Origin of the sequence: Burkholderia sp. Ac-20349, assembly GCF_017104865.1 — a bacterium.
Taxonomy (GTDB): domain Bacteria; phylum Pseudomonadota; class Gammaproteobacteria; order Burkholderiales; family Burkholderiaceae; genus Burkholderia; species Burkholderia aenigmatica.
In genome coordinates this window covers 1-115,343 of the sequence record NZ_JAAGPM010000009.1, presented here as the reverse complement: position 1 = coordinate 115,343, position 115,343 = coordinate 1, and the positions used below count along the sequence as shown (strand labels likewise).

89 protein-coding genes and 5 pseudogenes (1 of these 94 running past the window's edge) are annotated in these 115,343 nt (G+C 64.3%); 42 read left to right on the top strand and 52 right to left on the bottom strand.

The features are described 5' to 3' along the window. The 5 genes from G3N61_RS05300 to G3N61_RS05280 form a co-directional block, all read right to left on the bottom strand. Positions 1-684, bottom strand: the beginning of a protein-coding gene (locus G3N61_RS05300; protein ID WP_089452509.1) for a putative porin. It extends 1,128 nt beyond the left edge of the window; 684 of the gene's 1,812 nt are visible here — the first part of the coding sequence; its start codon is at positions 682-684; the stop codon falls past the left edge of the window. A 92-nt stretch (positions 685-776) separates the two neighbouring features. Continuing rightward, the gene (locus tag G3N61_RS05295; protein ID WP_051889648.1) at positions 777-1,475 is read right to left on the bottom strand and encodes a TonB family protein; all 699 of its coding nucleotides are present in this window, start codon (positions 1,473-1,475) and stop codon (positions 777-779) included. Between the two features lie 4 nt (positions 1,476-1,479). Beyond that, positions 1,480-1,890 carry a biopolymer transporter ExbD gene (locus tag G3N61_RS05290; RefSeq protein ID WP_043177386.1) on the bottom strand — a complete coding sequence of 137 codons (411 nt, stop codon included), beginning with the start codon at positions 1,888-1,890 and terminating at the stop codon, positions 1,480-1,482. 18 nt (positions 1,891-1,908) lie between these two features. Continuing rightward, the gene (locus tag G3N61_RS05285; protein ID WP_205821781.1) at positions 1,909-3,714 is read right to left on the bottom strand and encodes a MotA/TolQ/ExbB proton channel family protein; all 1,806 of its coding nucleotides are present in this window, start codon (positions 3,712-3,714) and stop codon (positions 1,909-1,911) included. A 67-nt stretch (positions 3,715-3,781) separates the two neighbouring features. Beyond that, positions 3,782-5,434 carry a ShlB/FhaC/HecB family hemolysin secretion/activation protein gene (locus G3N61_RS05280; protein ID WP_241017589.1) on the bottom strand — a complete coding sequence of 551 codons (1,653 nt, stop codon included), beginning with the start codon at positions 5,432-5,434 and terminating at the stop codon, positions 3,782-3,784. An 822-nt stretch (positions 5,435-6,256) separates the two neighbouring features. Here G3N61_RS05280 and G3N61_RS05275 point away from each other — a divergent pair. After that, entirely contained in the window at positions 6,257-6,823 is a 567-nt protein-coding gene (locus G3N61_RS05275; RefSeq protein ID WP_205821780.1) for a hypothetical protein, read from the top strand. A gap of 33 nt (positions 6,824-6,856) precedes the next feature. Further along, positions 6,857-7,852 carry a type II secretion system minor pseudopilin GspK gene (gene gspK / locus G3N61_RS05270; RefSeq protein ID WP_205821779.1) on the top strand — a complete coding sequence of 332 codons (996 nt, stop codon included), beginning with the start codon at positions 6,857-6,859 and terminating at the stop codon, positions 7,850-7,852. Between the two features lie 34 nt (positions 7,853-7,886). Here the strand turns inward: gspK and G3N61_RS05265 are convergent, their stop codons facing one another. Continuing rightward, entirely contained in the window at positions 7,887-9,560 is a 1,674-nt protein-coding gene (locus G3N61_RS05265) for a type II toxin-antitoxin system Phd/YefM family antitoxin (protein ID WP_205821778.1), read from the bottom strand. Positions 9,561-9,724: 164 nt separating this feature from the next. Between G3N61_RS05265 and G3N61_RS05260 the strand changes: the two genes are divergently transcribed. After that, positions 9,725-10,549 (top strand): hypothetical protein, encoded by an 825-nt coding sequence (locus tag G3N61_RS05260; protein ID WP_043177394.1) that lies wholly within the window; start codon positions 9,725-9,727, stop codon positions 10,547-10,549. Between the two features lie 267 nt (positions 10,550-10,816). Here the strand turns inward: G3N61_RS05260 and G3N61_RS05255 are convergent, their stop codons facing one another. From G3N61_RS05255 to gspG, 8 genes are all read right to left on the bottom strand, one after another. Continuing rightward, positions 10,817-11,068: a DUF4880 domain-containing protein gene (locus G3N61_RS05255; protein WP_089452504.1), complete on the bottom strand. Its 252-nt coding sequence runs from the start codon at positions 11,066-11,068 to the stop codon at positions 10,817-10,819. A gap of 257 nt (positions 11,069-11,325) precedes the next feature. Beyond that, complete coding sequence (locus G3N61_RS05250; protein WP_043177399.1) at positions 11,326-12,321, bottom strand: FecR domain-containing protein; 996 nt, start codon at positions 12,319-12,321, stop codon at positions 11,326-11,328. An 11-nt stretch (positions 12,322-12,332) separates the two neighbouring features. Next, entirely contained in the window at positions 12,333-12,881 is a 549-nt protein-coding gene (locus G3N61_RS05245) for an RNA polymerase sigma factor (RefSeq protein WP_043177401.1), read from the bottom strand. Between the two features lie 6 nt (positions 12,882-12,887). After that, on the bottom strand, positions 12,888-13,634 hold the full coding sequence (locus tag G3N61_RS05240) for a secretin and TonB N-terminal domain-containing protein (RefSeq protein WP_089452503.1): 747 nt from the start codon (positions 13,632-13,634) through the stop codon (positions 12,888-12,890). 165 nt (positions 13,635-13,799) lie between these two features. Beyond that, positions 13,800-14,312 carry a type II secretion system protein M gene (locus tag G3N61_RS05235; RefSeq protein ID WP_179258787.1) on the bottom strand — a complete coding sequence of 171 codons (513 nt, stop codon included), beginning with the start codon at positions 14,310-14,312 and terminating at the stop codon, positions 13,800-13,802. After that, positions 14,276-15,763 (bottom strand): type II secretion system protein GspL, encoded by a 1,488-nt coding sequence (gene gspL, locus G3N61_RS05230; protein ID WP_205821777.1) that lies wholly within the window; start codon positions 15,761-15,763, stop codon positions 14,276-14,278. The genes G3N61_RS05235 and gspL overlap by 37 nt, the downstream gene beginning before the upstream one ends. Before the next feature lie 28 nt (positions 15,764-15,791). Beyond that, the gene (locus G3N61_RS05225; protein ID WP_241017588.1) at positions 15,792-16,295 is read right to left on the bottom strand and encodes a GspH/FimT family pseudopilin; all 504 of its coding nucleotides are present in this window, start codon (positions 16,293-16,295) and stop codon (positions 15,792-15,794) included. 4 nt (positions 16,296-16,299) lie between these two features. After that, positions 16,300-16,713: a type II secretion system major pseudopilin GspG gene (gene gspG, locus G3N61_RS05220; RefSeq protein ID WP_089452661.1), complete on the bottom strand. Its 414-nt coding sequence runs from the start codon at positions 16,711-16,713 to the stop codon at positions 16,300-16,302. 139 nt (positions 16,714-16,852) lie between these two features. On the opposite strand from gspG, the gene G3N61_RS05215 reads away from it, so the two are divergent. After that, entirely contained in the window at positions 16,853-17,305 is a 453-nt protein-coding gene (locus G3N61_RS05215; RefSeq protein WP_205821776.1) for a general secretion pathway protein GspC, read from the top strand. 11 nt (positions 17,306-17,316) lie between these two features. On the opposite strand, the gene gspF is transcribed toward G3N61_RS05215, so the two are convergent. Further along, the gene (gene gspF, locus G3N61_RS05210; RefSeq protein WP_089452499.1) at positions 17,317-18,534 is read right to left on the bottom strand and encodes a type II secretion system inner membrane protein GspF; all 1,218 of its coding nucleotides are present in this window, start codon (positions 18,532-18,534) and stop codon (positions 17,317-17,319) included. A 640-nt stretch (positions 18,535-19,174) separates the two neighbouring features. Between gspF and G3N61_RS05205 the strand changes: the two genes are divergently transcribed. Further along, entirely contained in the window at positions 19,175-20,509 is a 1,335-nt protein-coding gene (locus G3N61_RS05205; RefSeq protein ID WP_205821775.1) for a substrate-binding domain-containing protein, read from the top strand. A gap of 164 nt (positions 20,510-20,673) precedes the next feature. After that, complete coding sequence (locus tag G3N61_RS05200) at positions 20,674-22,002, top strand: substrate-binding domain-containing protein (RefSeq protein ID WP_205821774.1); 1,329 nt, start codon at positions 20,674-20,676, stop codon at positions 22,000-22,002. Positions 22,003-22,104: 102 nt separating this feature from the next. Here the strand turns inward: G3N61_RS05200 and G3N61_RS05195 are convergent, their stop codons facing one another. From G3N61_RS05195 to G3N61_RS05160, 8 genes are all read right to left on the bottom strand, one after another. Further along, positions 22,105-34,869 (bottom strand): filamentous haemagglutinin family protein, encoded by a 12,765-nt coding sequence (locus G3N61_RS05195; protein WP_241017595.1) that lies wholly within the window; start codon positions 34,867-34,869, stop codon positions 22,105-22,107. A gap of 311 nt (positions 34,870-35,180) precedes the next feature. After that, the gene (locus tag G3N61_RS05190; protein ID WP_241017587.1) at positions 35,181-37,421 is read right to left on the bottom strand and encodes a tetratricopeptide repeat protein; all 2,241 of its coding nucleotides are present in this window, start codon (positions 37,419-37,421) and stop codon (positions 35,181-35,183) included. Further along, the gene (locus G3N61_RS05185; RefSeq protein WP_205821772.1) at positions 37,418-39,661 is read right to left on the bottom strand and encodes a tetratricopeptide repeat protein; all 2,244 of its coding nucleotides are present in this window, start codon (positions 39,659-39,661) and stop codon (positions 37,418-37,420) included. The genes G3N61_RS05190 and G3N61_RS05185 overlap by 4 nt, the downstream gene beginning before the upstream one ends. A gap of 41 nt (positions 39,662-39,702) precedes the next feature. Further along, positions 39,703-41,931 carry a tetratricopeptide repeat protein gene (locus G3N61_RS05180; RefSeq protein ID WP_346778550.1) on the bottom strand — a complete coding sequence of 743 codons (2,229 nt, stop codon included), beginning with the start codon at positions 41,929-41,931 and terminating at the stop codon, positions 39,703-39,705. Between the two features lie 182 nt (positions 41,932-42,113). After that, complete coding sequence (locus G3N61_RS05175; RefSeq protein WP_089452494.1) at positions 42,114-42,776, bottom strand: prepilin-type N-terminal cleavage/methylation domain-containing protein; 663 nt, start codon at positions 42,774-42,776, stop codon at positions 42,114-42,116. Then, positions 42,760-43,191 (bottom strand): type II secretion system minor pseudopilin GspI, encoded by a 432-nt coding sequence (gene gspI / locus G3N61_RS05170; protein WP_043179123.1) that lies wholly within the window; start codon positions 43,189-43,191, stop codon positions 42,760-42,762. Before gspI ends, G3N61_RS05175 begins: the two co-directional genes overlap by 17 nt. Before the next feature lie 307 nt (positions 43,192-43,498). Further along, positions 43,499-43,705: a hypothetical protein gene (locus tag G3N61_RS05165; RefSeq protein WP_043177420.1), complete on the bottom strand. Its 207-nt coding sequence runs from the start codon at positions 43,703-43,705 to the stop codon at positions 43,499-43,501. Positions 43,706-44,046: 341 nt separating this feature from the next. Further along, positions 44,047-44,652, bottom strand: a complete 606-nt coding sequence (locus tag G3N61_RS05160; protein WP_205821771.1) for an alpha-ketoglutarate-dependent dioxygenase AlkB — start codon at positions 44,650-44,652, stop codon at positions 44,047-44,049. A 237-nt stretch (positions 44,653-44,889) separates the two neighbouring features. On the opposite strand from G3N61_RS05160, the gene G3N61_RS05155 reads away from it, so the two are divergent. Then, on the top strand, positions 44,890-45,477 hold the full coding sequence (locus G3N61_RS05155) for a malonic semialdehyde reductase (RefSeq protein ID WP_205821770.1): 588 nt from the start codon (positions 44,890-44,892) through the stop codon (positions 45,475-45,477). Positions 45,478-45,561: 84 nt separating this feature from the next. Here the strand turns inward: G3N61_RS05155 and G3N61_RS05150 are convergent, their stop codons facing one another. After that, entirely contained in the window at positions 45,562-46,710 is a 1,149-nt protein-coding gene (locus G3N61_RS05150) for a metallophosphoesterase (protein WP_043177426.1), read from the bottom strand. An 839-nt stretch (positions 46,711-47,549) separates the two neighbouring features. Here G3N61_RS05150 and G3N61_RS05145 point away from each other — a divergent pair. The 5 genes from G3N61_RS05145 (at position 47,550) to G3N61_RS05125 (ending at position 53,567) form a co-directional block, all read left to right on the top strand. Continuing rightward, positions 47,550-47,843 carry a hypothetical protein gene (locus G3N61_RS05145; RefSeq protein WP_205821769.1) on the top strand — a complete coding sequence of 98 codons (294 nt, stop codon included), beginning with the start codon at positions 47,550-47,552 and terminating at the stop codon, positions 47,841-47,843. After that, a complete protein-coding gene (gene mdtN / locus G3N61_RS05140; protein ID WP_043177437.1) occupies positions 47,840-48,889 on the top strand; it encodes a multidrug transporter subunit MdtN in 1,050 nt (349 codons plus the stop codon). The genes G3N61_RS05145 and mdtN overlap by 4 nt, the downstream gene beginning before the upstream one ends. After that, positions 48,870-51,023, top strand: coding sequence for an FUSC family protein (locus tag G3N61_RS05135; RefSeq protein ID WP_205821768.1), 2,154 nt, complete (start codon positions 48,870-48,872; stop codon positions 51,021-51,023). Before mdtN ends, G3N61_RS05135 begins: the two co-directional genes overlap by 20 nt. Next, on the top strand, positions 51,010-52,554 hold the full coding sequence (locus G3N61_RS05130) for a TolC family protein (RefSeq protein ID WP_205821767.1): 1,545 nt from the start codon (positions 51,010-51,012) through the stop codon (positions 52,552-52,554). Before G3N61_RS05135 ends, G3N61_RS05130 begins: the two co-directional genes overlap by 14 nt. Before the next feature lie 305 nt (positions 52,555-52,859). Beyond that, positions 52,860-53,567, top strand: a complete 708-nt coding sequence (locus G3N61_RS05125; RefSeq protein ID WP_011354660.1) for an MgtC/SapB family protein — start codon at positions 52,860-52,862, stop codon at positions 53,565-53,567. 50 nt (positions 53,568-53,617) lie between these two features. Here the strand turns inward: G3N61_RS05125 and G3N61_RS05120 are convergent, their stop codons facing one another. Beyond that, positions 53,618-54,337 (bottom strand): autoinducer binding domain-containing protein, encoded by a 720-nt coding sequence (locus G3N61_RS05120; protein WP_089452485.1) that lies wholly within the window; start codon positions 54,335-54,337, stop codon positions 53,618-53,620. Positions 54,338-54,410: 73 nt separating this feature from the next. Between G3N61_RS05120 and G3N61_RS05115 the strand changes: the two genes are divergently transcribed. From G3N61_RS05115 to G3N61_RS05105, 3 genes are all read left to right on the top strand, one after another. Continuing rightward, on the top strand, positions 54,411-54,854 hold the full coding sequence (locus G3N61_RS05115) for a DUF4902 domain-containing protein (RefSeq protein WP_205821766.1): 444 nt from the start codon (positions 54,411-54,413) through the stop codon (positions 54,852-54,854). A 210-nt stretch (positions 54,855-55,064) separates the two neighbouring features. Further along, positions 55,065-55,673, top strand: a complete 609-nt coding sequence (locus G3N61_RS05110; RefSeq protein WP_043177453.1) for an acyl-homoserine-lactone synthase — start codon at positions 55,065-55,067, stop codon at positions 55,671-55,673. A 51-nt stretch (positions 55,674-55,724) separates the two neighbouring features. Continuing rightward, on the top strand, positions 55,725-56,489 hold the full coding sequence (locus G3N61_RS05105; RefSeq protein ID WP_205821765.1) for a hypothetical protein: 765 nt from the start codon (positions 55,725-55,727) through the stop codon (positions 56,487-56,489). A 172-nt stretch (positions 56,490-56,661) separates the two neighbouring features. On the opposite strand, the gene G3N61_RS05100 is transcribed toward G3N61_RS05105, so the two are convergent. Further along, positions 56,662-56,952 carry a hypothetical protein gene (locus tag G3N61_RS05100; RefSeq protein WP_089452482.1) on the bottom strand — a complete coding sequence of 97 codons (291 nt, stop codon included), beginning with the start codon at positions 56,950-56,952 and terminating at the stop codon, positions 56,662-56,664. Positions 56,953-57,254: 302 nt separating this feature from the next. Between G3N61_RS05100 and G3N61_RS40225 the strand changes: the two genes are divergently transcribed. After that, a complete protein-coding gene (locus G3N61_RS40225; RefSeq protein ID WP_043177460.1) occupies positions 57,255-57,641 on the top strand; it encodes a VOC family protein in 387 nt (128 codons plus the stop codon). Between the two features lie 21 nt (positions 57,642-57,662). On the opposite strand, the gene G3N61_RS05090 is transcribed toward G3N61_RS40225, so the two are convergent. The 7 genes from G3N61_RS05090 to G3N61_RS05060 form a co-directional block, all read right to left on the bottom strand. Continuing rightward, positions 57,663-58,229, bottom strand: a complete 567-nt coding sequence (locus G3N61_RS05090; protein ID WP_205821764.1) for a GNAT family N-acetyltransferase — start codon at positions 58,227-58,229, stop codon at positions 57,663-57,665. Between the two features lie 290 nt (positions 58,230-58,519). Next, positions 58,520-59,718 (bottom strand): IS3 family transposase gene (locus G3N61_RS05085; RefSeq protein WP_205821790.1). Its coding sequence is split into 2 segments (ribosomal slippage): positions 58,520-59,403 and positions 59,403-59,718, totalling 1,200 coding nucleotides; the frame shifts between segments, so codons are not numbered across the junction. 477 nt (positions 59,719-60,195) lie between these two features. After that, positions 60,196-60,933 carry an SDR family NAD(P)-dependent oxidoreductase gene (locus tag G3N61_RS05080; RefSeq protein ID WP_205821763.1) on the bottom strand — a complete coding sequence of 246 codons (738 nt, stop codon included), beginning with the start codon at positions 60,931-60,933 and terminating at the stop codon, positions 60,196-60,198. A gap of 2 nt (positions 60,934-60,935) precedes the next feature. Beyond that, a complete protein-coding gene (locus G3N61_RS05075; RefSeq protein WP_205821762.1) occupies positions 60,936-61,682 on the bottom strand; it encodes an SDR family oxidoreductase in 747 nt (248 codons plus the stop codon). Continuing rightward, positions 61,675-62,574, bottom strand: coding sequence for a polysaccharide deacetylase (locus G3N61_RS05070; protein WP_241017585.1), 900 nt, complete (start codon positions 62,572-62,574; stop codon positions 61,675-61,677). The genes G3N61_RS05075 and G3N61_RS05070 overlap by 8 nt, the downstream gene beginning before the upstream one ends. 146 nt (positions 62,575-62,720) lie before the next feature. After that, the gene (locus G3N61_RS05065) at positions 62,721-63,878 is read right to left on the bottom strand and encodes a porin (RefSeq protein ID WP_205821760.1); all 1,158 of its coding nucleotides are present in this window, start codon (positions 63,876-63,878) and stop codon (positions 62,721-62,723) included. Between the two features lie 262 nt (positions 63,879-64,140). Continuing rightward, positions 64,141-65,460 carry an MFS transporter gene (locus tag G3N61_RS05060; protein ID WP_205821759.1) on the bottom strand — a complete coding sequence of 440 codons (1,320 nt, stop codon included), beginning with the start codon at positions 65,458-65,460 and terminating at the stop codon, positions 64,141-64,143. Positions 65,461-65,820: 360 nt separating this feature from the next. Here G3N61_RS05060 and G3N61_RS05055 point away from each other — a divergent pair. Then, positions 65,821-66,174: pseudogene (locus G3N61_RS05055) on the top strand (transposase); the annotation flags it as partial. 209 nt (positions 66,175-66,383) lie between these two features. Here G3N61_RS05055 and G3N61_RS05050 read toward each other — a convergent pair. Continuing rightward, complete coding sequence (locus G3N61_RS05050; protein ID WP_241017584.1) at positions 66,384-67,433, bottom strand: IS110 family transposase; 1,050 nt, start codon at positions 67,431-67,433, stop codon at positions 66,384-66,386. A 73-nt stretch (positions 67,434-67,506) separates the two neighbouring features. On the opposite strand from G3N61_RS05050, the pseudogene G3N61_RS05045 reads away from it, so the two are divergent. Continuing rightward, positions 67,507-68,394 (top strand): annotated as a pseudogene (locus G3N61_RS05045) (IS3 family transposase); the annotation flags it as partial. Between the two features lie 167 nt (positions 68,395-68,561). Here the strand turns inward: G3N61_RS05045 and G3N61_RS05040 are convergent. Then, positions 68,562-69,455 (bottom strand): LysR family transcriptional regulator, encoded by an 894-nt coding sequence (locus G3N61_RS05040; RefSeq protein WP_205821758.1) that lies wholly within the window; start codon positions 69,453-69,455, stop codon positions 68,562-68,564. Positions 69,456-70,009: 554 nt separating this feature from the next. Here G3N61_RS05040 and G3N61_RS05035 point away from each other — a divergent pair. After that, positions 70,010-71,506 (top strand): M81 family metallopeptidase, encoded by a 1,497-nt coding sequence (locus G3N61_RS05035; RefSeq protein WP_205821757.1) that lies wholly within the window; start codon positions 70,010-70,012, stop codon positions 71,504-71,506. 36 nt (positions 71,507-71,542) lie between these two features. Here the strand turns inward: G3N61_RS05035 and G3N61_RS05030 are convergent, their stop codons facing one another. Further along, the gene (locus tag G3N61_RS05030; RefSeq protein WP_205821756.1) at positions 71,543-72,211 is read right to left on the bottom strand and encodes an XRE family transcriptional regulator; all 669 of its coding nucleotides are present in this window, start codon (positions 72,209-72,211) and stop codon (positions 71,543-71,545) included. Between the two features lie 475 nt (positions 72,212-72,686). Here G3N61_RS05030 and G3N61_RS05025 point away from each other — a divergent pair, with 475 nt between their 5' ends. The 3 genes from G3N61_RS05025 to G3N61_RS05015 all read left to right on the top strand — a co-directional run bounded on the left by G3N61_RS05025 (position 72,687) and on the right by G3N61_RS05015 (position 75,895). Beyond that, positions 72,687-73,037: a RidA family protein gene (locus G3N61_RS05025; protein ID WP_205821755.1), complete on the top strand. Its 351-nt coding sequence runs from the start codon at positions 72,687-72,689 to the stop codon at positions 73,035-73,037. Positions 73,038-73,164: 127 nt separating this feature from the next. Then, complete coding sequence (locus G3N61_RS05020; RefSeq protein WP_205821788.1) at positions 73,165-74,403, top strand: FAD-binding oxidoreductase; 1,239 nt, start codon at positions 73,165-73,167, stop codon at positions 74,401-74,403. A gap of 232 nt (positions 74,404-74,635) precedes the next feature. Next, positions 74,636-75,895, top strand: coding sequence for an MFS transporter (locus tag G3N61_RS05015; RefSeq protein WP_241017582.1), 1,260 nt, complete (start codon positions 74,636-74,638; stop codon positions 75,893-75,895). Positions 75,896-76,930: 1,035 nt separating this feature from the next. Here the strand turns inward: G3N61_RS05015 and G3N61_RS05010 are convergent. Beyond that, positions 76,931-77,305 (bottom strand): HTH domain-containing protein, encoded by a 375-nt coding sequence (locus tag G3N61_RS05010; RefSeq protein WP_205821754.1) that lies wholly within the window; start codon positions 77,303-77,305, stop codon positions 76,931-76,933. Positions 77,306-77,381: 76 nt separating this feature from the next. On the opposite strand from G3N61_RS05010, the pseudogene G3N61_RS05005 reads away from it, so the two are divergent. The 3 genes and pseudogenes from G3N61_RS05005 to G3N61_RS04995 form a co-directional block, all read left to right on the top strand. After that, positions 77,382-77,633: pseudogene (locus G3N61_RS05005) on the top strand (transposase); the annotation flags it as partial. Between the two features lie 633 nt (positions 77,634-78,266). Then, entirely contained in the window at positions 78,267-78,659 is a 393-nt protein-coding gene (locus G3N61_RS05000) for a hypothetical protein (RefSeq protein ID WP_205821752.1), read from the top strand. Then, positions 78,656-79,555: an integrase core domain-containing protein gene (locus tag G3N61_RS04995; RefSeq protein ID WP_205821751.1), complete on the top strand. Its 900-nt coding sequence runs from the start codon at positions 78,656-78,658 to the stop codon at positions 79,553-79,555. Before G3N61_RS05000 ends, G3N61_RS04995 begins: the two co-directional genes overlap by 4 nt. Positions 79,556-79,891: 336 nt before the next feature. Here G3N61_RS04995 and G3N61_RS04990 read toward each other — a convergent pair whose 3' ends face one another. Together G3N61_RS04990 and G3N61_RS04985 are read right to left on the bottom strand one after the other, a co-directional pair. Further along, the gene (locus G3N61_RS04990; protein ID WP_346778549.1) at positions 79,892-80,353 is read right to left on the bottom strand and encodes a PaaI family thioesterase; all 462 of its coding nucleotides are present in this window, start codon (positions 80,351-80,353) and stop codon (positions 79,892-79,894) included. Next, entirely contained in the window at positions 80,350-81,162 is an 813-nt protein-coding gene (locus tag G3N61_RS04985) for an IclR family transcriptional regulator (protein WP_205821750.1), read from the bottom strand. Before G3N61_RS04985 ends, G3N61_RS04990 begins: the two co-directional genes overlap by 4 nt. A 116-nt stretch (positions 81,163-81,278) precedes the next feature. Between G3N61_RS04985 and G3N61_RS04980 the strand changes: the two genes are divergently transcribed. The 6 genes and pseudogenes from G3N61_RS04980 (at position 81,279) to G3N61_RS04955 (ending at position 89,988) form a co-directional block, all read left to right on the top strand. After that, positions 81,279-82,838 carry an acyl-CoA synthetase gene (locus G3N61_RS04980; RefSeq protein ID WP_205821749.1) on the top strand — a complete coding sequence of 520 codons (1,560 nt, stop codon included), beginning with the start codon at positions 81,279-81,281 and terminating at the stop codon, positions 82,836-82,838. Between the two features lie 54 nt (positions 82,839-82,892). Then, positions 82,893-84,029: a MaoC family dehydratase N-terminal domain-containing protein gene (locus G3N61_RS04975; protein WP_205821748.1), complete on the top strand. Its 1,137-nt coding sequence runs from the start codon at positions 82,893-82,895 to the stop codon at positions 84,027-84,029. A gap of 77 nt (positions 84,030-84,106) precedes the next feature. Further along, positions 84,107-85,345: a CaiB/BaiF CoA-transferase family protein gene (locus G3N61_RS04970; protein ID WP_205821747.1), complete on the top strand. Its 1,239-nt coding sequence runs from the start codon at positions 84,107-84,109 to the stop codon at positions 85,343-85,345. 85 nt (positions 85,346-85,430) lie between these two features. Further along, positions 85,431-87,074: pseudogene (locus tag G3N61_RS04965) on the top strand (MFS transporter); the annotation flags it as partial. Between the two features lie 174 nt (positions 87,075-87,248). Beyond that, positions 87,249-88,490, top strand: a complete 1,242-nt coding sequence (locus tag G3N61_RS04960; protein ID WP_241017581.1) for a porin — start codon at positions 87,249-87,251, stop codon at positions 88,488-88,490. 1,213 nt (positions 88,491-89,703) lie between these two features. Next, positions 89,704-89,988 carry an AlpA family phage regulatory protein gene (locus G3N61_RS04955; RefSeq protein ID WP_205821783.1) on the top strand — a complete coding sequence of 95 codons (285 nt, stop codon included), beginning with the start codon at positions 89,704-89,706 and terminating at the stop codon, positions 89,986-89,988. Here the strand turns inward: G3N61_RS04955 and G3N61_RS04950 are convergent. Both G3N61_RS04950 and ribA read right to left on the bottom strand, forming a co-directional pair. Further along, positions 89,930-91,207 (bottom strand): tyrosine-type recombinase/integrase, encoded by a 1,278-nt coding sequence (locus G3N61_RS04950; protein WP_205821746.1) that lies wholly within the window; start codon positions 91,205-91,207, stop codon positions 89,930-89,932. The genes G3N61_RS04955 and G3N61_RS04950 overlap by 59 nt on opposite strands. Positions 91,208-91,428: 221 nt before the next feature. Further along, positions 91,429-92,079 (bottom strand): GTP cyclohydrolase II, encoded by a 651-nt coding sequence (gene ribA / locus G3N61_RS04945; protein ID WP_122947508.1) that lies wholly within the window; start codon positions 92,077-92,079, stop codon positions 91,429-91,431. Between the two features lie 177 nt (positions 92,080-92,256). Here ribA and G3N61_RS04940 point away from each other — a divergent pair, with 177 nt between their 5' ends. Then, positions 92,257-92,718, top strand: a complete 462-nt coding sequence (locus G3N61_RS04940; RefSeq protein WP_021162297.1) for a CBS domain-containing protein — start codon at positions 92,257-92,259, stop codon at positions 92,716-92,718. 154 nt (positions 92,719-92,872) lie between these two features. Here the strand turns inward: G3N61_RS04940 and G3N61_RS04935 are convergent, their stop codons facing one another. Continuing rightward, the gene (locus tag G3N61_RS04935) at positions 92,873-93,202 is read right to left on the bottom strand and encodes a DUF4148 domain-containing protein (RefSeq protein ID WP_043179606.1); all 330 of its coding nucleotides are present in this window, start codon (positions 93,200-93,202) and stop codon (positions 92,873-92,875) included. A gap of 512 nt (positions 93,203-93,714) precedes the next feature. Between G3N61_RS04935 and G3N61_RS04930 the strand changes: the two genes are divergently transcribed. Continuing rightward, entirely contained in the window at positions 93,715-94,113 is a 399-nt protein-coding gene (locus G3N61_RS04930; RefSeq protein WP_043179609.1) for a GreA/GreB family elongation factor, read from the top strand. A gap of 177 nt (positions 94,114-94,290) precedes the next feature. On the opposite strand, the gene G3N61_RS04925 is transcribed toward G3N61_RS04930, so the two are convergent. After that, entirely contained in the window at positions 94,291-95,418 is a 1,128-nt protein-coding gene (locus G3N61_RS04925; protein WP_043179611.1) for a porin, read from the bottom strand. Between the two features lie 600 nt (positions 95,419-96,018). Here G3N61_RS04925 and G3N61_RS04920 point away from each other — a divergent pair. Further along, a complete protein-coding gene (locus G3N61_RS04920; protein ID WP_080741464.1) occupies positions 96,019-96,390 on the top strand; it encodes a YXWGXW repeat-containing protein in 372 nt (123 codons plus the stop codon). Positions 96,391-96,883: 493 nt separating this feature from the next. Here G3N61_RS04920 and G3N61_RS04915 read toward each other — a convergent pair whose 3' ends face one another. Beyond that, entirely contained in the window at positions 96,884-97,270 is a 387-nt protein-coding gene (locus tag G3N61_RS04915; RefSeq protein ID WP_043179613.1) for a helix-turn-helix domain-containing protein, read from the bottom strand. A gap of 329 nt (positions 97,271-97,599) precedes the next feature. On the opposite strand from G3N61_RS04915, the gene G3N61_RS04910 reads away from it, so the two are divergent. The 3 genes from G3N61_RS04910 to G3N61_RS04900 all read left to right on the top strand — a co-directional run bounded on the left by G3N61_RS04910 (position 97,600) and on the right by G3N61_RS04900 (position 101,156). Beyond that, on the top strand, positions 97,600-98,076 hold the full coding sequence (locus G3N61_RS04910) for a nuclear transport factor 2 family protein (protein ID WP_043179615.1): 477 nt from the start codon (positions 97,600-97,602) through the stop codon (positions 98,074-98,076). Between the two features lie 222 nt (positions 98,077-98,298). Beyond that, positions 98,299-99,114, top strand: a complete 816-nt coding sequence (locus G3N61_RS04905; protein WP_205821745.1) for a helix-turn-helix transcriptional regulator — start codon at positions 98,299-98,301, stop codon at positions 99,112-99,114. A gap of 416 nt (positions 99,115-99,530) precedes the next feature. Then, the gene (locus G3N61_RS04900; RefSeq protein WP_205821744.1) at positions 99,531-101,156 is read left to right on the top strand and encodes an amidohydrolase; all 1,626 of its coding nucleotides are present in this window, start codon (positions 99,531-99,533) and stop codon (positions 101,154-101,156) included. A gap of 19 nt (positions 101,157-101,175) precedes the next feature. On the opposite strand, the gene G3N61_RS04895 is transcribed toward G3N61_RS04900, so the two are convergent. The 3 genes from G3N61_RS04895 to G3N61_RS04885 form a co-directional block, all read right to left on the bottom strand. Beyond that, a complete protein-coding gene (locus G3N61_RS04895) occupies positions 101,176-101,787 on the bottom strand; it encodes a cysteine hydrolase family protein (RefSeq protein ID WP_205821743.1) in 612 nt (203 codons plus the stop codon). Positions 101,788-101,960: 173 nt separating this feature from the next. Continuing rightward, the gene (locus G3N61_RS04890; RefSeq protein ID WP_205821742.1) at positions 101,961-103,211 is read right to left on the bottom strand and encodes an MFS transporter; all 1,251 of its coding nucleotides are present in this window, start codon (positions 103,209-103,211) and stop codon (positions 101,961-101,963) included. A 156-nt stretch (positions 103,212-103,367) separates the two neighbouring features. Further along, positions 103,368-104,684 (bottom strand): MFS transporter, encoded by a 1,317-nt coding sequence (locus G3N61_RS04885; RefSeq protein WP_179258775.1) that lies wholly within the window; start codon positions 104,682-104,684, stop codon positions 103,368-103,370. Positions 104,685-105,007: 323 nt separating this feature from the next. On the opposite strand from G3N61_RS04885, the gene G3N61_RS04880 reads away from it, so the two are divergent. Beyond that, positions 105,008-105,925 (top strand): LysR family transcriptional regulator, encoded by a 918-nt coding sequence (locus G3N61_RS04880; RefSeq protein WP_089452376.1) that lies wholly within the window; start codon positions 105,008-105,010, stop codon positions 105,923-105,925. Between the two features lie 19 nt (positions 105,926-105,944). Here the strand turns inward: G3N61_RS04880 and G3N61_RS04875 are convergent, their stop codons facing one another. The 3 genes from G3N61_RS04875 to G3N61_RS04865 are packed head-to-tail and all read right to left on the bottom strand — an operon-like array spanning position 105,945 to position 109,586. Further along, positions 105,945-107,090, bottom strand: coding sequence for a porin (locus tag G3N61_RS04875; RefSeq protein WP_089452375.1), 1,146 nt, complete (start codon positions 107,088-107,090; stop codon positions 105,945-105,947). Positions 107,091-107,149: 59 nt separating this feature from the next. Further along, positions 107,150-108,247, bottom strand: a complete 1,098-nt coding sequence (locus G3N61_RS04870; protein WP_205821741.1) for a M14 family metallopeptidase — start codon at positions 108,245-108,247, stop codon at positions 107,150-107,152. Positions 108,248-108,254: 7 nt separating this feature from the next. Continuing rightward, positions 108,255-109,586 (bottom strand): MFS transporter, encoded by a 1,332-nt coding sequence (locus tag G3N61_RS04865; protein WP_205821740.1) that lies wholly within the window; start codon positions 109,584-109,586, stop codon positions 108,255-108,257. Positions 109,587-109,717: 131 nt separating this feature from the next. On the opposite strand from G3N61_RS04865, the gene G3N61_RS04860 reads away from it, so the two are divergent. The 3 genes from G3N61_RS04860 (at position 109,718) to G3N61_RS04850 (ending at position 112,119) form a co-directional block, all read left to right on the top strand. After that, positions 109,718-110,611, top strand: a complete 894-nt coding sequence (locus G3N61_RS04860) for a LysR substrate-binding domain-containing protein (protein WP_043179636.1) — start codon at positions 109,718-109,720, stop codon at positions 110,609-110,611. Between the two features lie 180 nt (positions 110,612-110,791). Beyond that, positions 110,792-111,328 (top strand): VOC family protein, encoded by a 537-nt coding sequence (locus tag G3N61_RS04855; RefSeq protein ID WP_205821739.1) that lies wholly within the window; start codon positions 110,792-110,794, stop codon positions 111,326-111,328. 35 nt (positions 111,329-111,363) lie between these two features. Next, positions 111,364-112,119: a glucose 1-dehydrogenase gene (locus G3N61_RS04850; RefSeq protein WP_089452370.1), complete on the top strand. Its 756-nt coding sequence runs from the start codon at positions 111,364-111,366 to the stop codon at positions 112,117-112,119. 188 nt (positions 112,120-112,307) lie between these two features. Here G3N61_RS04850 and G3N61_RS04845 read toward each other — a convergent pair whose 3' ends face one another. Next, positions 112,308-113,825 carry a cytosine permease gene (locus G3N61_RS04845; protein WP_241017580.1) on the bottom strand — a complete coding sequence of 506 codons (1,518 nt, stop codon included), beginning with the start codon at positions 113,823-113,825 and terminating at the stop codon, positions 112,308-112,310. Between the two features lie 202 nt (positions 113,826-114,027). After that, a complete protein-coding gene (locus G3N61_RS04840; RefSeq protein ID WP_089452369.1) occupies positions 114,028-114,675 on the bottom strand; it encodes a glutathione binding-like protein in 648 nt (215 codons plus the stop codon). Between the two features lie 104 nt (positions 114,676-114,779). Between G3N61_RS04840 and G3N61_RS04835 the strand changes: the two are divergent. After that, positions 114,780-115,343: pseudogene (locus tag G3N61_RS04835) on the top strand (pyruvate dehydrogenase); the annotation flags it as partial.

Genomic DNA, 115,343 nt, shown 5'->3' with positions numbered 1-115,343 from the left:
CGTCACGCCGAGCCGTGCGCGGTAGCGCAGCAGGTTGTTGCGGTTCTCCCGCGTGTTCTGCGTGGGAATCTGCGTGTTGTTGGTGTTCGAGTTGACGTCGAACCCGCCGCCCTGGTTGATCGCCGCGAAATTCGTCACGCCGTTGGTGTTGCGGCCGCCATAGAAGTGATACTCGTCACGCACGCGCAGGTCGCCGTCGAGCTTGATGCGCGACACCCAGTCGGGGAACGTGTTCGGTTGCGCCCAGTTCTCGGCCTTCGCCTGCGCGATCACTTCCTGCTTCACCTGGTCGCGGATCTGGTCGCGCACGAGCTGCGGCACGTACGGCACCGCGACATCGCCCGGCTGTGTCGGCGGATTGACGACCCCACCCGCCACGACCGGCGCGCCCGATGCGCGGGCCGACCTCGCCTGCACGGCCTCGGTGCGCGCCTCGCTGATCAGCTGGTTCGCGTTTTGCTGCGTGAGCACGCCACGCTTCACGAGCAGGTTGATCAGGTTGATCACCACGCTCTCGGTCGGCGCGGCTTTCCCCGACGCCGCCTGCGCCTCGAGCGATTGCCCGTGCGCGGCGGACGCGCAGGCCAGCCCGAGCGTCAGCACCGCCGCGCCGACGCGCGACAGGCGCGCGGGCAGCGCGCCGTTGCGGGGCACCCCACCCCGTCCGTTCATCTTCCGAATCATCGAAGCACTCCGAACAATTTTCGTTTCTTTTCCGGCGGCATCCGTGCGACGGCGCCACCCCATGATTCTTTCGTCGTTTCGCGCACGCATCGTCATGCCGGCTTGCGCCCCTGAAGCTTGACGAGCACCGGATACGCGGTTGCGGGCGGCGGCACCTCGTCGACCCTGCCAAGCGCTTCGACCGCCGCGACGACGGCCGCATCGATCTTCGCGTCGCCGGTGGACTGCGCGACCGTCACCTTCGTGATCCGCCCCGACGCATCCATCCACAGGTTCAGGCTGCCCGCGAACCGCGCGCCGCCGGCCTCCTGCACGCCCTTGTCCTGCTCGATCGCGCGCTGCAGCACGTACACCATGTATTGCGCGTAGCTCGCGTTGCCGAACTTGCCGCCCCCGCCGCTGCCGAGCATGCCGGACCCGTCGCCCGCACCGATGCCGAAGTTGTCGGTGCCCGCCTGCGCATCGGCATTCATCGTCATCTGCTTCGGCTGGTTGTCCGACGGCTTCGGCGCCTCGGACGGCTTCGGCGCGATCGTCGGCCGGTCGACCGGCGTCTTGACCTCTTCCTTCACCTTCTCGGGCGGCGGCTTCTGTTTCGGCGGCGGCGGGGGTGGCGGCAACGGAATCACCGTCGTCACCTGCGGCGCGCTCACGCGCTTCACGCCGGCCGTGTCGCCCGCGAAATGCCAGATCAGCGCGGCCACGCCGGCGAGCACCAGCGCGATCGCGACGGGCTTCACGTAGCGGCCGGGGCCCTTGTCCGGCGGGCCGCCGTTGTAGGTCATTTCCATCGCGTCAGCCGCCCTGCTTCGCCTTGCCGGTCACGAGACCGACCTGCGACAGATCGAGGCGGCGCAACAGGTCGAGCACGTCCATCACCTTCTGGTACTGCACGCCCGCGTCGCCCTTCAACACGATCGGAAACTCCGGATTGGTCGCCTTCTCGGTGCGCAGCCGGCTTTCGAGCTCGTCCATCGTCACCGGGTACGCGTCGAGGAACACCTGCCCCGAATCGGCCACCGTGATCGCCTTCGTCTTCGGCTTCGCGAGACTCGCGGACGAGCTCGCCTTCGGCAGATCGACCTTGATGCCCTGCACCGAAGCAGTCGTCATGATGATGAAGATGATCAGCAGCACGTACGCGAGGTCGAGCATCGGCGTGATGTTGATGTCGTCGTACGGCTTGTCGTCGTCCTGAACCTGCATGGTGGTCTCCTGCGTGCGTCAGTCGGCCAGCACCGCGTGATCCGGCGCGCGGTGCGCTTCGGCGAGGCGCGTGACGAATTCGTCGACGAACACCTGCATGTTCGCGGTCACGTTCTTGTTGCGGATCAGCAAGTAGTTGTAGCCAAACAGCGCGGGGATCGCGACGAACAGGCCCGTGACCGTCGCGAGCAGCGCGGCGGCGATACCCGGCGCGATCGCGTTCACGTTCACGTCGCCGGCCGCCGCGATCGCCGCGAACGTGATCATCACGCCGACCACCGTGCCGAGCAGCCCGAGGAACGGGCCGCCCGAGATCGCGATCGTCAGCAGCACCATCGACTTCGACAGCTTCTGGTTCTCGCGCACGAGCGTTGCATCCATCGACGCGCGGATCGCCTCGATCGATTCGGACGTAATCACCGTGCGGCCGTTGCCGTCCACGCGGCTGTGGATTTCATGCACGCCGGCCTTGTACAGCCGGTACAGCGACGACTGGTACAGCCGGCGGCCGTCGGCGCTCGCTTCGTCGACATGTGCGAGGCCGACCAGATGACGCCCGGCCACTTCGCGGAAACGCTGCACGAAATACTGGTTGGCCTTGTCGACGGTGCCGACGTAGCGCGCCTTCGTCCACATCACGACCCACGACACGAGCGCCATGCCGAGCAGGATCGTGATCACGACCCACGCGTCGACGGTCACCGACTGCACGATCACGCCGAAGTAGCCGAAGCCGAAGCCCGACTGCTTCTCGTCGGCGCCATAGGCGACGAGCTTCGATTCCGAGCCCTGCGCGAGCGCGTCGACCGCGATCGCGGCCGGCGAGCGCGCGATCTTCGACAGACGCAGTTCGTCGAGCGCGCCCGAATACGCGGCGAACCCTGCGGGTGCGCCCGGTGCGTCCGCCGCGACCGTCGCCGCACCGTTCAGTGCCGGCAGCGTCGCCGCGACCTGCGCGGCCTGCTTGCCGTTCACGTAGACGGTGAGGTTCTTGCCGTCGGCCGTGACCGCGAGATACGTCCACTGGTTCGCGGCGACCGGCGCTGCGGCCGGCGTGCGCACCGGCGCCGGATTGCCTGCCGCACCCTGGACTTCCGCGAACGGCACGCCGTTGTCGAGGCCGATCAGCAGCGCGTTCGCGCCGTCGCGACGGCTGTAGAGCAACGTGTTCGGGGCAAGCGCCGACGGCTTCACCCATGCACTGAACGTGAAGCTGCCGCCCGCCGGTACGTTCAGCGACGCACTCGCCGGCAGCGTCAGCGACCCGTTGCCGTCGAACCGCGCGCCCTTGCCGACGATGCCATCCTCGACCGTCTGGAACGACGCGTTCTGCGCGTGGTTGCCATAGGCGGTCAGGTCCTTCGGCGGCGCACCCGCCGCGCCGTTGAAGTGGTAGACGAGCGTGTAGTCGGCATCGAACGTCTCGGCCGGCTTGCTGCCGTCCGGCGCCTTCTTGTTGCCGTAGTACATCCAGATCGACTCCGCGGCGCCGGCCGGCATCTTCGGGATGTCGACCCAGATCAGCGCGACGCCGAGCACCGGATCGTATTGCTCGATGTGGTAGTTCAGCGGCGTCTTGTCGTCGGCGGCGACGAAGCGGATGTCCGCGCCGTTGTCGGCCAGCCCGTCGAACTGGAAGTTGCCCGAGTGCAGGCGGATCAGCAGCGGCACGCGGCCGGCCGATTCCGCGAGGTTCGCGCCTTTCGCGCTCGCGTCGATCGTGATCGCCTTCCGGTACGACCAGTCGTTCTGCCACCATGCATTCGCGATGCCGGGCAGCACGCCGAGCATCACCGCCAACAGGAAAAACAAGACTCGCTTCACGATCCACTCCCCGAATGTGCGGGCGCCGCGCTCGTCGCATCGCCCCGGCACGATCAAAAAAAATCCGTCAGAAACCCAGCCTTACGTAGAAATCGAATCGCGGGCTGTACTGCCGCGTATAGACGCCCGCCTTCAACGGCCAGCCGGCCTCGAAATCCGCGCTCGCATACTTCATGATCTGCACGCGTGTGCCGACGCCGACACTCATCAGGTTGAAACGCGACGTCTGCTCCGGCAGCGGGCTCAGCAGCCACAGGTGCGCCGCGTCGAAGAACGCGTGGAAGCGCCATTCGTTCACGCGGCTGCCGACCGCCCCGCCGAGCCACTTCGCGAGCGACGGGCTACGCAGCTCGACCGATGCGATCACGCCGCTGTCGGCCGTGTCCTCGGCCTGCATGTAGCCGCGCACGCTGTTCATCCCGCCTGCGGCGAACTGCTCGCTCGACACGAGCGGCGAGTTCGAGATCTGCGCGTTCACGTGCGCGTTCGCCTGCATGTCGTTCGCGAAGCGTTGCGTGTGGTTGACGTCGAACTTGCCGTACACGAAATCGGGCGTCGCGTTGTAGCGCTTGTTGTCCCATGCGCCCCAGTCGCTGCCGACGCCGCGGAGGTTGGTCGTCACCGATGCGGCGAACGACGTCTGCGAATTCTTCAGGCTCAGTTGCCCGTTGTACGACAGCGTCACCGGCACGTACGTCAGCGGCGCCGTCGAGCTCGGCTGGCCCGGCATCGACACGTTTTCGTCGAAGTGCTTGCGGTCGATCTCGATGCTGACCGAGTGCGCGTAGGTTTCCGACGCCGGCAGCGAATAGATCGCGGTGAAGCCGTACGTGGTGCCCTTGCCGAGCACGTTGGTGCTCGCGACCGACGCGACGTTGCTGTCCGAATGCACGACCGTCGCGAGGAAGCTCCAGTGCGAATCCTTGATCGGCGCGAGATACGAGAACGCGTAGACGCGCGCATCGTTCGGATGCTGCGGCGCGAGCACGTAGGTGCCGGAAATCACGTGGCCGAGCTGCCAGAGATTCGAGTAGCTGAGGTTCGCGGTCGTGCGCAGCGTCGACGTGCCGGGGCTGTTGTCGTTGTTCAGTTCGAGCGAGCCATGCAGCGGGCTGTGATCGTCGACCTTCAGGTCGACGTCGACCGTCTGCGGCAGCGCGCCCGGCTTGAGGATCGGAATCACCTGCCGGTCCGCCGAGCGGTTCAGGTCGGTGAGCTGTTGCTGCGCCTGGTTGAAATCGGGCACCTGGCCTTCGGACAGCGCGGGCACTGCATCGCGGATGTTCTGCGGCGAGTTGTATTTCGCGCCGTCGACCCGCAAGCGGCCGACCTTCGCCTCGGTCACCTGCAGCAGGATCACGCCGTTCTTCACCTGCTGCTGCGGCAGCTCGACGACGACCGACTGGTAGCCGCGATCCTGGTACACCTTCTGCAACGCATCACGTGCCGCGTTCACGTCGGCGAGCGTGCGGCCCGGCCCTTCGAACGGATACACGGCCTTCTCGATCTCGAGCGTCGGCAACGTCGTGTTGCCGCGCACCACGAAGGCATTCACGTCGAACGACTGCGGCGCGGCCGGCGCCGCCTTCGCAGCCGGCGCGGCTTCCTGCGCATGAACGCCCGGCGCGAGGCCCAGCCCTCCGGCCAGCACGACACCGGCCAGGCATCGGCAGTTCAGCCGCCATCGTTCACGTGACTTGCGGTCTACTCTCGGCGGCATGCGCCATTCCCCTTTGTTGTTCCGGATCGCAACGAAGCACACCGCACCAGCCGTTCGCTCCGCTATCAAATGCCTGTTTCACTTTGATGACGGTTTGTTCGTCATCCTTATCATGATCTGCGCAATGCTTTTCCCGATTTCCGTATCCAGTGCGTTCGACGGCATCTACCGGAAAGGACGAAGCGAATCCGGAAAACCCGCAATCTCCAGCACGCATCGTCGCGACCGACTGCCCGCCGACGCATCGGCACTGATGCGTCGATCGACAACGACCATCGTGGGCGGCGCACGAGTCGCCGCTCTCACCTACCTAGACGGAACTGGGCGCGCATTGCCGCAAACTTTTTTAGCGGGCCGTCCAACCGGCCGTCCGACTGACCGTCCGACTCGACGCCGGAAGCAGGACACGGCCGCCAGCGTGCGGCCTGCAATGCGCGCGCAACGAGCGCCGCGTGAATCGCGCGGCGCGTTGCGCAGGAATGTGCGTGGCCCCCGTTTCGGGTACGTATCGTCTGCCGAGGCCGTCAAGGCTTCTGGGCACCGCGCGCGTGCGCGATCGCCGGCAAACGTGTTGCCGCCCCGAACGCGTCGCGCAGCGCGCGTCGCCCCTTGCGGACGGCACGACAATCCTCGGGTTTCAACCGGGAAGTTTTTGTGACATTCCGCTGAAGATATGCACGAGATGCGCGCGAGACCGTTTCCGCGCGCCGCACGCGCGATGCGGCACGACGGCAAACGTCCCGGCGACGAGAAATCCTGCGGGTTGCGGCCGTCCGCTTCGTCCTAGCTATTGGGTAAAGACATCAACGACCGGGTCGATCCATGTCATTCGCGACGATGCTCGTACGGTGGCTCGCCGAACGCCTGTCCGGCCATGCCGCGATCGCGCGCCGGCCGCCGCCCGCCGCCTTTGCCGCGGCGCGGCGCCCGTTGCGCTGGCGCGCCCCCTGGCTGGTCTGGCACCTGCTGTCGTGGGTCGCGCTCACGTTGCTCGCGCCGCCGATCTGGACGATCGGCACGCTGCTGCTGATCGACGCGTCGAGCGATCAGCCGCTGTTCTGGATGCTCGCGATGGCGATCGTGCCGGTCGCGAACGGAGCCGCGATCGTCGCCGCGAACCAGCGCCATCATCGCAGGCCGTTCACCCGACGCTCGACGGTCGCGCTCTACCTGTTCTTCGTCGCGATGGCCGTCGGGTGCGCGCTGTTCGTGCTGCTGCTGTGGTGCTCGCATGCGATCGCATCGCTGGTCGGCCCGCTGGCGCTGACGACCGGCGGCACGCATCCCGCGACGCTCGCGTTCTGGGTGACCGGACTCACCGCGATGTTCGGCGTCACGTCATCTGCGCATGCGAGCATCGCCCATGCGTGGCTGGTGTTCGAGGACTGACCACAGTCACATCGTCCTTGCAGGAGCAAGCGAATGCATCGATACGGCAAGTCGGGCAGAACGCGGCCGCCGCGCGAACGTGGCATCGCGATCGTCACGGTGCTGCTCGTCGTCGCACTGGCGGCGACACTCGCGGCAAGCGTGCTGTGGCGCCAGCAGGTTGCGACGCGCGACGTGGAGAACCAGCGGCTCGCGACGCAGACGATGTGGGTCGAGCGCGCGGCGGTCGAATGGGCGCGTGCGACGCTGCGCGCGCAGAGCGCAACGTCGAACGTCACGTTCGTCGGCCAGCCGTGGTCGTCGCCGGCCGCCGACGTGCAGCTTGCGGACCTGCTGCCGCCCGAAACCGCGGCGGTCAATGCGGAGCTGTCGCGCGCCTGGATCTCCGGCCATGTCGAGGATGCGCAGGCGCGCTTCAACCTGACGAACCTCGTGACGCGCATGGCGCCCGGCAAGCCGTGGCAGGCCAACGGCGAAGGCGTGCTCGCGTATCGGCGGCTGCTGAGCCAGCTGTCGCTCGATCCCGCGCTCGCGCAGCAGACGGCCGACTACATGCTGCGCTCGCTGCGCGACACCAACGGCCCCGACGGCTGGCCGCTGCAGCTCGTGTCGATCGACGATCTCGCACGCATTCCCGGCTACGACGCGCGTGCGATCGAGACGCTGGCGCCGTTCACGACGATCCTGCCGGACCTGACCACCGTCAATGCCAATACCGCGGCCGAACCCGTGCTCGTCGCCGCGATTCCGACGCTGTCGGCGAGCCAGGCCAAGCGGCTCGTCGACCGGCGCGGCACCGCGTATTTCGTCAGCACCGGCGACATCGCCGAGTACCTGCTGCCCGCGCGCGGCGGCAATCCGACGCTGCCGGACGGCTCGACCGTCGGCGTCAACAGCCTCTACTTCATCGTGCATTGCCGCGTGCATTCGGCGCGCATCAACGCACGTGTCGACACGCTGATCGCGCGCTACGGCAGCGGCAATTTCACGTGGACGTCGGTGATCTGGGTCCACCGGCTGACGAGTTGATCGCGGCGCCTGCGCGCCACTTCGTCATCGCCAGCTAGTTCAGCGACGATTCGCTCAACGCGACCGAGTGCATGCCCTGCGTCGCCGCGCAATCGAACGACAGCCGCGTGAGGCTCGTCTCGCGCACTTCGCCGAGCAGCCGGTTCCAGTCGTCGATCGACACGAGCAACGCGATCGGCCGGTTGTATTTGGTGACCATCACGAGCGCCTCGCCTGCGTGCCGCAGCGCCTTCGACGGATTGCTGCTGAAGTCGCGCGTCGCCATCGCGATCGTGCGCAGGCTGAACACGTTCGCGGCCGGATCGCCGCCGTCGTCATGCAGCAGGTGTTCGACCGTCGCCGCGCGCAGCAGTGCCTGCGACTTCGCCGACAACCGGTTGTCGCGGCGCCTGCGCCGCTCACTGCGCGGATCGACGTGCACGGCGAGCATCCGTACGATCTGGCCGAGCGTCGCCGCGGGCAACTGGTCGTAGCGTCGCCACCAGTCGGGCGGCAGCGCGATCATCATCCCCACATAGGTTGTGGCGACGCCTTCGGCGATATGCGACGGCACCCGTTCCGCGTCGCGTTCGTCCAGACCGAGCGCGCCGCTGACGACGCGCGTCATCACGCTGAACGCGTTGTAGGCGAGTGCCGCGATGCCGCTCGCAAGCTGCGACGCACGGGCGGGCACGCTGCCGAACAACGCGCCACCGAGTACCGGCTCGAGCGGAAACGGCAGCGCATCGCGCCAGCGCCGGCGCGCCAGCTGCATCACCTGGCCCGCGTCGAACTGTTCGGCGGGCAGGTTCGTCAGTACCGCGACCGCCGCGCCCCCGTTGCCGTCGGCACCGCGATCGCGCCATTCGATTCGCCTGAGCGTACCGGCCGCGTCGCCTTCGCCCGGGATACCGACAGCCTGCTCCCGAACGTAACCGCCATCGAGCGGACCGGCAGCGCGCCAGTCGCCGAGCGGGCGGCATGCCGTCGCACCACCGTCGTCGCGCAGCACGAATGCGCCGCCGCGGCGCGGCCAGCCCGACACGATCGCGTCGATATCGAAACGGCCATCGACGATCCACAACTCGCCGGGCCGCACCGTTTCCAGCAGCGCGCCGACGAACGCGCGTTCATGTACGCGGCCGCGCTCGACCGGCAGCAGGTCGACGATCATCGCAAGCTCCGGATCGTAGACCGGCAGCACGCGCGCACCGGTCAAACCCAGTGCCGCATCGCGCGCCGGATCGTCGCACGCGCGGCCGCAGTCGCAACCGGCACCGCCCGGCGCGCAACTGTCGCCTGTGCCGTCCAGCACGCGCAGCCGCATCCCGCCGAGCGTGCGCCCGCGTTCGTCGGCTCGCGTCGCCGCGACGGGCAACAGCAGATCGACACTGTCCCTGACGAGCGCACGGCCCCAGCCGGCCCGCCATCGACTCATGCCGTCGTGAAGCGCGGCCACCGCGGCACCGGATGCGGACAGCGCGTTCCCGGGCACGCCGTGCGGCATCTGCGATGACTGCATCCGCGTCTGCGTCTGCGCGGCAATCGCCGCGACCGCATCGACCGCCAGCGCGAACAGCGTCTCGCGGATCGACTCGTCGTCGGGTTCTTCGTCCGCGTCGACAGCCGTGTCGATCCAGTCGTCGTGCAGCGCGCACTGCAACACGAGCCGCGTCATGATCGTCATTGGGCTCTGTTCGACGAAGCGTTCCACAATCGTGCGCATCATCCGGTCACTCCACACTGTTCGGCCGGGCGCGCTCGCCCGACTGCATCGCGGCGCGCTCGCACTTGACGGGCCGCCCGCGACGCCGCAGCATCGTGGGCGTCCGGACCCGCGCGACGGCGCGCCGCCGCGGCGGTCCGCCCGCAATCGATGCACGAGGCACCGGCATGTACGTAGATCCCCGCGTGGCCCATGGCCGCGCCCGGTTCGACCTGAGCGGCTCGCCGCGGCTCGTCGCCGACGAGCGCCGCTGGGAAATCAGCGACGTGGTCACGCGCGGCCTCGACGATTTCACGGGCGTGCGCAACCGCCGCAACCTGATGCGGCTGCTCGAACGCCAGATCGCGCCGAAGCTCGCGCGCCTCGGGCTCGAGCCGTTCGTCGGCGCGCTCGGTCATGCAGAAGGGTTGTTCGTCAACTTCTCGACGATGAGCGCCGAGCATGGCCTGCGCGAATTCCAGCTTCAACTGACCGTGCCCGACCTCGTGCTGCGCAGCTTCGCGTCGAACGTGATCCGGCCGCATGCGGTCGCGCGCTGCATGCAGCGCAACGGCGTGATGTCGCTGGCGGAAATCGAGCATGAATCGCGCATCGCGTTCGTCGCGGCACGCGTGATGCGCTCGCTCGCCCTCGCGGAAGGCTGGCAGCAGATCGGCGTGCCGACCCCGCACGGGCTGTTCGTCGGCACGCTGACCGATGCGCGCGATGTCGCGATGAACACCTATTTCCGGCCCGGCGACAACGACCGTCCGTCGCGCTGGAGCGGCTTCTCGGCCCTCTTCTCGACGATGCCGGACTGGCGCCCGGAACAGGTCCGGCACGGCGGCGAACTGCTGCAATGGATGGTCAACCATATCGTGGCCCTGCAAGAATCCGCACCGTTCGTCGAACGCTTTCCCTTTCTGCGCGAGCCGCTGCGCGATGCCGGCGATCCGCTCGACGCCGCCTGGAACGGCGCTCGCGCCGGCCTGCAGCCCGGGGCGCCCTCCTGAATCCCGAGTCGTGAATCCGGGCTTCCGTGACGCGGCCGGCACGTACTCGGCCATGCCCGCCACCATGCGTGAGCGGTGATCCGGAAGCCCATACAGACCTCCGTTCCCCGGTCTCCGCTTTACCGCCCCTCTGTACAGCCCCCTCGCTCTCTCATATACAAGGTCGAAGCGGGCCCGCCTAACCCGCATACTTTCTTTCAGCGCACGTGTGCCACGGCGCAAATGCGCTTGCGCACCACACCGGTGCGCGCCCGAAGAACCGCCCCATCAATGCGTACGCGTCGGCCCGCCAGGCGCCTGACGGCCGACCGCCTCCAGCACGGCCCACATCCAGATCAGTTCGCGAACCGTGCGCGCATGCGCGTCGCTCTGCGCGCGCCAGCGCGCGAAGGCGTCGAGTTCCTGTTCCGTCGTGTCGCCGGCGCGCAACCACAGCAGCCAGCGCACGGCGCCCTCGCGGATCGCATCGGCGCGCGTAGTCGCGTCGCCGGGATCCGACTCCCGTTGCGATTCGTTCATGATCACGCCACCGCCCGAAGCTCCCTCGACACACCTCCCCCGCACCGCGCATCGCTGCACGGCCGGGGCGCTTGCCACCCACGCCTCGGGTCCGACGACGTCACACCGGGCCGCCATGACAGGCAGCCCGGCGTTTGCCGGCCCTCATTGATCAAGTCGTATCGGACGGCCGTAACCCGCAGCGCGCGGACAGCCGGAAGCGACGCGAACGCATCGCCAGCGGAAGGAAGAAGGAAAAGTAAAACGCGGGAAGCCGGTCAGCTCAGCAGCACGATGTTGCCGGGCAGGCGCGTGATGTGCGCACCATACAGGCGGCCGACCATGTCGATCACGTCGTCGACCCGCGTGATCGGGAACTGCGCCTGCATGCGGTTCTCGCCGAGCGACGCGCTGCGCAAGATGACCTTGCCGCGCCGGTAGCGGTTGATCTCGTCGACGACATCGGCGAGCGGCACGCCGTTGAACACCAGCATGCCGCGCCGCCATGCAGTGACCGCGCCTGGATCGATCCGCGACACGGGCTGCACGCCACGATCGTCGTAGACGACCTGATCGTCGGCCGTCAGCGTGCGCGCACCGCGCGGATGCTCGAGCGCGACCGTGCCGGACAGGCAGGTCACGCAGACCTGCGAACCCGTGCGCCGCACGTTGAAGCGCGCGACGGTGGCTTGCATACGGCCGCCGCCTGCCACCACGGTGACGGGCTGGATCGGTGTCGCGCGGTCGGCCGGTGGCGCAGCCGCGTCGATCTCCGCCTCGCCGGCGACGACTTCGACGCCGTGCGCGACGTCGCTCGCGGCCAGTACGTCCAGACGCGTCTGCGTATTCAGCTCCACCGTCACGCGCGACGACAGCGCGACGCTGCGTTGCTCGCCGGTACCCGTGTGGTAGTCGGCCGCGAGATCGCCGAGCGACGGCCACAACTGCATCGGCGGGCGCAACGCGAGCCACGACGCGCCGGCCGCCACCGCGAAGCCGATGAACGCGCGCCGCCCGGTGCGCATCGTGCGCTCGCGCTTGGCAACGTTTGCCCAGGCAGCGGCCGCGCGTTCCTCGTGGGCGAGTTCGGTCGCCGCCGTGCGCAGCGAGCTCCAGGTATCGCGCAGCAGGTCGGCGGCTTGCGGACGATCAGCGCACCAGCGCTCGAACGCATCGGCTTCGGCCTGGCTCGCGTCTCCCGAGCGCAGACGCAGCAGCCACGCACTCGCTTCGTCGAGTTCGTCGTGGGCAGGTTCGGCCTGGGCTTTCGTCATCGTCCTGATGCTCAAAATTTACGCGGGCCGCCTCGCGTGCCCGTGTACGGATCACCATCTTCCTGCATGCGCTGCAGGCAGTACTTCATTGCCGCACTCAGCTCGCTTTCCACGAGCCGCAGCGAAATGCCGAAATGCTCGGCGATCTCGCGGTTCAGCAGGCCGTCCACACGGGCGGCCAGCAGGATCGCGCGGCGCCGCGGCGGCAGGCCGCGCAGCACGTCCTTCAGTGTCTCGACCTTGCGGCGCGCCGCGACGATACGCTCGGGGTCGGCCAGTTCGTCGGGCATCTCGAGCAGCGTCTCGACATCGTCGTCGTGCAGATGGCGGCGTTCGCGGCGATGCTGGTCGATCGCGACATTGTTCGCCATCCCGAGTATATAGGCGTCCGCGTTCGTCACCTGCGTGGAAACGTTCGCGTTCTCGAGGCGCAGCCAGGTTTCGTGCAGTGCGTCGGCGGCGCCGTCCTTCGACCCGGTCACGCGCTCGAGGCGCCTGACGAGGTACGCGTAGCGCGTCGCCAGCAGCTTCCTGAGCCCGGTGCGGTTGCTGTCGGTCATCGCGGCCTAGCCCCGGACCGCCGGCTGCGGCGCCGGACAGCGGAAATGCACGCCGTTGCCGGCCGGCCGCAGCAGGATCGTGACCGGCTGCGGCAGGTCCGCAGGCGGCGCGTCGTCCAGCTTCAATGCGCGCAACGCACGCATCACCGCCGCGTCGCGGGCGGCTGAACCGCTCGATGCCACCATGTTGACCGCCACCACCGCCCCCCTGTTGTCGATGCGCACCTGCGCGACGAGTCGATAGCTGCCCGGCACCGCCCCCGGCTGCCCGCACAGCGCATCGATCAGATGCGCCTGCAGCATGCCCGCGAACGCACGCCGATCGCCGGAATCGCCGATCCCGTCGATCGGCAAGGCCGCATCCGCCGGCGGGTCGGCCGTCGCGGGCACCTGCTCGGCAGCCGGCTGCGCGACGATGATCGCTTCGTCCGGGCGCGAGAATTCCGCACGCAATCCCGTTCCGGCCAGCATTCGCTCGAGCGCGTCGCGCGGCGCGAATTCGCCCTGGACCGGCGCACTCGTGCGCCCGTCGAGCAGCGGCGCCGGCGCCAGCACGATCAGCTCGGTCAGCCGCGCGAAGTCCTGCAAGGTCTTTGCGAGCGGCTGCGCGGGCAGATCGAAATGCACCATGCTGCCCGGCTGGCGGCCGCTGGAACCGGTCTCCTGCGCTTGTACGCCGCGCATGCACAGCACGACGAACGCAAGCCACGCGACGAACGCCAGGACACCGGTCGGCGCCCGTGAACGAGTCATGAATCCCTGGACGGAAGTGGAGTTGCACGTTGCCGTGCGAAACGCGCACCCCCGTGAGCGGTTCCGCAGCAAACGAACGTCAGATTGTGAGCGGGCACTATGACAGTCAGGTGAACCGTGCAGCGATACGATTCAATACTTTCGCTGCGTTCATGCGGTTCGCAATCAACGGGCCGTTGGCGGCTGCAGCAACGCCGAAACCGTCGTCACACCAGGCTTGCCGTCCGCGCTCGCGTGCGCGCTCACGACCCGCACGTGGTGCGTGTCGCGCATCCGGTCGAGCCAGTCCATCCAGGCGGCGAACGAGATGCCCTTCGCGTCCACCTGGATGCCTTCGCCCAGCACCGCGACTTGCGCCTTCGCGATGCCCGACTGTGCGAGCGATGCGGCAAGCGCATCCCGCAGTGCGGCACCGGCCGGCGGCCGGATCGCGGCGGCTGCGCGCAGGCGTCGTGCTTCTGCGAGTTGCCCGCCAGCTTCGGCTACTTGTCGCTGCAATGCGGGCAGATTGGCCGCAATGCGTGCGCGCCCCGTGTACGCAGGTTCCCACATCACGTGGTAAACCAGCGCCGCGAACAACACGGCACCGCCCGCCGCCAGCAGCGTGCGCTCGCGCGGCGAACGGCCATCGAGCCACTGCGTCAGCGCGGCATGGGCCGCGCGGAGCCGAGCATCCACTTCGCATCCTCCTCGTTGGCCGTCACGCCCTGCGCCTGCAGGCGCTGGCGGAATCCGTCGCCGTCGACGGTCGTACCGGGACGGAAGGCGACCGCCAGCGAGCCGTCGCGATAGTCGAGCGTCGCGATCGCATCGGACGGGATCGGGCCCAGCGCACGCGACAACGACGCCGACAGCACCAGGTAATCGTCTGCATGCAACTCGCCGGCCGCCGCGCGCAGGCGTTCGAGCCCGGTTCGCATTTGCAGCGGCGGGTCGAGCAACACCTTCGTTTCGGGGAAGGCGGCTTTCACGCGGGCCGTCAGTTCCGTGTTCAACGCATCCTGGCGGTGGCGTAGCTGGAACCACTGCACGTTGATCGTCGCGATTGCGATGATCGCTGACGCGATCGCCAGGCCGGCAGGCACGCGCCAGCGCCGCCACCCGCCCGTGGCGGCGCGTGAAGCGCTCCGGGCGAATTCGAACTGGCACAGGTCGAACTTGCAGTCGAGCGCGTTGCTTGCGAGTGCGTCCCACCGTAGTGTTCGTGCGGCCAGCGGGAATGCGGACGGTCCGGCCATGCGTGCGCGGAGGTCCGATGCGGCTGTGGCGCCGCCTTCGACATCGTCGTGACCCTCGACAACCAGCGCGTGTACCCGCACGGAATCGTGTTTCGACAACTCGGCAATCGTCGTATCCAGCGCCGACGCATGCGTTTCAAATCCGAACCCCGATGATCCGCGCTTGATGGCCAATTCAAGTCGGAGCGGGTTGCCACGCGCATCGGTATCGGTATTGGCTTCGCTCGATGCGGGTCGACAAATGACCAGTACATCGGTTTCACAACGTTCGGCATCCACTTCGCTCAATGCGGGTGGATCGACGCTCAGCACATCGGCTTCGCTGTGCATGAGCACTGCCGCTTCGCCATCCTCGTCGCCGTTCGGTATTGGAAGTGTTCGCGATGTGGATGACCTTGCGAACTCGGGCAACACATCGTCCTGCTCGCCGCCATCCGCTGGCCCACCGTACACCATCGTCGTCATGCAGTGGATCAACGGTACCGCACGCACGCGCCGATGGCCGGCCTCGGTGAACCAGCGAATCACTTCGCCGAACCGCTCGCGATCGACGACCGCCACAGGTCGCGCCGCGTTGTCGGTTGCAGCCGGACCAACGGCGACATGGCTCTGCTGCGCATCGCCGATCAGATACTCCTCCACCGCATGCGGCAGCACGCGTCGCAGTTTCTCTCCCTTCACGGGCGGCAGGTTCACGTCGACGAGCAACGTATCGCGTGCGGCGAGCACGAGCACGGTCGACGCGGCCTTCGGCCACGCTTCACGATGCGCGCGCCCCGCCCGCACGCATTGCCCACGGCGGTCGAACAGCGCGTACGGCATCTCCGTGGCTTCCCTCCCCGCAGCATCGAACGCGCCGATCGACGGCAGCAACACGATCAGGCTCGACATCGCGCCTCCCGGACACTTCGCGCGCCACTCATGGCCGACGCACGACGAAGTTGCCGATGCCCGTACCGACAACCGCCATCCGCACATCGCCGGACCACAGCGTGATCGTCACCGGCACGTCGATGCTTTCGCTGCCGAGCACGATACGTGACGGCGTTTCACCACCGCCGGTGTAACGCACCGATACGCCCGTCACCTCCGTGCCCCAGCGACGCGCACGATACAGGTCGTCCGCCATCGGCGCCCACGCGCCGCTTTCCGTGCGCTGCATGAAGCGATAGCCGCCGCCCACCGCCTGCCACGCGATCGGCATCGAGCGCACCTGCGCTTCGTCGCCGGCCGATTCGAGCAGGTTCGCGAGCCGCTGCGCTTCCTCGGCCAGATCCGTGCGGCGATTGCGCGACGGCGCGAGCGTCACGACCGCGACCAGCAGCCCGACGATCACGAGCACGACGAGCATCTCCAGCAGCGTGAAGCCGGCCGCATCGCGTGCCGCGAGCGGACGCCGCTTCCTGATGCGCGCAAGCTTCATGCCGTCACTGCCACGAGCCGATGTCCGCATCATTGCCCTCGCCGCCCGGCTTGCCGTCCGCGCCATAACTGAACACGTCGATCGCGCCGTGCGCGCCCGGGTTCAGGTATTGATACGGGTTGCCCCACGGATCCTTCGGCAAGCGCTCCAGATAGCCGCCGTCCTTCCAGTTGTTCGGCACCGGATCGGTGGTCGGCTTCTGGATCAGCGCAGTGAGCCCCTGCTCTTGCGAAGGGTAGCGGCCGTTGTCGAGCCGATACAGGTTCAGCGACTGCATCATCGTGCCGATGTCCTGCTTCGCGGCGATGCGGCGCGCCTCGTCGGGACGGCTCATGATCTTCGGCACGATCAGCGCCGCAAGAATCCCGAGGATCGCGACCACCACCATGATTTCGATCAGCGTGAAGCCGCGTTGCATGCGGCGGCGCGCACCGTCATGCGGCCGGCCGGCATGCAACGTTCGGACTTCTTCGTGGCGCGTCATCATGCATTCACCCTTGTGTCAAAGAATGGAAACCGTTGCCTGTTCATCGAACCCATCGAACCACCTCGTCGCCATGAAACCGCTCGCCCTGCTGCGCACCGTTCCGTCCCGCATCGATCCGTTGCCGCTCGTCGCGACGCTTGCAGCCGGCGCGGCGCTCATCGCCGTTTCGATGTGGGCCGCGCGCGCACTGAACGCGTCCGATGCGCCGGCGCCTGCCCAGCCCGCGCCGCCCGCACCGTTCGACGTCACGGCCAGCGCCCAACTGTTCGGCGCAAAACCTGACGACAACCGCAACACGATCCAGTTGCTCGGCGTGCTCGCGTTCGACGCGCGCCGTGCGGCCGCGATCGTCAGCGTCAGCGTCGGCGGCGAAGCGGCGCGCGTCGTGCGGATCGGCTCGGTGATTGGCGAAGCCGCAAAACTTGCTGAAGTGCGCACCCGCTCGATCGTCGTCGACCGCAACGGCCTGCAACGCGAGATCGCGCTGCCCGCTGTGCAGAACGCCAACGCGTTCGTGCGCTGAGCCACAACGCATCACTGCACCATGTTGTTCAGCTCGATGATCGGCATCATCACCGCGAGCACGATCACGAGCACGACGCCACCCATCGCCAGGATCAGCAGCGGTTCGAGCAGGCTCGTCAGGAACATCGTGCGGCGCTCCAGTTCGCGCGATTCGCCTTCGGATGCGCGGTCGAGCATCGTCGTCACGTCGCCAGTCGCTTCGCCCGAGCGGATCAGGTGCACGAGCACCGGCGGGAATGTCTTCGTATGGGCCAGCGCGCGCGACAACGCCGAGCCTTCGCGCACGCGCACGATCGCATCGTCGACGTTCGCGCTCATCGCGCGGTTCGACAGCGTCTCGCCGGCCGCCTGCAACGCGCGCAGGATCGGCACGCCCGCTGCGGTCAGGATGCCGAGCGTGCTTGCAAAACGCACCGTGTTGTAGCCACGCACGAGCTTGCCGGCGAGCGGCGCGGTCAGCACCCAGTGGTCGAATTTCAGCCGTGGCCCGTCCTGTGACAGCACCTTGCGGATCGCAAAGACGATCGCGATCGTTGCAAGCAGCGACGCCCACCACCAGTGCCGCACGAAACCGGACAACGCCATCATCACGACCGTCAGCGTCGGCAACTGCTGCTTCGTGCTGGTGAACACGTTCGCCACCTGCGGCACCACGTAGCTCAGCAGGAACGTGACGATGCCGAACGCGATCAGCGTGACGATGCCCGGATACGTGAACGCGAGCAGGATCTTCTGCTTCAGCGCATTGCTCTGCTCGATGTAGTCAGCCAGACGCGACAGCACGATGCCGAGCTTGCCGGTGTGCTCGCCCGCTGCGACGAGCGCGCGGTAGATCTCCGGAAAGTCGCGCGGATGCTGGCCGAGCGCATTCGCGAACGAATGGCCGCCGACGACTTCCGCGCGGATCGACGCCATCAGCTCGCGCACGTATTCGCGCTCGGCCTGCTCGCTCAGCACCGACAGCGATTCGTCGAGCGGCAGACCCGCGACCAGCAGGCTCGCGAGCTGGCGCGTGATGATCGCCTGCTCGCGCTGCGACAGCTTGCGGCCGAACGACAGGCGTTGACGACGCTCGCCGTGCAGGCGTTGCGCGGCGAGTTCGACCACGAGCGGCGTGAGACCCTGCGTGCGCAGATGGCTGCGGCCTGCGCGCGCACTGTCGGCTTCGAGCACGCCTTTCAGCGTGCGGCCGGTGGGATCGATCGCTTCGTAACGGAATGCCGACATGTCAGTACCCTCGTGTCACGTGTGCGACTTGCTCGGCGACGTCGTGCAACGAGTCGGACGGAGTCGTCGGGGAAGACTACGGAGCGAACCGGCGCAGATTTGTGACGGATGTTGGGCTACCTTTTTTGGCTTTGGCGGGCGTTATTACTTTCGGCCGGCACTCTTATATTGGAGAGATGATTTAATTCATATCGATGGCATCAATTATTCAATCATTGACCACCCAGCAATTACGAATCAATATCCAAAAATTAACGAAATTGAATCAATTTCAGGAATATATAAATCGGATAGCCGATGCGCCTCTGGAAGAAATCTTCCGTAGCATCCGCCACGAAACTGACCTGATGTTGCGATAGCGCTGCCTTGCCCGCCAACACGCCCGCCGCACGACATGCCGTCACCGAACGTCATCGTCTTCCCAACATCCGGGACTCACGCGTCCCGCGAATCAGTCCCGATTGGCCGCCCGCCAATCCGAATACTCCATTGGCAATATCGCCAAAAATGTTCCGTACCATTCGTTATTAAAAATTCACACGCCGCATACGGATTTCCTCCTACATTTATCCGGCGGTCGACACGGTATTCAAACCGCAGCAGCAGGCTTCCCGTTTATCTTCGTCCAAGGAAATTTCTCATGAAATCCAGCAAGCGCAAGATCTGTCAAGTCCTCGCTCTCGTCGTTTCGGGCATGGGTGCATCGGTCGCGATGGCCGCAGGCCCGCTGATTCAAGGTGGTGGCTCGTCGCTCGTCGCGCCGACGATCGGCTCGGCCAGCAACCCCGCCAGCGAAATCGGCCTGTACACCACCAACAACGCCACGTTCACGTACTTCTCGGTCGGCTCGGGCGCCGGCCAGAACGCGTTCCTGAACAACCAGCCGACGTACTTCGGCGCGGGCGCCAACACCACCAGCGCGGTCTACTTCGCGAACAGCGATGCCGCGCTGACGGGCACGCAGGTCACGGCATACAACGCCAGCACGGTCGGTGCGAACAGCGGCCCGCTGATCCAGATCCCGTACATCGTGACGGCGATCACGGTGCCGGTCGTCAACGGTCCGGCCGTGACGAGCGCGAACACGCCGCAAACGACGCCGGGTCAAGCGCACAGCATCGCGCTGAACGACGACGACTTGTGCGGCATCTTCTCGGGCAAGCTGACGAACTGGAACCAGGTCACCAACCCGGAAGGCGGCCTTTACTCGGCGAACGCCCCGATCACGGTTGTCTATCGCTCGGACGGTAGCGGCACGACCGAACTGCTGACCCGTCACCTGGCTGCAGTCTGCACGACCAACAACACCGCGTCGGGCGTCACGTTCATCGATTCGCTGACGTTCGCGAACACGTCGGCATTCCCGTCGGGCGTGCCGGCGAACTTCAAGGCAGCGTCGGGCAGCGGCGGCGTTCGCGGTTTGCTCACGACGCTGTCGTCGGCCAGTACGGCTGCCGTCGCGTACCTGAGCCCGGACTACACGAACACGTACATCGCATCGCAAAGCGCGGTCGTGACGTCGTCGGGCGCGCTGCAGCTTCCGCTCGCCAGCCTCTACAACACGGTGGCCCGCGCGTACTACGCGCCGACGTATGCGAATGCGACGACGGCAGTCAGCACGGCCTCCGCGCCGTCGACCCGGGCCGCCGCAGCGGATCCGACGCAGTGGGTGCCGGTTTCCGGTGCGGCTTACGCTTCCCTGGCCAATCCGTCGTCCGGCTATCCGGTTTCGGGTACGAGCCAGATCATCCTGAGCCAGTGCTACGCCGATCCGACGGTTGCCTCGAACGTTCAGAGCTTCCTGAACAACCACTACACGAACGCCAGCTACGCATCGGTCGTGCATGGCAACGGCTTCGACACCGTCCCGTCAGGCTTCAAGACCGCGATCCTCGCCGACTTCCTGAGCAACAGCAGCACGTACGGGCTGGATATCAACGATGCGTCGACCTGTGCCTTCGTCGCGGGCCGGTAATCCGGATCATCCCTGATTCAACGCGTCCTGTTGAAACCGCCTCGAGTATTCGAGGCGGTTTTTTTTTGCACTGCCGACGTCACGTGCAGCGATGTACCGATAGATCCGTTGAGCGTCGGTCGATACATACACGTTGCGTCCGGCCACGTCTCCGAGAAATTCACATGAAATTCAGCAAACGCAAGATCTGCCACATCCTGGCACTTGTCATTTCTGGCGCAAGCACATCGCTCGCCATCGCGGCCGGCCCCGTCATTCAGGGTGGAGGATCGTCACTCGTCGCCCCCATGCTCGGCGCCAACTCGCCGGCTTCGGGTGAAATCGGCCTGTTCGGCACGTCCAGCGCGACGTTCACGTATTTCGCGGTCGGTTCGGGTGCCGGTCAGAACGCGTTCCTGAACAACCAGCCGACGTTCTTCGGTGCGGGTGTCTCGGGTACGGTCGCATTCGCGAACAGCGAGGCGGCACTCACGACGGCGCAAGTCACGGCGTACAACGCCGGCACGGTCGGTACGAATAGCGGCCCGCTGATCCAGATCCCGTACCTCGTTACTGCGATCACGGTGCCGGTCGTCAACGGTCCAGCCGTGACGAGCTCGGTCACGCCGCAAACGACGCCGGGTCAAGCGCACAGCATCGCGCTGAATGATGACGACCTATGCGGCATCTTCTCGGGCAAGCTGACGAACTGGAACCAGGTCACCGACCCGGAAGGCGGCCTTTACAGGGCGAACGCCCCGATCACGGTCGTCTATCGCTCGGACGGTAGCGGCACGACCGAACTGCTGACGCGCCATCTGGCTGCCGTTTGCACGAGGGCAAACACGAAAGCCGGTGTCACGTTCATCGATTCGCTGACGTTCACGAATATGTGGACATTCCCAACAGGCGTGCCATCAAACTTCGTCGCGGCTGCGGGCGACGGTGGCGTTCGCAATTTGCTCACGACGCTGTGGTCGGTCGGTACGGCCGCCGTCGCGTACCTGAGCCCGGCCTATACGAACACGTTCCTCGCATCGCAAAGCACGATCGTGACGCCATCGGGCGCGCTGCAGCTTCCGCTCGCCAGCCTCTATAACAGGATGAACAATCAGTACTACGCGCCGACGTATACAAATGCGACAACGGCAATCAGCGCGATCTCCGCGCCGTCGACCCTGCCCACCGCAGTGGACCCGACGAAGTGGGTGCCGGTCTCGGGTGCGGCTTACGCCACCCTGGCCAACCCGACGTCCGGCTATCCGGTTTCCGGCACGAGCCAGATCATCCTGAGCCAGTGTTACGCCGATCCGATGGTGGCATCGAACGTTCAAAGCTTCCTGAACAATCACTACACGAACGCCAGCTTCGCGTCGGTCGTGCGCGGCAACGGCTTCGACACCGTACCGTCAAGCTTCCAGGCCGCGATCTCCGCAAACTTCCTCAGCAATTCAAGCGGGAACAACCTGGACATCAACAACGCATCGAGCTGCGTTTTTTACAACGGCCGTTAGTCCGAAGCATCGCAGATTCGACGCTTCCGTTAAACCCGCCTCGAGCATTCGAGGCGGGGCATTCTCTACTCTTCCAGTCCCAACAATACTGGCACTGCCGTATCAGAAGCGGTTCAGCTTCCCAAGCTCGTCCTTGCTAAGCAGCGTCCGCTGAGTCGGCCCGGCCGCGCCGAACCCCAACAGCGACACCGAATTCGACGAGTCGTAACCAACCTGCTCCGACTTGCGCCGCTTCGACCCGCCATCCGGGCCGTTATCCCCGAAGCCCTCGACCTGCACGCTGATCGCCCAGCGTCGCGGGGCAACGCCCGAAGCATTGTTCTTCGCGATGTCCTGCGCGACCTGGCTCGCCGCCGACGCCGCCGAACTCGCGGCCGTCAGCGCGCCCGTATTCACCGCCTGAACGAGCGGGATACCGGTCGCCTTGCCGGTCACCTGGATGTTGTCCGCGTTCACGACACGCAACGCGGCGACGTTGAGGTTGCCCGCACGAATACCCGCATCGCCGGCATCGACGGTACCGCGCGGCGCGATCAGGTTGACCGTGCCTTTCGGTGCACCGGGAATGCTCTGCAGCGTCGCGATCCCCGCCCCTGTCACCTGCCCGCGCGAATCGACCGTGCAGTAGTGGTTAGCATCGCAGACATACTGCGGCGCCGGCGTGTCGGCCGACGTCTTCGCGCCCTTGCCCGCGTTGATGTCACCGTTCGAACTCCAGATGGTCATGTCGCCGCCCTGCTCGGTGAATATCCGGCTCTGTGCGAGCAGCACGCTCTGATCCGTGAAGATGTCGACATTACCCTTCTCGAGCGTCAGGATCCCCATCGTGCCGGGGCCCGCAACGACCTTCCCGTCACTGCCGACGATCTGCGGCGGCGCCGTCGTACTGCCGACGAGCGCCTGCCCGCCCGGCCCGAGGATCGTCACGTCGCCGCCTTGCTGCGTCTGAATCGTCGTGCTGCGGATATCGAGGTTGCCCGTGCTCGCGGGCTTGTTCGCCCCGTTTGAGCCACCACTCAGATTGTTCGCCGTATAGCCGAACGAAGCGGGGAACAGCGTGTTGATCGCCTGGTAGCCTCGCGAATACTGGCCGTTGTACCGGCTCGCCGGGTCGTTGAAGTCCGCACCGACCTGCGCCAGCACGTTGAACAACACCTTCTCCGCGAAGAACTGCTGGACGTACGACGGCAACGCCTGGAACTGCTTCCACGCGTCATCGGCCGTCAACCGGCCGACCTTCGCCAGCGCAGCGTCCTTGTCCACCTGCAATCCCGTATCGACGCCAAGCCCCGCGTCGTACTGCTCCATGAACGCGATCAATGCAGGCGTCGCACTCGGCACGCCGGCGACGGAGCTGCCCGGAGCGATATAGGTAGAAACGAATCCCGGCAGATCGACACCCGGCCCGACGCCGAACAGCACGTTGACGTTCGCGCTTTCGTGCGGCAAGTTCGGATTGTTCACGTTGCCGACTGCATCGATACCCGTGAACAGGTGCGCGATCCCGCCCGTGTTCGCCTTCCTGTTGTACAACTCGACCTGACTCGTCAGCGGGCCGATGTTGCGTCCCGCCTGCACATCGAACGAGCCCGGCCCTCCGAGCTCCAGTACCGGTACCGCGCCTGCGGCCGTCGAAATCGGCGTGTCGTAGATGTCCCGGCCGGCAACGATCCGCGTCACATCAGAACTGCGCAAATTCTGCCCCCAGAACGCCAGATTCATGATGTCCTGTCCAGCCTGCACGAGCGCCGGTTTGTCGATCGATAGCGTGACGAGATTCTGGTATAAACCGTCGCTCGCGCCGAGCGCGTCGACGGTGCCATTGACGATGCTTCCGTTCAGACTGTAAAGACGCGCGGGCTGCATGTCGTCGCCATGAAGCGCATTCAGCGCATGTGCCGCGAGCGTCGTATTCATCAGCGACGGGACATTTGGCATCGGTTGCGGATTTGTCGGAGAAGGCATCTGCGATGGATCTGCGTCCGACAAACCAAACGTGCTGGGCATATCTGCGTTGGTTCGCAGGACTGATACATTGGAAAGGTACACGGATTGGTCTGCAACCAGATTCAACTGGCCGACGGCCGACGGATAAAGCACGCCCCCTGAATCGATATGGATCCCGCCGCCGAATGCTGTCAGATTGACACTCGCGGGCAGAACGCCATTTGCGCCTGTCAGTAGCCCGCCTAGCGCGCCGAGCCGGACATCTCCGGTTGTGGACAGGACATTCACCGTGGAAGTCGGCGAGTAACCCTGACTGTCGGGATACTGTCCATAGTATTCCAGGAGGACGGCTTTAGTAGGTTGACCACCGGGCGGCGAAATCCGGCTTGCATAAGACGGATTCAATACTTCGCCGATTTCCACGCCTTGACGCGCCGTGACATCGAATATGCCATCCTGCGTTGCAAGCACGGTAGAAACGGCAATCGGACCCACCGCGGTTCGTGGAGAAAGCACGGCAATATCCGACCCGATGCGTCCGCCAGCCGATATCGTCCCCGTCCCCTTCGCGACGAAGTAGTCGCCGCTCAGAATATCGGCCCCCGCTCGTACCGTCAGGTTTCCGCCGCCGGCCGTAACCGGTTTGCCGTTTCCGTTCAGATACCACGTGGTTGGCAATGACACGGCGAAGTCCGAGATATTGCCGCCTGCGCTGATCGATACGTTGCCGCCGACGCTCATTACGCCTTGGTCGAATGCGCCGAAATCGATCGACGATCTCGTCAACGGGGCGACAATTCCGCCGCTCCTCGCGGTTGCCTCCGGGGTGATCTGCATCCACTGCCACCAATACTGGCTGATGTCGTTTCCGGCACCGCCGGTTACAGCTCCTGTCGCATCGGTCACGTTCTGGATGCCGTTGATATCGCCCTGCACACGAATCGATATGTCGCCGGCAGAATCGGGATTCACGGTCGGGGTAACCAGAATATCTTGCAGACCCGCGCTACCACTCATGACCTTGGAGCTAAGGCCCAACGCGGGCGAGCCCTGTGCCGGCGCACCCGCCGTATAGACGACACCCGGCGCAGTCGTATCCGCCAACGCAAAATCGTTGCCCGCTGCAATGTCGATCGATCCCGTGCCAGTACGAATCGTCGTCGGCTGAAGCAACGTCAACCCCTTCGAGTCGACGTAGGCCGTGTGCTGGTTCAGCGTCACGCTACCGGATGCAGCGCTGCCGGCATCGAATGCCGCGCCGGGTTGCACGGCAAGCGGATTGGCACTCGTCAGGTCGGCGCCGCCCACTACGCGGTACGACGAGCTTTGTCCTCCGAGGAGTGCGGCGAAACTGATGGGCAACGGGTTGTTGGCGGTTGCAACATTTGCCGGCACGTTACCCGGCAAGTTTCCAATATTGGAAATCCCCGTATCGGCAATAGACAATGGTGCGGTCGGAGCAAATACAAAACTGAATGCGTTATTTGGATGCACCAACACACTACCCGACGACTTCGTGGTCGATACCTTGCCAAAGTACGATGTTCCGTACAATGAAATGTAGGTACTGTAATCCGTCGGATTAGATGACATGACAGGAGGCGTGGGCGTGCCAAACTGCTTAAACACCACCACCCCGTTTCTGACCAACCCCGTCACGGTAGCCATCACGTATCCGGCCATCCACTGCGAATACGCTTCCGAATAACCCTGATACGACGCGCTTCCGGAAAGTATTGGCGCAGCGGTCGAGAGCGGAACACGGGGCATCACATGAAGCGCATAGTTCCCAAAAAATCCAGCGCCATTTACCCACAGATCGTAATACCCCCCCCACGCATTCGCATACCCCAGGTAATCCGAATAATAATCAGCCGTCTGCTTTACGAGCGGCGCACTCAGCGCCATATTTGGATCGTATAGCGAACTAGCCGGGTTGTTGCCGAATGAGGACAAGGAATGGGTCGAACCATCCGTCAATTGCACGGTAATCGACGCCGGATCGTAAAGCGATATCAGATTGTTGTACAACGCCAGCGCAGCGGCATACGTTCCCGTCGCGCCGGCATTCCCCGCCGCCCCCAGGATCGTCGCCACCTGGTTCTGGAAGAACCCGTCGGTAATGCTCGCTTCCGCATCGAAATTGTTGGTCGCCCGGAACGTCAGCATCGGCGCGACCGTCCCGTTATAACGATACGAAGGATCGATCGTCCCGCTGTTGTTCGGCAGTCCCGCGCCGAGATTCCAGTTCGACAGGACCGAGATGTTGCCGCCGTTGATCGCCGTGCCCGGATTGTCGAATTCGACACCGGGTGCCACGCGGAAATTCGCGATGTTCGCCGTCGAGCCCTGCAGCGTCGGCCCATTCGCTCCGAGCCCGCTCTGAATGAATCCCATCAGCGTGCCGGGCGTCATCGAGAGTGTGCCGTCGCTCGCCTTGACGATCTGTCCGCCGTAGTAGTTCTGATGATCGGCGTTCGCAGTCGTCGGAACGAAGTATGCGCCGCTCGCTCCCGGGAAGCCAATCGACGCCACACCGTTGTACAGCGAAGCCAGGTCTGACTGGCTCCCCGTCAGCGTTACCTGTGCACCGGTCGCGTTGTTCGTCAGCGTGCCGCCACCGTCGCCGCTCGCATTCGGCGCAAACGTGAAGGTTGGCGGATTGGTGCCTTGTGCTGTGAACGTACCGGCCAGCAAATGCCCTTTGCTGTCGTACCAGCCTGCCGGATCGACGATGCCGTCGAAGTGCTGCGCGCCCGACGTCGCATCGGTCGTGCTCCACGTCGCGTACGCCTCGAGCGTCGTCGCACGGGAACCGACGATGCCCTTGCCGTCGTTGAACGCATTCGGCAGCTGAACATCGACGCTGCCATCCGCGAGCAACGGCGCGCGGAAATTCACCGTGCCGCCCGACAACCCGCCGGCCGTCCCGCCCGATACGTCGATCAGCGCATTCGCACCGACACGGATCAGCCCGGAACGCGACGGATCGATGTTCTCGTAGCCATAGGTCGCGTTGTACGGGTTCGCCACTGTCGGATCGAACACCGCGCTCGTGCCGATGTTCACCTTGCCACCGCGCTGCGTCGGGTCGGAGCCGCGTGCGAGCAGCATGCCCTCCACATCGACGCCGCTGCGGCCGTACAGGTCGATCTGCCCGCCCGCCTTGCCCGACGCGTCGATCGTGCCCAGCACGTTCACGTTGCCGTTCGCCGTATCCGACGCATTGCCCGCGCCGCCGTCAGCCGTCAGCGACACCGAGCGCGCGGTCAACGCGTTACCGGCCGACAACGTCAGGTTGCCGGACTTCGTATGAACCGCAATCGACTGGTTCACGCCGCTCGATGCGAGCGTCTGCGCCAACGAATCGAGATCGGCCGCCCCGGCCGTGTCGAGCGACAGCGAGCCGCCCGCATAGCCGTTCGTCGCGCCGCCCTTGAGCGTGCCGTTGAGATTCACGACCTGCTTCGGCGCAGACAGTGTCAGGCTGCCCGCCGCGCCGCCGCCTTTCGCGCCCGAGAAATCGAGCGTTGCGCCCGACTGCACGTCGACCGTCCCTGCATCGGCGGTCAGGATGATCGAACCGGCCGGCGCGTACTGCGTCACGTCGAAGAATTGCTTTGACACACCTGCAGAGCTGACCGTCGAACCGCTGCCGATCGTCAGGTTGCCGGTGGTCGCCTCGAGGCTCACGTTGCCGGCCGGTGCCGCGATCGTCGCGCCGTTGTCGGCCAGCGTGCTGCCAACGAATTTCCACGCGCCGCCGACCGGCGTTGTCGTCAGCGCCGTGCCCGCTGCGCCGTTCAGCGTCAGGACACCGGACGTCTTCACGGTCGACGCGGAACTCGTATCGGCCAGATACACCGGGGCATTCAGCGTCACCGGCATTGCACCGAAATCGAACGTCCCCGTGCCTTGCCCCACGATGCCGCCGCTCGCGGTCATGTTCACCGACGAGAACCCGCTCAGCGTCTTCGTGCCTGCGCCGAAGTCGATCTCCTTCCCGTTGACCGTCAGCGTGCCACTGCCTGTCGTACCCGCACTGGTGGGTGCGCCCGTCTCGTTCGTGAATGCGATCTGCTGCCCGTTCAACGTGACGTGGCCGCCGTCGCTCGTGAACGTGCCGGCGCTCAGGTCGACACTCTTGCCGAACGTCGCGTTCACATCGCCGACGAAACCCATTGCACCATAGCTGCGCAGCGAAACGAGATCCGCGTTGGCAAGCTGCGCGAGCCCGGCTGGATCGATCACGAAGCCCGGCAGGTTCGCGGCGGCCGCACCGCTCGCATTCGTGAACGTGATCGCCGAGCCGTCTGCGGTAATCGCTTTGCCCGACAGCACCGCGCTCGGATCGACCTTCAGGTTGCCCGACGAATCGAGCATCAGCGCCTGGCCGCCCGACAGCGTCGCGCCTGCTCCGACCGTCAGCAGCCCCGTGCCGGTGCCGCCCGTGCGCGTAAGCGGCGCCATCGCGCCGTTCGATACGCGCAGCAGCGCGCCGTCGCCTGCGATCGTGATCGGCTGGTCCTTCGCGGCCGGGTAGTCGCCGGCGGCCACGATCGACGCCCCCGCGTCGACACGCAAGCCATTCGCCGCGCTCGAATCCGTGCCGCTCGCGTCGGTCTTCGTCACGAGCAGGATCTCGGGGCCCTTCAACGACGAGCCGGCATCGTTCGACACCACCACGCTGTTCGCGATCGGCGTGATCGTCACGCCCTTCGTCGTCGCGGCGCGCGTGCCGCCGATCAGCAGGCTGCCGGCGTTCAGCGAATCGAGCGCATCGCCGCCGATCTGCAGATAGCCAGGCAGCGCCGCGCTGCCGTTGCCGGTGATCTGGATGTCCTGAGACGCGACGTCGACCTCGGCCGGCGCGCCGCCCACACCTGCCGCCGCGTTCAGCGTCGCACCGAGCGTGAGCGCCTTCGTTGCAGCCAGCACGAGCTGGCCGCCGTCCACCGGCAGCGGCGGCGTCACGTTGCCCTGCTTCACGGCCTGCGTCGTGAAGAAGTCGTTCGCCCCCTTCAGCATGTATTGCGAGTACTGCTGCCACGTCGCACCCGACTGCACGTTGAAGAGCGTCGGCGTCGCGCTGCGGCCGCCCGTCACCGCATCGGCAAAATACCCGGCCGCCACGACGGTGCCGTCGGGCAGCACCTGCGACGCGCCCGGCACGACGTTGCCGGTCGTCGCCGATACCGTCACGCGATAGGCGCCCGGCAGCGTCGCGTACTTGCCGGGCAGCAGCGTGTAATAGCCAGGTGCGAGGCCCGGCACGCCGGACAGGTACACGGCCTTGCCGATCGCGTCGTTCATCCCGGCCTGGCCGACACCCAGCGTCACGGTCTTGGTCGTCGGCGTCCCATTGCTGGCGACATCAGGCTGCAGGATCTGTGCGAACAGCGGATCGTAGGCGGCAACCGGCGCTTGCGTGCCCGGCACGATCGCGTAGACGTTCCCGGCGCCCGCGTTGACCGGCACGGCCGTTGCACCCTTGCCGTTCGCATAGCTCACGTTGTATTGCGACAGCACGTCGCGCGTGCCGCCCGTGCCCGGCACCCATTCGGCGGCCTGCAGGTCACCGCCGCCGGACAGGTCGATCGTCGCGCCCTTGTCGAGTGCGACGCTAGTGCCGTTCACGCCGATGTACTTGGCCGGCGGCGCACTCAGGTCAGGCGCCGTCGTGCCCGCGAGCGGGTTGAACTGCCATTCGACGCCATCGACCGTCGTGCCGTAAGGAATGATCGATCTGCCGTTCGAAACCGACGTCACGCTGCCGTTCGCGAACGTCACCGAATCGGTCGCGACCAGCGGCAGGTTGCCGAACTGCTTCTGCGTCGCACTGTTCGTCGGGTCGCCGACGCCGAATACGAGCGAGCCGGACGGCGCGCGCACGGCACCGCCCTGCACGATGTTCGTCGCGTCGACGAGCAGCGTGCCGCCCGCCGACAGCGGCGTGCCGGACGCACCAGTCGTGCCGAACGTAACGGTGGTCGGCGCGGGTTTGCCGGTGGTCGAATCGACCGGGCCGACCGCATCGACGATGAACGTGCTGCCGGTCGCCGGATAAACGTCCGCCGCGTTGAACGTCACGTTGCCCGGCGTGTACAGTACGCCGGGAACCAGCCCGGCGGGGCCGCTCTGCGCCACGCTGGTCGAACCGAGTCGGATATCGCCACTGCTTGCGAGGGTCGCCTGACCGATATTGTTGAGCTGGATCTGATTGCCCAGGTCGAGGAACGACGCGTTCACGTTCAGCGTCGCGTCGGAAAGCGTCGCAACCGGTGCAAACGCGGGAGACGACGAAGTCTGTACCGGGCCGGCCAGCGCGACATAAGGCGCGGCAATGGTCACCGTCGTGCCGAGCGGATGAGCCGGCGGTTGGGCGAGCAGGTTCACGAGCACCGAATCGCCGCCTGCCGGCAGGGCCGGTGTCGACAGCAGGGTCGAGAGCTGGTCCATCCCGATTGCCGCGATTCGTCCGGTATTCAGCGTCACCGATTCAGGCAACGTCAGGTTGACGTCACCGGCAAACACAACCGGCGGCACCGGAATCCGAAACGCGGACGGCGTGCTGTCGCCCAGCACCAGGTTCGCGATACCCGAATCGTTCAGGCGGTCGGCCGCGAACTGGATCACGCCCGTCGGCTGACCGATCGGCTGACCGGTGGTCGGATCGATCGCGGTCGAGAAATCCTGGCCGGCGGCAAGCCCAGCGGGAACGAGCGTCCCGCTTTGCCGCACGACGAGCGCCGTCGCGCCAGCCGAGGTGTTGTTCTGGTGCGGCAGGATCGTCAGCGTGCCGCCGCGCGCCTGTGAGGCACCACCGTAGCCGGCCAGCGTCCCGTCCGCAAACAGTCCATAGGCGGCCGACAACGTGATCGACCCGGCATCGCTCCATACCGGCTGGGCTGCATACGTACCGTTCGCCTGCAACCGGTCGAAGCTCGCCGATGCGCCCGATACGTCGATCTTCGAACCGGCTTGCGCGACTACGTAGCCCGAATCGCTCGACAGCGCCACCGAACCGCCCGGCAGAACCTTCCCCGCCTTCGGCAAGACCGTCGTTCCTCCCATCTTCACAGGCGCCGCAAGCGGATTGGCGAGGGCGACGCCAGAAACATCGAGTGTCGCATCGGAGCCGAGCCAGACGGACCGGCTGTTGCTCGGCGTGAAGACATTGAATTGCCCCTGCTGAACGTTCTGGGTTCCGGTATCGGCACTCAGCAAGATCGACCCGCCCGGCGCGACCACCGAACCGAGCACCGTGACCTGCGTGGGCGATGCGAGAACGACGCTCGCACCGGCATCGGCGTTGATCGATGCGCCGGACGACAGCGTGACCGCGCCAGCCACACCCGGATACGACGGCGGCGGGCTGTCTGGCGCGCCTTGCCACACCACGTAATTCCCCCCCGTCAACACGAGGTTCGTCGGCTGCCGGTGATACGTGTCGAGTTGACCGATTGTCGTCAGGCCGCCGGCCGACAGATTCGTGCCCGAGTTTGTCCGCTGGAGCGCCAGTGCATCCGGAATGCGGTTCAACTGAGTCAGTGCGACTTCCGCGCCGGGTGCGATGGTCGAATCGTAGTACGCGTTCAGCACGTACTTGCCGAAGCCCTGTTGCGCGAAGAAGTTCTCGGGCAGATATACGTCCCATGGCGACGCTGCCGTCCGGTCACCACCGATCCGGAAGCCGAGCGCCTCCAGCGTCAACGTGCCTCCTCCCGAAAAGCCTTCGCTCAGGATCGTGCCGCCCATCGCGATCGTGCCCGCGGTCGGTTGCGTCGAGGGCAGGGGCGAACCGCTGTCGCGCGTATGACCGAACTGCTGCGTCGCCTGCGATGCGGCGTAGGTCTGCAATGCAACGTTGCCCCCGCGCCCGGCCGGCACGCCGTTCTGCATCAGCAGCTGGCCGTTCGCGAGCATTTCGCCGCCGCTCGATACGTCGAGCACACTTCCCGGTCGCAACAGAATCGACCCCGTCGTATCCACGTTGCTGCCGTTCACGACGACCGATCCCTGCTGCGTCGCCGACAGCGAAATGCTGCCGCCGTTGATGAACTGGCTGTTGCCGGGAGTCGTGCCCGGGGCAGCCAGCACATCGTTGTTCACCCACTGTCCGGCCGCACTGAGCACACCCTGCGGCCCGACAACCACATTGCCGCCGCTCGTGATCGAAATCGATCCGGACGGCGCGGACAGCCGTCCCGCGACATTCACGGCCGCACCAACCGCCGTGCTGCTGAGCGAAATTGATCCACCCGGCTGCAGGTTCAATTGCGTGCCCTGTGCGACCACGATGCCCTTGCCGGCGTCCTTGTCCTCGGTCACGTTCAGGTTCGCGAAACCGCCGTTGTTCAGCTTCGCAACGGGCACGACCTGCGTCGTCAGCAGGTTGTTCGGATCATTGACGGCCATCGACTGGGACGCGGTCTTGTCGATCGGCGTATCGATCGAGAAGCCCGGCATCAGCACGCCGAGTTGCGGTGCATTGTCCTGCAGGATCGCGGTGCCCGAGATACCGTTGATCGTGACCGTCGTGTTGGCCACGGTGTTCCACGTCATCCCTGCCAGCGCGCCGCCGGCCAGCTTCGGATCGGCACCGAGGTTGAACGTGCCGCCGGACGGCAGGCTGTTGCCCTGCATCTGCTTCGCGCCGCCGAACGACTGCGCGCTGATGTCGCCGTCGAGCACCAGCGCCTGCGACGCGAACAGGTCGAGCGTGCCCGCATTGCCGCCGACGATGTAGTCGGACTGGTAGGTGCCGCTCGTCAGCAGCGGGTTGTACCAGGATTTCGTCACGCCCCAGCGCGGATGGCTCTCGATGAACTGCCCGGCGATGCCGACATAGTTGTCGTAAGGGCTCGCCTGCCCGATCGGCACGATCGCGCCGTTGGCATCGACGAGCCGCGTCGTGTTGACCATCCCGCCGTTGTAATGCACATACCCGCCGTTCAGGTTCATCGACGAACCTGCCGCGGTCATCACCTCGTTGCCGGACAGCGTGATCGTGCCGCCATTGGTCAGCAACTGGTCGACGGTACGCGGAATCAGGTTCACGTAACCCGACAGGTTCAGGATCGGGCTGCCGACCCACTGCACGCCGTCGCTGCGCGTGCCCGTCAGCGTGCTGTCGACGACGACGCCTTTCAGCCCGAACAGGAAGCTGTTGCGCAGCAGCGGTGAATCGGCGAGTTCGTTCTGGCCGATCCGGTCGACCGTCACGAGCGTCTGCGCGATCGGCACCTGCACGTCCGCCAGCCCCGACACGTCGATCGTCGCGCCGTCGTCCACATAGATCCGGCCGGGCACCGCCGTCTGGCCCGGCACCTTGTTCACCACGATCGACGGCGCATAGGCCGTCACCGATACGTTCGAGCCCGGTGCCTCGATCAGTGAGCCGCCCTGGAACCAGACGGAACCGGCCGTCATCGTGATGCCGCCCGGCGTGAAGGTCGTACCCGGCGTGGACGTCGCGGTCTGGCCGTTGTTGTCGGGCAGTACCGTCGTGACCGAACCGGGTCCGAAGCTCAGCAGGCCGGCACGGTTTGTATTGTCGGCTCCGCTCAGGACCTGATTCGGATACGGCGTACCCAGCGGAGTGTTCGACGCATACTCGTCCGCCGTCGAGAGCGTGATCGTGCCTGGCGTATTCACGCTCGTCGTCACGCCCACTACACCGTTCTGCGCGACGCGGCTGCCGAGCAGATTCACGTTGCCACGTGCAGCTTGCACGATGCCCGTGTTCGTCAGTGTGCCGGCCGGCGTTATATCGATCGACTTCCCCGTGGCCGGATCGACCGTCACGATCTGCCCGCTCAGCGCCGGCAGCAGGACTTGCGGATTGCCCGACGCTCCGGCTCCGTTGGGCCGCAGACTCACCCCCACCCCCGCCGCGAGCACGACCTGCCCCGACGTCGCCGAGATACTGCCCGCGTTCGTGACATTCGGCGCGGCAACGAGCACGAAACCGCCATCGCTCGCCGTACCGTTGGTATGCGTCGTGATCGACGCGCCTTGCTCGACGGTCACGTCACCCGGCGCCTGGTACGTGCCGATCAACGTCACCTGATTACCCAGCCCCAGTACCTCGTTCAGCGTGCCCCCCGACCCGGCCACCCCGCTCGAACTCCCCGACTCCGGATAAGCCAGCCCGCCCGTCGTCCCCGCAGGCAAGCTCAAAAACTGCTGATTGCTCGCCACAATGCCCGCAGGCGTCGGCACGAGCTGGTTTTTCATATCGAGCAGGTTCAGCGATGAAGCCACGAGCGAATGCACGTTGACCTGCGACCCTGCACCAAACAACACCCCATTCCGGTTGATCACATACACCGCGCCCTGCGCGGTGATGTTCCCGAGAATCTGGCTCGGCTTGCCGCTCGGATCGTTGACCCGGTTCAGCACGGCCCAGTTGTTCGCGCCGTTCGTCTGCGTGCCGGCCGACTGGTCGAAGTTCAGCGTCGTCTGCCGGCCGACGTTCATCGTCTCCCAGGTCAGCACCGCGTTCTGCCCGGTCTGCTTGACGTCGACGTTCACGTGTCCGCTGCCGTCGACGTTCTGCGTCGGCGCATTCGCGTTGAACCACAGCACCGGATTGTTCGTATCGCTCGACGCACCGGCCGCCACCTGCAGCCCGCCCGGCGTCAGCCCGTTCGGCACGGTCGAAGGCAGCTTCGCCGCCGCCGCGGCCGCATTCTGCTGCGCAGCAATCTGTGCGGCGATCGCATGCGCGGCATACCCGAGGTTGCGAATCGACGGCTGGCTCGCCTGCAGCGCCTGCTGCGCCGACACGCCCAGATTCGGCATGCCCGGCGCGCCACCGGCGCCGCCCGCGCCGCCGCCCGATGCACGCGCGGCCGCCGCTCCGAGGTTCATGATGCCGGCCGCGTGCACGTGCGCGGACGCGCCCGCCAGCAGCATCAAGGCCACGGCCCGGACCAGCGGCCGCAGTTCCGATTTCAGGACCGGGCGCGAGCCCGTCGCGTCAGGTTGTCGTGCCGTGCGTGCGCGTGCTGCCATTCTTCACCCCGAATCCTATGAAATTGCGCTTGACGACGGTCGCGCCGAAAGCGGCACCGATCCGATTTCGCGCTGGGTCGTTGCAACCGGGTTCGAACCCGGCCACTGGAATCCCAAGAACATACGAAGGCCCGATGGCAGCGGCGTGGCGGGTGTTACGGACCATTCGGGCCGCATGCGAAAGGTCCGTAGCTTTTGTCACAGTCGGCCAGTCACGCGGTTGCGCGGTGCGTGCGGATGCGGGCCGCGAGGGCCTCCGTCACACGCCCAACCAGCGCCGGCCAGTCGCCGGGCAGCCCCTGCCGGAACAGTGTCGCGCTCGGGTACCACGGGCTGTCGTCGCGTTCGAGCAGCCAGCGCCAATCCGGTACGCGCGGCAGCATCACCCATACGGGGCGCCCGAGCGCGCCGGCCAGGTGCACGACCGACGTATCGACTGCGATCACCAGATCCAGCGTGTCGACGAGCGCGGCCGTTTCCGCGAAATCCTTCAGCTCGGCCTCGAACGACAGCACGCCGCTTGTCGCAAATGCGTCGGCGTCGCGCGGGCGTACGCCTACCTGCAGACTGACGAACGTCGCATCGAGCGCGACGAGCGGCGCGAGCGCGGCGAACGTCATCGACCGGTTTTCGTCGTTCGCATGCTCCGGATTGCCCGACCACGTGAGCCCTACGCGCAATCGTTGCGGCCAGGCGACCGTGTCGAGTCGTTCGATCCATGCGGCGCGCCGTTGCGGGTCGGCATGCAGGTACGGCACGTCGGACGGCACCGTATCGAGCGTCGTCCGGAACGCGAACGGCAGGCTCATCATCGGGCAATGGAAATCGAACGTCGGTGCCGGCTGCCCGTCGGCGACGACGCGGCTCACGCCGCGCAGCGTGCCCAGCAGTTCGGCCAGTGGCGCCGGCGCGTCGATCAGCACGGTCGCGCCGCGCGCGTGCGCGAGACTCGCGTAGCGGCAGAACTGCAGCGTGTCGCCGAAGCCTTGCTCCGCATGCAGCAGCAGCGTGCGGCCCGCGAGCGGGTCGTCGCCCGTCCATTGCGGACGGTCCGCATGACGCCGATGCAGCGTCACGTCGGCAGCATCCCAGCGCGCTTCGTGCTGCCGCCAGCCGGCGTCGAAGTCGCCCAGCACCAGGCGGCAGAACGCCTCGGACCGGCGCGCGACGCCGTGATTCGGGTCGCGCCCGCACGCCAGCGCGAAATCGACCAGCGCGGCTTCATGGTCGCCGAGTTGCTGCCGTGCCACCGCGCGCGTATAGATCTCCTGCGCCGTGCGGCCCGGCGCGCCGGCGGCGGCCGCATAACTCGCGAGCGCGTCGTCATAGCGGCCGAGCAGTTGCAGCGCGATCGCGCGATTGCACAGCACTTCCGCGTGCGGACCGCGTGCTTCGAGCGCACGATCGTAATGCGCGAGCGCTTCGTCGAACGCACCGTACGCCCGCAGCGCGCCGGCCCGGTTGCGCAGCGCATCGAAATCCGCCGGCGCTCGCGCGAGGGCTTCGCCGTATGCGTGCGCGGCTTCCTCGTGTCGCCTCAGCCCGAGCAGCGCGTTGCCGCGGCCGACCCACGCGCCGACGTTGTCGCGGTCGCGCGCCAGCAGCCGGTCGCTGCGCTTGAGCAACTCGTCGCGCAAATGCAGCAGGTCGAGCGCGACACAACTCACGAACAGCAGTTGCATGTCGTCCGGCATCCGCGCGAGCGCTTCGTCCAGACACGCCAGCGCTTCGGCCGGACGCCCCAGCTCGATCAGCACATAGCCGCACGCGTAGACGAGATCAGGTATCTTGCCGCGCACCACCATCGCGAGCTGAAAGCAATGCAGCGCCTCTTCGCCGCGACCGAGCGCACGCAAGGCATGGCCGCGTTCAGCGAGCGCGGCCGGGTCGTCCGGATCGATGCGCAGCGCGCGCTCGATGCTGATCAATGCATCGGCGGGCCGGCCGATCGCGCGCAATGCCTCGCCGCGCCGGACCCACGACACCGCGCGTCCCGGCTCGCGCGTCAGCGCAAGATCGTAGGCGCCAACTGCTTCACCATGCCGGCCGAGCGCATGCAGCGCGTCGCCGCGCGCCGCGTACGCCGGCGCATGGCCGGGATCGCGCGCGAGCGCCTGCGCGGCGGCGTCGAGCGCTTCACGATGACGGCCCGCGCCGGTCAACGCTGCGGCATGATTCGCGAAGTTCCACGGCTGGTTCAGTCCAAGCTGCATCGAACGCGCAATCAGCGGCTCCGCACGCGCGGGCTCACCGCGCAGAAGATGCGCGCACCCGAGCAGATGCAACGCCTCGACGTGGTCGGGCATCATCGCCAGCACGCCCTCGTAGAGCCGCCCCGCCCCGGCGAAGTCGTGTTGCTCGAGTTTCAGGCGCGCGTTGCGCAGCGCGTCGTCGACCGCGGCCCGCAGCGGCACGGCACCCGCGCCGAACGCCGGTGCCTGCGCCATGCTCATCGCGACGCTCCCGTCACCAGCGCCGGCAACGCCTCGCGGATTCGCTCGACGACCGGCGCCCACTGCCCGCCTTCCGGCTGCCGGAACAGTCGCGCGCCGGGATACCACGGGCTGTCGTCGCGATCGAGCAGCCAGCGGAAATCGGGCGTATGCGGCAACATCACCGCGAGCGGCCGGCCGAGCGCGCCGGCCAGGTGCGCGACCGACGTATCGACGCTGATCACCGCATCCATTGCCTCGGTCAACGCGGCCGTTTCCGCGAAATCCGTCAGCGCGTCGCCGACGAAGCGGATCGGGCTCGCATCGAGCGTCGGACGGTCTTCGTCGCGGACCACCTTCTGCAGGCTGATCCATTCGTAGCGGTCGTCGAGCAGCGGCAACAGGTCGGCGAGCGTGATCGAGCGATTGCGGTCGTTCAGGTGCAGCGGATTGCCTGACCAGACGAGACCGATGCGCGGCCGGTCACTCGCGCCCAGACGCGCGCGCCAGTGCTCGACCCGCACCGGATCGGCGCGCAGATACGGCACATGCGCGGGGATCGACGACAGGTCGGTGCGGAATTCGAGTGGCAGACTCAGCAAAGGGCAATGCAGGTCGAACGGCGGCAGCGGGTCGCCGCGCGCGACGAGCACGTCGACACCGTCAAGCGTGGCGAACAGCGCCTTCAGCTCGACGGGCGCCTCGACCACGACGCGCGCGCCGAGCGCCTTCACAAGCGGCACGTAGCGGCAGAACTGCAGCGTGTCGCCGAGCCCCTGCTCCGGATACAGCAGGATCGTCTGCCCGTCGAGCGGCATCCCGTGCGTCCAGCGCGGCTGCGCGAAGTCGCGCCGGCTGCCGTCGAGCTGGCTGTCGCGCCAGCGCCATTCGTATTCGGCCCAGCCGGCCTCGAAATCGCCGATCGACAGGCACAGGAACGCGCGCATGCAGTGCGCGTGCGCATAGTCCGGATCGATGTCGATCGCTTCCGCATACGCGCGCAGCGCATCCTCGTGCCGCCGCAGCGCGCGCAACGCGCTACCGCGATGGAAGTGCGCGAGCTTGTCGCGCGGCGTCGCGGCGATCACGCGGGCGAGATCGTCGAGCGCGTCGTCGTAGCGATGCGTTTCGAGCCGGACGCGTGCACGCGTGAACGACGCGGGCGCATAGTGCGGATCGATCGCCAGCGCGCGGTCGCACATGGTGTGCGCATCGTCGTGACGAGCCACCTGCATCAGCGCGCTCGCGTAGTTGCACAGCACGCCCGTGCTGCCCGGCTCGACCTCGAGTGCTCGCGCATAGCTGTCGACCGCCTCCGCGACGCGGCCCAGGTGGCTCGCCGCATTGCCGCGATTGGCGAGCGAGCGCGCATGGCGCGGGTCGATCGCGAGCGCGCGGTCGCAACGCATCAGCGCCTCGTCGTGCCGGCCGAGCTGTTCGAGCGCGATCGAGCTGTTGAAGATCGCATCGACGAACGTCGGGCTCGCCGCAATCGCCGCATTGAAATCCGCCAGCGCGTGCTCGGGGTCATGCAGGTCGAGATACGCGACGCCACGCAGAAATAGCGCGTCGGCGCTGCCTGGCCGCAGTGCCAGCGCGTGACCATAGCTGTCCGCAGCGTCGCGGAAGCGGCCAAGTTCACGCAATGCGAGCCCGCGTGCGCGCATCGCATCGAACGTCCGCCCCGCAAGCGCGATCGCGCGATCGCAATCGGCGAGCGCGCCGTCGAAGCGGCCGAGCGCGCGCAGCATGTCGCTGCGTTTCACGTAGCCGTCGGCGAAACCGGGCGTCAGTTCGAGCAGGCGATCGTAGACCGCGCACGCTTCGTCGTACCGCGCGAGTTGCGCGAGCAGCCCGGCTCGCTGAAACAGCACGCGCTGATGCACGGGATTGATCGCGAGCGCCTCGTCGAGCCGCGCCAGCGCATCGTGCTCGCGTCCGAGACCGGCCAGCACGGCCGAGTAGTTCGCGAGCGCAAGCGGCACCGGCTGGCGCTCGACCGAGCGCCGCATCAGCGGCTCGGCATCGTCGAGCCGCCCCTGCTGGAAACGCACCGCGCCGAGCAGGTGCAGTGCCTCCGGATGCTCGGGATCGAGCGCCAGCAGTTCAGCGTAGGCGTTCTCCGCATGCTGCAGCGCGCCCTCGTGATGCGCCTTGCGCGCGCGCACGAGCAGCCGCTCGAGCTGCATGGTGTCGGGTGGGCGGCGATCCGGCGCGACCTGCGCGCTCGCCAATGTCATCCCTTCCCCGTTCGGTGTCATCGTGTGGCCCCCACTGTCACTGTTCGTATCGCGTATCGTGTCTAACGTGTCATCGGCTCGAGCGCGGCACGCACCGCGTCGATCGCATCGGCCCAGTTGCCGGGTGCCGGCTGGCGAAACAGCCGCGCGGACGGATACCACGGGCTGTCGTCACGCGTGCGCATCCAGCGCCACGCCGGCGGGTCGGGCAGCAGCACCCAGACGCGCGCGCCCAGCGCGCCCGCCAGATGCGCGACCGCGGAATCGGTCGCGATCACGAGATCCAGCGTGCCGATCAACGCAGCCCTGTCTGCGAAATCGCCGAGTTCGTCGTCGACGCGGCAGACCGGCACATCCGCCAGCCGCGCGGCGTCGCGCTCATGCACCGGTTTCTGCAGGCTGATCCAGTCGACGTCGAGATCGAACAGCGGCGCGAGGCTCGCGAAATCGATCGACCGGCCGGCGTCGTGTCGTCGTGCCGATTCGCTCGCCCACGCGAGCCCGATACGCGGCCTGCGCCGTACACCGAGCAGCGTGTCCCACTGGCGCGTGCGCTGCGGATCCGCATGCAGGTACGCGGCGGTGCGCGGAATGGTGTCCATGTCGGTGCGAAACGCATGCGGCAGGCTCGGCAGCGGCACATGGCAGTCGAAGGCCGGCAGCGGCTCGCCACGCGCGATCACGTGGGCCACGCCGGTGAGCGACGCCATCAGCGCGCGCAACGACGGCTGCACCTCGAGCACCACGCGTGCGCCCCGCGCGGCGACGAGCGGGATATAGCGGCAGAACTGCAGCGTGTCGTCGATGCCCGGTTCCGCGTGGATCAGGATCGTCTTGCCGTCGAGCGGTTCGTCGCCGCGCCACACCGGCTGCACGAACGGCCGCGCATGCTGCGCGAGCGACGTATCGCGCAGCCGCCATTCGTACCCGCGCCAGCCGCGTGCGAAATCGCCTTCCGTCAGATGCAGCACTGCACGTGCGCAATGCGCGGCGGTGAAGTCGGGTTGCAACGCGAGCGCGCGATCGTAGGCGCTGAATGCGTCGCCCACCCTCCCCATCCCGGCAAACAGGTTGCCGCGGGCCAGCCAGCTCGTCGCGAGATCGGGACGCAGCGCGAGCGCGCGATCGAGAGACGCAATCGCTTCGTCGTATCGGTGCAGGTCCTGCAACACGTTGCCGCGGTTCGTCCACGCTTCGGCGAAACGCGCGTCGAGCGCCAGCGCCGCGTCGTAGCTGGCAAGCGCTGCGTCGAAGCGCTGCTGGTCGCGCAGCACGGTACCGCGATTGCACAGCGTGTCGGGCGAGCGCGGATCGATGGCGAGCGCCCGTTCGTAGCTATCGAGCGCGTCGTCGTGACGTTCGAGCGCCAGCAGCGCATTACCGCGGCTCGCGAGCGTGCGGACATGATCCGGATCGAGCGCCAGCGCCCGTTCGCAACGCTCGAGCGCTTCGTCTGCGCGGCCGAGCCGCTCGAGCACGGCCGCGCTGTCGCAGAGTACGTCGAGCCGCGCGGGATCGGCCGCAATCGCCTCGTTGAACGCGGCCAGCGCTTCGTTGGGACGGTCGAGTTCGGCGAGCGTGCGGCCACGCTCGGCCATGATCGCGGCGACACCCGGCCGGATCGCGTTCGCACGATCGAAGCAATGCAGTGCATCGGCCGCACGCCGCAACGCGCGCAGCACCAGTCCGCGGTTGAACCACGACTCGAACGAATGCGGATCGACCATCAGTGCGCGGTCGTATGTGTCGAGCGCATCGTCGAAGCGGCCGAGCGCGCGCAGCGCGCCACCACGATTGCAGAGCGCGTCGAGCACGAGCGGCGACACCGCGAGCGCACGGTCGAACGACGCAAGCGCGTCGTCGTAGCGGTGCAGGCCGATCAACGTGTTGCCACGACGCACGAGCGTCTGCACATCGTCGGGTGCCGCTTGCAGCGCGGTCGCGAAATGGCCGAGCGCCTCGTCGATGCGGCCGCGTTCGCCGACGATCGCACCGAGGTCCGACAGCGCGCGCACGTCCGGTTCGATCGCGATCGACTGGCGCAGCAGCGCTTCGGCCTGATCGGCCGCGCCGCACTGGAATTGCAGCACGCCGTACAGATGCAGCGCCTGCGGATGATCGGGTTCCTTCGCGAGCACCGCGAGATATTCCCGTGCCGCGTCGACGAAGCGACCGGCGCCGTGCCACTGTTGTGCGCGGCCCAGAATCGCCGCCGATTGCCGTTGCCCGCGCGCGTCGTGTCCCGACGCGCCCGCGTGTGCATCATGCCGGTGCTCGACCGTCACGTTCACCCCCTTCCCGTTTGCCGATGCCGCCGCTGAACCGGTCGATGGAACCGGTCGCGGCGGTCATGCTCGTGACGAGACTAACGGACGGCCAATAACAGACGTATGACGAAAGTTACGGACCATTTTGCCCGGGGGACGGAACGGCTTTCGGGGCCTGGCCGCGCGCGCTGGACGGCATCGCGCGTTCACTGGCCGATCGGGATCGTCCGCACGTATTCGACGGCCGGCGCGCCCATCGTCACCGAGAAGCGGACCCCGCGCGGCACCGGCGCGCCGATCGACGTCGAGTTGCTGATCCCGTGCTGCGCGAGAAACTGCGCATAGGACTGTTCGATGGCGGCCTGGCTCGTCGTCCATCCGCCGGGCGGAATCCACACGGAAAGCTGCATTGAGCGCGCATCATTGCTGACCACCACGCGCGCGAATGCATCCATGTGATGCAGCGCGTCGTCGACTTCGGCGAGCGACGCAAGCGGCTGCGACGCGCTGCGCACGAGTGCGCGCCCGTCGAGCTGGTAGCGCACGACCTGCATCTGCGTCGGCCCGCCGCCGACGCCGAGATGGCGCACCATCACGAGTTCCCCCGGGTGGATGCGCAGCGGCGGGCCGAACACTTCGTCGGCCGTCACGAGGTTCACGAGGTCGAACTGCAGTTGCGAGAAGTAACGGCCGAGCAGACGCGTTTGCGCCAGATTCGACGCGATATCGTCGCGGCCGCGGATCGTCGCATCGAGGCCGCGCCACGACAGCAGCGCGATCACGGCGAGCAGCGCGATCGCGACCAGCATTTCAATCAGCGTGAAGCCGCGGGCACGCGCCGCCGCGCGCGGTTCAGCGGCGCGCTTCATTCTGGATCACCGTGACGACTTCGGCGAGCACGTTGCGGCTCGACGCAGACGGATACACGCTCACCGTCACGCGCCGCACCAGCGGGCTCGGCAACGCGGCCACCGACTGGCGACACACGAACCGGTAGCGGCCTTGCGGACACGCAAACGTGTTCGTGCCGACGGACGGCCAGGTGGACGCGATGCGGATCTCGCCCAGCGCATTGTCGGCGCTCCACAACGCGAGCAGGCGCATGCGCGCCATGTCGGTATCCGACGCGAGCGCGCCGATCGCACGCATCACCGCGCCCAGCGCGACCGCGACGATCGCCAGCGCGATCAGCACCTCGATCAGCGTGAATCCCCGTTCCGGCGCCCGCGCCGTGCGCGATCCGCCGCGCGCATGGCGGTTGTAGTCGGTTCTGTCGTCGCACATGACCTGCATTCTTGTCGAGAGGTCGTCGTCCGGCGTCCGGCGTTCGAACCGCGGCGCAAGACCGCATCGCCGGCGCGACGGACGCCGTGCGAGGACGTTAAGCGCGACGTATGGCACACACGTGTCGAATGGTACGGACCATTTGGGCGCGACCGGCCCGGGCGGACAGACGCGCAGGCGCAGGTGCACGCGGCACGCGCTGCCGCGCGACGGGCGGCCTGAAAACTGAAAACGATCGGGAAAAAACCACCCGGCGGCGGGCGGTGAACGATGAGGGCGATCCTCGGGCGGGATCGACGCGACGGCGTCAGGCCGTCACGGCGTCGTCATACTCGGCGCGGGCAAGCTGGCCGGCGGCATAGGCCTCGGCTTCGCCGCGAAAGCCTTCCCGGCTGAACGCAACGACTTTCACGCCGACGCCGGTCGCCCGCCTCACCGTCAGCGCCCATTGCCATCCGCCGTCTTGTTCAAAGACGTGCAGCGAGGGTTCGAAGGAAGGGTCGAATACGGTCACGCGTTTTGCTCCTGCCCCCTTGCGCACCGCATCGGCGACGCGTGGGGCATGTCGAAAGGATCGCGTCGGGATGCGACGCGCTTTTGCCATTCGACAGTCTAGTCAATGATTGTTGCGACGCACCATCAGAGGTTTCACTCATCTATCGGTACCGGTCGGTCGATGAAATTTTCATGAAACCCTTATGGGACGGGGCTCAGCGCCGGTTCAGAGCGCACGGATCAGCGTTCGTGCGGCAACGTGCCGCACATTCGACCGCTTGCCTGCATCGATCGCCCATGAGTCGCAAAAACGGGGCGCGAATCGCCCGTCGCTCCGGGGCATCTCGGCGACGACGGTTGCTATCGGCCCGTATCGACCGGCATCACGCGCCGGAACGTCAGGTTCACGCGTTCGCCCTGCACGCCCGGCGCCTTCGGCACGCGATGCTGCCATTCGGCCTGCGTGCGCCCGCGCATCACGAGCAGGCTGCCATGCGCGAGGCGATACGCATGCGTGACGCCGGTCTTGCGATGGCGCAGGTCGAACACGCGCATCGCGCCGAGGCTCACCGACGCGATCACCGGCGCGTCGCCCAGCTCGGGCTCGTTGTCCGCATGCCAGCCGAGGCTGTCCTGCCCGTTGCGGTAGCGATTGAGCAGCACGCTGTTGAAACGCGCGCCGCACGTCGCCTCGACCGCGCGCTTCAGGTCGAGCACGGCCGGCGTCCACGGCGCCGGCACGTTGCGGATCCCCGAATACACGTAGACGGCATCCGGCTCGCCCTGCCAGGCGGTGAGCCGCGGCAACGGAATGCGTCCGCGCGGCGTGCGGATCGTGTCCTGCTGCCACGCGACCTCGCCGATCAGCGCGGCCAGCGCGCGGTCGGCGTCGGGCGGCGCCAGCCAGTCCGGATACCAGTCCACGTCGGGGGCGGGCGTGTCAGCGAAGAAATCGGGCGTCGACATGTCGAAAGGAACGGAGCGAACAGTGCATGCCTGCATACTAGCCAACGGCGTCGCACACTGCCATGCGCTGTCATTCGCGGATGGAAGGAAACCGCCGCGCCCCGCGCCCGGCGATGTGCGTTCGCGCATCACGCTATCATCGCGGCGTGTCGCGGCCCGCCTTGCCGAGGGGTGCCGCTTTCTCTCCTCCGCCCTGCCGGCCGGCGCGATCCGGCCGCTTGCCTTCCGGATCCCATCATGACGACGCTGTCCGACGCCGCCCTCGATCAACTGTTTCTCACCGCGCGCACGCACAACGCGTGGCAGGACAAACCCGTCGACGACGCGCTGCTGCACCGGCTGATCGACCTGGCGAAATTCGGCCCGACGTCGGCGAACGCGAGCCCCGCGCGCTTCGTGTTCGTCAAGTCGCCCGAAGCGAAGGCACGCCTGAAGCCCGCGCTGTCCGCAGGCAATCTCGCGAAGACGATGGCCGCGCCCGTCACCGTGATCGTCGGCATGGACATGGCATTCCACGAGCACCTGCCACGCCTGTTCCCGCACGCCGACGCACGCAGCTGGTTCGCCGGCAACGATGCGCTGATCGAGGCCACCGCGTTCCGCAATTCGTCGCTGCAAGGCGCCTACCTGATCCTGGCCGCGCGCGCCCTCGGCCTCGACGCGGGCCCGATGTCCGGCTTCGACGGCGCGAAGGTCGATGCCGCGTTCTTCGCGGGCACCGCGATCAGGAGCAACTTCCTCGTGAATCTCGGCTACGGCGATCCGGCCCGCCTGTTCCCGCGCAGCCCGCGCTTCAACTTCGACGACATCGCCCGCATCGAGTGACGGCCGCTGGCCAGGGCCGGTGCCCGTTGATGAATGGCTCGCACCGGCCCCACGAATGAGCTTATCCCGACGTGGAAACGTGCCCTACCCGCCCCGCGTCAGCCGGATCAGCGTGATCTCCGACGGCACGCCGAAGCGGTTCGGCGGCCCCCAGTATCCGGTGCCGCGGCTCGTATAGAGCCACAGATCGCCGAAGCGGCTCAGCCCGCCGATCACCGGCTGCTGCAACCGCACGAACGGCGGCCACGGCAGGAACTGGCCGCCGTGCGTGTGCCCCGACAACTGCACGGTAAAGCCGGCGCGGTTCGCCGCATCCGCGCTACGCGGCTGGTGCGCAAGCAGGATCTTCGTGCCGACATCGTGCGGCGCGCCCGCCAGCGCCTGCGCGGGGTCGCTGCGATGGGCGGGATCGAACCCGCCCGCCGTGAAATCGGTTACACCCGCGAGCACCGCGCGCGCGCCGTCACGCTCGATCAGCACGTGCTCGTTGAGCAGCACGGTCAGCCCGATGCGCCGGAACTCGTCGATCCACGCATGCGCGCCCGCGTAATACTCGTGGTTGCCCGTCACCAGGAAGCTGCCGTGCCGCGACTGCATGCGGCCGAGCGGCGCCGTGTGCTCGCGCAGGCGCTTGACCGAGCCGTCGACCACGTCGCCCGTCACGACGACGAGGTCGGCATCGAGCGCATTGACCGCGCGCACGATCCGTTCGACATAGGGCCGCTTGATCGTCGGCCCGACGTGGATGTCGGACAGCTGCACGATCGTCAGCCCGTCGAGCCCGGCCGGCAGCCCCGCGACCGGGATCGACACGCGCTTGACCGCCGCGGTGCGGCGCGCGCCGACGAACCCGATCACCGTGACGAACACCGCACCGGCCAGCACGCCGAGCGCCGTGTCAGTCGCCACGCCGGGCCACGCGCCGTCGTGCCCGAGATGCCGCCAGCCGAACACGGCGAGCAGCACGAATTCGCGGAGGAACGTCAGCAGGAGCAGCGACGAGAAGAAGCCCATCACGAGCGAGCCGGCCCAGCCGGCCAGCGTCGCGGCCCAGCCTTCGTCGAAGCGGCGCGAGAACATGCCGACCGGGATCAGCACGACGAAGCTCGCCAGCACGAGCGCCGCGATCGTGCGCGCGACCGGCGACGCGAACGCATCGGGAATGATCCGCATCCCGACGTACAGATGGAACAGCACGCCGATTGCAATGAACCGGACAAAGAAACTTCGCATGGAACGTTCACCTTCGTTGCGATACCGCTTTACCGCTTCCGCGCCGCGTGTCGCACGAGACCGTCACGGTTCGTGCCGCGCGTCGCGCCATCCGTACGATGGTACACAGATCGCGGCTGCGGCGACCGGTCGCCGGCCTGGCTTCGGTCCCGTTCGCCGTAGCACTCGACCGCGGCTGCATCAGGCGGCCCGAAGCGAGCGCGATCGACGATTGCCTGAAGCGCCCCGTTCGCGACATGCAGCATATGTTGCGCTTGCACATCCAGGCCGGCCACGTCGGCACGGCCGGCAAGACGATCGACGCGAACGACCGCGTCTTGCCCGCAGGCGCTGCGCGTCGTCGCCTTCGCCAACGACTCGGGCCGCACGCCCGCTGCAGGTCTGCATCGGCGAAACGCGCCGCCGCGCTGCCGCGCTTCGCACGCAATCCCGTCGACCTGCTCGTCAACATCGCCCCCCGGCCTCCCCAAACCGGAACCGACGGAATTCCCGTGCGCTCGAGCGGCAATCGCCTGTTTCCGCACCGATTCCGCGCTGCCGACACAGCAAATTCAGCGACCCTTCGTTCGTCTGACGATCCTTTACAGTCCGTTAGCAACCCTACGCGAGCCGGCACTGGCAGAATCGCGGCGATCCGGTCCCGGTTGCCGAAACGCGACACCGGACATGTGGACTCGCCCCCCGACCGGCAACGCCCCCCCACGGTGTACCGGGAGGATGGCTGGCGATCCGCATCGCACTGATTTATTATCGGCTCCGTATCCCGGAATCGTCGTCGCGGCGACGATCCGCATTGCGCCGCGCCCGGCATCCCCCCCCAACGTCGAGCTCGTCACACCATGAGAAAAACAACGCCGCGCGCGCCCTTGCGCGTCGCCGCCGTCCTCGCGCCTGCCCTGCCGCTCGCGGGCTGCGCATCGCGCGGCGCACCGTCGTACGTCCTGTTCGGCGCGTATTTCCCGCTTTGGCTCGTCAGTGCGATCGTCGGCGTCGTCGGCGCGATCGTCGCGCACCGCGTGTTCGTCGCGACCGGCTGGGCCACCACGGTGCCCTACCAGCTTGCCGTCTGCACCGCGATCGGGCTCGTGGTCGCCGTGATCGTCTGGCTCACCGGTACGGGACCGTTCGCATGAAAGCCGCCGGCACCGCCCGCCCCTCCATCAAAGGCCGCGTGATCGCATTCGCGATCATCGCGCTCGGCATCGCGGCGCTCGCGTATGCGTATCACCGCACGACGGCCTACCCGTCCACCGACGACGCGTCGATCGACGCGGACGTCGTGCATGTCGCGTCGCCGGTCGGCGGCCGCATCGTGCAGCTCGCGGTGCATGAAAACCAGCGCGTCGCGAAGGGCGACCTGCTGTATGTCATCGATCCCGTCCCGTACCGGCTGACGGTTGCGCAGGCGCAGGCCGACCTCGAGCTCGCGCGCGCATCGCTCGACACGCGCCGCCGCTCGCTGATCGGCGAGCGCTCGAACGCGGCCGTGGCCGCCGAGCAGGTCAAGCGCGCGACGCAGAACCACGACCTTGCGATGCGCGACGTGAACCGGCTCGCCCCGCTCGCCGCGCAGGGCTACGTCAGCGCGCAGCAGTTCGACCAGGCGAAGGTCCGCCAGCGCGACGCGGCCGTGTCGCTCGCGCAGGCGCAGGAACAACAGCGCGCGTCCGCGCAGACGATCGGCGACGAGGCCGACGCGATCGCGACGCTGCATGCGCGCGAGGCCGCGCTGGCTCGCGCGCAGCACGCGCTCGACGACACCGTCGTGCGCGCGCCGCACGACGGCCTGGTCACTGGCCTGACGGTACTCGCCGGCGAAACCCTGGCGCCGAACCAGTCGATCTTCACGCTGATCGACGCGAGCGAATGGTTCGCCGTCGGCAACTTCCGCGAGACGTCGCTGAGTCGCATCGAGGTCGGCGACTGCGCGACCGTCTATTCGATGATCGACCGCAGCCGCCCGCTGACGGGCAAGGTCGTCGGCATCGGTGCGGGCATTGCGGACAGCGACCGTATCAACCTGCCGCGCACACTGCCGATCGTGCAGCGTTCGGTGAACTGGGTGCACGTCTCGCAGCGCTTCCCCGTGCGCGTGAAGCTCGACGAACCCGACGGCAAGCTCGTGCGCGTCGGCGCCAGCGCGATCGTCGAGGTCCGGCATGGCACTGCCTGCCGCTGAAGTTCGCTCGCCGGGCCCGCGCGAAGTCCTGCGACTGCTCGCGCCGTTTCCGGGACGCGCATCGATTGCCGTGCGGGTCGCGCTGATCTGCGCGCTGACCGCGCTCGTGACGGCCGCCTACGGCACGCCCGAAGCCGCGCTGTCCGCGTACGTCGTGTTCTTCATGATCCGCGCCGATCGCGTGACGAGCATCGTGCTCGCGGCCGCGCTGCTGCTGATCGTCACGATCGTGATCGGGCTCGTGCTCGGCGTCGCGATCTTCAGCATCGACTATTCGATCCTGCGGGTCGCGTGCATGGCCGTGCTGTCGGTCGGCCTCCTGTACCTGACGTCGGCCAGCAAGCTGCGCCCGGTCGGCGCGATCCTCGCGATGATCGTCGGCTTCGGGCTCGACCAGCTCGGCCTCGCACCGTTCGGCGAAGCCGCGACACGCGCGCTGCTGTACATCTGGCTGACGATCGCGATCCCGGTCGGTGTCGCGATCGTCGTCAACCTGCTGATCGCGCCGTCGCCGCGCAAGCTCGCGCACGCGCAGCTCACGAAGCGCCTGCGGCTCGCCGCGCAGCGGCTGCGCGGCGACGATACCGCGCGCGATGGATTCGATGCCTGCCTGCACGAAGGCGACAAGCAGTTGCTCACGTGGCTCAAGCTGTCGAAACTCGAAGGCTCGTCGTCCGCCGCCGATTTCGCGGCATTGCGGCAGGCCGTGGCATCGAGCACCGCGCTGCTGGTCGGCGTCGCGCTGGCCGATCGCGAACCGGACGCGCGGCTGCCCGATGCGGTCGCCGCACCGATCGCCGCGACGCTCGACGAGATGGCCGACATCCTCGAACAAGGCGGCTACCCGGTCGACGTGACGCTCGCGCTGCCGCCGATCGACGCGCTGCCGCCGCTCGCGCGCGTCGCCGCGACGGATCTCCGTGCGGCGATCACGCACTTCGCGGAACCGGCCGCAACGGCCAATGTCGCTTCGGCAGCTTCGGCAGCTTCGGCAGCTTCGGCAGCTTCGGCAGCTTCGGCAGCTTCGGCAGCTTCGGCAGCTTCGGCAGCTTCGGCAGCTTCGGCAGCTTCGGCAGCTTCGGCAAGGGCACACGATGCGCCCACAGCCGCCCCCAAAGCCGCCCCGCCCCCCGCGCCGCGCGGCGGCTTCTTCCTGCCCGACGCCCGCACCAATCCCGACCACATCCGCTACGCGCTGAAGACGACCGCCGCGGCGATCTTCTGCTACCTGCTGTATTCGCAGCTCGACTGGTCGGGCATCCATACGTGCGTGGTCACCTGCTACATCGTGTCGCTCGGCTCGACGGCCGAGACGGTCGAGAAGCTCACGCTGCGGATTCTCGGCTGCATGGTCGGCGCGCTGCTCGGCACCGCGGCACTCGTCTTCGTCGTGCCGTCGCTAACGTCGGTCGGCCACCTGATGGCACTGGTGTTCGCCGGCGGGTGGCTCGCCGCGTGGGTCGCGTTCGGCTCGCCGCGCATCGCGTATGCCGGCTTCCAGATCGCGTTCGCGTTTTTCCTGTGCGTGATCCAGGGCGCCGGCCCCGGCTTCGACCTGACGATCGCGCGCGATCGCACGATCGGCATCCTGCTCGGCAACGTGGTCGTGTATCTCGTGTTCACGCGCATCTGGCCCGTCAGCATCGGCAAGCAGATCGACGCCGGGCTCGCGGCGCTGATCGACCAGTGGCGGCGCCTCGTGCAGATCACGCAGCCGGCCGAGCGGCGCGCGCTCGCGGCCGAGGCGTTCGCCCGCCACGGCGCGATCGCGCAGGAACTCGGGCTGATCCACTACGAACCGTCATGGGTACGACCGGCCGCCACATGGCTCGCCACGCGACGGCGCGCGCTTGCGGAACTCGGCGCACTCGAAGGCCCGCTGTTCCTGCTGGCCGAACGCAAGCCCGGCGATGCGGCGATCGGCGAGCAGCTCGCCCGCGTGACCGAACCGCGCGACAACGAAACCGTGCGCCCGGCAGATTCGCCCGCGCCGCCGGCCAACCCGCCAGGCACCGCCCCCATCGACCCCGCACGCGACGCGTTGCTGAACCTGATCGACACGCGGCTCGCGCACATCGCCGATGCCGCTCGTCAAGCCACACCGAAGGAGCCTGCCCCCCATGCGCCTACCTGAACCGCCGGCCGCCTCGATCGCCGCCGCCGCCCTCGCGACCGCCGTCGCGCTGGCCGGCTGCGCGACGTCGTCGATCGATCTGGCGCCGGAGGCGTCCGACCGCCCGTGGCAGCCGCAAACGTCGGCCGCAGGCGACATCGTGCCGGGCCCGCCGCGCGCGTCCGCGCAAGGTGCGCACGACTACACGCTGCCCGCGTCGCCGGCGCTCGCGTCGGTCCCGCCGCCGGCCGCGCTCGATGCCGCGCACGCGTACACGCTGCCCGAGCTGATCGATCTCGCCGAGTCGGCGAACCCGCTGACCCGCATCGCGTGGAACGACGCGCGCAACGCCGCGCTCGCGGTCGGCCTGGCCAAGACCGCCTACCTGCCGAAGCTGTCCGCGACGGCCATGGGCGGGTACCAGGCCAACCACGGCTCGACGTCGTCGTTCCTCGGCGACTCGTCGAGCAACTCCACCGTGCACGGCACCATCTCGGCGCTGTCGCTGCAATGGCTGCTGTTCGATTTCGGCGGCCGCGCGGCGCGCGTCGAAGCGGCCGAGCAGGCGTCGATCGCGTCGAACGTCGCGTTCACGGCCGTGCACCAGCAGGTGATCCACGACGTGACCGTCGCGTACTACCGCTACGAAGCCGCGCGCTCGCGCGCCCTCAGCGCCCAGCAGGGCCTCGCGAACGCGGACGCGATCCTCGCAGCCTCCCGCGCGCGGCTCAAGCATGGCGTCGGCACGGTCGTCGAGCTTGCGCAGGCGACGCAGAACCGCGCGCAGGCGAACCTCGCGCTCGTGCAGGCGAACGGCGCGGAGAGCGACAGCTACCTCGCCCTCGTTTCCGCGCTCGGCATCTCGCCGCTGTCGAAGCCGACCATCGCCGGGCTGCCGAAGCGGCCGCTGCCGCCCGCGCTCGGCTCGTCGGTCGATGCGATCGTGTCGGATGCGATCGCGCGCCGCCCCGACCTGCAGGGCGCGTTCGCGCTTGAAAAGGCCAATCGCGCGAAGATCAAGGCCGCGGAAGCCGCGTTCATGCCGAAGATCTTCCTGTCCGCATCGACGTCGTACGCGAGCGGCGGCACGTCCATCTCCGCGCTGCCCGCGATCGGCGACCAGGCACCGACCGTCAACCTGAACGGCAGCCGCTACGGCGGCGGCGTGTTCCTCGGCGTGACGATCCCGCTGTACGACGGCGGCCTGCGCTCGGCCGTGCTGATGCAGGCGCGCAACGATGCGGAAAGTGCCTCCGCGCGACTCACGCGAACCAAGGAGGAAGCCGTCCGCCAGGTCGTGGCCGCGCAGAACGCGGTGCAGACGAGCCTGGCGTCGCACGACGCCGCGACGGCGCTCGTCGATGCCGCGCAGACGAGCTACGACGCGGCGCTCACCGCGTACCGGAACGGTGTCGGTTCGGTCACCGACGCGACGATCGCGCAAAGCCAGTTGCTCGCGGCCCGCAACGCGGAGGTCGACAGCTACGCCGGTGCGCTCTCCGCCGCTGCCGCACTCGCGCTCGCGACGGGGACGATCGGCTCGGCGCAGTAGCGCAACCGCCGCGAGGCGGTTGACGCATGCGCTCGCCGCCCACTAGAATGCCGGCCAATCTTCCTTCAGGAACCATCGTGGACAGTTGCAGCACTCCGTTGCGTGCGCCGCTTGCCGCCTGAACGCCTGTCCGACGCAGTTCTCCTGCCCGGCTCGCGTTCCGCGAGCCGCACGCCTACCGTTTCACACTGAATGACGCATTCGCGCGGTACAGTACCGCGCGATGACGGCTATCTTCGCGTCGCCTTCGGCATTGCGCCGCAGCGACGCGAAACGGCACGCGCTCCTTGCACGGCAGGACAACCATGACTTTCGATTTCGCACTCCGTCTTTTCACCGCGTTCGCCTGCGGCGTCGCCATCGGCATCGAACGCCAGATGCGCCAGCGCACGGCCGGCCTACGCACGATCACGCTCGTCGCGAGCGGCGCGTGCCTGTTCGTCACGCTCGGCGTGCTGACCGGCAACGGCGTCGCGGGCGTCACGCAGATCGCCGCGTACGTCGTGTCGGGCGTCGGCTTCCTCGGCGGCGGCGTGATCATGCGCGACAAGGGCTCGATCCAGGGCATCAACACCGCCGCGACGCTGTGGTGCTCGGCCGCCGTCGGCGTGCTGTCCGGTTCCGGCCATTACGTGCCGGCGCTCGCCGGCACCGGCGTCGTGCTGCTGACCAATACGCTGCTGCGCAGCGTCAGCCAGGCGATCAACGCGACGCCGGTATCAAACGCCGATCTCGTGCGCGAATACCAGATCACCGTGATCTGCCTGGCCTCCGACGAAGTGCACATCCGCACGCTGCTGTCGAACTCGATGTACGCGAAGCCGCTGTCGTTCCAGAGCCTCACGAGCGAGGACGTGCCCGACCAGCCGGACCGGCTGAAGGTGACCGCGACCCTGAAGCTGCATCCGAAGGATCAGCAGAAGCTCGAGCAGATCGCGAGCCGGATGAGCATGGAGAAGAGCATTTCCAGCGTGAGCTGGACCGCGAAGGAAGCGGAGCCGATGATGGAGTGAGCGGCCTGGCGGCAGCCGCGTTTCGCGCCGCCGCCCGCCCTCGTGCCCTGTCAGGGGGTCTCGATCAGCCCGGCCGAGATTGCCTTGACGACCGCCTGGACCTTGTTCGTCGCACCCAGCTTCTCGAGGATGTTGTTGACGTGGAAGTTGACCGTCCGTTCCGAGATGCTGAGGATCTGGCCGATTTCGCACGCGGTCTTGCCCTCGGCGGTCCAGCACAGCACCTCGCGCTCGCGCGCGGTCAGCGTGACGCCCGCCGCCGGCGCCAGTTTCGGCACCATGAAGCGGCTCATCAGCGAGTGCGACAGGTTCGCGAGCCAGTTCGTCTGCAGCGTCAGCATGTTGATTTCCGCCGGTGTCAGCCGGTCGGCATGGCGGGCGATGCTCAGCAGGCCGAACGCGCCGCGGGCCGCCCAGCTCGACTGCGCGACCCCCACCGACAGCCCGAAATCGCGCGCGTCCTGCCACAGCGGGCACGGCTCGATCCGGTCGACGTCCGGCCAGACGATCATGTTGGTACTGAGCGCGCCGTCGCGCACCGTCGAATCGATCTCGATGTAGTTCTGCGCCTGGTAGTGCGCCATCCAGCCGTCAGGATAGGTATCGAAGATCGCGACCGACGGCTTCGATACGGGCAACGGCACGCGAATGCCGTAGCAGCAGTATTCGAATCCCAGCCGTTTGGAATAGGCGGCGATCCGCTGGAAGAGTTGCTGCTCGTCTTCCGCGGCGCTGAATTGTTGGTAGGCATCCTGCCAGCGCAGTTCCATTCATTCTCCGACAACGACACGCTGTCATACTTGTCAGGTTCCAGCACCCGTTCGAGGCTGATACATTCCGCGCATGACTTCACCTTTGCTGCACCCGGTCCCCGGCCCGTCCCCGGACGGCTACGTACGCCTGTCAGAAGGCGCACTGGCCGCGCTTGCGCTCGACCATGTCGCAAGCGGCCTCGACGCATCGCTGCTTGCGGAACTGCACGACAGCGCCATCGACGCACGCCTTGCCGGCTATACCGAATGGCATCGCCCGGCCCATACCGGCGTCGCTTACGTGACGGTCGGCTGGGACTGGTATCTCGACCGCGCGACGGGCACGTTCGTGATCGCGGGCAGCGACGTCCGCAGCAACGTGATGGCCGTCGACGCCACGGGCGCCGACATCGGCATGTTCCGCACGGCCGCCGCGCTCGCCGCGCGGCTTGCGTCCATCGACTGGCCCGCCGCCGTCGCGTCGGCCCTGCTCGGGCACAACGACGCCTATCATGCCGGGCCGACGCTCCAGTGACAACTGGCCGCACATTCCTCTGACGATTTCCGCGATGCTGGCGCTCTTTATAAGCAAAAGCGGCTCGGTTTTCAATCCCGTTGATCAAGAAACCGAAACCACGTCCTGAACGGCGCCCTTTCGCCGTCACCCTGTAAGAGTTACCAGTTACAGCCCCCTCGTGCTGCGCGATGTAATGCACGGATACAAAAGCACAGATCCGAGGACACCATGCGGACCTTCGTTCACGAGGAAGGGCGGTTGCCACACGAACTTGCAGCGGATCTCGGGCGCTATCGGCGCCGTGTGTTCGTCGAGCAGCTCGGTTGGGCGCTCCCGTCGGCGAACGAATGTTTCGAGCGCGACCAGTTCGATCGCGACGATACCGTCTACGTGTTCGCGCGAAACGCCGGCGGCGACATGTGCGGATGTGCGCGCCTGCTGCCGACGACGCGCCCGTATCTGCTGAAGTCGCTGTTCGCCGACCTGATCGCCGAAGACATGCCGCTGCCTCAATCGGCCGCCGTCTGGGAGCTGTCCCGGTTCGCGGCAACCGACGACGAAGGCGGGCCGGGCAATGCCGAATGGGCCGTGCGCCCGATGCTCGCGGCCGTCGTCGAATGCGCGGCGAAGCTTGGCGCGCGGCAGTTGATCGGCGTGACGTTCGCAAGCGTGGAGCGGCTGTTCCGCCGGATCGGCATACACGCGCACCGCGCAGGCTCGCCGAAGCAGGTGGACGGACGTCTGGTGGTCGCGTGTTGGATCGACATCGATCCGCAAACGTTTGCTGCACTAGGAATCGAGCCGGGGCAGGCCGCCCGGCAAGCCATCGCCGCCTGAGCCGGAACGCGCGTTTCGGTCCGGGCGGTATCGTAACGAAGGAGAATCAACGTGGACCAGTCCCAGGTCTTTCGCGCGATGATGCCCGGGTTGACGAGCGTCAACGGCGCCCGCATCGCGGTCGCCTACCCGTCGTTTCCCCGGCCGCTGCCGCTCGTGCGGCTCGACCGCCGCGGCCTCGTGTTCCGTGCCGCCGGCGCCGCACCGCTCGTGTGCGGGCTGCCGCGTGCGGCGACCCTGCTGGTCGCCGACGAGCCGCTCTGCTCGCTGCGCCTCGTGATCCGCGACATCGCGCCGGCCGGCGACGGCCGGCATGACCTGACGATGCAGCCATCCGGCGCCGCCGGCGACGAATTGCTGTGGCATGCGTTGCGCGATCGCGAGCCCTACCGCCGGATTCGGCACCCGCTCGCGCCCGTCGACACGTCCATCGCCTCCGACAGCGAACCGCACGCATTGACCGGCGAAGCCGGTTCGCGCCCGTCGCGCAGCGCGGCTTTCCGGCTGCCGTGCCACAGCGACGCGCTGTTCTTTGCCGACTGGCTCGAATATCACTTCGACGAGTTGCGCGCGCTGTCGCAACAGCACGGGCCGCAACTGCAGCTCAACCAGCTCGAGCGACAGGTGGCCGACGACGAGGTCGGCGTGCGCTTCGTCTACGACATCGACGGGCACGCGACACGGCACGCGCTGACCGACTGCGCGCGCGAGGCCTGTGCATGGATCGAGACGGAGATGCGCGACAAGTTCGCGTTGCCTGTCGCGCAGGAGCGGTTCAGCGCGTTCGCGGCGCACGCGCGGGCAGACGCCATGTGAGTGCGGCGCAACAAAAAGTTGTATCGATACAAATAGGGCTTGCCATGGGTCGGGTTTTCCCTTAAATTTACGTCTGTCTCCTCCATGTCTCCAAACATGGATTCAGCCCGCTCAATGTAGCGGGCTTTTTCTTGCCTGCGCGAATTGCGGGGACACATCCCCTCCGCCCTGCCTAACCCGCCGGGTACACACCGATCGGTCGCAGCCAGTAGTGGTGCACCGCAAATATCAGCGCGACTCCCCCGACCACTGCCAGCAGCAGGTACAGCCACCCCTTTCTGGTTGTCGGCAGGTCCGCCAGCGCACTCACGTCGCCCGTCAAGGCCGCCAGCGCAGCCAAGCCGAGTCCGAGCAGCACCATCGTCCCCTTGGCCACCCATCCAAAGGCAAGCTCCAGCACGCCCGCCCATCGCGACTGGCGATAAGGGCCGGCAACCGGCCGACGGAGATCGGGCTTACTCATTCACGATCTCTCGTCCGGGATGCGTGCATCCGTCCGTCGATCGACAGGCTGACGCCAAAGCGGAACTTCGAAGGTTGTCCGGACAAGCACTCGCCACATCGGGGCGAGCGCAGTGGCGTTGGATCGGAAGCGTCATGTGTTTTCTTTCGCGAGACGAGGTTCGACGATTCGATTCGTTTGGCCGGAACGCGCTCATATCGTTCAATACGACGAGCATGCGCCGGGCACGCTCCGTTCACCTCGCGCAATCCGGATCGGCCGGCTTATCATTGACCGGCCCGCCACTCACCTCCGAGGCCATCTTGCACGCCCATCTGCGCATTGCCCGCCCGGTCAGCAACCTCACCCGCACCGAGCGCATGTATCGCGAAGCCCTCGATTTGTCCGTTCTTGCCCGCTTTGAAGATCACGACGGCTTTTCCGGCGTGATGCTCGGACGCGACGGCCTCGACTATCACTTCGAATTCACGCACTGCCCCGACCATCCGATCGCGCCGTCGCCGACGCCCGAAGACCTGATCGTGTTCTACCTGCCCGATCGGCCGGAATGGGAAGCCGCCTGCGCGCGCGCCACAGCGCATGGCTTCATGCCCGTCACGTCGTTCAATCCTTACTGGGAAATATCCGGCCAGACCTTCGAAGATGCCGACGGCTACCGGATCGTGCTGCAGAACGGCACGTGGCGCTGACACGCGAATACGCGTGAGCCGTTACGCGCCGGCCAGGCCGGCGGCGCGAGCGGCATACACGACGTGCCGACGCAGCGCGTGACCTTCCGGCAACGCAGGATGGTCGAAGTCACGCGCGGGCTGGCGGTGCATGCCGAGTCGCTGCATCACGTGCTGCGATCGCAGGTTGGTGTCGGCGGTCCACGCGAAGATCTCGCCGAGCCCGATCCGGCCGAACCCGTCGGCCAGTGCGGCGGCGGCCGCTTCGGCGACGTAGCCATGCCCCCATGCGTGGCGAGCCTGCCGCCACATGATCTCGACGCACGGCGCCATCGGATGCGTTGCACGCACTTCGTGCAACAGACCGCACACCCCGATCAACATCGCGTCGGCGCGGCGCTCGATCGCCCACGGGCCGAAACCGTGTGCATCGAACTGCGCGTCGAAGCGCGCGATGACGTCGCTCGCCTCGTCAACGGACATCGGGCCGCGCGCGAGCCACGCGGTCATGTCCGGATCCGCATGCATTGCCGACAGCGCGTCCGCATCCGCCGACTGCCAGCGACGCAGCGTCAGACGCGCGGTTTCGATCTTCGACGGTGTGGACATGGAGGATACGGATCGTTCCGGCGGCGTAATGCAAGCGCCGTCACAAACCCGGAAGCGGAACGGACGAAGGGGAAGTCGGGATCGTCGCTTCTGCCGGCGACGATCCAGGGAATCGGTGACGAGAAACGGGCGCCGGCGCGCCCGCGGCGATTACTCGTTCTCTTCGAAGTAGTGAAGCGGCCTTTTCTGGCGGGCCTTCGACTACAAACCTACGCCAAAACTTACGCCGCATTCCCTCGCGATTATTTGGCACTGGAGTTGCCCCTGCGATTCAGGACACGCGGACACTGTTAGGTTGATGACACCGCAGCGCGTCTGAACTCGCGAGGCGAGCGGTATTTCAGGGCTTTGTGCGGGTGGCGCTCATTGTAGTGGTCAAACGCGATGGCCAGACGCGAGAGCGCTGTTGGTGCGTCGGGCTTGTCCATATACGCGACGTAGTTGTGCTTCATGGTCTTCACGAACGATTCGGCCATGCCATTGCTCTGCGGCGAACGGACCGGCGTGGTTAGCGGCTCAAGTCCCAGTTCACGAGCGAAGCTGCGTGTGCGATGGTCGATGTATGCCGAGCCGTTGTCCGATAGCCATTCGATGGTCTGCGTAGCCTGCGTGGTGCCGAAGCGCTGTTCGACGGCAGCCAGCATCACGTCGCGCACCACATCACCACTATGGCCGCCTGTCGTCGCTACCCAGCTAATGGCCTCACGGTCGCAGCAGTCCAGGGCGAACGTGACGCGCAGCGGTGTGCCATCGTCGCACCGGAACTCAAAGCCATCGGAGCACCAGCGGGTGTTGCTTCGGTCAACAGCAACTCGACCGTCATGCCGTCGAGTGTCTCGTCGCACGCCGGGGCGCCGCAGCAGCAACTGATGCTCACGCATAACCCGATACACGCGCTTGTGATTGATGCATGGCGCGCTGGTCTGCTCTCGACTGCGGCGCAGCAGTGCCCAGATGCGTCGGTAGCCGTACGTTGGGAGGTGCGCTACATGGGCCTGAATCTCGTCGACCAATGCCGAGTCGTCAGTCGGTTTGGCGCTACGGCCGTCGCGCCAATCGGGCGAGCGAACCTGTTTCGCTGCTACACCAGAGCGCGCCACGCCGAGAACTTCGCAGACCGTTTTCAAAGGTCGTCCCCCGGCAGCAAGGGCGAGCGCGCAATCAGGTTTTTTGAGCGGCCCCATTCAACGGCTTCTTTCAGGATTTCGACTTCCATCGTCTTTTTCCCGAGTAGTCGTTGCAGTTCCTTGATTTCCTTGATTGCGGCGGCCAGCTCAGATGCGGGCACAACGGTCTCGCCAGCCTTCACCGCTGCCAGACTGCCTTCCTGATATTGCTTGCGCCAGCCGAACACCTGGTTGGCATTCACGCCGTGCCGGCGTGCCACCGCCGACACGGAGGCGCCCGGCTCCAGTGTTTCCTGCACGATGGCGACTTTTTCCTGCGCGGTACGCCGACGACGGCGCTCCGGCTCGGTCAGAATTTCGATGGATTCCACGTAATGACTAGGCTTACTGTTAGGCACAAGACTATCTCTATTTTAAGAGAGTCCTCGTGTCCTCAGATATGCGGGGCTGCTCCACATATCAAAAAACCGCAACAGTCAAAACGTTGTCAATTATATTTATGTAAAAACTCACTCTCCAAAAAAGGCGGCTATCAACAGATGCCGCCGCGTTTTCTTGGCTTGCCTCTGCGTCGTTCAGAGAATGGACCGAACGACATACTGCGCCATTTCAAATTTGCGGGATCGATTTGACGACCCCGAGCCGCGCGACCACAACGAGATCAAGTCCGTGTGGGATGCTTCACAATATGCACTGGACTAACGTCGGCGTGAGATCTCCGGAATAGCTTCAGAAGGTCCACAACCGTGGACCTCTCGTGTCAGAGAACCCCCGAACAACGCATGGTGGCTGCGCCTGTTCAACGGCCTCGACTTGCGCAATGGTGCCGGCTTAGTTAGTTAGGGACTACCAGTAACGGAAAGCGTTTGGCCTGTGACGAAGTCTGCCAAGTCTGACGCAAAGAACAGCACCGCGTTCGCGATGTCCTCAGGCGTTCCTTGCCTGTTTCTTGCGCTCATGGCGAGCACTTCGGCTTGCCTCTCAGGGCTATACGAGTTCCACTGACGTTCGTAATCCGGGCTTGTCCTGAAGAAGCCCGGCGCAACAGTGTTCACAGTTATCCCGAACTTTCCGAGTTCTTGCCCCAACTGCCTTGCGAGACCAATTTCGCCAGCCTTCGATGAGGCGTAGGCTTGGATGCCCGTCAATGACGTCCGCAGGCCTGCTGGAGAGGTAATAAAAATGATGCGTCCTCGTCCGAATCGCTTCATGCCCGGAACTACCGCTTGCGACGCATAGAACGCACCCGTCAAGTTAATCCGAACGACGTCATCCCACTGTTGCTCGGTCACGGACTCCATCGGTTGTTGCGATTGGCCCATTACACCTCCTGCTACGTACACGAGCACGTCGATCGGACCCTTCTCTTCCACTGCCTGAACCCACGAAACGACTTGCGCCTTGTCAGTCAAATCTAGGGTTGTTCGATGCGCGGGCAGATCGCGCATCTCGTCCTCCAGCCGGTCGGCAGCATGGACAATTGCCCCGCGGCTCGCAAACGAGCGAACAATGCCGGCTCCGAGACCGCGCGCCGCACCGCAGATCAATACCGTCTTTTTTTCGAAGTTCAAATCCATTGTCAACAACTCCATTGAAAACCATCGATTGTTACATTCTGCCCCGTCATGTAGACGTTCTTCTCGCAAGCCAAATAAGCTGCAAAACTCGCTATGTCTTCCGGAATACCTAGACGACGTAGCGCAATTCCCGCTGTCAGTTCGGAAACTCGGGGCCCTAACTTCTCGCTAACATATTCGGTAGCGATGACCCCTGGAGATATAGCGTTCACTAACACTGTAGGGCCAAGTTCTTTTGCGAGCGAACGTGTCAGACCGAGAATTCCGGCCTTCGCGGTCGCATACGCGTGCTTGCTCACGGCACTTGTCACTCCGCCAGAGCTCGCACTCACGGATGAAATATTGATGATTCGACCTCCCTCAGCATCGGCGAGCATATGAGGAGCGACCGCGTGAGCATAGTTGAAACAACTCTTGAGATTGACCGCAATCGACCTATCGAACTCGGCCTCGGAAATCTCGACAATGCCTTTCGGAGCCGACGCCCCAGCATTGTTGACAAGGACGTCAATACGCTTTCTCGTCGCCATGACTTCAGTCGCGATGCGCGAAGCGGTCGAAAAATCCGCGACATCCGCGACAAACTCGGAACATTGGACCCCACAGGACAGAACCATTTTCTGGAGCTCGAGCAGCGATTCAACGTTTTGGTCCACGACCGCGATGTCGAGCCCGCGTGATGCAAGTTCCAGAGCAATTGCCCTACCGATGCCGCCACCCGCTCCGGTAATGAGGGCAACCCTACGCATTGGCACTCTCCTTCGCAAATACCGCTACGTCTGCGTGGGTTGCAAACCAAACGTCACCCTTAGATTTGGCGTAGCGAATGAGTTCATCGATAATCCACAGTCTTGACCGATATCCGATGACATGCGGATGAGTCGTGAGTTGAAATACGCCGCCTTCCATGTACGCTTCGTCAAATTCGCGTTTAAAAATCTCAAAAACCGCGCTGGGTGCCGTATATGGCCGAAGCGAACCGAAGCGATGAGTAACAAGGTAAACCGCATCATCGCGACTCCATTCAACCGGTAGCTCGACAATGTCAGTTGGGGTACCGTCAAGTTCAAGCTCGTAGCAATCCACGTCTGCCATCAGCGACGAGTCATATGTCAGGCCCATCTCCTTGATGATTTTTAATGTTTTCGGGCTGAAGTCCCACGACGCCGTCCTCACGCCCACTGGCCGCTTGCGGGTCACCTCCTCAAGCTTGTCTGCGGACCGCAGCATTAGCTCCCGCTCTGTTTCATAGGGCAAAACCGAGTTGAGTTCATGAATCCAACCGTGAATTCCAATCTCATGACCTCCCGCGATGATCCTCTGCTGTTCTTCAGGATAGAGCATCGCAACGACCGCCGGAACGTAGAAAGTTGCGGGTACGTCATATTTCGCCAACATCGCGAGAATCTTCGGAACGGCTACTCTGTTCCCATACTGACCCCACGCCATGCGGCCAATCGATTTCCCACCATCGCGCAATTCGTTTGTCTCATGGTCGGAGTCGAACGAAAGTGCAAATGCGCACCTCTTTCCATCCTTCCATGCGCGCGGCCTAAGACTTCGGCCAGCTCTAACCTGGTTCACCAATCCACGCCAATGAGATTCATCCCATTGCCAAGGATCAATTTGTGCTTCACTCATCATGATCTCCTAGTTTAATTTCCTAAGTACTCGGCATTCCATGTATTTCCTCGATCTTCGTCTCAAAGCTCTAAGACGGCCGTCACTCGTGACCGAACAGACTATTCAATCTTTCGATGATCCGATACATCGCCGTTCGTCCAGTGTTAGAACTTGTGACGTAGCGCAACCCGAACGAGAAACTGATTTTTGCTCGTAGACTGGTCAGGCGCGGACGCGCCTCCGGGGCCGAATGTATCGGGAGCTATGGATGCGACTGGGGCACCTGCTCCGACTCTTTGATATGCTCCGAGGACGTAAACATCCGTCCGTCTAGAAAGAAGGTAGTCTCCAATTAGCTGAACTTGATGGTATATACCTTTTGTGTCCGTCGATTCAAGTACGACATCCGTAAAGACATAGCTCGCTGTGACGGAGAAAACTGGGCTGAAAAGATAGCTTAGGTGCACGTCGTAGTTGTTGAATTTCAATCGGTCGTCGACAGAGTCAAACCTCGACTGGCTGTACACAAAACCTAACGATAGCGGATCAGCTTGATACCCCACGCCTGCTGCGAAGACTTCCTGTCGTCGCACACTCGACGCGAGACCTAGCGGGCCGAGCGCTGAAGTATTGAGGACGTTGATGTAGTCGCCTGACACTGCCCCCGTCGTCGTCGTGTTCGGCAAGTTCACGTGGAGATAACCCGCGCCTAAATTGAAATTGCCGAACGAATACGACGCACCTGCACTCCATACGCGATTTGTAGCAAAGCCGACGTTATCTCCTGCAACCGCGCCACCGTTGCTGAAGCCATAGAGCCCGCCGAAGCGGAAACCGCCGTACGAGGGACTTGAATATTTGACAGAGTTGTTGATACGAAAATCGTTGTCAAGATTGTCGTTGTCGAATGGATGCGCTAGGCCGGTGTAAGGAATGCTACTCATACTTTGCACATAGTCCACAACGGAGTCGTACTGGCGTCCTATGGTGAGATTTCCGTATCGATCGCTGAATAGTCCGATCCAAGATGCTCGCCCGAACTCACGTCCACCTTGCCCCAGTGCGCCGCTCGTCAAAGAGAAACCATTCTCCAAAGTGAAAATAACACTGATGCCATTTCCGAGGTCCTCTTTTCCTTTTATCCCCCATCTATTTCCTTGAAGAACACCCGGACTTAACGTGACGTTTGTCTTGCCATGATCGTTGCTGATGTAGTCGAAACCTACATCAAGTACGCCATAAAGTGTCAAACTTGACTGTGCATAGGAAGACGCAGCTGCCGACCCAACGACAATCCCCATTGCGATATTTTTAAGTTTCATTCAACCATCTCCAAACGCATCGGTCGTCTAATGCTCGACCATAGGTATTTTTAGCAATATTTTGTACTTGACTCAAATACCATCGTTAGCATAACCAATCAAAATATAAATTTGATTCGTATATGCATCAACATCCGAAATACGAGATCTTCACTAGGATAAATAACTCTTCCCGCACATCTTATCGATTCTTAACGATTATTTCTCGGCAGGAAGCAATGCGTTATTTGGAATTCCTTGTCGGCGTTAGCCGATGGAGAGACTACGAAAGTTTAGAAAATGCCGTTTCTTTAATAGTCAGAATCGCGACCGCCGATACTACTGCCGCTCCAATCAGATAGAAAGAGTGAGCGATGGGCGAGTGAAACGTTGAGATCAGCCAGAGACAAATGACTGCTGCAAAGCCGCCAAATATCGCCACAGATACAGCGTAGCCAATCGACATCAGGGTTGAACGGTCCTCTGTGGGAAAGATTTCCGCGATTGCAGCAGGGCCCGGTCCGCTGAAGGCGGAAATGACCACAGCGAACCCGCACTGTACGACGGCGAGGACTAAAACTGAACCTTGTGATTGAACAAGCAGTGAAAAAGCGGGCCATGGCAGCAAAATGAAGAGCGCACAGCAGCTGAGAAGTAGTGGTTTCCGACCAATCTTGTCTGAGAGCTGCCCCATCAGCGGCACGCATACCATAAGCACAACGAGCGAAGCGGTATTTGCCCACAGCGATGCCGTGGGTGAGACGCCCATATTCTTCGCCGCCCACGTCGGCATGAACGTAAGAAACACGTAGGTTGATACGGTCCACAAGACGGTGAACCCAAATGCCTTTCCGGCAAGACACAGGCGGTTCACGATCGCGGGGCGAGGCGCATCCTTTCGCAGTGTTGCTTTAAAAGCAGGGGTCTCGTCGACCGTACGTCGCAGGAAAATACCAACCGGCCCAAGAAGACCACCCAGCAGGAACGGGATTCGCCAGCCCCAGTCGGTCATTTGATCAGTATCGAGAGCCGTGCTGAAGACTGCCGCAGTAGCCGACCCCAGCAAGATCCCTCCAACTACACTCATTTGTTGGAAGCTTCCGTAGTATCCGCGACGCCCTTGCGGAGCCCACTCCACAATGAAGGCTGTAGAGCCACCCCACTCGCCACCGGCGGCAAAGCCCTGTACGAGTCGCGCGCATACAAGCAGTACGGGTGCGAACACGCCGACAGATGTGTAGGTGGGCAAAAGACCGATGGCCACCGTCGATCCCGCCATCAGGTACATGGTTAGGAACAACGCGCTTCGACGACCATTTAGGTCTCCTATTCGTCCGATGATCGCACCACCCAGAGGTCGGGCAGCAAATCCAATACCGTATGCCAAGAAGACAGACATTTGAGACGCGAGCGGGTCCTCTGCTGGAAAGAATTTCGCTGCCAGAATGGCGGCGACGAACGCGTAGATGCCGAAGTCGTACCACTCGAGGACGTTTCCGATAATCGCTGCGCGCGTCGCCTTCTTACTCCGTCGTTCTGCACTCGGGTCAGCGGCACCCGCTGCGCCTTGTGTTATCTCATGCATGATTTGGGAAGTCTCCATTGTCTCTCTTCGTCGAAGGAACTCGCTGCCTTCCGATGTCCCTTCCGCATTTTTGACCAAACTTATAGGGCGCTTTCTATGGGCGCGCTCCGAATCTTTTCCTCCCTCCGACTATCCAGTACGTCGACCTACGTAAGGCGAGACCGATCAAATTCTCTCGGACGAACGCGCAACACTATGCGGGGTGATTCGATGTTAGGTAGACATAAAAACTGTCACAAATACTTGATTGCGATGTGACCTATGCATTTTTTTGCATAGGTGAGTGGAGCGGCCCCCTGAATCTCCGGACACAGTCTCCCGCTTAAACTAACGGGTAGGCATAGGACTGTGTTTTTGACTAACACCAGGCAGGAAGTGATGGATGTGTTGACGGGCCCGGAGCGTCGGCGGCGCTGGACGGCGGAGCAAAAGCTGGCGATGGTGCGAGAGAGCTTCGAGCCGGGAAAATCGGTATCGATGGTCGCGCGCCAGCATGGCGTGAACCCGAACCAGCTGTTCCACTGGCGCAAGCTGTACCAGGACGGGAGCCTGTCAGCGGTCAAGGCTGGCGAAGAAGTGGTTCCGGCGTCGGAACTGGCCGATGCGCTCAAGCAGATTCGTGAGTTGCAACGGATGCTCGGCAAGGAGACGATGGAGAACGAGACGCTCCGGGAAGCAGTCGAACATGGCCAGTCAAAAAATGTATGGTCCGCCCCGGCTTTGCAAGCGGGCGTTCTCCGACGAGACAGTTTGCGTAAATGTATCCGGCCTCTCGCAAGTCAGCCGCTTTTGGCGGCAAGGCCATGATGGGATATGCGCGCTCAGTTCCCAATAAGTGGACTGACCTCGAAGGCCGTCTTTTTGTCCCGGGTTTACCGAACGCCGGTGCGCTGTTTCGTCATCAATTGCACGTCTGCAAACCTTGACGGGTGATCGGCAGCCTACTGTGCTTGCGGCTGCCGAAGATAAAACGTTCCTCGTCGCGTGAGGATGGTCCACGCGATACGCGCGAGCTTGTTGGCCAGTGCGACGATGACCTTGTTGCGGTGTATGCCCTTCGCCTCCATCTGCGAAATCCAGAGCCCGAGATGATCCTTGGTCCGATCGAGATGCAGGACGCATGCTCGGGCACCGTGGATCAACAGCTTGCGGAGATATGGATTGCCTCGCTTGGTGATGCCGAGCAGGTGCTGCTTGCCTCCGGTGGAGAATTCGCCGGGAACAAGGCCTAGCCAGGCAGCGAAATGGCGGCCGGATTTAAACTGCGTACCGGTACCTGCGAAGGCAGTAATCGCGGTCGCGGTCAGATGCGCGATACCCGGTACCGAGATCAGTCGTGTGGCGACATCGTCGGCCCCTGCGATTGCTTCGATCTGGCGGCGTAATTGCAAAAGGCGTGCCTCAATGGAGCGGTATTCCTGCCACTGCTCCTGCAACAGCTCACGCATCGCAGGCGTTAGACCGTTGCCGTCGTCGGCGAGGATGCTTGGCATATCGCGAACAAAGTATGCGGGGCCAGCTCCGATAGTCAGGCCGTACTCAAGTAAAAATGCACGAGCCTGATTGACGATGGCTGTCTTGCTGGAGACCAGTCTTTGCCGAACTCGATGTAGCGCCTGCAGATCGAGTTGTGCTTCCGTCTTCGGCTGCGTGAAGCGCATGGTGGGACGGGAAATCGCCTCGGCAATAGCCTCTGCGTCGACGATATCGGTCTTGTTCGACTTAACAAACGGTTTGACGAACTGAGCCGGCACGATACGGACCTGATGTCCCTGACCAATCGCTTTGCGAGCGAGCCAGTTACTACCAGGGCACGCCTCCATCCCGATGATCGTTGGTGACGCACGCGCCAGGAACTCGAGCAATCGCTCACGCGTAAATCGGTTCCGGAACACCGGTTTTCCCTTGGCGTCGAGTCCGACGACGTGGAACACGGACTTCCCGATATCGATGCCCATGCGGGCGATCGCAGTAGAGCATTGCTGGCTCATGGCACACCTCCGAGGACGGAAACAGGCGTCGGCCCAGATTACGCGATTACGGGAGGGGCGGACCATCCTATTAATGGATAGCGCACTCGCCCTTGCTGCCGCAGGACGACCAGTGAAGCTGGTCTGTGAAGTTCTCGGCGTGTCGCGCTCGAACGTATCGGCACGACTGTCGCGTCCGGCTACATGGCGGGATGGCCGTCAATCGAGGCAGACCGACGATGCGAGCGTGGTCGAGGAAATCCGCCGCGTCGTCGGCAATTTGCTCAGCTATGGCTATCGCCGGGTTTGGGGCACGTTGCGCAACGAACGCGTCGCGCTTGGGCTGGTGCCGTTCAATGCAAAGCGCGTCTATCGCGTCATGCGCACGCATGGGCTGCTGACGCAGCGCCGACCGATTCCACCTCGGCCACAACGTCGGCACGACGGCAAGGTGGCCGTAGCGCGCAGCAATCAGCGATGGTGCTCCGATGGATTCGAGTTTCGCTGTGACAACGGCGAGCCGCTGCGCGTGACGTTCGCGCTGGACTGCTGCGACCGCGAGGCGATGAGCTGGGCGGCCACGACGGCAGGTCACAGCGGCGACATCGTGCGCGACGTGATGCTGGCTGCGGTGGAAAATCGCTTCGGCAATGCGTTGCATACGCCATCCGAAATCGAGTGGTTAAGCGACAACGGTTCGGGCTACACGGCCGACGACACGCGCAGGTTTGCGATGGACATTGGCCTGAAGCCATTGACCACGCCGGTGTGCAGCCCGCAAAGTAACGGTATGGCCGAGAGCTTCGTGAAAACCATGAAGCGCGATTACGTTGCCTTCATGCCGAAGCCAGACGCGGCGACTGCTGCGCGTAATCTAGCCATCGCGTTCGAGCATTACAACGAGAAGCATCCCCATCGCGCGCTGAAATACCGCTCGCCTCGCGAGTTCCGGCGCTCGATGGAATCAGCAACCTTAGTGTGATGCTGTGTCCGGGATTACAGGGTCAACTCCAGTGAGTGCTGGGGCCTCCAGGTGTGAAAGCTCCGTGAGGGGATAGGCGCAACCAAACGCGAAACATCTGGCAGAGTCGTCGGAGCTCAGTGAGAGCGAGTGTTAATGGGGGGTCCGATGGTATAGACACCCCACTGTCATTCATTGATATACGCGTTGACCGCATCAATGAGATGCGCAAGGAGAGGACTCGTATTGTCCGTCCGCCAAACAAAGTCGAGGGTAAGGGATATATCGAGGCCTTCAACCAGGAAGAATTGAACGTCTTTACAACCGCGGCTTACCTGGGATTCAGGAACCACAGCGCAACCGACGCCTGCTGAGACGAGACCTAGCAGCGTGGGCATGTCTGTCCCTACAATTCCCCTGTCGATGGGAGTGAAACCAGCGCGTAAAAACGAGCGCAGCAGTGCGTCGTGGAAAGCAGGTCCGCGCTCGCGTGGGCCCAGTAAAAATGGATGGCTAGAAAAGTCAGTCAACTTTAAGGGAACTCCCTTCGGAAGACGAAGACTACTCGATACAGCAATGCCCAATCGGTCACTCAGGACTGGAATCCCCGTTAATTCTTCGTCCCAAGGAGACCGCCATGCGGCTATCCCGGCATCAAGCTCTCCGCGCTTGATGGAATCCATCTGCTGCTTGGACAATGCAGGTGTCATGACGACGTTCACCGCCGGCGAGCGCTCCACCAGCGCTCTAAGCGAGTGCGCCAACGAAGGAACCCAGCTGTAGCCGGGCAGCACTCCTATATGTAGCGTTCCTGATGTACCGTCTACCGCATTGCGAATGTGCTCTTTCAGTGCGCTGGCCTTGCTTAGGATTTCCTCTGCACGAACTCGCAGCTCCTCGCCCGCAGCAGTAAGCACCACACCGCGAGCTCTCCTGTAAAACAGCTGAGCAGCCATAGCGCTTTCGAGCGCGGATACCTGCCTGGACAAGGCTGGTTGAGCGATGTGCATTCGGCGCGCGGCTTCCGCGATGCTGCCGCAGTCGGCGACAGCGACAAATAGTCTGAGTTGGCGTAAATCCATTGGTATCCATTGGTTCTGTGTAATAACCCAGTGAAACCTGCACAGGGTATGCGGCAAAAACGAATGCTTCCCTCGGCGTTTTCATCTTAAGCGCCGGATGGAAACGTCGATGGCTGTCGAACCGTACCCGCCAAGTAATTCCGTCGAATCGAGGTAGTTCACCGCTGCCGGCGTCATCCAGTCATCACCGCTAACCCAGAGCAGGCGCTCGTCGGTCGACCAGCACTCGCTTGGCGCAGTCGCGGCCGACCGTATGGCTTGAACGCCTAGTCGGAATGCACCGGCCGTTTGCGAACCTGTCGTGCTCCCAACTGGAAGTTGCGCGGCACCACTCTCCCATCGCTTTCCTTCGTGGTGCTCTCGGAATCATTTTGACACAGCCGATATTCCCGTATATGATAATTATCCAATGAACATCCAACTCGAGGCTTGGTACGGTCTCGGTCCGGCGCGCAACGGGACAACGTCGCTCCGTTAGAAATGGGGAAGTGTCCAACAATCGTTGTGGACCATTTTCAATCCTAGCCAGTATCTACAGAGACTAAGGAGTAGATGTGAAAGTATTTACGGGAGCGCTTTTCACTGAGACGAACACCTTTGCCCCTATGCCTACCAGCGTAGAGTCGTTCAAGTCACGCTGCTTCTTCCCGGCTGGTCATCATCCAGATTACATGACACATGGCGGCGGCCCCCTTTGGGCAGCGCGTATTCGCGCCCGAGAAAGGGGCTGGGAGGTGGTCGAAGGACTAGTTGCGGCGGCTCAGCCCAGCGGCAAGGTTACAAGGCAGGCATATGAGTCACTGCGCGACCAACTTCTGAACGATCTCAAGGACTCCATGCCAGTTGATATGGTCGTTCTTGGCTTGCATGGGGCGATGGTTGCGGATGGCTATGACGACTGCGAAGGGGACACGTTGAAGCGTATCCGTGAAATTGTGGGCGAAAAGGTGACCGTCGGAGCAACCCTGGATCTGCACAGCGCTTTCACGAATGAAATGGTTCAGTACTCCGATGTTCTCATTGCCTACAAGGAATATCCCCACACCGATGTCCTAGAAAGGGCACTTGAACTGGTGGATATCTGTGCCGCACGAGTTGAGGGTCGCCGCTTCCCGGTTGCATCTGTGGTCGACTGCAATATGGCCATCCACGGCATGCATACGACGAACGAACCGATGTCTTCTTTCGTCAGCCACATGAAGGAGTTGGAGCAGAAAAATGAAACCATTCTCTCCGTGTCGCTTATTCATGGCTTCGTATACGGGGACGTTCCAGGCATGGGCATAAAAGCGCTCGTCTACACCGACGACGATAAACGCTTCGGCGACAAGGTCGCGCTCGAACTGGCCCAAAAGATGATCGATGGACGACACGATTTTGGCGCAAGGCCGCTGAGCATAGAAGATGCACTAGACGAAGCCGTTGCGTGTCCAACGGGCCCAGTCGTGTTGGCGGACATTGCTGACAACACCGGAGGCGGAGCGGCCGGTGATTCGACGTTTGTCATCCGCAGTATCTTGAAGCGAGGCCTTAAGAATGTCCTCATCGGCCCTGTATGGGATCCAGTCGCAGTTCGAATCGCATTCGATGCTGGAGAAGGTTCCGTGTTAAACCTGCGGATTGGGGGCAAAGTTAGCCCGGCATCCGGGGAACCTTTAGACTTGCCGGTAAAGGTTCACAAACTCATTACGAGTTTTCAGCAAGGTGGTGTCGCTGCCGGAACCGTCTCCGAAATGGGGGATTCCGCTTTCGTTGAATCAGACGGCGTTTTCTTCGTCCTGGTCTCACTTCGAAATCAAGCGAGCAATATAGATCTATTTACAAAGTTCGGCGCTGACATTTCAAAAGCCAGACTTATCGTTGTGAAATCCAGCCAGCACTTCTATGGTTCATTCTCCAAGGTAGCAGCGAAGGTTGTATATGCGAGCTCCCCCGGTGCATTGACGAGCGACTTGTCAGAGTTGCCCTACAAAAATATCAAGCAGCCAAAGTGGCCGTTTCAAGATGACGCGATAAAAGCGGAACTCGTGGAAATCGACGTCCGCCGCTAAGCATCGGCCATCGCAATAACTGGTCGCTGCTTACTCTTAGATCACCCCGCCTTCGGGCGGAGAGGAACCCAAACAGACCCCTAACAATTCGGCGTGGCCTTTTCCAGTAGAGAGATAAATATGCCCGATAGCGCTATTGAAATAGAGACTGTCGCCCAAAGCAAGATCGTAGCTGGCCCCCGTCTCAAATAAAAGCCTCACCGAACCGCGTAGAACGTATACGTATTCTTCGCCTTCGTGTCGTATGTACTCGGAAAAATCGGTAGTCTTTCGAGCCTTGATGATGGCTCGAACTGGCGTCATTCTCTTATTCGGACGGTCTGCGGCGATTAGTCCGTAACGGTAACAGTCGGTGTCATAGAAGACCTCGTTACCACTGGTTGTATGCACCGCTTCAAGCGCGATGTCGTCATCTGGGTGGCCAAAAAGGTCAGAAAAATCCAGCTTTAATGCTTTTGCTAACGCACCAAATTTGTCGTAGGTCAGCCCGATTTCTCCAAGCTCAGCCTTCGAAATCGTTGAGAGTGTAACGCCTGAGTCCCGAGCCAGGTCTTTCAATGTCAGCCCAAGGGCCTTGCGTCTTGTGCGCAATCTAGCACCGACCTCCGTCCTATTGATCGAAGAGCTTTTTGAATTGGATTGCAGTTCTGGCTCCACTTTTTTCTTCGTTGCCTTGGCAACCGTCTTTGTGCTTACGTTTTTCATCGCGTGAGAACCATCTTTCAAACTTGAGAATCATTGGATTGATAGAGACCGACAGCATCCACCTCGGGCGCCAGAAGACATAAAAGCGCTGGTAGGTCAACGACAAAGCGCATTGTAACGCAGTAGATGCTCGCTAGTGGAACGGCTGGGACGCTAACGTCTTGAAGTCCACACTACCTTGGCTGACTGGCAGAGTCGCACCGGCGCCAATGAGCGTGCTACAGACAAGACGCGCGTTCGGCAGCTGGCAATGGCCTGGCGGCGCAAGGAAGTAGCATTGGCTGAAACGATGGCACTGCTGGTCTAGTGCTGCCCCGCCGGTGTGACGCACGGTCAAAGGAACAAAACTGGCGTCCGAATCACCGCTCTGCGGCATCTTCCGAGCTGCTTACACCAACAATGGGCCTGAAGGGCGCGCGGCGCCTGAGTACAAAGAACGACGTTCCCCACCACCTCAACTTTCACGGACAGATTGATGAGTGACATTAAACGTTTGCGCACCACAGCTCGTATGAGCCAGGCGGTTTTTGCTAACGGCTTTGCCTTCTTTTCAGGCCAAGTTCCGAGCACCCCTGAAGCTTCGATCGCGAGCCAGACCAAAGAAGTCTTCGACAAGATTGATAGCCTGCTTAAGGAGCAGAACATCGGTCGAGAGAATATTGTAAGCGCTACCGTCTGGCTCACCGACCCAGCGCTGTTCGAGCAGTTCAATGCCGTATGGGATGGATGGATTCCTACCGGCCACGCGCCAGCTCGTGCTTGCGTCCAAGCTCAGCTGATGCGCCCAGGGCTTCTTGTGGAAATTGCGGTAATCGCCTCGCTCTAGCCCCCTGGGCACCAACCTACAAATGTAGGACTGGGCCAACGCTCTAAACACCTTACGAACCACGGGAACTCCTGAAGTTTGACTTTGCCATGGCGTGGTTCATCTTCAGGCGTACGCACACAGCATGATGACAAAATCAATAGTTGTTCTCGGAGCGGGAATGGTCGGTGTAAGTACCGCGTTGTCGCTGCAAAGGCGCGGTTATGAAGTGGCCCTTATCGACCGCAAGCGCCCGGGTCTGGAGACCTCCTATGGCAATGCGGGTTTTATTCAGAGAGAGGCCGTTCGGCCGTATGCTTTTCCTCGAGATTGGAAAACTCTTTTTCGAGTGGTCGCCGGCCAAGGAAACCATGTCAATTATCACCTTTCGGCTACGCTCAGGATTCTCCCGACGCTAACAAAGTATTGGCGTGAATCGTCACCTGCGCGTTATGCCAGGACAATTACCGCGTATGCGGCATTGATTGAGCACAGCATATCGGAACACACACGCTACATTGTCGAATCCGAATCGACGGACCTAATCCGAAGAGACGGTTGGCTGGAGGTCTATAGAAGTAAGAGAGCGTTTGACGAAGCCGTCAACTATGCCGCCGAAGTAGCAAAGGAACACGGCCTAAACATCGACGTCTATGCGGGTGCTGAGTTACAGAAGGCGGAATCTGCTTTGAGCGACCGACTTGCAGGCGCTGTTCATTGGCGGGACTCCTGGACGGTGGATGGCCCCGGCGACCTCGTGCAACGCTATAGCGAACTCTTCGAGCGCAATCGCGGAAAAATATATAGTGGAGATGCACAAACACTGCAAGCCGATGGTCCAGGTTGGTCCGTACTGACGGACGAAGGCGAAGTTTCGGCTCAACAGGCCGTAGTCTGTCTCGGTCCTTGGTCTGCTGAGCTCATTCGGCCGTTGGGCTACGATTTCCCGCTATTCATCAAGCGGGGATACCACCGCCACTATGATTCAAGCAGCAACTTGCGGTTGCCGCTGCTTGACGCCGAGCGGGGCTACGCGTTGGTGCCAATGGCACGCGGCCTTCGCATTACCACCGGTGCGGAATTTGCTGACCTGGCATCCGCCCCCACTCCGGGACAACTCTTTGCGGCAGAACGATACGCTACCGAGCTCGTTAAAATTGGAGCACCGGTGGAGGCTACGCCATGGCTTGGAGCGCGGCCCTGTATCGCCGATATGCTCCCTGTCATCGGACCGGCGTGGCGTCACCCAGGGCTTTGGTTCCACTTCGGTCATGGTCATCAAGGCTTCACCTTGGGCCCGGCTACTGCACGCCTTCTTGCTGAACTTGTTTCCGGCGAGACTCCATATGTCGACGCGGCACCATACAGCCCCGAGCGGTTCGCTTAGGTATGCAGCACAAGCCAGAGAGCCCCGCCAAAAGTTGAAGCTCGTGCGCCATAAGTCAAGGCGGTCACACCGCCTTTGACAGAGACGCAATTCCCGTATATGATAATTTTGACGCCTTTACTTCGTCCCAAATCTAACAAAACCACGGTCAAACGAAGTTTTCAATTGGCGCTCAGCAGAGACAAGAAACCTCCTTTTCCACAGAAAAAAGCAGGTTCAACGGAGATGACGTATGGGTATGAAAAATTTAGTAGACAAAGTGAATCATCGCTACGCAGTGTTTGCCTTGATCTATTTGGCGTGGTGCATCTCATACGTCGATCGGTCCGCCATTTCCTATGCTGCCCCAGCAATTGCGAAGGACTTCACACTGAGTCCAGCGAGCGTGGGCATGATCATGAGCAGCTTCTACCTCGGATATGCGCTCATGCAGATTCCCGGCGGCAGGCTCGCAGACAAATACGGCTCCAAAGCCATTATCATCGCTGGCCTTCTCGCTTGGTCACTCTTCACAGGCCTCACTGGCGCCGCGTGGTCGTTCGTGAGCCTGTTGACTATTCGTACCTTGTTCGGTTTCAGCGAGGGTTTGTTCCCCTGTGCGAGTTTCCAGACGGTTGCCGAGAAATTTGAAAAGGCAAACCGGCCGAAGGCCACGACACTGCTAGTTTCGTCCAACTATCTCGGAATGTTCGTTGCGCCCGTGATCATTGCCCCGATGATTCTCTACTTCGGCTGGAGATCTGTATTTCACTACATCGGCCTATTCGGCGCGGCCTTCGCCATCTTCTACTGGGTATTCATCAGAAACAGCAAGGGGGAGAATATTCGTGTGGAGGAGGAGAATATCTCGTTTCGTGAACTGGTTCGAATGCCTCTCATTTGGCAGATTCTGGCGATATGGTTCTGCATCAATATCATCAACGGCGGTCTTGAGTCATGGATGCCTACTTACTTGTTGACAGTACGGGGATTGGACTTGAAAACGGTCTCTTTCGTTGCGCCAATCCCATATCTCATAGCTATGGCAACAACAGCGGTAGGCGGTTGGGTCATCATGAAGTTCTTCGACGGCAAAGAGAAGTATCTGCTGATTTTTGGCACATTTTTTGCGGCCATTTTCATCTATATGATGTACACTGCTTCCACCATCGCTACACTGGTCGTCTTCCAGTGCTGCGTCTATTTCTGCAAATCGGTTGTATTTGCAACGGTCATCGCACTGCCAGCCAAAGCATTGCCAAAGAACCTTGTGGGTAGCGGAATCGGGATGGTGAACGTCGGTGGGCAGTCTGCGGCCTTCGTTGCACCAATGGTAATCGGCTTCATCGTAAGCGGTACGAAGAGCTTTGATGCGGCCTTCTGGTTCCTCATCGCAGCCGCAACCTGCGCTGTCTTCATTGCGCTGCTCGTGAAGCCAGATAGCCTAAGAACGTCAGAGAACGCTGAAGGGAAAGTGGTCGTCAATACTGTCGAAGGCGAACAGCAAGCTTGAGATATGCTCCACAGCATATGCGTAGTTCGGGGTTCGACCAGACGACGGGATTTCTCCAGCGGCCTATGAGTCCGGAGCCTAGCCATATTGTGCGGGGACTATAGCCAGGACCGCGTGGCATACACACGGGCGCAAAGATCCCCCTGTTCAGCAATAAGCGCGCCCGCTTTCCATTTTCGCGCGGGCGCGCACCGCGACATCACGTCAGAAACTAGCGCAAGACGTCTCCACGTTCCACGTCAGCGAATGAATTTGAAGTTTTCTCCGAAGAGCGTCATGTAAGTCTACTAATGAGATAAGCCTGACTATCGGAACGGGACAGCTGACTACTGAAACTTCGGTCTACCAAAACGTCCTGCGAACGGCCCGATGATCGCACCGCTCACCAAGGCGTTATCCAACAAACCTATGCAGTCCTAATGTCAGAAAGCGACCTTCCGGTGCCGGCCATGCTGATGCGGGGCGAGGCGTGCTGACTGAGGTTCTTCTCGGCTACGTGCTGCTAGTTGTCGCGAAGGAAGCGCGCATTTCTTTTACAGAGGACCAACTCGCTGCATGCTTAGCAACCGTGGTGGCGGCGCGCCCGGTATGCGCTCTTTCTGTCCTGGCGGCTCCTCGGGACAGCGGTTCCCATTGGTTGTCGATGCCCGACGAATCGGTTCCTGGCCTTCTTGTGTGTGCAGCGATGGTGTTGCTGTGCGCTACGCTGAGCGTTTGGTCCCCATGGGAGCCTCGGCGCACCAGCAAGTGACCGAGCGATTCGCGCCCGCAGACGACGCGCCGGGGGGGGCATAACTGCGGCCGTCAGCTGCGATTGCGCTACTCGATCTTCCCGACGAGTGGCGGCGTCACCTGTATTTACAATCCGATCAACGTCCCGCCCGGCACGCCCTCGGCCTCTTCGACTTTCTCACCGTCCGGCTCGCAGGCGGACGCACCGGCCAAAAACTGACGAGCAAAGAAAATCCCCAAGTCTCGGAAGGAGGCTTGGGGATTAGAGGTCACACAGGTCTATTGGCTAGCACCGCTGGTCACTCACGCGATCGAGACATGCAAATCGACGCGCGCGGCCGTTGCTCGAACGATCTTGTGAGTGCCGTGTCCCGCATTGGGCACGGCTTCGACCGCAACCAGGCCGGCCTCCCTCAGGATGTCCACATCACGCTTGACCGCACTGCGATCGCGGTGCAGACGTTCGGCGATGGCCGTGATGGAGGCGGGTTCGGCCTTGACTGTACGGAATAATTCGATCCGTCCATGCGTGAGCAGTCGAGCGAGATCCTCCGGGTCTTCAAACATGATTCGAAACTCTCCCGGGATCGCTTCACCCCGATCAGCTGCGCGCGCAATACGCTTGCTTCGGGCGAAAAACTCCTCGGGGGTTCCGATACCGACTTCCACTTGTTTCATCATGCGCCCCTTGACCATGCCTCGATTTTGCGTACAGCAGGAATTTTGTTAATTTCCTGTATGTACGGAGGGTTGCATGTCAGAAAAGTCAGTGCCGAAACGGCAATACACGGACGAGTTCAAAGTCGAGGCCGTCAGGCTTGCCGAATCAGTCGGTCAGCATGAAGCCGCACGTCGGCTCGGGGTGCCGGTGGCGACATTAGGGAACTGGATGCGGCGTAGCCGCCGGGCCGACAGCGTTGGTGAGGCGGGTGGTCGTGAAGCGGTCGCTGTACGAGCAACTCGTCCGATTAGTGAGCTGGAAGCGGAGAACAGACGGCTGCAGAAAACGCACGAGAGGATTCCGAAATGAAATGGAGATCGCAGCCGCCAGGCACTCAGAAAATTGGGATGCCGCCGCTTCAGCGAATGCCTGCGTGGCTACCCAACTACAGAAGGCGCCGCATTCCTAAGAGTTGGCGTGTCAACGACACCTACATCAAAGTCGAGCGGCTATTGGGGAAACTCAGAACGATGGTGCGATTGCGCGCATGCGGCGTCATTCGCCGTAGATGTAGAAGAGAAGTACTTGCGGTCGATCCCGCGGCACTCGTCCCTCTCGAAAATATCGGGGATCACATGATTGATTATTTTAGCAAGTTGAGTTCGAACACGGCATCGAGCCGTGCGATCATGATGTCCTCGGACCCCAAAGCCGAGTTCTCCAATTGCACAACGTTCGCATCCGCGTGCACCCGCTTCTGTCGCGCGAATAGGCCGATGAACGCCGTGTCCGAATGCTGTGTCCAGTGCCTCTGCGGCATTGCCAGCGACGTCGTTCTCTCCGTTTTCCCCAAAGGCGGAAAGACGGGACCCGTCCTCCGTTACTTGCTCGCTGTTCGATCCTCCTTCGTGTGCCACGGCCCGGATTTTTCTGGACACAGATTTGATGTGAAACAGCTGTCCAGAAAAGGAGCTTTTTATGCTGAAGAAGGTGCCCACACAGGCTGTTGCGCCGCAGGCGCTGGAAGGAGCGCGTAGTGCGACTGGAAGCGCCTGCGGCGCGGCCGATGAAGTCAAGCGCTGGTCCACCGGGAAAAAGCGCAGCGTGGTACTTCGCCTGCTGCGCGGCGAGCCTGTCGATGCCGTTTCCCGTGAAGTCGGCGTGCCGATCGCGCGGCTTGAATCGTGGCGTGAGATGGCTCTGGCGGGGATGGACGCGGGCCTGAAGGAGCGGCACAGCGATTCGCTTGAAGCCCGGCTCAATGAGGCCATGCGCCGCGTTGGCGAGTTGACCATGGAGAACGAGATCCTGCACAAGGAACGCGAGCGGCAGGCACGCACCCCTTTAGCCGCGCGGAAGTCGTCGAAATGAGCAACGAGACTTCCGCTGATACCGGCAGGCGCTATGGCCTGAAGCGCGTTTGCCAGACGCTCAATTTCCCTCGTTCGTCGATCCATGCCGAACGCGCCAGGACAAAGGCTACCGTCACTCCCATCACCAGGCTCAAACGCGGTCCCAAACCGAGGGTGCCGGACGCCGCCTTGCTGCAAGCCATCCAGGATGACCTGGAAAGCTCGCCGTTCACCGGCGAGGGGCATCGCAAGGTATGGGCCCGTCTGCGCATTCTGCGCGACATACGGGCCTCGCGTGAGCGTGTGCTGCGTCTGATGCGCGAACACCATCTGCTTTCGCCGTATCGCGGGCCGCGGGGCGAGGCAAATCTCCACGACGGACGGATCACAACCGATACGCCCAACGAGATGTGGGGAACCGATGGGGTTCGCATTCAAACCGTGGACGATGGTCTGGTGTGGGTCTTCGCAGCCGTCGATCATTGCGACGGATATTGCGCGGGCATCCACGCGGTGAAGGCTGGCGACCGCTTCGCTGCGCTTGAGCCTATTGCTCAGGGGCTGCAAAGCGAATTCGGCGGGGTGAGTGCCGCGATCGGAGCGGGACTGACGCTGCGGATGGATCATGGCTCCCAGTACACGTCCGACGACTTTCGGAACCAGCTCAAATTCTGGGGCGTCACGGCGAGCTACGCCTTCGTCGCCGAACCGCAGACCAATGGCGTCTCTGAGCGGTTCAATCGGACCATGAAAGAACAAACGATTCACGGGCGTATCTTCAGGAATGTTGATGAAGTTCGTGACGCTGTCGTTGACTTCAAAGATCGTTACAACCGAGAATGGCGGCTGGAAAAACTGGGCTTCATGTCACCCCTCGAAGCCCGTCAGGCACGGATGTTTAAACAGGCCGCCTGAGTCCCAAAACCGTGTCCAAACAATCCGGGGCGATACACTAGCGCGGTCAACACTCTTGCTAGGGGACGCGACGAATTGTCTGCGCGCCACTTGCAACTCCAAGTAAGCGTATACCGCGAGATCGTGCAAATTAAGCTTATCGCGCCGACGAAGCACAAATTTAGCGCGGCGAACGAGGCTCCTGTAACACTGCATCATTCTCTCTATGAGGAGCCAGAGTTCTCCTCCCGCTTCTTCTAGACGACGTCGAATTCGATTGCGCTCTGCGACAACCGGCTGCGCCACGCAGTCGGTCGAACGACTGGAACAGCAATCGCCGCCGCGGCACACCACCGATCACGCTGGCGGATGATTTCCCGCGTTGAGTCTATTGTCCGGGCGCCGGATTATCTTGATTGTCGCAGCGCCGGTCGCGACAGTGGCAGAGTCGACGCTCAATTCAGCTTGCACGAATACCAGCGTGCCGGTCTGCCGCACGATACGCGAACGTGCCTCGATGAACGCACCGGGACGCACGGCCGCGACGAAATGCGTATCGAGTTGCACCGTCACGCAGGGCTGCCGCCCCGTTGCTTCCCACGCCGCCGTGCTGACCGACTGATCGAGCAGGCTCGCGATCATGCCGCCATGGATCATTCCCGCCGGGTTCACATGCTCGCGCGTCACGAACACGCCGAACACGTAACGATCTGCTTCGCGCCGGCTCCATAACGGCCCGACCAGTCCCATGAAGCCGCTCCGTGCGTGCTCACGCCAGCCGGCGTCGACCAGCCGTTGCGTATCGGCGGTGTCGCTCACGCGCTTCTCTCGACAATCGACGCCGCGATATCCGCCGCCGCTTCACGCAGATCGTGGCCAAGCGCGGCAACGCGCTCCGCGTTCAGTTGCGTCGCGATGCCAACCGCCGCGAGTCCGTATGCCATGCGCCCGGACGGGTTGAGAACCGGCGCCGCAACCACCGTGACGCCCGCGATGTAGTTGCCGCGATCAACGCCGTAGCCATGCTTGCGCGTGGCTTCGACGTCTTTCATCCAGGTGTCCAGCGACGGCGCATTTTGCCAGTGCAGCGCAGCGAATCCCGCTTCGAGTTCAGTCGCGCTGTAGCCGCCAAACGCTGCAACGCAGCGGCCCGTCGCGCTGATCAGTGCCGGAAACCGGCTACCCAGTTCGACGTGCAGACTGATGGACAACTCGTAGCGCGACAATGCCTTCACGACCATGTGCCGCAGTCCGCTCGCCTCGACACCCATGGTGCGCACGCCATAGCGCGAGGCGAGTTCGTCCAGATGCGGCTGCGCGAGCTGACTGAAGCCGCCGCTCTTCAGCGCGCTGCGCGCGAGCGCCAGCATGCCCGCGCCAATCGCATAGCGTTTGGTGGCTCGATCCACCTTCACCAATTCTTCGTCAACCAGCACACGCAGGATGTGCAACGCCGTGCTTGGCACCATCTCGAGCTGATCAGCGACCGCTTTGACGCCGAGCGGCTCTTCGCTCTCGCCGAGCAGCCGCAAGATCGCGATGGCGCGGCTAACCGCGGGCACCGGGCGCACTCGCGGGCCGTCGCCGGCCTTCCCGCTCTCGTCGCCGGACTGGGTTCGATCGTTCATGCCTGTTCTCCTTGTTACTTTTGTCTATAGACAAAAGCATAACGTATTTGACAAAAACGCGCGAGCTTTCTACAGTGTCTCCTAACGAACGACATAACGAACCGGAGACAAAGCAGATGACCAAGTTGACGGCATACACGTCTTATGCCGATGCACAACAGCATTTCAGCGTCGACAAGTTATGGGAGTTGGTGGATGGCGACGCTTCGCAGCTTAATATTGCGCACGAATGCGTGGACCGCCACGCGGCGAGCGGCCGCCCCGCCGTCATCGTCGCTCACGCCGACGGTCACGACGAAATCCTCAGTTTCGCCGAGCTATCCCGCACCTCTTCGCAAGTCGCGCATTATCTCCGGGAACAGGGCATCCAGCCGGGCGACCGCATCGGCGTGATGCTCGACCCGTCGCTTTCTTTTTACGCTTGTCTTTTTGGAGTCCTTAAGGCTGGCGCGATTGCGGTGCCGCTTTTCACGTTGTTCGGTCCCGATGGCCTCAAACTGCGGGTCGAAGACTGCCAGGCGCGGATGCTGTTCACGAATGAACAGAAGGCAACCGTGGCGGCGTCGGTGCCAGGTCTTTCCACGGTAGTCGCTGACGATGCCTGGCTGCAGTCCCTCGCGCACTTTCCTGACCGTTTCGACTGTGCCTCGCATAGCGACGATCTTGCGATCTTCCAGTACACATCGGGCACGACGCGCGAATTGCCCGACGCGGTACGCCATACGCACCGTGCGCTCGTGATGGTCCTTCGCGCGGCGCTCTACGGTACCGGTGTGCGGCCCGGAGAAACGTTCTTCTGCCCGTCGTCGCCGGCATGGGGACACGGACTCTGGCACGGCACGCTCGCGCCGCTCGCACTCGGCGCAACGATCGGTGCCTACTCCGGCAAGTTCGCTCCCGAGCGGCTCTTGCGCGCGCTCTCCGAGCATCGCTTCGACAATATGTCGGCTGCCGCCACGCACTACCGGATGATCCGCAACTCCGGCGTCGCGCATCAATTCGACTACGCACTCTCCAAGCTGTCGTTCACAGGCGAGCCAATCGACAGCGACACGATGGAGTTCGTGCAACGCACGTTCGGCTGCATGGTCTGCAGTATGTATGGCACGACCGAGATAGGTGTGATTCTGGTCAGCTATCCGGGCGCGCCGGACTTTGCCGTGCGGCCCGGCTCGCTCGGCAAGGCAGTGCCCGGCGTGTGCGTCGAAGTGCAGGACGCCAACGGCGTGCCATGCGCACCCGACGTGACGGGCGAACTCGCGGTATGGCGGCGCGGCGCGTGGATTCCAACCAAGGATCTCGGCCGTGTCGACGCCGATGGCTACTTCTATCATCTCGGCCGCGCCGACGACGTGATCATCTCCGCCGGCTGGACCATCAGCGCGGTCGAAGTCGAAGACGCGGTCCTCAAGCATCCCGACGTACGTGAAGCCGCGGCGATTGGAGCACCTGATGCTTTGCGCGGGCATGTTGTCAAGGTTCTGGTCGTTACGCAGCGCGATGGCGACGATACGTTTATCAAGGAAATTCAGGATTACGTACGACAAAAGCTGAGTCAGCACGAATATCCGCGCATCGTGGAGTTCGTCGACGAACTGCCTCGTAATCCGGCCGGCAAGATCAATCGCAAGGCGCTGCGCGAACGCGAGCGTCAAGCCGCGGCCAGCGCCGCTTGATGCAGTACCCCCCCGAGAACACGTAGACACACCTCGCCAATCAGGAGAAGACGCATGGCCGAAGATCAGCTGATGTTCCCCAAAATCACCGAGCAGGGTCTCGAAGACCTCAAGCGGCGCATCGGCGTGAAGGTTGGACCGACGGTCGAGCCGTGGTGCTATGAAGCCACGCGCGACAACATTCGCCACTACGCGCACGGCATCGGCGACGACAACCCGCTGTGGTGCGATCCCGAATACGCGGCGCAGACCCAATATGGCGGCCTGATCGCCTTGCCGAGTTTCCTGTTCACCACGAGCCGCATCATCTCCGGCTACGTGGGCGGTCTGCCCGGCGTGCACGCCATGTGGTCGGGCGCCGACTGGAACTGGCACAAGGCGGTCCACCGCAACGACACCATCACCACCGAAGCGCGCCTCAAGGATCTGATCGAGCACGACACACGCTTCGCGGGCCGCGCGGTCCAGCAGATCTATCACGTCGACTTCTACAACCAGGACGGCGATCGGGTCGCCGATGCGGATAGCTGGTGTTTTCGCACCGAGCGCGACCATGCGCGCGAGAAAGGCACCAAGTACACTGAGGTCAAGTCGCGCGCGCCGCGGCTGTACTCCGAGCGTGAACTGGCCGAGGCGTATGAACTGTACCGGCACGAACCGGTGCGCGGCGCGCAAAAACGCTACTGGGAAGACGTCGCCGAGGGCGAGGAACTGCCGGTCATGCTGAAGGGACCAATGACGGTCACCGGCTTCATCGCTTATGCCCAAGGCTGGGGCGGGCTGTATATCCGTGCGAACAAGCTTGCCTGGCAACTGGTCGATGCGCATCCGGGCGCGGGCATCAAGAACCGCTTCGGCATTCCCGACTGCCCGGAGCGCGTGCACTGGGAAGAGGAGTTCGCGCTGCGCGTCGGTGCGCCGGGCGCCTATGACTACGGTCCCGAGCGCTGCTCCTGGCTCACGCATCACATGACGAACTGGATGGGCGACGCAGGCTTCCTGCGGCGTGCGCACTGCAAGATCCGCCGCCACAATCCCGCTGGCGACATGCTGTTCATCACGGGCAAGGTGCTGCGCAAGTATGTCGAGAACGGCCGGCATCTGGTCGAAATCGAGCAGGAAGCGCGCAACCAGGACAAGGAGCTTTCCGTGCTCGGCGGCGGCGTGGTCGAGTTGCCGTCGCGCGGCTGAGCGCTTCCAGAAGCGTGTGGCAGTACCGAGGGCCGGGCACAACGGCCCCTGTCGAACATCAAGACTGGAGACATTGGATGAGTGATTCGTCGGACGCGCCGTATGCCTCAGGCTGTACGCCATCAGGGGCGTTGCACGGGTTGAAGGTCGTCGATCTTTCGCGTGTGCTCGCCGGTCCGTATGCGGCGCAAATACTCGCCGATCACGGCGCGGACGTGCTGAAGGTCGAGCCGCCGCAAGGCGATGAAACCCGTGAGCTGGGCCCGCCCTTCGTTGGCGACAGCGCCGCGTATTTTCACGGCTTGAACCGCAACAAGCGCGCCATCGCGCTCGACCTTTCTAACGCCGCCGGTCGCGAAGTGTTGCTGCGCCTGCTTGCCGACGCCGACGTGCTAATCGAGAACTTCCTGCCCGGCACCATGCAGAAGTGGGGCCTCGACTATCACAGAGTCCTCGCAGAGCGCTTTCCGAAGCTGATTTATTGCCGCATCTCCGGCTTCGGCGCGAGCGGTCCGCTCGCGTCGATGCCCGGCTACGACGCGGTCCTGCAGGCGTTCTGCGGGCTGATGAGCGTGAATGGCCACGCGGCGGCGGGCGCGACACGCATCGGCATTCCGATCGTCGATACCGCGGTGGGACTGTCTTCGGTGATCGGTATCCTGCTCGCGCTCGCCGAGCGTCATCGCTCGGGGCAAGGGCAGCTCGTTGACACGTCGTTGTTCGAAACCGCGCTGAGTCTGCTGCATCCACACCCCGCCAACTGGTTCGCGTCGGGCGCAACGCCGAAACTGACTGGCAACGCGCACCCGAACATCTCGCCGTATGACACCTTTACCGCCGCCGACTGCGACGTGTTCATCGGCGTCGTCAACGACGGCGCGTTCCGGCGCTTCTGCGACGTGATCGGCCATCGCGAATTGATCGACGATGCGCGCTTCGCGACGAATCCGCTACGCGTGACGAACCGCGCCGCGTTGCGCGAGGCGCTCGAACCCATTCTGCGCAACTTCAACGGCACACCACTGTGCGCGAGCCTGACCGAAGCGGGCGTGTCCGCATCGCGCATCCAGTCGATTGCCGATGTACTCACGCATGCGCAAACGCGAGCGCGCGACATGGTGGTCGAACTGCCGGACTATCGCGGCGTCGGCATTCCGGTCAAGCTGTCGCGCACGCCCGGTTCGGTTCGCAGCGCACCACCGGCGTTCGCCGCGCATACCGAAAACGTGCTGCGCGACGTGGGCTACTCGGCACGCGACATCGATCAATTGCTGTCCTCCGGCGTCACGCCGACCACGCGTCGCCACAAGCGCTAAGCCGATCCGCCGACGCGCAGCTGCCGTTTTGCCGTTTCACGAACGATAACGACGCCGCCCACGAGGCGGCCGCACGGAGACGAAAATGACTGACAACCCTACGGCTGTCACGCGGATGACGCGTGACGACCGGCGTGTTCTGTTCGCGTCGTCGCTTGGCGCGGTATTCGAGGCCTATGACTTCTATCTCGCGGGTTCGCTCGCGACGATCATCAGCAAGCAGTTCTTTGCCGGCGTCAATCCCGCCGCCGCGTTTGTCTTCACTCTGCTCAGCTTTGCGGCGGGTTTTGCGGTGCGGCCGTTCGGCTCGATTGTGTTCGGCCGAATCGGCGACAAGGTCGGACGCAAATATACGTTCCTGTTCACGATTTCGGTGATGGGCCTCTCGACGTTCATTATCGGCCTGTTGCCCAACTTCAATCAGATCGGCATCGCAGCGCCCATCCTGTTCATTGTGTTGCGCTTGCTGCAAGGACTGTCGCTAGGCGGTGAATACAGCGGTGCCGCCACTTACGTAGCGGAGCACGCACCCGATGCGAAACGCGGTGCATGGACCGCGTGGATCCAGACACCCGCCACACTCAGCCTGCTGCTCTCGCTGATCGTGATACTCGGTGTGCGTTTCACGGTGGGCGATGCCGCATTTGCCGACTGGGGCTGGCGCGTGCCATTTCTCAGTTCCGCGATCCTGCTCGCGGCGTCCGTCTGGATTCGCCTGAAGCTGCACGAGTCACCGGTGTTCAGCCGCATGAAGGCGCAAAACCGCGGCTCGCACGCGCCGTTGACCGAGGCTTTCGGGCAGTGGCGCAATTTGCGTCTGGCGCTGATCGCGCTGTTCGGGCTGGTCGCGGGCCAGGCTGTCGTGCTCTATACCGGCCAGTTCTATGCGCTCTTCTTCCTCACGCAGACGCTGAATGTCGACATCATGACGGCCAACCTGCTGATCGGCATTGCGCTCATCATCTGCACACCATTCTTCATCGTCTTCGGCGCACTATCCGACCGTGTCGGCCGCAAGCCAGTCATCATGATCGGGTTGCTAGTGGCGGCGTGCGCGTATTTCCCCCTATTCAGGGGGCTCACGCACTTCGTGAATCCCGCGCTCGAAGCCGCACTCGACCACGCACCGATCCAGGTCGTCGCGGACCCGGGCGACTGCTCGTTCCAGTTCAATCCGACGGGCACTGCGCACTACGTCACGTCGTGCGACGTCGCGAAGCAGGCACTCGCGAAGGCCGGCCTCAGCTATGCAAACACACCCGCTCCGGCGGGCACCATCGCGTCGGTGCGTGTCGGCTCGGTCGAGGTACCCGGCTATCGCGCAACGGATGCGAGCGCCAAGGCCGACGAGGCACGCTTCAGCGCCGCGCTCGTCCAGGCACTGGCACAAGCCGGCTATCCGCAGCGGGCCGATCCCGCGCAGATCAACTGGCCGATGGCGATCGTGATCCTGATCGCGCTGGGCCTGCTTATCACCGCCACTTATGGCCCGGTCGCTGCCGTGCTGGCCGAGATGTTCCCGACGCGCATCCGCTACACCGCTGTCTCGCTGCCGTACAACATCGGTAATGGCTGGTTTGGCGGCTTCCTGCCGGCAACGGCGTTCGCCATCGTCGCCGCGCGGGGCGACATCTACGCGGGCCTCTGGTATCCGGTCACGATCATCATCATGACCTTCGTGGTTGGCGTGTTCCTGCTGCCTGAGACGAAGGGCGTGAGCCTCGAAAGCGATCCCGCACCCGCGCCCGCTCCGCTCGCCGCAGGTGGCCTTGAACCCATGCACGCAAGCGCGTCCGCAAAAAACCTGGACGCGTGATCAGGAAGGCATGTTCCTGATCACGCGTTTCCGAATGGATAATATTTCGCATTACGAAATAAAAAACATAATAGAACGGAGACAATCATGAAAAAACTAATAGCCAGGACAGCTTCCTTTGGAGGTTGCCTGTGCGTCGGCATGTTGTCACAGGCAGCGCTTGCACAGTCGTCGGTGACCATTTACGGGATCATAGATCAAGGCATCAACTACATCAGCAACGCACAGGCGCTGAACGCAGCAGGCGCACGGGTGGGTAAAACGCAGTGGACGACAAGCAGCACAGTGATGGCCGGCAACCAGCTCGGCTTTCTCGGCACCGAGGATCTCGGCGGCGGCTACAAGGCGATCTTCCGGATTGAAAGCGGCTTCGATATTGGCACCGGGAAACTGCAGGAAGGAGGCACATTCTTTGGCCGCCAGGCCTATCTGGGCATGACGACGCCTTATGGATCGGTGACGCTCGGCCGCCAGTACGACTCGGTGGTCGATTTCCTGCGGCCGCTTTCAGCGGCAACCGTGGGTGGGGGTGGCACCTTCACCGCGCACGGCAACGACATCGACAACTTCGCGAACACCTACCGCACCAACAATGCGGTCAAGTACATGAGCCCTACGTGGCGAGGCCTCACCGTCGGCGGTATGTACAGCTTCGGCGGCGTCGCGGGATCCATGACGCGCAACAGCATTTATTCGTTCGGCGCCTCGTATGGCGCAGGACCGTACAAGGTCGCGGCGGCCTATTTGAAGGTGCACGACCCGAACCAGTCGTTCTTCGGCAACAATACGTTGAGTTCGGCAACCGGCAACAACGCCGGCACGGTGACCGGCGTTCAGTCGAACCCGGTGTACAGTGGCTTTGCGTCGGCCAGCACGTATCAGGTGATCGGAGCCGGCGCGCAGTACGGCACGAGCAGCTTGATTGTCGGCGCGAACTATTCGAACGTGCGGTTCGGCGACCTCGGCGATCCGAATTCGGGCACGCTGTCCATAACGAATCCGCTCGGCTATCACGGCACAGCGGTGTTCAACAGCTATGCCGCGTACGTGCGTTATCTGCCGAAACCGTACATCGCCTTGACCGGCGCGTATGACTTTCTGACCGGTGGTGCGATAGACGGCAAACCACCCGCCCATTACAACCAGTTCAACGCAGCCGCGCATTACCTCCTGTCGAAACGGACAGATTTGTATGCCCTCGCAACGTATGTGATCGCGAGCGGCACCGATTCGACGAACCAACCCGCGGTGGCTTCGATCCTGACGGTGACGCCGTCTAACAACTCGCGTCAGTTGATCCTGCGGCTCGGCATCATGCATTTCTTCTGAGCTCGGGCGGCCTGCCTTCCCGAACCGCACGGCGTGCAACCAAGGATCCCACCGTCGCGCTCCTTGACGCACCAAATCGCAGAGGCAATCGGACGAGGCGCAGCAAGCGCCTGTAGTTCAGGACGTTGCCCTTGGTATGGCTGAATTCGCCTCGGCCTTGATTGCACGAATTTGATCGTCAAAGATCACCGTCTCGTGCCCCTGCCGTCGGCGGCGCAGTTGAATCTAGTAAGATAAGTTTAATTCTCTCAAGGGTAGATAAACATATTTTTCGAGTCCTTCCCCTGAGCATCAAAGGATTGCGCGAAAATTATACATAGGGATCCAGAATAAATGATGGTCAACAGGGGCTAGAGGATCTTTCGATCGACTATCATCCATTTTGAAACAACGCGATCCGACTGCGAACGGGCACGTCTGTGAGTATGTCGAAAGTACGATGTCGATAAATGTACTCGCCCCCGCGCTCTGCATTTCGTCCATCGACCGACACTAGTGTCTCGGCTTTTCTAGGCCAAGACAGAGGCCTGAGGCCGCGTTCGGCAGTCTCCCGCGCAAACGGCCACCGTTTGCCTACATGTACGTGACATGCTCTCGTTGATCGCTCAGTTGAGTGGGTCTCATCGTTCGTGAATTATCGTGACATGGCGTGAGCATCACTTGCTCCATCCAGCCTCATCGCGCGAATTGCTAACGAATAGCGAAGGTTGAACGCCTTGTTTTTCCCGAACAACCAATTATGATGGTGATTGTTGATGCACTGCCTGAGTGCGTGAGTTGTCCCTCAAGCACTGGCGCTCATCTCTCGCATTCGCGGTCGTGCTTCGTCTCTTCGTCCGGACCACCGCGGGTCTATTTGACTAGAAGCCCTCCTTGCTCCTCGCCTTGGGATTAAAGTCGTTCTCCGCAGATCCGCCGATTCTTTTCCGCTCACGAGAGCGTCGTAGAGCAGCCCGTCGAGTTCCGGATGGTTCGACGTGACGTCGGTGCTATGCACGCTAGTCCATCGCATGATCAGCGCACTTCGAGCGCTGATCCCTTGCTCGAATGCCCGACTCCGTGACATCTAATGCGAGCCGGATCTCGGGAGCTTGTCGTTTGAGCGCAGCGCGTGCGGCTCGCGAACGGCTCGAGTAAAAACCGATTACAAAACATTGTTTATTGGTCAGCGCCCCCGAACCGAGAGGATTGCAGCATGCCCGCACCGACCAGTATGAAACCGCTCTACCTAGATCTTCCTGCAGTCGCTGCCGCCGTCTCGCTCTCGGAAACGAGCGTACAAAAGCTCGTTCGCGAAAGCCTGTTCCCAAGGCCCCGGATGTTGTCCGGCCGTCGCGTCGCATGGCTCACCCGCGAGGTCGAAGCGTGGGCCGAGGCCCGACCCGTGTCGGATCTCCTCCCTCCCCCGAACACCGGCCATAACAATCGACGCCATCGCGCTACTTCCTCGCAGGATACGTGGCTGCGATCTCCTCAAGTCGATGCGACAAGCGGGTAAGCCAGTCGCGCCGCTCCCTGTCGTAGGTGTGACGGTTATAGATTCCAACAACGCCCGGCTGCACATGACCGAGTACCGCTTCCCCGATTTCATTCGGGCAACCGAGCGTTGCCAGAAGCGTGCGGGTCGTTCGCCGAAGGTCATGGGCCGACCAGTGCGTGACCGGCAGACGCGGACGGTCGTGTTTCGGAGCGATCTTGCAATATGGCTGATGATAGTAGACGCCGTGCTGGATCACGGTCTGGTTCATCGACGTACCTCGCGATGACGAAGGAAACAGGAAGGGTCCCCTGGCCTGGACCAGCCGGCGACGCACGACGACCTCGGCGCGGCCGATGAGCGGCACTCGCAAGTCCGTTGCTCTTTCGTTATGGAGCCCCTTGGTCTTGTGCTTCGGGATGGTCCACCACAGCCCGCCAGCCTCCTCCGCAATCTCGGTCTCCTCCATTGCGACGATTTCGCCGCCCCTTGTGCCGGTCCAAAGGTAGAGCGTCAATGCGTCGGCAACGGTCAAGCTGAAGTTCGGCAACCACCGGATCAGCGTGCCAAGCTCGTCTACCGAGAGGACCCGTTTCTGTGTCCCCGTATACTTCCCCTCGACCTTGCGCCCCTTGCTCTTCAATCGCCCCCTTAGAACCTCCCGCCACCAGTTAGCGGTGTCCTGCGGAAGGCGACCCGCATCGAGCGCATAATGCCAGGCACACCCAAGTTCCATCCGAAGCCGTGACGCCAGCATGGGCGTGGCCCGGTACGACTCAAGGAAATCAAACGCCTGTGCACGGGTGATGGTCGCCGCGCGCATATCTGCAATCGGTCCCAGCATCGCCTTGAAGATGCGCGCGACCTCGACCGCACCCTTCGTCTTGCGGTTCACCTCCACGTACCCTTCGAGATAGTCGCGGCAGAGCTGCTTGACGGTGTAATCCTCTGGTGATGGACGGGCTGCCGCGCGTTCCTTCTTTCGACGCAGAGCCGAGAGCTCGGCGCCAGTATCACGCTCGACGCGGTTCTTCTCCCACGCAGCGATCGCTGCTGCAAACGCCATCGCCGGCCATTCGCCAAGTTTCACCTGTCGCATCCGGCCGTCAACTGGTGACTTGTAGCGATACGTCCACGACTTGCGGCTCGTCGAAGCCTGCAGGCGTAGTCCCGGAAATCCCTCAAAGGTCATGTGCTCCCCGCTGGGCAGCCTGGCCGCGACACGTGCATCAAAGCGCATTCTTCCCTCGGCGTAGGTTTTTTCCGAGAGAAGGATACGCGGCGTAGGTTTTCTTCACAACGGCCCAAAAACCTACGCCGAAGTAGCGAGTTTAGGTGAGTGGAAACAAGTGTGGATGCATCAGCCGAGGCGGCGAACAGAATTTTTTTCTTTGAAAATTCAATAAGTTACCATCATTATTGGACGCATCTGGATAACCTCGGACAGGACTGGAATTTCTACTATTCGTTTTCTTCGAAGTAATGCCCGAACTTCACCTGCTTCGTGCGGATATAACGCTCGTTTTCCTCGCGCACGGGCACCGCAAGCGCCACGCGCTCGCAGACGGGAATGCCGTGCTTCGCGAGCGTGTCGAACTTTGCCGGGTTGTTGCTCATCAGCCGCACCGACGTCACGCCGAGGATCCTGAGGATCGCAGCGGCCGAGTCGTATTCGCGAGCGTCGTCGGGCAGGCCGAGGTCGAGGTTCGCCTCGACGGTGTCCCGCCCCTGCTCCTGCAGTGCGTACGCGCGGATCTTGTTGCTCAGGCCGATCCCGCGCCCTTCATGACCGCGCAGATACAGCAGCACGCCGCGGTCTTCGGCAGCGATGTAGCGCAACGCGAGATCGAGCTGCTCGCCGCAGTCGCAGCGGTACGAGCCGAACACGTCGCCGGTCAGGCATTCGGAATGCAGCCGCGTCAACACGGACTGCTCACCGGCAACGTCGCCCATCACGAGCGCGAGATGTTCGGCATCGCTGCCCGATACGCGAAACGCGTATGACTTGAACGTACCGTAGCGCGTGGGCAGCGACGCGGTGGCGACAAGTGTCACGCACTCGTCGGCTTGGCCGTTGCCCGGCGTGGGCGATTGGGGACGCGAAGACATCATGAATTCAATCGAAACGTTCAGGAATGTAGGAGTTGTGTGGATAGTGCGTGACGGGAGTTTACCGCTAATCTGGAATCGTCACGCGACTGCCGCCACCTGCGCGGCTATACTGGGCTCGTCGGGTGACACGCATCACGCCCTGCCAGCCCAGCATCGACCTGCACACGGAGAAAGCGAATGAGCACGACTGTCGCGCAGATTCTCAAGGCCAAGCCGGATTCGGGCCGCACCATCTACACCGTCACAAAGACCGATCTCGTCTACGACGCCATCAAGCTGATGGCGGAAAAGGGCATCGGCGCGCTGCTGGTCGTGGACGGCGACGACATCGCGGGCATCGTCACAGAGCGCGACTACGCGCGCAAGGTCGTGCTGCAGGATCGCTCGTCGAAGGCCACTCGCGTCGAGGAAATCATGACGGCAAAGGTGCGCTACGTCGAACCCTCGCAATCCACCGACGAGTGCATGGCGCTGATGACCGAGCACCGGATGCGCCACCTGCCCGTCCTCGACGGCGGCAAGCTGGTCGGCCTCATCTCGATCGGTGACCTCGTCAAGAGCGTGATCGCCGATCAGCAGTTCACGATCAGCCAGCTCGAACACTATATCCACGGCACGCCTGCGGTCACGTCCGCCTGACCCGCTCCAGCAAAAAAGGCCCAAACGCGTGAGCGTCTGGGCGGAAAGCCGCCGGAATGCGGCGACGGAGGTTCTGCTCCTGCGGGCGGATGACGCGCGCAACTGGCGCGCGTCTCGTCGAATAAGCGGTGCGCTCGGGCAGACCCGGGGACGATCAGTTGCCGAAGTAGACCGAGTTCACGGGATTCGGTGCTTCACGCGTCATGCGACGGCCGGCTTGCGCGGCACCCGTCGCGACGGCACCGTAGCCACTCGTATCGGCATGCGCGAGCATCGGCTGATTCGGTTGAATGCGTTGTTCGGCGGCCTGGATGTTGTCCGGATACTGCGAATCGCTCGCCAGCGGCTTGTAGCCGTTCTGTTCGAGTTGCACGAGCTCGGCCTTGACCTGGTCGCGGGTCAGCCCCTGCTCGGACTGTGCAAACGATGCGATCGGGGCGGCAAGGACGGATGCGGCGATGGCTGCGTAGATGATCGACTTCATGATTTACCTCCGGAATATGTTCTCTTATGGCGTCGCCTCGGCAGGACTGTCTGAAGCGATTGAATCCAGTGTAGTTCTCGCCACTCCAAGGGGAAACCCTTAGTTTGAACATACAGCGTTGCGATTTCGACAAAAATCACCGGCTTTTCTCGGCTGATATCGCGTCAACTTGCTTCACTCGCACAACAATCGCTGACGAATTGCCGACAGCCAAATCACATATCCCGAAGGTTGTGTTGTAGAATCGTAAGGTTTTATACGTCAATCGACCTTCCATTCACCATGTACGCGCTCACGCCCCTTTCGGTTTCGCCGTCCGGCCCGGCCGGCGTGCGCGCGCGCGCCGGTCATCCGGCGCATCCCCTCGCTCGACGCACGGCCCAGGCGCCGCTCGCCCCTGCCCGGCGCCTGATCTGACGGCTCGGTCTCCTCCCGGAGCCAGGTCAGACAGGCTCCGGGCGATCCTCATAGGCACGCCACGCCTGCCCCTGCCGATCATTTGGAGAACTGCCATGAAACAACGCCTTTACCAGTTGACCGAACTCGACGTCGCTCGCCTCGAGAAGCACGCCGAACACAACCCGCGCTTCCAGACGATGCTCGATACGCTGCTCGAGCGCGCCGACATCGTCCAGCCCGACGCCATCAAGGCGAACGTCGTCACGATGAACTCGCAAATCACGCTGCTCGACGAAGCGACCCAGGAACAAGCCACCTGGACGATTGTTTATCCGGATGCTGCCAATCTCGAGCACGGCCGCCTGAACGTCTTCTCGCCCGTCGGCATGGCACTGCTGGGCACCCAGCGTGGCCAGATGGTCAAGGTGATGCAGCCGAGCGGCGCCGAAAAGTTGATGAAGGTCGCCGCGATCGTGTTCCAGCCGGAAGCCAACGGCGAATACACGCGCTGACGCCACCTGCCGCCGGCACCGCGCCGCAACGGCGCTCAACGAAAAAAGCGAGGCACGGGCCTCGCTTTTTTGCATCCGGACGATGCGAATCGTCGACAACACATTCCGCAGACGAAAAAAAAGGCGCCCGAAGGCGCCTTTTTCGATGCTGCGTAGCGGGTTACCCCGCCGTCACGCTTAGAAGCGGTGACGCAGACCAACCGTTGCTGCGGTTTGGTTGATCGACGAGCTCGGCAGCGTGTTGATGTCGCCGTTGTAGATCGATGCGCCAACGCCGTTCTTCGCTGCACGCTGGTAAACAGCTTGTGCGTAGACGTCCGTGCGCTTCGACAGTGCGTAGTCAGCTTGCAGACCGAACTGGTTCCAGTGCGTGCTGCCGTTGTTGATCTTCGCGTTCGTGTACGTGTAAGCAGCGCCCAGGCCGAGAGCCGGCGTCAGGTTGTACTTTGCGTTGACTTCGTAGTTGTCGGTGCGAACCGAACCCGTGCCAACTGCATTGTTGTCCAGACGTGCTTGCGTCCATGCAGCGCCGACTTGTGCCGGGCCGAATGCATAACCAGCAGCAGCACCGTACGTGCGGACGCGGCCTTGGCTAGCGATGCCACCGATTGCCGACGACGTTGCGCCGTTACCGTTGGAACCGTCACCCAGGTTTGCTTGCGAGTATGCAGCAGCCAGCTTCAGACCTTGGAACTGGTATGCAGCACCCGCGCTGTATGCACGGTTGTTGCCGAAGTTCGTGTTGTTCGAGAACGAGTACGTGCCGCCGAATTGCAGGCCAGCGTAGTTCGCGCTCGTGAACTTGACCGTGTTGTTCGATGCGACGTCGCCGTTCGTGCTCAGGCGGTCGAGGTTCAGCGGGTGCGCGAAGTACGTGCCGCCCCACGAACCCGTTGCCGTCAGCGGCGCCAGGTAGTCTTGCGTTGCGTCATACTGCTTACCCAGCGTGACCGTGCCGTACTGGCTCGACAGGCCGACGAAAGCTTGACGGTTGAACATGCCGCCGTTGTTGCCCAGCTTGCCGTTACCGATGCCGAAGCCGCTTTCCAACGTGAAGATTGCCTTCAGGCCGCCACCGAGGTCTTCCGAACCACGCAGGCCGAAACGGCTTTGGTCGATACCCGAGCCCATCGACCACAGCGACTTGCCGTTCACCGGCTTGCCAGCTGCGTTAACGCCCGTTGCGACGTTGCTTTGGTAGGTGATGCCTGCGTCCAGCACGCCGTACAGCGTGACGCTGCTTTGCGCGTGAGCGACGGTAGCGAACGATGCTGCAGCTGCTGCAACGATCAGAGTCTTGTTCATTCGTGGAGCTCCCTTCTAAAAAGAGGCAGGTCTCGCGACCTTGTTCATAAACGGTCTGCAACCGCCCGGGAGCGCCATCGATCCTGCTGGCCGCGCCCGGATAGTTGCCCGTTTGGGAACCGTGAGTTTAGGGGTGTACCCTAGGCGAGCGATCCGCAAATAAAGAAATAAGCTTTTCCAGAACTAGAAATAATAGAAATGGGGCCGCGTTATAAGTATTTGTTTTGACGTTTGTTTTTGACTTCTTGACGGGGGCTTTTTGGAGGCTTCCATCGCATCATTCTTTCATGTCATCGTCTTGACGGTTGCATAGAAACAACAAACGGATTCGGCAAGACACCCCGTAATCAGTAAATTTTACCCGATTTAGCCTCGAATTCCAGGCTCCGGACACCTAAAACGCGTCCGTCAGCCAGTAAACAGGACGCGACGTTCGTACAGCGGGCACCCCGATCAGTTGCTGAAACAGAAAGCCCCCCGCCCATCAGCGGTTCACCCGCCCGCCGTGACACACCGTAACAGCCTTAACCGCTCGCGTAACCCGGCCGGCCGACTGGCAGGCTAACGTAAGGCAGCCCCGAATACTGAACAGGACACGCCATGAATCGACGCTCGTTGTTGCGCGCCATCGGATTGACCGCCGCCTTCGTCGGCACCGGCTGGCTGCGTGCCGCCTCGGCCCAGCCCGCGCCGCCCGCGTACCGGCCGCCAGGCCCGAACGGCGTACCCGGCGGGCCGCCTTATGGGGACCGCCCGGGCTTCGCGCCGCCAGCCGCCCGGCACGACCGCCGCCCGCCGCCACCACGGCCGCACGGCTATATATGGACGGACGGCTACTGGCGCTGGCAGCGTGGCCGCTATATATGGGTGTCCGGCCGCTGGGTCGCGCGGCGCCCCGGGCGCAGGTGGGTGCCCGGCTACTGGCGCCGTCAGGGACCGACGTGGATCTACGTCGACGGTACGTGGCGATAGGCAAGCACCCGGCATCCGGCCGATGGCCGGCCCGGAACCGGGTGGCGCGGGCGAATCCGCGCCGTTCGACCCCGACATCGTGACGCCTGGCAGGCGCCTCCGCGAATCCTGCCCCACTCCGCCCCGATGCCGGCGCGCAAACCGGTGCCGAGGCGTCCGGCCACTCAACTTCGACCATCGACATGCCGGCCGACCTACGGCGCACCGCCCCGTCTCGACCGGATCCTGCCGCACCCGCCGTGCGCCATGCGGCGGAAGACCGCCGTTTCGGTCGCCCCCGCACCTGCCCTTGCACACGGGGCACCGCCAGCGCAAGGCCGCATTCGGGACAAACGGAATACGCCGCAGCATCGACGATCCTGCCCATCCCGATCAAATCATTCGGATAACGAAATCATGCGGTGGCGATACACGTGCAGTTTCGCCATGCCTCGTCGCATCGCCCCCGATCCGCAGCACGACACCCCTCGACAGGACAGCGCGAGCGCCCCGCTCAGCGCCCGCCGCCCTCCAGTTCCCGTGCACGACGTCGCGCGGCGCAGATCGCGCGATGATGTTCGTCGGCCCACCGGATCATCGCCTGCATCGGCGTCAGGAACGAACGCCCGAGGTCGGTCAGCGCATATTCGACACGCGGCGGCACTTCGGCGAACAACGTGCGACTGACGAAGCCGTCCTGCTCGAGCCGCTTGAGCGTGCGCGACAGCATCTGGTTCGACACATCGCCGATCGCACGGCCCAGTTCGTTGAAGCGCATCGTGCCGCCGGACAGCGCTTCGAGCACGAGCAGGCTCCACTGGTCGCCGATGCGGTCGAGCACATCGCGGATCGGGCACGGCTGATCGAGTTCGACGGTTTCGTCGGCGGGCTGGAACGGCATGGCTGGATTCTCTTTTACGGGCAACGCACGGTCAGCGCGGTGTGACCTGTTCACACCGCGCTGACTTCTTGTGACGGGTTCGCGGCAACTGTACCATTCGATCGGCCCGACAGCCGCGCGGATTCGCCAGTTGAACGAAGCATGATGACGACGCGCGGCCTCGCCCCGCCCATACCGTGACGTTACGGACCGGGCGGCGAATCCGTCGCGTCGATCAGGTACATGCATCCGCAACCAGGCCCCTTCGCCCGCCGATCGCCACGGCCGCGTCAACCCGCCGTCGCGCATCGCTCACCAACCCACGCTTCGTCAGACAAGGAACCCGCACCATGCCATCGCTCCGCTCCCCCGTTCGCGCCGTTGCCGCGCTCGTCCTGCTGGCCGCGTCGACGGCCGCGCTGGCCGCCGGCCCGGCCACCCGCGACCTGGCCGCCGAGGAAGCCAACCGCCAGCTCGTACTGACGTTCTACGACCGCTTCTTCAACAAGCACGAAGCGGTCGAGGCCGCCGCCGTCGTCGCGGACGACTACAAGCAGCACAACCCGCACGTGCCGGACGGCAAGAAGCCGTTCGTGTCGTACTTCGTCGGCGCCTTCCAGAAGAACCCGGCATCGCGCGCACGCATCGTGCGCAGCGCAACCGACGGCGACCTCGTCTACCTGCACGTGCATGCAACCGAGCGTCCGGGCGACCGCGGCGAAGCCGTCGTCGACATCTTCCGTGTGAAGGACGGCAAGATCGTCGAACACTGGGACGTGATCCAGCCGGTGCCCGAAACGGCCGCGAACGCGAACACGATGTTCTGACGCGCCGGGGCGAAACGCGGTGCGCAACGAAGCGCGCCGCCCGTCGACGAACGATCGGCCGCCCGCCGCGCAAGCGCACATGCCCCGCGGCGGCGAAGTCCCCTACAATCGAGCTTCGCCGCCGCGCCGGCCTCCGTCCCGCATGACCGCACCGCCGCCGGCGCGCCGTCGTATGCGAAGCACGGCCGGCACGGGCGGCCGTTCGCGAAGACGGTGTCAACGATGAGCCCCGCCCATATTTCCCTCAGCAATGCCGGCGACCTGGTCGCCAGCCTCGGCAGTCCGCAGTTTCCCGCCCGGCTTTGGGCGTGGCTGCGCGAAACCGTCGATCCGCAGTCCCATTACAGCGTCGCGACGCGATACCGTCGCGACGCGCCGTCGCAATCGGTCGACAGCGTCGACGTGCTGTTCTTCGCGGGTGGCGACGATCCCGACGGCACGCGCCACGCGCTCGATCTGTATACACAGGGCGACTGGCGCACCGACACGCTGCTCCCGCATATCGAGCGCGCCACCGATTCGCAGCTCGTGTTCTCGTGCAACGAGGAAATCGACACGGCGACCGAATACGGCCGCCATTTCGCGCTCGGCGAACTCGGCGAAGACTGCACGCTGCTCGGCAGCGAGCGCGACTATGTCTATGCGTTCTCGCTGTTCCGCCGGCGCGGCCAGTCGTCCTATACGCTGGCTGAACTGGCGCTGCTGCGCCAGCTCGGCGATTTCGTGCTGCCGCTCCTGATCCAGCATGCGCGGCTCGCCCGCCTGACGCCGCGCTCGGACGACGGCGCACTGCTGCAGCGGTTCGAACAGCGCCTGTCGGCCAGCGGCGCGGCGCTGTCGCAGCGCGAACGGCTCGTGTGCCGCGCGGTGCTGCAAGGGCAACCGGTCCCGCAGATCGCCGATACGCTCGCGCTCAAGCCGAGCAGCGTGCGCACCTATCTCGGGCGCGCGCTCGCGAAGCTCGGCGTCGCGAACCGGGCCGGGCTGTTCGCGTGGTGCGTGACCGAAGAGGAAGCGCCGGAGGATCGCGGTCACTAGATGACGCTTCCGTATCGCTGCAACGCCGCCCGCCCCCACCGCCTTTGTCGCGCCTTGTCCTCAAAACGATGACAGACAGTCGGCCGCCCCGCTCCTAGTATCTGACTCACCCGACGACAGGAACGCGTCGGATATCACGGAGACACGGAATGCCGAATACCGGATGGACGCCGGCCTGCACGGCCGCGCGCGCGTCGCCCATCGACCTGCCGAGCCAGACCGGGCGGCGAGATCGGCATGACGCTCCGGCAACAGCCGGCCCGCTCCACGACGCATCGCCGCGCCTGCCGCGCCGCACCGGCACCTAGCCGCCCCATCCCATTCCAACCCGACCGGGTTCACGCGACCGGACGAGCCACGCGGCCCGCCCGCCGGACACGTGCGCCCGTCGATCTGCCCCCATCCGGAGGAGACACATGCAACACGCCGATACCGTCTATCTGAACGGCCTGCTTTACACGGGCGACGCGCAGCGCCGCTTCGCGCAGGCACTCGCCATCCAGGACGGCAAGATCGTCGCCGTCGGCCGCGACGACGACATCCGCCCGCTGGCCGGCCCCGCGACGCGCGTCGTCGACCTGGCCGGCAGGCTGATGCTGCCGGGCCTGATCGACGGCCACGTGCACCCGCTCGAAGGCCACCAGATCCTCGGCGACTTCGACCTGTCCGGCGTCAACGATCCCGACGCGATCCTGCAGCGGATCCGCGCATGCGCCGATGCGACGCCGGACCAACCGTGGGTCTATCTTGGCGGTGCCAACCTGGCCGCCTTCGGCGCGTATCCGACCCGCGAGCTGCTCGACCGGATCGTGCCCGACCGGCCGCTGCTCGTGGTCGGCTTCGACGTGCACAGCGGCTGCCTCAATACGAAGGGCCTCGAAGCGGCCGGCATCCACGCCGACACGCCCGATCCGGCCGGCGGCGTTTACGAGCGCGATGCGGCCGGCGCGCCGAACGGCGTCGTGCACGAAGCGGCGTTCTACCGCGTCTGCCCGATCATTCCGCAGCTGAGCCCGGCCGGCTACCCGAAGTCGCTCGCGAAAGCGCACGCGATGGCGCACGGGTACGGCATCACCGGCTGGTTCGACGCACGCGTCGAGGAAGCCGAACTCAAGGCTTATGCGGACGCGCAGCGCGCGGGCACGCTGAAGGTGTACATGAGCGCCGGCCTCTATGCGAACCCGCGCCGCGATCCGCGCGAGCAGATCGAGCGCTTCGCCAGATGGCGTCGCGAGTACGAATGCGACAACCTGCGCCTGCATACGGTGAAGATCTTCGTCGACGGCGTGCCCGAATCGAAAACCGCCGCGCTGCTCGAGCCGTACGCCGGCACCGACGACTGCGGCCTCGCGCTGTGGAGCCAGGACGCGCTGAACGAAATCTGCCTGCTCGCCGATACGGCCGGCTTCGACCTGCACTTCCATACGCTCGCCGACCGCGCGGTGCGCATGACGCTCGACGCGCTCGAATATGTCCTGATCCGCAACGGCATGCGCGACCGGCGCGCGCAGCTCGCGCACCTGCAGATCGTCGATCCGGCCGACATGAGCCGTTTCAACCGGCTCGGCGCGATCGCCAGCGTCCAGACGCTGTGGACGGCCGCGCGCGAGGAGCAGCAGCAGCTCTATCGCGACCTGCTCGGCGCGGAACGCACCGCGCGCAACTATCCGTTTCGCAGCCTGCGCAACGCGGGCGCGATGCTCGCGGCCGGCTCCGACTGGTCGGTCAGCACGATGGACCCGATGCAGATCATCCAGACGGGCGTCACGCACCTGCTGATCGACCAGCCCGACAGCCCGCCGTGGAATCCGCACGAACGCCTCGACCTGCTCACGATGCTCGAAGCCTATACGGTCAACACCGCGTATGCGCTGCGCTTCGACGACTGCACGGGTTCGCTCGAAGCGGGCAAGGACGCGAGCTTCGCGATCCTCGACCGCAATCCGTTCGCGCACCCGGTCGAAACCTTCGCGCAAACCCGCGTGATCGAGACGTGCTTCCGCGGCGAAGTCGTGTACGCCGCACCGGGCTGGGCCGACTGAAGCACGCCCCCGGCGGCCGTCAGGCGATACCGAGCGCCAGCACCTGCTCGGTCGTCAGCACGTCGCCGAACGTGTCCGACAGCGCGGCCAGCGTCGCGCGATGGAGGTCGCGGTGCGATACCGTGCCGCCATCCGCGATGTCGAGGTCGCGCGTCGCACATGCGTCGTCGACGACGATCACCGCGTAGCCGAGCGGCACCGCATCGCGTGCCGCACCGGCGACGCATGCATGCGTCATCAGGCCCGTGACGATCAACGTGTCGATACCGGCCGCCTTCAGGCGCGCATCGAGGTCCGTCGTCGGGAACACGCTCACCGACGTCTTCTTCACCACCGTGTGATGCGGCGCCGGCTGCAGGTCCGCGTGGAAGCGGAAGCCGTCGCTGCCGTCCGCGAAGATCGGGCCGTCGGCCGCATCGACGTGCTGGACGTGAAACACCGGAATGCCCGCGCGGTCGGCGAACGCGATCACGCGCTGCGCATTACCCAGCGCGCGCGGCCCCTCCGGAATCGGCAGGCGGCCGCTGAAGTATTCATTCTGGAAATCGATCACCAGCAGCGCGGTGCGGGCGGCGGCGATCGACTTCGGCGCGCTCGCGCCCGCCAGGGTACGGATGGTCGGATGTTGCATGGGTCGCTCTCTCGGTTGGCTTATCGAAGGAACGGCGCGCCGGGCCAGCCGGCGCCGCCGGACGCGGCCCCGATACTCGTCGGCCGCGAGGCGCCAGTGTCGGGCCGCGCGGCCGCGCGCGACAGCGGCGCGCAGGACAACGTCCGACAGGATCGGGCCAACGTGCAAACCGCCTACGACAGCGCGGCCGTTCGCGCGCCCGGCTGCGTGCGGCCGTACGCGACCATCATCGCGAAGCTGAGCAGGAAGCCCGCACCGCCGATCAGCAGCAGGCCGATCTCGCCGAACACGGGCAGCAGGTTCGTGAGCGCGCCCGTCACGACCCACGCGACGGCCATCACCGAGCCCGCGACACCGAGCGCCCAGCCTTGCCGGTCTTCACTGACCGCGTCGGAGAACGCCGTATACATCGTCGTATACGCGACCATGTCGAAGCAGCCGACTACCATCGCGAGCGCCCACAGCACCGGCTCGTGCGGGAACAGCGCGGACAGGACCTGGCCGACGCCCGCGACGAGCAGGCCCGTCTTCGCGATGTCGACCACGCGCCACACGCGCAGCATCCGCCGCACGACGAACAGCAGGCCGAACACGAAGCAGAGGCCGATCACGCCGCTGAACAACCCGAGCCGCGCGCTCGTGTAGCCGAATTTCGCCTGCAGCAGCAGCATGATGGTCTGCAGGTAAAGCCCATAGCCGACCTGCATCAGGAAGAACACCACCGACAGGAACGCAACGTCGCGCTGGCGCGCGGCCTCCCCGATGATCCGCAGCGGCAGCAGCGGATCGATGCGCGTGTCGCCGCGCGGCGCGGCCGAATCGCGATACGACGCCCAGGTCCAGCACGCGCAGATCAGCGACAGCGCGGCAACCAGCACGAACGGCGTACCGTAATCGAACAGCGGTGAAATCGTGCGGTCGGACGTGACGCCGCCGAGCACCGGGCCGACGATCACGCCCGCGCTGAACGCGAGCGACATGATGCTCATGTTGACCGCCTTGTTCTCCGGCGTGCTCAGGTCGGTGATTGCGGCCTGCGCGATGCCCTGGCAGCCGGCCATCAGCCCGGTGAGCCCGCGGCCGGCCAGCAGCAGCGCGACGCTCGCATGCCATGCGCCGGCCGCCATCATCGCGTAGCCGGCTGCGAGGCCGAGCAAGCACAGCAGCAGGATCCTGCGGCGGCCGTAACGATCGGACAGGTCGCCCATCAGCGACGAGCCGAAGAACATGCACAACGGGTAGATCCCGTAGCCGAGACCGAGGTAGAAATTGCGCGCGTGCGCACCGGCGTCGGCCGGCAGGATGCCCGCATGCGGATCGCTGAAGATCGCGGACATCATCGGATAGACGAGCCCGAATCCCATCGCGTCGATCGCGATCGCGAGCAGGCAGGGGCCGAGCAACTTGTAATCGAGCCGGGACATGGCGACCTTCCGGACAGAGTGGATGATCGCCCAAGCGTATCGATCGGGCGGCGGCCGCGGTAGGCCGCCGCCCGCGATGCTAAGCATCGGCCGCGCCAATACCCTGCCTGCCGCCCGCGCCGATGGGGCGCCGGTGTGGGCGGCAGGCCATGCCCGCTATTTGACGCTCAACGGCTCGCCCTGAAACTGCCGGCGTGCGAGCACGCACGGCGCACCGTCATGCATGAACACGCTCGCGAGCAGCCCGAACGACGCCGCGAACAGCACGTACCACGCAGGTGCGACGGGCGATCCGCTCGCGTGCGTCAGCCACGTGACGATGAACGGCGCGAAGCCGCCGAACACCATCACCGCGACGTTGTAGGCGAGTGCGATGCCGGTCGAGCGCGAACGCGTCGCGAACTGCTCGGCGAGCGTGGTCGGCGCGGGCCCGTAGCAGATGCCGATGATCGTGCAGATCACGAGCTGCATCACGAGCAGGCGCCCGATGCCCGGCGCCGCAGCCAGCCATGTGAACAGCGGATACGTAACCGTCAGCAGCGCCAGCGAACCGGCGATCAGCACGGGACGCCGGCCGATGCGGTCGGACACGAGTGCGGCGACCGGAATCGTCACCGTCAGCAGCGCAACCGCCGCCATCTGCACCTTGAAGACCTGGTCGAGCGGCAGCCCGAAGGTCTTGTGCACGAACGTCGGCATGTTGACGAGCATCACGTAGAACACGGCCGTGCCGGTGATCGTCTGCCCCATCGACACCAGCACGCCGCGCAGATTGTCGCGCAGCACGCGCGACACGCTCGCCGGCGGCTCGACGGCCGACTTGCTCGCGTCGAGGAACGCCTCGGTCTCCTCCATGTGCCGGCGGATCCACAGGCCGACTGGCCCGATCAGCAGCCCGATCGCGAACGGCACGCGCCAGCCCCAGCTGTGCAGCGCCGCCTCCGATAGCGACTGCGTGGCCCACGCGCCCATCGCAGCACCCGAGAACACCGCGAGACACTGGCCGATCAGTTGCCACGATCCGTACAGCCCGCGCCGGTTCTCCGGCGCGCTTTCCACGAGGAACGCAGTCGCGCTCGCGTATTCACCGCCGGTGGCGAACCCCTGCAGCAGCCGCGCGAAGACGATCAGGACCGGCGCCGCCGGGCCGATCACCGCGTACGACGGCGCAAACGTGATCAGCGCGATCGACAGCGTCATCAGGAAGATGATGAGCTGCATTGCGGCCTTGCGGCCCTTGCGGTCCGCATAGAGCCCAAGCAGGATGCCGCCCACCGGACGCATGAAGAAGCCGACGCCGAAGGTCGCGAGCGACATCAGCAACGACGCGTACTGGCTCTCGGCGGGAAAGAACAGCCGCGCGATGATGCCGGAGAAGAAACCGTAAACGATGAAGTCGTACCACTCGAGGGTATTGCCGACGACAGCGGCAACCACCTGCCGATGCCGCGCGTTCCGACGTGAGTCGTGCATGCTTGTCTCCTGCAGTCTCATGGCGCCGCGCCGCATGCGTGCCGTGTTCCGTGGCTGGCATGGGCGAACCGGCTGTTCGTATCGCCGGCCGATGAGGCACGGGCACGCACCATCGAAACCTCGTGGTCCGCGCGCACGACCGGCGTGAAACGATCATAGGGACACCGAAAACCCGCATCAATTAACGCCCGCGGCGGATGATTAGCCGGAGATTAAATGTTTCCCCGCCGGGCCCCAGCACACGAAAACCCCGGAAATTCGCGCATTGTTGCAGCCCCGGTTCTGCGGCAGAATCGTCGGCCGCCCTTCCCGTCGTCCGCATCATGCGCAACCGCATCAACGAAGAGATCACGTTCCGCAAGCTCGAGGTGCTGCTCGCCTTCATGGAAGCCGGCAGTCTCGCGAAGGCCGCCGAGGCGCTGGGCGTGAGCACGGTCAGCGTGCACCGCGCGCTGCACACGCTCGAGGAAGGGATGCACTGCGCGCTGTTCCGCCACGAGGGGCGGAACCTGATTCCGACCGACGCCGCGCAGGTGCTCGCCGAAGTCGCGGGCGAAGTGCTCAAGACGATGACCGACGGGATCCGCTCGACCCGTGAGGCGGCCGGCTACGGCGCCGGTCAGTTGAAGATCGGTTCGCTCTACTCGTTGACGATCCGCACCGTTCCCGAAGTCGTGATCGCGTTGAAGGAGCGCCGCCCCGAGCTGCAGGCCGAGCTCGTGCTCGGCTCGAACGCCGACCTGCTCGACAAGCTCCGGCAAGGTGCGATCGACGCGACGCTGATGGCGCTGCCCGAACCGGACGCCGAGATCGAATCGATTGCGCTGTTCGAGGACGAGATGTTCTTCGCCGCGCCGATCGACTCGCCGTACGCGCAGCATGACGCCATCGATCTCCGTACGTGCGGCGACGCGCCGTTCGTGTCGCTCGGCGAAGGCTTCGCGACGCATCACGGCTTCACGGAAGCGTTTCGCGCGGCCGGCATCGCGCCGAACGTCGTGATGCGGGTAGGCGACATCTTCTCGCTGATCAACCTCGTGTCGGGCGGCGTCGGCTGCTCGCTGCTGCCCGGCCGCGTGCGCGACCTGTTCGCGCACAAGATCGCGCTCGTGCCGCTCGCCGGGCCCGCGATCCGCCAGACGATCGGCCTGAGCTTCCTGCATCGGCGCGAACGTGACCCGAACCTGCTCGCCCTGGCGACGGTGTGCCGGCTGACGGTCAAGGGGCCGAACGCGCGGTAGCGCGTCGCGGCGCCCGACATCAGAATTTGACGAGCAAGCCGAGCCGCATCAGCAATTGATTGGCGGTCGACGACGGTGTCGTCTGGTTGACCTGCGCGACGGCCTGCCGGCCATACGAGTCGAGGCCGGACGCATGCTGGTAGATGCCGACCATGTAGAGCGTCGTGCGCTTCGACAGGAAATACTGCGCGCCGACATTGAACTGCTGATACTTCGCATCGGGCGCCGCCGTGTACGTGTACGCGGCGCCGAGCGACACGGCCGGCGTGACGAGGTACGTGACGTTGGCCTCGTAGTTGTCGAATGCTGCCTTGCCGCGGTATCGCGTATTCAGCGTCTGCACGATGTCCTGGAAACGCGTATTGGTATACACGAATCGGAACGTCGCATTGCCGACGGCATAGCTGCCGCCGGCTCCGAAGATCTGCAGCCTCGATGCCGACTGGTAGCCGCCCCAGATCGGCGTGGGCAGCGCAGTCGAGAACGCCGCGTTCGGCGCCGCGTTCGCGCTCGCGCCCCACAGCGTCACGGCCGGGTTGTTGACGGTCTCGTACGCGGCGTCGAGCGTCAGCGGGCCGCGCTCGTAGCGCGCGCCGACGCTGATCGCCCGGTTCGCGGAAAAACTGCCCGGCACGCCGCCGAATCCGTATAGCGCCGCCATCGAGAAACCGTTGAAATCCGGCGTCTTGTACTTGATCGCGTTGTTGATGCGCGCCGTGTCGTTCAGGTTGTCGACGTCAGCCGCATGCGCGCCGAGATAGCCGGTGAAATTGCAGCCGGCCGCCAGCAGGCCGAGATATTCGCCGCTCAGCTCGTCGTACTGGCGGCCAAGCGTGACGGTGCCGAACGCGCCGGTCAGGCCGACGAACGCCTGGCGGCCGAACATCAGGCCGCCCTGCCCGAGCCGCCCCGTGTTCGCATCGTAGCCGTTCTCCAGCGTGAAGATCGCCTTCAACCCGCCGCCCAGATCCTCGCTACCCCTGAAACCGAGGCGGTTTCCGTACAGCGTGCCCGATACGGCCTGGATCGCCTTGCCGCCGCCCATGTTGCTGACGTAGTTCACGCCGTTGTCGATGGTGCCGTACAGCGTGACCGAATTCTGCGCGTGCGCGGCGATGGCGAAGGATGCCGTCGCGGCTGCCGCGATGATGCCGTTGATTTTCATCAGATCTCCTGAATAATATTCTTATGATTGAACAGGCGGCGCATGCCGCCTTCCCGCCCTTACGTGGCGGCCAGCCCCATCAGCGCCTGCAGCAGCGCGGCTCGCGCCTGCCCCCAGATCGCGCCCTTCCAGACGTCGTCGTCGCCGTAGAACGCGTCGCGGATTCGCTGGAGAATGTCGCGCCTCAGTTCGGCCGGCGCATCGGGATGCCGGATCAGCCAGTGCGACGCACGCAGCCGGTCGATCACGTCGTCGAACGGCAGCGTGCCGAATTCGAGCGCCATCAGCGCCGCATCCGCGTGCGGGCACTCGTCGTACGCGATCGACGCGACGGGCCCCGACACACCCGGCGATTCGGATTCGCCGTCGAACGGCGCGACGACGTCGGCGCCCCACCACGCGCGGGCGCGCGCGAGTTCGGCGGCGACGTTGCGGCCCGCGTAGATTTTCTCGCCATGGCCGCGCGGCCCGAGGCCCGTATGCACGTCGATCCACGCGATCGTGTTCGCGTGTGCCGCGCGCTCGCGCAGGATCGTGCGCATCGTGCGGTTGTTCCAGGTCGGTTCGCGCCCGCCGAAGAACATCCCGTCGGGTGTCGCATACTGGCCGCCGCTCAGCGCACCGTGATACGCGAGCTTGCCGTGTCGCGCGATGTAATCGGCCAGCGCCCGCTCGTCGTCAGGCGACGGTGGCCAGGTTTCCGTGAGCACGAGGCGGTCGATCTCCGGATACGCGTCGTTGGCCGGCAGCGCTGCGCTGAAATCGATGTGGTTGCGGTTCAGGTCGACGTTGTCCTGGTTGGTGCGCCGCAGGTACGAGAAACCATACGGATTGACCGCATGAATCAGCAGCAGCCCGACACCGGCACGCGCCAGCCACCCGATCAGGTCGTCGTCGAACAGCATCGCGACCTGGCAGCCCGACCCGCAGAAGCCTTCGGGCCCATGCGTGCCGGAACTGACGATCAGCAGCCGCTCGGCATCGGCCATGCCGAGGCCGACCACGTCGATCGCCAGCGCTTCGCCGAGCGCACCGCGCAGATCAGGCAGCACGAACGACTCGAGCGTCGCGCGACGGTGCGCGGCGGCGTCGAGAAACTTCTGGCGGGCTTCGGCATAGGTGCCGGAAAAATGGCGGGTAACGGCGGTAGATTCCATGGAATGGTCAGACCTTCGAGTAGGAGGAAACGCCGGAAACGGCGGGAGCGTCGATCGTTTCACCGGTGCGGTCGCGCAGGTACGGCAGGCCGGCCATCGACACGAGTGCGACCACGATCAGGTACCAGGCCGGCGCCACCTTGTTGCCGCTCGCATTGACGAGCCACGTACTGATGAACGGCGCGAAGCCGCCGAAGATCGCGACCCCCACGCTGTACACGAGCGACATGCCCGTCGCGCGCACCGATTCGGGAAACATCTCCGGCAGGATCGTGATGCTCGGCACGGCCTGGATCGCGAGCACGACGGTCAGCAGGCCGACCACCGTGAACAGCACGGCGGGCGTCGGCGACGCCTTCAGCCACGCGAACGCCGGATAGATCAGCAGCACGAGCGCGATCCGCCCCGCGACGATCAGCGGCTTGCGGCCGACGCGGTCCGACCAGCGCCCGACCAGCGGCGCGCATCCGAATGCCAGCGCGCCCGTCAGCGCGGCGGCCGACAGCGCGACGGCCGGGCTCATCCCGAGTTCGTGGATCGCATAGGTCGGCATGTAGAAGCTGACGACGTACGATGCGCCCGTACCGCCCATCGTGATCATGATCGCGACGAGGACCGCGCGCCCGTGCTCGCGACAGAGCGTCGCGACGCGACCGCCGCGACGCGTGCCGCCCGGCGCAGGCCGCGCGCTATCGCCCGAATGCGTTTCCTCGAGCCGGCGGCGTATGTAGGCGCCGACCGGCGCGATCAGCATCCCGAGCGCGAACGGTACGCGCCAGCCCCAGCGTTCGAGCGCGTCGGGCGTCAATGCGAACGACAGGATCGCGACCGTCAGCGCAGCCGTCAGCACGCCGAGCCCCTGACTCGCGAACTGCCAGCTCGCCATGTAGCCACGCGTGCGCGGCCGCGCATGCTCGACGAGCAAGGTCGTCGACGCACCGAATTCGCCGCCGGCCGAGAAGCCCTGGATCGACCGCGCGACGACGATCAGGATCGGCGCAGCCACGCCGATCTGCGCATAGGTCGGCATCACGGCGATCATCCCGCAGCCGAGCGCCATCAGGAAAATGGTGAGCACCATCGCCGGCTTGCGCCCCGCACGATCGGCGTATGCGCCGATCACGACACCGCCCAGCGGCCGCATCACGAAGCCGGCCCCGAATGTGCCGACTGCCAGCAGCAACTGCCCGGCCGTGTCGAACGACGGGAAGAACAGCTTGCCGATGATGAACGCGAGGAAGCCGTAGACCGTGAAATCGAAGTACTCGAGCGCGTTGCCGACGGTCGTCGCGAGGATCGTCCGGCGCACGTCGGCGCCGGACTGCGGTTGGGGTGCCATCACGGGTGTCTCCTTCGTGGTGCGGTGTCGCACCGGTTGTATGCGACGCATTCTAGGCGGGCTCGTGTTACCCGAAAAGACAACAATCCATTACACTCGTTGCCATTTGGTTTACACCCCCGGAGCGCCTCGTGAAGCCGAACCAGCTGCATGCATTCGTGGCCGTGGCCGCACAGATGAGCATCCGCGGCGCCGCGCGCCAGCTCGGCGTGTCGGCGCCGGCCGTCACGAAGATCATCCGCGAACTGGAGCGCGAGATCGGCGCGCCGCTCGTCGAGCGCAGCGTCAAGGGCATCGTGCTCACCGAGTACGGCGCCGCACTGCTGCCGCGTGCGCGCCTGCTGCTCGACGACATGCAGCGCGCCCGCGACGAGATCGTGCAGCTGCGCGACGGCAACTTCGGCCATATTCGTGTCGCGGTCAGCACGTCGTTCGCGCAAACGATCTTCGTACCGGCCTACAGGCTGCTGCGCGAACGGCGCCCCGGCGTGACGGTGCACGTCACCGAATCGGGTCTCCCCGGCACGCTCGCGAGGCTGCGTGACGCGCAGACCGACTTCGCGATCATGCATGTCGATCCGCAATCGCTCGACGACGATTTCGTCAGCGAGCCGCTCGCGCCCGTGCAGCTCGTGCTCGGCGTGCGCAACAAGCATCCGCTGCGCAACCGGCGCAACGTGCGCGACTTTCTTGATGCCGAATGGGTGCTGCCCGGCGACGGCAATGATCCGATGTCGGCCACCCAATGGCTGTTCGGCTCGTTCGGGCTGCCCGTGCCGGCACACGTCGTGCACGGCGATTCGATCTCGACCGCGCTCGCGCTCGTCGCGCAGATGGATCATGTCGGCTTCTTCGTCGAACCGCTCGCGAACGAGGTGTTCCAGCGGATGGGCATCCGCCGCGTCGCGCTCGACGATCCGATGCCCGAACTGCAGATGTGCGCGATCCAGCGCCGCGGCAGCGCGTTGACGCCGGCCGCCGCGCAATTCGTCGACTGCGTGCGCGACCTCCTCGTGGCGCGCTGACGCCCCCGCCCTGCCTTCGCGCGAACCGGCGTCACCAGGACGCCGAACGCCCCATCGGCGCTACGCCTTGGCCGTGCCTCGCAGCTAGTCCGTTTGGATGGCACGAAGCGCGCGCTTTGTTGCGATCATGGCCGGCATTCATCGCGCGGCACGCACACGTGCGTCCGCCACGGAGACGCCATGAACGACACAATCCTCGGCCCCATCGACCAGATCGGCTACGTGGTCGCCGATCTCGACCGCAGCATCGCGCGCTGGCGCGAACGCCACGACATCGGCCCGTGGACCGTATTTCGCAACGTGCGCCTCGACGGCCATCATCTCGGCGCACCGGTGACGGTCACGATGGACGTCGGGCTCGCGTATCGCGGCGATCTGCAGATCGAACTGATTCACGTGACGAGCGACACGTCGTCGCCGTACCGCGATGCGTATGGGCAGCCGCTCGTCGGATTGCATCACGTTGCGTGGGTCGTCGACGATCTCGATGCCGCGCTCGCACGGCTCACGTCCCGTGGCCTACGTGTCGTGTTTGAAGCACGCAACCCCGCCACGCGCGTCGCGTATCTCGACGACGCCGACGATCCCGGCGTGCGCGTCGAAGTCATCGAAGGTGCCGGCATGCGCGACATGATCGCGCACGGCATCGCAGAAGCCCGCGCCTGGGACGGCACCGATCCGGTTCGCATCATCGACGCGGCGGGCACCTCCGCGTAAGCCCCCTCTTACGCTCACGCACAGGAGCAAGCAGCATGAAACGACTCGAAGGCAAGGTGGCCATGATCACGGGCGGTGCCCGCGGCCAGGGCGAAGCGGAAGCGCGCCGGTTCGTTGCCGAAGGCGCACGCGTGGTGATCGCCGACGTGCTGGACGACGCCGGCCGGCGCGTCGCGGCCGAGCTCGGCGACGCCGCACGTTTCCAGCATCTCGACGTGACCCGCGAAGCCGATTGGCAGACTGCCGTCGATGCGACGCTCGCGCAGTTCGGCCGGCTCGACATCCTCGTGAACAACGCGGCGATCCTGAAGCTCATGCCGATCGAAGCGTGTTCGCTCGACGACTATCGCAAGGTGATCGACGTGAACCAGGTCGGCTGCTGGCTCGGCATGAAATCGGCGCTTGGCGCACTGAAGGCGGCAGGCGGCGGCTCGATCGTCAACGTGTCGTCGACGGCCGGGATGGAAGGCGTCGCGGGCGGCAGCGCATACGTGTCCAGCAAGTTCGCGGTGCGCGGGATGACCAAGGCCGCCGCGCTCGAATTCGGCCGCTACGGCATTCGCGTGAACTCGGTGCACCCGGGCGGCATCGATACGGTGATGGCGCGCCCGCCCGAGTTCGCGGACTTCGATCCGTCGTCGATCTACAGCGGCCTGCCGATCGCGCGCATCGGCAAGCCGGACGAAGTGGCGAACCTCGTGCTGTTCCTCGCGTCCGACGAATCCGCGTACTGCACGGGATCGGAATTCATCGTCGACGGCGGGATGCTCGCAGGCAGTTCGTTCCACTGACACGCATCCAGGTCGACGCACGCCCGCCAACCCGGCGGGCGTTTTCGTTCTCGTTTTCGTTTGCGGGCCACCGAGTGGAAAGTACGGCCTTCCCGTTCAGGCAATCACGCACGCGAAAACGACAATGTCGCCGGCGGCCCTCCCGCGCGGCGGCATCGTCATGTGCGGAGCGACACGCCCCGCGCCGCTCAGTACCCCTTCGGCTGGATCGCCGGCGCGCCGACGCTGCGCGCCGCCTGCCTGCCGCCGCGCACGAAGCGGCGCCCGTGCGGCCCGTATACGCCGTCCGGTTCCGGGTACAGCGTCAGCAGCGCGAAATACAGCATCCCGCCCATCACCAGCGACACCGGCACGCTCAGGTCGAGCCCGCCCGCGAGGTTGCCGAGCGGCCCGACGAACTGGCCCGGCAGGTTCACGAACGACAGCCCGACGAGCGCCGCCGGCAGCCACGCGCCCATCGCGCGCACGTTCCAGCCGTGCGTGAACCAGTAATGGCCGCCGCGCAGCCCGCGGTTGAACACCTGCAGGTCGTCGGCGAGATAGTAGCCGCGCCGCGTCACGTAGCCGATCACCATGATCGCCATCCACGGGCAGCTGAACGTATCGATCAGCGTCGAGAACGTCGCGACGCTTTCGACGAGGTTGAACCAGAAACGGCCGACGAAGATGAACGCGATCGCGATCGTGCCGATCAGCAGCGTCGCACGCACGCGGTTCAGCAGGCGCGGGAACATGCTCGATACATCGAGGCCCGTGCCGTACAGCGCGGTCGTGCCGGTCGACATCCCGCCGATGATCGCGATCAGGCACATCGGCAACAGGAACCAGCGTGGCGAGATCGCGAGCAGGCCGCCGACGTAGTCGTTCGACGCGATGAACGCGGGCGCCTTCGTCGCGATGATCGTCGCGGTCGCGAGGCCGAAGAAGAACGGCACGAAAGTCGCGATCTGCGCGGCGAACACGGCGCCCATCACGCGATGCTTCGGGGTGCTCTGCGGAATGTAGCGCGCCCAGTCGCCGAGCGTCGACGCGAACGATACCGGGTTGCTCAGTGCGACCAGCACCGCACCGACGAACGCGGCCCAGAAGCCCGCGCTGCCCTGCTGCACCGTGCCGGCATAGCTCATGTCGAACAGGCCGGCGAACGCGAACAGGCCCGCGACGAACAGCACGCTCGCGGCCCACACGGCGATCTTGTTGACCCACAGCATGAAGCGGAAGCCATAGATGCAGACGATCAGCACGAGCACCGCGAACACCATGTACGCCGCGCCGAGCGTGAAACCGTTGACCGGCACGCCGACCATGTTGTGCGCACCGCCGACGAGCGCATCGCCCGAGCTCCACACCGCGAGCGAGAAAAACGCGATCGACGTGAGCAGCGCGAGGAACGAGCCGACGATCCGGCCGTGGATGCCGAAATGCGCGCCGGACGACACGGGGTCGCTCGTACCGTTGCGCGGGCCGAACAGGCTCATCGGCGCAAGGATGCAGGTGCCGGCGAGCACGCCGAGCACGATCGCGCAGACACCCGCCTTGAACGACAGCCCGACCAGCACGGGAAAACTGCCGAGCACCGAGGTTGAAAACGTATTGCAGCCGCCGAACAGCAACCTGAACAGATCGATCGGCCGTGCATAGCGCGATACATCGGGAATGCGCTCGAAACCGAACGACTCGACCTGCGTAATCCTGCCTTCACTCATTTGTCTCCCACTCCTCTGGTGCATCTGTATGGCCCGTGACTGCGGCGATACGACACATCGTCATCGATTCGCGGCCACTCTAAACCGGATCGCGCGGCGCAAATATCACGCATTCGAGACGTTTACGACGAAGGAGAACAATGTTTCCCGGCAGGCCTGCGGCCGGCACCCGCGCCATCCGTATGACGCGGGCGATGCGACGTCAGTGCGCGCCCTCCGCCGCCGGCGCGCGGCACGCGGTCAGGCCCCGCTGAACGGCCTCCCGTGCCTCGATGCCGGCAAGCCAGCGCTCGACGTGCGGGTAGTCGGCCAGATCGATGCCGAGCTCGGCCGCCGCGCGCAACCACGGGAACGCGGCGATGTCGGCGATCGAGTAGCGCGACGACGCGAGATACGCCGATTCCGCCAAGCGGCCGTTCACGACCCCATAGAGACGCCGCGCCTCGTTCCGGTAGCGCTCGAGCGCTTCCGCATTGACCGTCTTCGATGCATGCAGGAACCACCAGAGCTGGCCGAGCATCGGCCCGATCCCGCCGATCTGGAAGTGCAGCCATTGCTGGACCGCCGTGCGCTCGGCCAGCGTGTCGGGATGCAGAAAGCCCGTCTTCGCGGCGAGATAGCTCAGGATCGCGCCGGATTCGAACACGGTCAGCCCGATGTCGTGGTCGACGATGGCCGGGATCTTGCCGTTCGGGTTGATCGCGAGGAACGTCGCGCTGCGCTGCTCGCCGGCGGACAAGTTGACGTGCACGCGGTCGTGTGCGAGCCCGGCCTCTTCCAGGTAAATGGCAACCTTGTGCCCGTTCGGCGTGTCGGCCGTATAGAACGTGAGGGGGTGCGTCGAGATCATGTCGGTCCTTGTCTTCCGGTTATAGTTGCAATTACAATCGTTGCAATTGCAATCCTACGCCGGAACCGATAGCCCGGCGACATGCCAGTACTCGAAGGAGGGACATGCAGACTGCGCGATCTGGTCCGCCCGTGCGGACACCCGACACCCACCGCGCCGCGGCGGCCTGCCTCGACAGGCTGATCACGCAGCGACTCGTGCCGCGTGGCCGTGCGGTATCGCCGCTCGGCGCGATGCGCGCGGCCGCCGATTGTCTGGAACGCGATACGGCGACCTCGGAACGCGTCTGGATCGTGCGCGCCGATGCGCGGGAGCCGGTTGCGGACGCGGGGGCGCAGCGCCGCATCAGTGCATGGCCGCTGCGGTTTCTCGATGCGCGCAAACGGTTCGAGCGGCCGCTTCTGTACCTGCTGCATGCACGCGCGACCGACCGGCTGCGGCTGGCGTCGGTCGAAACCGTCGATCGCGGGATCTTCGTCAACGATGCCGAAACGGTCGCGTCGTCCTGGCCGAAAGGCGTGACGCCCGACGTCCCGCACTGGCTGGCCGCGAACCCCGCGTGTACGCCGTACGATCCGGCTTCAGGGCATGAGGCGATCGCGATCCTGCGCCACGCGTTGCGCACGTTCTATGTCGCCGGCCAGCCGGGATTCTGCTACCTCGCGAGA

Excerpts from the sequence above, each read along its gene's own strand:
- G3N61_RS04930 (WP_043179609.1), top strand. The coding sequence starts at position 93,715 with ATGAAACAACGCCTTTACCAGTTGACCGAACTCGACGTCGCTCGCCTC.
- G3N61_RS04950 (WP_205821746.1), bottom strand. The coding sequence starts at position 91,207 with ATGCGCTTTGATGCACGTGTCGCGGCCAGGCTGCCCAGCGGGGAGCAC.
- G3N61_RS05240 (WP_089452503.1), bottom strand. The coding sequence starts at position 13,634 with ATGACTCGTTCACGGGCGCCGACCGGTGTCCTGGCGTTCGTCGCGTGG.
- G3N61_RS04850 (WP_089452370.1), top strand. The coding sequence starts at position 111,364 with ATGAAACGACTCGAAGGCAAGGTGGCCATGATCACGGGCGGTGCCCGC.
- G3N61_RS04980 (WP_205821749.1), top strand. The coding sequence starts at position 81,279 with ATGACCAAGTTGACGGCATACACGTCTTATGCCGATGCACAACAGCAT.
- G3N61_RS04920 (WP_080741464.1), top strand. The coding sequence starts at position 96,019 with ATGAATCGACGCTCGTTGTTGCGCGCCATCGGATTGACCGCCGCCTTC.
- G3N61_RS05190 (WP_241017587.1), bottom strand. The coding sequence starts at position 37,421 with ATGAGCATGGCGCAGGCACCGGCGTTCGGCGCGGGTGCCGTGCCGCTG.
- G3N61_RS05010 (WP_205821754.1), bottom strand. The coding sequence starts at position 77,305 with ATGAAACAAGTGGAAGTCGGTATCGGAACCCCCGAGGAGTTTTTCGCC.
- G3N61_RS04845 (WP_241017580.1), bottom strand. The coding sequence starts at position 113,825 with ATGAGTGAAGGCAGGATTACGCAGGTCGAGTCGTTCGGTTTCGAGCGC.
- G3N61_RS05200 (WP_205821774.1), top strand. The coding sequence starts at position 20,674 with ATGAAATTCAGCAAACGCAAGATCTGCCACATCCTGGCACTTGTCATT.
- gspL (WP_205821777.1), bottom strand. The coding sequence starts at position 15,763 with ATGTCGAGCCTGATCGTGTTGCTGCCGTCGATCGGCGCGTTCGATGCT.
- G3N61_RS04910 (WP_043179615.1), top strand. The coding sequence starts at position 97,600 with ATGCCATCGCTCCGCTCCCCCGTTCGCGCCGTTGCCGCGCTCGTCCTG.
- G3N61_RS04870 (WP_205821741.1), bottom strand. The coding sequence starts at position 108,247 with ATGGAATCTACCGCCGTTACCCGCCATTTTTCCGGCACCTATGCCGAA.
- G3N61_RS05260 (WP_043177394.1), top strand. The coding sequence starts at position 9,725 with ATGTACGTAGATCCCCGCGTGGCCCATGGCCGCGCCCGGTTCGACCTG.
- G3N61_RS05245 (WP_043177401.1), bottom strand. The coding sequence starts at position 12,881 with ATGACCGACAGCAACCGCACCGGGCTCAGGAAGCTGCTGGCGACGCGC.
- G3N61_RS05135 (WP_205821768.1), top strand. The coding sequence starts at position 48,870 with ATGGCACTGCCTGCCGCTGAAGTTCGCTCGCCGGGCCCGCGCGAAGTC.
- G3N61_RS05215 (WP_205821776.1), top strand. The coding sequence starts at position 16,853 with ATGAAACCGCTCGCCCTGCTGCGCACCGTTCCGTCCCGCATCGATCCG.
- G3N61_RS05075 (WP_205821762.1), bottom strand. The coding sequence starts at position 61,682 with ATGCGTAGGGTTGCCCTCATTACCGGAGCGGGTGGCGGCATCGGTAGG.
- gspG (WP_089452661.1), bottom strand. The coding sequence starts at position 16,713 with ATGCAACGCGGCTTCACGCTGATCGAAATCATGGTGGTGGTCGCGATC.
- G3N61_RS05125 (WP_011354660.1), top strand. The coding sequence starts at position 52,860 with ATGACTTTCGATTTCGCACTCCGTCTTTTCACCGCGTTCGCCTGCGGC.
- G3N61_RS04840 (WP_089452369.1), bottom strand. The coding sequence starts at position 114,675 with ATGATCTCGACGCACCCCCTCACGTTCTATACGGCCGACACGCCGAAC.
- G3N61_RS04855 (WP_205821739.1), top strand. The coding sequence starts at position 110,792 with ATGAACGACACAATCCTCGGCCCCATCGACCAGATCGGCTACGTGGTC.
- G3N61_RS05255 (WP_089452504.1), bottom strand. The coding sequence starts at position 11,068 with ATGAACGAATCGCAACGGGAGTCGGATCCCGGCGACGCGACTACGCGC.
- G3N61_RS05065 (WP_205821760.1), bottom strand. The coding sequence starts at position 63,878 with ATGAAACTTAAAAATATCGCAATGGGGATTGTCGTTGGGTCGGCAGCT.
- G3N61_RS05025 (WP_205821755.1), top strand. The coding sequence starts at position 72,687 with ATGAGTGACATTAAACGTTTGCGCACCACAGCTCGTATGAGCCAGGCG.
- G3N61_RS05080 (WP_205821763.1), bottom strand. The coding sequence starts at position 60,933 with ATGGATTTGAACTTCGAAAAAAAGACGGTATTGATCTGCGGTGCGGCG.
- G3N61_RS05250 (WP_043177399.1), bottom strand. The coding sequence starts at position 12,321 with ATGACGAAAGCCCAGGCCGAACCTGCCCACGACGAACTCGACGAAGCG.
- G3N61_RS04890 (WP_205821742.1), bottom strand. The coding sequence starts at position 103,211 with ATGTCCCGGCTCGATTACAAGTTGCTCGGCCCCTGCCTGCTCGCGATC.
- G3N61_RS05030 (WP_205821756.1), bottom strand. The coding sequence starts at position 72,211 with ATGAAAAACGTAAGCACAAAGACGGTTGCCAAGGCAACGAAGAAAAAA.
- G3N61_RS05175 (WP_089452494.1), bottom strand. The coding sequence starts at position 42,776 with ATGAAGCGCGCCGCTGAACCGCGCGCGGCGGCGCGTGCCCGCGGCTTC.
- gspF (WP_089452499.1), bottom strand. The coding sequence starts at position 18,534 with ATGTCGGCATTCCGTTACGAAGCGATCGATCCCACCGGCCGCACGCTG.
- G3N61_RS04985 (WP_205821750.1), bottom strand. The coding sequence starts at position 81,162 with ATGAACGATCGAACCCAGTCCGGCGACGAGAGCGGGAAGGCCGGCGAC.
- G3N61_RS05265 (WP_205821778.1), bottom strand. The coding sequence starts at position 9,560 with ATGATGCGCACGATTGTGGAACGCTTCGTCGAACAGAGCCCAATGACG.
- G3N61_RS05150 (WP_043177426.1), bottom strand. The coding sequence starts at position 46,710 with ATGCGAAGTTTCTTTGTCCGGTTCATTGCAATCGGCGTGCTGTTCCAT.
- gspK (WP_205821779.1), top strand. The coding sequence starts at position 6,857 with ATGCATCGATACGGCAAGTCGGGCAGAACGCGGCCGCCGCGCGAACGT.
- G3N61_RS05280 (WP_241017589.1), bottom strand. The coding sequence starts at position 5,434 with ATGCCGCCGAGAGTAGACCGCAAGTCACGTGAACGATGGCGGCTGAAC.
- G3N61_RS05145 (WP_205821769.1), top strand. The coding sequence starts at position 47,550 with ATGAGAAAAACAACGCCGCGCGCGCCCTTGCGCGTCGCCGCCGTCCTC.
- mdtN (WP_043177437.1), top strand. The coding sequence starts at position 47,840 with ATGAAAGCCGCCGGCACCGCCCGCCCCTCCATCAAAGGCCGCGTGATC.
- G3N61_RS05290 (WP_043177386.1), bottom strand. The coding sequence starts at position 1,890 with ATGCAGGTTCAGGACGACGACAAGCCGTACGACGACATCAACATCACG.
- ribA (WP_122947508.1), bottom strand. The coding sequence starts at position 92,079 with ATGATGTCTTCGCGTCCCCAATCGCCCACGCCGGGCAACGGCCAAGCC.
- G3N61_RS05100 (WP_089452482.1), bottom strand. The coding sequence starts at position 56,952 with ATGAGTAAGCCCGATCTCCGTCGGCCGGTTGCCGGCCCTTATCGCCAG.
- G3N61_RS04900 (WP_205821744.1), top strand. The coding sequence starts at position 99,531 with ATGCAACACGCCGATACCGTCTATCTGAACGGCCTGCTTTACACGGGC.
- G3N61_RS05185 (WP_205821772.1), bottom strand. The coding sequence starts at position 39,661 with ATGACACCGAACGGGGAAGGGATGACATTGGCGAGCGCGCAGGTCGCG.
- G3N61_RS05275 (WP_205821780.1), top strand. The coding sequence starts at position 6,257 with ATGTCATTCGCGACGATGCTCGTACGGTGGCTCGCCGAACGCCTGTCC.
- G3N61_RS04905 (WP_205821745.1), top strand. The coding sequence starts at position 98,299 with ATGAGCCCCGCCCATATTTCCCTCAGCAATGCCGGCGACCTGGTCGCC.
- G3N61_RS05000 (WP_205821752.1), top strand. The coding sequence starts at position 78,267 with ATGCTGAAGAAGGTGCCCACACAGGCTGTTGCGCCGCAGGCGCTGGAA.
- G3N61_RS04970 (WP_205821747.1), top strand. The coding sequence starts at position 84,107 with ATGAGTGATTCGTCGGACGCGCCGTATGCCTCAGGCTGTACGCCATCA.
- G3N61_RS05160 (WP_205821771.1), bottom strand. The coding sequence starts at position 44,652 with ATGTCGACGCCCGATTTCTTCGCTGACACGCCCGCCCCCGACGTGGAC.
- G3N61_RS05060 (WP_205821759.1), bottom strand. The coding sequence starts at position 65,460 with ATGGAGACTTCCCAAATCATGCATGAGATAACACAAGGCGCAGCGGGT.
- G3N61_RS04940 (WP_021162297.1), top strand. The coding sequence starts at position 92,257 with ATGAGCACGACTGTCGCGCAGATTCTCAAGGCCAAGCCGGATTCGGGC.
- G3N61_RS04895 (WP_205821743.1), bottom strand. The coding sequence starts at position 101,787 with ATGCAACATCCGACCATCCGTACCCTGGCGGGCGCGAGCGCGCCGAAG.
- G3N61_RS05110 (WP_043177453.1), top strand. The coding sequence starts at position 55,065 with ATGCGGACCTTCGTTCACGAGGAAGGGCGGTTGCCACACGAACTTGCA.
- G3N61_RS04955 (WP_205821783.1), top strand. The coding sequence starts at position 89,704 with ATGAAACCGCTCTACCTAGATCTTCCTGCAGTCGCTGCCGCCGTCTCG.
- G3N61_RS04865 (WP_205821740.1), bottom strand. The coding sequence starts at position 109,586 with ATGGCACCCCAACCGCAGTCCGGCGCCGACGTGCGCCGGACGATCCTC.
- G3N61_RS05130 (WP_205821767.1), top strand. The coding sequence starts at position 51,010 with ATGCGCCTACCTGAACCGCCGGCCGCCTCGATCGCCGCCGCCGCCCTC.
- gspI (WP_043179123.1), bottom strand. The coding sequence starts at position 43,191 with ATGTGCGACGACAGAACCGACTACAACCGCCATGCGCGCGGCGGATCG.
- G3N61_RS04880 (WP_089452376.1), top strand. The coding sequence starts at position 105,008 with ATGCGCAACCGCATCAACGAAGAGATCACGTTCCGCAAGCTCGAGGTG.
- G3N61_RS04885 (WP_179258775.1), bottom strand. The coding sequence starts at position 104,684 with ATGCACGACTCACGTCGGAACGCGCGGCATCGGCAGGTGGTTGCCGCT.
- G3N61_RS05120 (WP_089452485.1), bottom strand. The coding sequence starts at position 54,337 with ATGGAACTGCGCTGGCAGGATGCCTACCAACAATTCAGCGCCGCGGAA.
- G3N61_RS05115 (WP_205821766.1), top strand. The coding sequence starts at position 54,411 with ATGACTTCACCTTTGCTGCACCCGGTCCCCGGCCCGTCCCCGGACGGC.
- G3N61_RS04975 (WP_205821748.1), top strand. The coding sequence starts at position 82,893 with ATGGCCGAAGATCAGCTGATGTTCCCCAAAATCACCGAGCAGGGTCTC.
- G3N61_RS04875 (WP_089452375.1), bottom strand. The coding sequence starts at position 107,090 with ATGAAAATCAACGGCATCATCGCGGCAGCCGCGACGGCATCCTTCGCC.
- G3N61_RS05090 (WP_205821764.1), bottom strand. The coding sequence starts at position 58,229 with ATGTCCACACCGTCGAAGATCGAAACCGCGCGTCTGACGCTGCGTCGC.
- G3N61_RS05015 (WP_241017582.1), top strand. The coding sequence starts at position 74,636 with ATGGGTATGAAAAATTTAGTAGACAAAGTGAATCATCGCTACGCAGTG.
- G3N61_RS05195 (WP_241017595.1), bottom strand. The coding sequence starts at position 34,869 with ATGCTGCTGGCGGGCGCGTCCGCGCACGTGCACGCGGCCGGCATCATG.
- G3N61_RS05205 (WP_205821775.1), top strand. The coding sequence starts at position 19,175 with ATGAAATCCAGCAAGCGCAAGATCTGTCAAGTCCTCGCTCTCGTCGTT.
- G3N61_RS04995 (WP_205821751.1), top strand. The coding sequence starts at position 78,656 with ATGAGCAACGAGACTTCCGCTGATACCGGCAGGCGCTATGGCCTGAAG.
- G3N61_RS05155 (WP_205821770.1), top strand. The coding sequence starts at position 44,890 with ATGACGACGCTGTCCGACGCCGCCCTCGATCAACTGTTTCTCACCGCG.
- G3N61_RS05295 (WP_051889648.1), bottom strand. The coding sequence starts at position 1,475 with ATGGAAATGACCTACAACGGCGGCCCGCCGGACAAGGGCCCCGGCCGC.
- G3N61_RS05225 (WP_241017588.1), bottom strand. The coding sequence starts at position 16,295 with ATGAAGCTTGCGCGCATCAGGAAGCGGCGTCCGCTCGCGGCACGCGAT.
- G3N61_RS05070 (WP_241017585.1), bottom strand. The coding sequence starts at position 62,574 with ATGAGTGAAGCACAAATTGATCCTTGGCAATGGGATGAATCTCATTGG.
- G3N61_RS04915 (WP_043179613.1), bottom strand. The coding sequence starts at position 97,270 with ATGCCGTTCCAGCCCGCCGACGAAACCGTCGAACTCGATCAGCCGTGC.
- G3N61_RS04960 (WP_241017581.1), top strand. The coding sequence starts at position 87,249 with ATGAAAAAACTAATAGCCAGGACAGCTTCCTTTGGAGGTTGCCTGTGC.
- G3N61_RS05050 (WP_241017584.1), bottom strand. The coding sequence starts at position 67,433 with ATGAGCCAGCAATGCTCTACTGCGATCGCCCGCATGGGCATCGATATC.
- G3N61_RS05040 (WP_205821758.1), bottom strand. The coding sequence starts at position 69,455 with ATGGATTTACGCCAACTCAGACTATTTGTCGCTGTCGCCGACTGCGGC.
- G3N61_RS05020 (WP_205821788.1), top strand. The coding sequence starts at position 73,165 with ATGACAAAATCAATAGTTGTTCTCGGAGCGGGAATGGTCGGTGTAAGT.
- G3N61_RS04925 (WP_043179611.1), bottom strand. The coding sequence starts at position 95,418 with ATGAACAAGACTCTGATCGTTGCAGCAGCTGCAGCATCGTTCGCTACC.
- G3N61_RS04935 (WP_043179606.1), bottom strand. The coding sequence starts at position 93,202 with ATGAAGTCGATCATCTACGCAGCCATCGCCGCATCCGTCCTTGCCGCC.